At 73.9% G+C, this 115,343-nt stretch carries 87 protein-coding genes (2 of these 87 cut by a window edge); 34 read left to right on the top strand and 53 right to left on the bottom strand.

From position 1 onward, the window contains the following. On the bottom strand, positions 1 to 357 hold the beginning of the coding sequence (locus TPA0908_RS04565) for a sensor histidine kinase (protein ID WP_281934951.1). The gene continues 876 nt to the left of window position 1, outside the view; the window shows 357 of its 1,233 coding nt (coding positions 1-357); it begins with the start codon at positions 355 to 357; its stop codon lies beyond the left edge, outside the window. Positions 358 to 562: 205 nt separating this feature from the next. Beyond that, positions 563 to 1,360, bottom strand: a complete 798-nt coding sequence (locus TPA0908_RS04560; protein WP_281934950.1) for a methyltransferase — start codon at positions 1,358 to 1,360, stop codon at positions 563 to 565. 29 nt (positions 1,361 to 1,389) lie between these two features. Between TPA0908_RS04560 and TPA0908_RS04555 the strand changes: the two genes are divergently transcribed. Continuing rightward, positions 1,390 to 1,779: a hypothetical protein gene (locus TPA0908_RS04555; RefSeq protein ID WP_281934949.1), complete on the top strand. Its 390-nt coding sequence runs from the start codon at positions 1,390 to 1,392 to the stop codon at positions 1,777 to 1,779. 12 nt (positions 1,780 to 1,791) lie between these two features. Here TPA0908_RS04555 and ppk2 read toward each other — a convergent pair whose 3' ends face one another. Further along, positions 1,792 to 2,703, bottom strand: a complete 912-nt coding sequence (gene ppk2 / locus TPA0908_RS04550; RefSeq protein WP_281934947.1) for a polyphosphate kinase 2 — start codon at positions 2,701 to 2,703, stop codon at positions 1,792 to 1,794. Positions 2,704 to 3,006: 303 nt separating this feature from the next. Here ppk2 and TPA0908_RS04545 point away from each other — a divergent pair, with 303 nt between their 5' ends. Then, complete coding sequence (locus TPA0908_RS04545; RefSeq protein WP_281934945.1) at positions 3,007 to 4,470, top strand: multicopper oxidase family protein; 1,464 nt, start codon at positions 3,007 to 3,009, stop codon at positions 4,468 to 4,470. Between the two features lie 25 nt (positions 4,471 to 4,495). Here TPA0908_RS04545 and TPA0908_RS04540 read toward each other — a convergent pair whose 3' ends face one another. Further along, on the bottom strand, positions 4,496 to 5,461 hold the full coding sequence (locus tag TPA0908_RS04540) for a phosphotransferase enzyme family protein (protein WP_281934943.1): 966 nt from the start codon (positions 5,459 to 5,461) through the stop codon (positions 4,496 to 4,498). Between the two features lie 123 nt (positions 5,462 to 5,584). Beyond that, positions 5,585 to 7,033 (bottom strand): rifampin monooxygenase, encoded by a 1,449-nt coding sequence (rox, locus tag TPA0908_RS04535; RefSeq protein ID WP_281934941.1) that lies wholly within the window; start codon positions 7,031 to 7,033, stop codon positions 5,585 to 5,587. A 369-nt stretch (positions 7,034 to 7,402) separates the two neighbouring features. Between rox (TPA0908_RS04535) and TPA0908_RS04530 the strand changes: the two genes are divergently transcribed. Then, on the top strand, positions 7,403 to 7,774 hold the full coding sequence (locus tag TPA0908_RS04530) for a YciI family protein (RefSeq protein ID WP_281934940.1): 372 nt from the start codon (positions 7,403 to 7,405) through the stop codon (positions 7,772 to 7,774). On the opposite strand, the gene TPA0908_RS04525 is transcribed toward TPA0908_RS04530, so the two are convergent. From TPA0908_RS04525 to TPA0908_RS04500, 6 genes are all read right to left on the bottom strand, one after another. Further along, positions 7,775 to 8,062, bottom strand: a complete 288-nt coding sequence (locus tag TPA0908_RS04525; RefSeq protein ID WP_281934939.1) for a tetratricopeptide repeat protein — start codon at positions 8,060 to 8,062, stop codon at positions 7,775 to 7,777. 59 nt (positions 8,063 to 8,121) lie between these two features. Next, positions 8,122 to 9,987, bottom strand: coding sequence for a hypothetical protein (locus TPA0908_RS04520; protein WP_281934938.1), 1,866 nt, complete (start codon positions 9,985 to 9,987; stop codon positions 8,122 to 8,124). A 101-nt stretch (positions 9,988 to 10,088) separates the two neighbouring features. Next, positions 10,089 to 10,523, bottom strand: a complete 435-nt coding sequence (locus TPA0908_RS04515; protein ID WP_281934936.1) for a DUF6234 family protein — start codon at positions 10,521 to 10,523, stop codon at positions 10,089 to 10,091. Between the two features lie 83 nt (positions 10,524 to 10,606). After that, a complete protein-coding gene (locus tag TPA0908_RS04510; protein ID WP_281934934.1) occupies positions 10,607 to 12,559 on the bottom strand; it encodes a GTP-binding protein in 1,953 nt (650 codons plus the stop codon). Positions 12,560 to 12,701: 142 nt separating this feature from the next. Further along, positions 12,702 to 13,661: a glycosyltransferase family 2 protein gene (locus tag TPA0908_RS04505; protein ID WP_308447810.1), complete on the bottom strand. Its 960-nt coding sequence runs from the start codon at positions 13,659 to 13,661 to the stop codon at positions 12,702 to 12,704. A gap of 15 nt (positions 13,662 to 13,676) precedes the next feature. Then, positions 13,677 to 15,458 (bottom strand): MFS transporter, encoded by a 1,782-nt coding sequence (locus TPA0908_RS04500; protein WP_281934932.1) that lies wholly within the window; start codon positions 15,456 to 15,458, stop codon positions 13,677 to 13,679. Positions 15,459 to 15,756: 298 nt separating this feature from the next. Between TPA0908_RS04500 and TPA0908_RS04495 the strand changes: the two genes are divergently transcribed. Continuing rightward, positions 15,757 to 17,010 (top strand): cellulose-binding domain-containing protein, encoded by a 1,254-nt coding sequence (locus tag TPA0908_RS04495; RefSeq protein ID WP_281934931.1) that lies wholly within the window; start codon positions 15,757 to 15,759, stop codon positions 17,008 to 17,010. Positions 17,011 to 17,111: 101 nt separating this feature from the next. On the opposite strand, the gene rox (TPA0908_RS04490) is transcribed toward TPA0908_RS04495, so the two are convergent. The 4 genes from rox (TPA0908_RS04490) to TPA0908_RS04475 all read right to left on the bottom strand — a co-directional run bounded on the left by rox (TPA0908_RS04490) (position 17,112) and on the right by TPA0908_RS04475 (position 21,332). Further along, positions 17,112 to 18,590, bottom strand: a complete 1,479-nt coding sequence (gene rox / locus TPA0908_RS04490) for a rifampin monooxygenase (RefSeq protein WP_281934929.1) — start codon at positions 18,588 to 18,590, stop codon at positions 17,112 to 17,114. 150 nt (positions 18,591 to 18,740) lie between these two features. Further along, positions 18,741 to 19,475 carry a hypothetical protein gene (locus TPA0908_RS04485; protein ID WP_281934927.1) on the bottom strand — a complete coding sequence of 245 codons (735 nt, stop codon included), beginning with the start codon at positions 19,473 to 19,475 and terminating at the stop codon, positions 18,741 to 18,743. Positions 19,476 to 19,497: 22 nt separating this feature from the next. After that, complete coding sequence (locus tag TPA0908_RS04480; protein WP_281934925.1) at positions 19,498 to 19,917, bottom strand: PPOX class F420-dependent oxidoreductase; 420 nt, start codon at positions 19,915 to 19,917, stop codon at positions 19,498 to 19,500. A 107-nt stretch (positions 19,918 to 20,024) separates the two neighbouring features. Further along, positions 20,025 to 21,332 (bottom strand): CE1 family esterase, encoded by a 1,308-nt coding sequence (locus TPA0908_RS04475; RefSeq protein WP_281936239.1) that lies wholly within the window; start codon positions 21,330 to 21,332, stop codon positions 20,025 to 20,027. A gap of 447 nt (positions 21,333 to 21,779) precedes the next feature. Here TPA0908_RS04475 and TPA0908_RS04470 point away from each other — a divergent pair, with 447 nt between their 5' ends. The 4 genes from TPA0908_RS04470 (at position 21,780) to TPA0908_RS04455 (ending at position 24,560) form a co-directional block, all read left to right on the top strand. Then, positions 21,780 to 22,277 carry a YcxB family protein gene (locus TPA0908_RS04470; RefSeq protein ID WP_281934923.1) on the top strand — a complete coding sequence of 166 codons (498 nt, stop codon included), beginning with the start codon at positions 21,780 to 21,782 and terminating at the stop codon, positions 22,275 to 22,277. Between the two features lie 32 nt (positions 22,278 to 22,309). Continuing rightward, positions 22,310 to 22,777 (top strand): hypothetical protein, encoded by a 468-nt coding sequence (locus tag TPA0908_RS04465; protein ID WP_281934921.1) that lies wholly within the window; start codon positions 22,310 to 22,312, stop codon positions 22,775 to 22,777. Positions 22,778 to 22,890: 113 nt separating this feature from the next. After that, positions 22,891 to 23,757 (top strand): aldo/keto reductase family oxidoreductase, encoded by an 867-nt coding sequence (locus tag TPA0908_RS04460; RefSeq protein ID WP_281934919.1) that lies wholly within the window; start codon positions 22,891 to 22,893, stop codon positions 23,755 to 23,757. A 50-nt stretch (positions 23,758 to 23,807) separates the two neighbouring features. Beyond that, entirely contained in the window at positions 23,808 to 24,560 is a 753-nt protein-coding gene (locus TPA0908_RS04455) for a FadR/GntR family transcriptional regulator (RefSeq protein WP_281934917.1), read from the top strand. 1 nt (position 24,561) lies between these two features. On the opposite strand, the gene TPA0908_RS04450 is transcribed toward TPA0908_RS04455, so the two are convergent. Next, positions 24,562 to 25,692 carry a mandelate racemase/muconate lactonizing enzyme family protein gene (locus tag TPA0908_RS04450; protein WP_281934915.1) on the bottom strand — a complete coding sequence of 377 codons (1,131 nt, stop codon included), beginning with the start codon at positions 25,690 to 25,692 and terminating at the stop codon, positions 24,562 to 24,564. 25 nt (positions 25,693 to 25,717) lie between these two features. Continuing rightward, complete coding sequence (locus TPA0908_RS04445) at positions 25,718 to 28,114, bottom strand: RICIN domain-containing protein (RefSeq protein WP_281934913.1); 2,397 nt, start codon at positions 28,112 to 28,114, stop codon at positions 25,718 to 25,720. 164 nt (positions 28,115 to 28,278) lie between these two features. On the opposite strand from TPA0908_RS04445, the gene TPA0908_RS04440 reads away from it, so the two are divergent. Beyond that, a complete protein-coding gene (locus TPA0908_RS04440) occupies positions 28,279 to 29,304 on the top strand; it encodes a LacI family DNA-binding transcriptional regulator (RefSeq protein WP_281934911.1) in 1,026 nt (341 codons plus the stop codon). Positions 29,305 to 29,324: 20 nt separating this feature from the next. On the opposite strand, the gene TPA0908_RS04435 is transcribed toward TPA0908_RS04440, so the two are convergent. The 4 genes from TPA0908_RS04435 to TPA0908_RS04420 all read right to left on the bottom strand — a co-directional run bounded on the left by TPA0908_RS04435 (position 29,325) and on the right by TPA0908_RS04420 (position 34,020). Further along, a complete protein-coding gene (locus tag TPA0908_RS04435) occupies positions 29,325 to 31,028 on the bottom strand; it encodes an amylo-alpha-1,6-glucosidase (RefSeq protein ID WP_281934909.1) in 1,704 nt (567 codons plus the stop codon). A gap of 37 nt (positions 31,029 to 31,065) precedes the next feature. Next, a complete protein-coding gene (locus TPA0908_RS04430; protein WP_281936237.1) occupies positions 31,066 to 31,827 on the bottom strand; it encodes a carbohydrate ABC transporter permease in 762 nt (253 codons plus the stop codon). A 62-nt stretch (positions 31,828 to 31,889) separates the two neighbouring features. Next, a complete protein-coding gene (locus TPA0908_RS04425; protein ID WP_281934907.1) occupies positions 31,890 to 32,777 on the bottom strand; it encodes a carbohydrate ABC transporter permease in 888 nt (295 codons plus the stop codon). A 4-nt stretch (positions 32,778 to 32,781) separates the two neighbouring features. Then, complete coding sequence (locus TPA0908_RS04420) at positions 32,782 to 34,020, bottom strand: sugar ABC transporter substrate-binding protein (RefSeq protein WP_281934905.1); 1,239 nt, start codon at positions 34,018 to 34,020, stop codon at positions 32,782 to 32,784. A gap of 216 nt (positions 34,021 to 34,236) precedes the next feature. Here TPA0908_RS04420 and TPA0908_RS04415 point away from each other — a divergent pair, with 216 nt between their 5' ends. Beyond that, entirely contained in the window at positions 34,237 to 36,009 is a 1,773-nt protein-coding gene (locus tag TPA0908_RS04415) for a ricin-type beta-trefoil lectin domain protein (protein WP_281934903.1), read from the top strand. Between the two features lie 58 nt (positions 36,010 to 36,067). On the opposite strand, the gene TPA0908_RS04410 is transcribed toward TPA0908_RS04415, so the two are convergent. From TPA0908_RS04410 to TPA0908_RS04390, 5 genes are all read right to left on the bottom strand, one after another. Continuing rightward, the gene (locus TPA0908_RS04410) at positions 36,068 to 37,405 is read right to left on the bottom strand and encodes a ricin-type beta-trefoil lectin domain protein (protein ID WP_281934901.1); all 1,338 of its coding nucleotides are present in this window, start codon (positions 37,403 to 37,405) and stop codon (positions 36,068 to 36,070) included. A 77-nt stretch (positions 37,406 to 37,482) separates the two neighbouring features. Further along, complete coding sequence (locus TPA0908_RS04405) at positions 37,483 to 38,601, bottom strand: RICIN domain-containing protein (RefSeq protein ID WP_281934899.1); 1,119 nt, start codon at positions 38,599 to 38,601, stop codon at positions 37,483 to 37,485. A 12-nt stretch (positions 38,602 to 38,613) separates the two neighbouring features. Further along, positions 38,614 to 40,305, bottom strand: a complete 1,692-nt coding sequence (locus TPA0908_RS04400; RefSeq protein ID WP_281934897.1) for a family 43 glycosylhydrolase — start codon at positions 40,303 to 40,305, stop codon at positions 38,614 to 38,616. Positions 40,306 to 40,409: 104 nt separating this feature from the next. Then, complete coding sequence (locus TPA0908_RS04395) at positions 40,410 to 41,930, bottom strand: arabinofuranosidase catalytic domain-containing protein (protein WP_281934895.1); 1,521 nt, start codon at positions 41,928 to 41,930, stop codon at positions 40,410 to 40,412. Positions 41,931 to 42,381: 451 nt separating this feature from the next. After that, positions 42,382 to 42,753: an ArsR/SmtB family transcription factor gene (locus TPA0908_RS04390; RefSeq protein WP_107156381.1), complete on the bottom strand. Its 372-nt coding sequence runs from the start codon at positions 42,751 to 42,753 to the stop codon at positions 42,382 to 42,384. A 271-nt stretch (positions 42,754 to 43,024) separates the two neighbouring features. Here TPA0908_RS04390 and TPA0908_RS04385 point away from each other — a divergent pair, with 271 nt between their 5' ends. Further along, positions 43,025 to 44,161 carry a transporter substrate-binding domain-containing protein gene (locus tag TPA0908_RS04385; RefSeq protein ID WP_281934892.1) on the top strand — a complete coding sequence of 379 codons (1,137 nt, stop codon included), beginning with the start codon at positions 43,025 to 43,027 and terminating at the stop codon, positions 44,159 to 44,161. Continuing rightward, the gene (locus TPA0908_RS04380) at positions 44,125 to 45,165 is read left to right on the top strand and encodes a hypothetical protein (RefSeq protein WP_281934891.1); all 1,041 of its coding nucleotides are present in this window, start codon (positions 44,125 to 44,127) and stop codon (positions 45,163 to 45,165) included. The genes TPA0908_RS04385 and TPA0908_RS04380 overlap by 37 nt, the downstream gene beginning before the upstream one ends. Before the next feature lie 33 nt (positions 45,166 to 45,198). Here TPA0908_RS04380 and TPA0908_RS04375 read toward each other — a convergent pair whose 3' ends face one another. Together TPA0908_RS04375 and TPA0908_RS04370 are read right to left on the bottom strand one after the other, a co-directional pair. Then, the gene (locus TPA0908_RS04375) at positions 45,199 to 45,942 is read right to left on the bottom strand and encodes an SAM-dependent methyltransferase (protein ID WP_281934890.1); all 744 of its coding nucleotides are present in this window, start codon (positions 45,940 to 45,942) and stop codon (positions 45,199 to 45,201) included. A 61-nt stretch (positions 45,943 to 46,003) separates the two neighbouring features. Beyond that, entirely contained in the window at positions 46,004 to 46,543 is a 540-nt protein-coding gene (locus tag TPA0908_RS04370) for a phosphatase PAP2 family protein (protein ID WP_281934889.1), read from the bottom strand. A 218-nt stretch (positions 46,544 to 46,761) separates the two neighbouring features. On the opposite strand from TPA0908_RS04370, the gene TPA0908_RS04365 reads away from it, so the two are divergent. After that, a complete protein-coding gene (locus TPA0908_RS04365) occupies positions 46,762 to 47,448 on the top strand; it encodes a hemerythrin domain-containing protein (protein ID WP_281934888.1) in 687 nt (228 codons plus the stop codon). A 9-nt stretch (positions 47,449 to 47,457) separates the two neighbouring features. Here the strand turns inward: TPA0908_RS04365 and TPA0908_RS04360 are convergent, their stop codons facing one another. Further along, a complete protein-coding gene (locus TPA0908_RS04360) occupies positions 47,458 to 50,847 on the bottom strand; it encodes a BTAD domain-containing putative transcriptional regulator (protein ID WP_281934887.1) in 3,390 nt (1,129 codons plus the stop codon). A gap of 157 nt (positions 50,848 to 51,004) precedes the next feature. Between TPA0908_RS04360 and TPA0908_RS04355 the strand changes: the two genes are divergently transcribed. From TPA0908_RS04355 to TPA0908_RS04345, 3 genes are all read left to right on the top strand, one after another. After that, positions 51,005 to 54,127, top strand: a complete 3,123-nt coding sequence (locus TPA0908_RS04355) for a hypothetical protein (RefSeq protein ID WP_281934886.1) — start codon at positions 51,005 to 51,007, stop codon at positions 54,125 to 54,127. A 223-nt stretch (positions 54,128 to 54,350) separates the two neighbouring features. Beyond that, complete coding sequence (locus TPA0908_RS04350; protein WP_281934885.1) at positions 54,351 to 57,701, top strand: ALF repeat-containing protein; 3,351 nt, start codon at positions 54,351 to 54,353, stop codon at positions 57,699 to 57,701. A gap of 4 nt (positions 57,702 to 57,705) precedes the next feature. Then, a complete protein-coding gene (locus TPA0908_RS04345) occupies positions 57,706 to 58,197 on the top strand; it encodes a hypothetical protein (protein WP_281934884.1) in 492 nt (163 codons plus the stop codon). 55 nt (positions 58,198 to 58,252) lie between these two features. On the opposite strand, the gene TPA0908_RS04340 is transcribed toward TPA0908_RS04345, so the two are convergent. After that, positions 58,253 to 59,236, bottom strand: coding sequence for an NAD(P)-dependent alcohol dehydrogenase (locus tag TPA0908_RS04340; protein WP_281934883.1), 984 nt, complete (start codon positions 59,234 to 59,236; stop codon positions 58,253 to 58,255). 100 nt (positions 59,237 to 59,336) lie between these two features. On the opposite strand from TPA0908_RS04340, the gene TPA0908_RS04335 reads away from it, so the two are divergent. Beyond that, on the top strand, positions 59,337 to 60,083 hold the full coding sequence (locus TPA0908_RS04335; protein WP_281934881.1) for a TetR/AcrR family transcriptional regulator: 747 nt from the start codon (positions 59,337 to 59,339) through the stop codon (positions 60,081 to 60,083). A 79-nt stretch (positions 60,084 to 60,162) separates the two neighbouring features. Here TPA0908_RS04335 and TPA0908_RS04330 read toward each other — a convergent pair whose 3' ends face one another. Continuing rightward, positions 60,163 to 63,459, bottom strand: a complete 3,297-nt coding sequence (locus TPA0908_RS04330; RefSeq protein ID WP_281934879.1) for a hypothetical protein — start codon at positions 63,457 to 63,459, stop codon at positions 60,163 to 60,165. Positions 63,460 to 63,731: 272 nt separating this feature from the next. Here TPA0908_RS04330 and TPA0908_RS04325 point away from each other — a divergent pair, with 272 nt between their 5' ends. Further along, on the top strand, positions 63,732 to 64,634 hold the full coding sequence (locus TPA0908_RS04325; protein WP_281934878.1) for a sulfotransferase domain-containing protein: 903 nt from the start codon (positions 63,732 to 63,734) through the stop codon (positions 64,632 to 64,634). Between the two features lie 32 nt (positions 64,635 to 64,666). Continuing rightward, positions 64,667 to 65,377, top strand: coding sequence for a helix-turn-helix domain-containing protein (locus TPA0908_RS04320; RefSeq protein WP_281934876.1), 711 nt, complete (start codon positions 64,667 to 64,669; stop codon positions 65,375 to 65,377). Here the strand turns inward: TPA0908_RS04320 and TPA0908_RS04315 are convergent. From TPA0908_RS04315 to TPA0908_RS04300, 4 genes are read right to left on the bottom strand one after another with little or no spacing between them, the layout of a single operon-like run. After that, positions 65,359 to 65,937, bottom strand: coding sequence for a dihydrofolate reductase family protein (locus TPA0908_RS04315; protein WP_281934875.1), 579 nt, complete (start codon positions 65,935 to 65,937; stop codon positions 65,359 to 65,361). The genes TPA0908_RS04320 and TPA0908_RS04315 overlap by 19 nt on opposite strands. Before the next feature lie 52 nt (positions 65,938 to 65,989). Then, positions 65,990 to 66,346: a nuclear transport factor 2 family protein gene (locus tag TPA0908_RS04310; protein ID WP_281934873.1), complete on the bottom strand. Its 357-nt coding sequence runs from the start codon at positions 66,344 to 66,346 to the stop codon at positions 65,990 to 65,992. Then, entirely contained in the window at positions 66,324 to 66,794 is a 471-nt protein-coding gene (locus tag TPA0908_RS04305; protein WP_281934871.1) for an SRPBCC family protein, read from the bottom strand. The genes TPA0908_RS04310 and TPA0908_RS04305 overlap by 23 nt, the downstream gene beginning before the upstream one ends. Continuing rightward, the gene (locus tag TPA0908_RS04300; protein ID WP_281934869.1) at positions 66,791 to 67,114 is read right to left on the bottom strand and encodes an ArsR/SmtB family transcription factor; all 324 of its coding nucleotides are present in this window, start codon (positions 67,112 to 67,114) and stop codon (positions 66,791 to 66,793) included. The genes TPA0908_RS04305 and TPA0908_RS04300 overlap by 4 nt, the downstream gene beginning before the upstream one ends. A gap of 106 nt (positions 67,115 to 67,220) precedes the next feature. Between TPA0908_RS04300 and TPA0908_RS04295 the strand changes: the two genes are divergently transcribed. Further along, a complete protein-coding gene (locus tag TPA0908_RS04295; RefSeq protein ID WP_281934867.1) occupies positions 67,221 to 67,967 on the top strand; it encodes a hypothetical protein in 747 nt (248 codons plus the stop codon). Positions 67,968 to 68,034: 67 nt separating this feature from the next. On the opposite strand, the gene TPA0908_RS04290 is transcribed toward TPA0908_RS04295, so the two are convergent. Further along, a complete protein-coding gene (locus TPA0908_RS04290; RefSeq protein WP_281934865.1) occupies positions 68,035 to 68,460 on the bottom strand; it encodes an iron chaperone in 426 nt (141 codons plus the stop codon). Positions 68,461 to 68,691: 231 nt separating this feature from the next. Here TPA0908_RS04290 and TPA0908_RS04285 point away from each other — a divergent pair, with 231 nt between their 5' ends. From TPA0908_RS04285 to TPA0908_RS04260, 6 genes are all read left to right on the top strand, one after another. Continuing rightward, positions 68,692 to 68,889: a mycothiol transferase gene (locus tag TPA0908_RS04285; RefSeq protein WP_374709169.1), complete on the top strand. Its 198-nt coding sequence runs from the start codon at positions 68,692 to 68,694 to the stop codon at positions 68,887 to 68,889. An 86-nt stretch (positions 68,890 to 68,975) separates the two neighbouring features. After that, the gene (locus TPA0908_RS04280; protein WP_281934863.1) at positions 68,976 to 69,590 is read left to right on the top strand and encodes a dihydrofolate reductase family protein; all 615 of its coding nucleotides are present in this window, start codon (positions 68,976 to 68,978) and stop codon (positions 69,588 to 69,590) included. Between the two features lie 46 nt (positions 69,591 to 69,636). Further along, complete coding sequence (locus TPA0908_RS04275) at positions 69,637 to 70,497, top strand: hypothetical protein (protein WP_281934861.1); 861 nt, start codon at positions 69,637 to 69,639, stop codon at positions 70,495 to 70,497. Between the two features lie 91 nt (positions 70,498 to 70,588). After that, entirely contained in the window at positions 70,589 to 71,920 is a 1,332-nt protein-coding gene (locus tag TPA0908_RS04270) for a hypothetical protein (protein WP_281934859.1), read from the top strand. A gap of 39 nt (positions 71,921 to 71,959) precedes the next feature. After that, positions 71,960 to 73,192, top strand: a complete 1,233-nt coding sequence (locus TPA0908_RS04265; RefSeq protein WP_281934857.1) for an AAA family ATPase — start codon at positions 71,960 to 71,962, stop codon at positions 73,190 to 73,192. Next, positions 73,189 to 74,427: a vWA domain-containing protein gene (locus tag TPA0908_RS04260; protein ID WP_281934855.1), complete on the top strand. Its 1,239-nt coding sequence runs from the start codon at positions 73,189 to 73,191 to the stop codon at positions 74,425 to 74,427. Before TPA0908_RS04265 ends, TPA0908_RS04260 begins: the two co-directional genes overlap by 4 nt. A gap of 15 nt (positions 74,428 to 74,442) precedes the next feature. On the opposite strand, the gene TPA0908_RS04255 is transcribed toward TPA0908_RS04260, so the two are convergent. Next, positions 74,443 to 75,339: a LysR family transcriptional regulator gene (locus TPA0908_RS04255; protein ID WP_281934853.1), complete on the bottom strand. Its 897-nt coding sequence runs from the start codon at positions 75,337 to 75,339 to the stop codon at positions 74,443 to 74,445. Positions 75,340 to 75,453: 114 nt separating this feature from the next. Here TPA0908_RS04255 and TPA0908_RS04250 point away from each other — a divergent pair, with 114 nt between their 5' ends. After that, the gene (locus TPA0908_RS04250) at positions 75,454 to 76,398 is read left to right on the top strand and encodes an FAD-dependent oxidoreductase (protein ID WP_281934851.1); all 945 of its coding nucleotides are present in this window, start codon (positions 75,454 to 75,456) and stop codon (positions 76,396 to 76,398) included. Here the strand turns inward: TPA0908_RS04250 and TPA0908_RS04245 are convergent. Continuing rightward, positions 76,395 to 76,727, bottom strand: coding sequence for a hypothetical protein (locus TPA0908_RS04245; RefSeq protein ID WP_281934849.1), 333 nt, complete (start codon positions 76,725 to 76,727; stop codon positions 76,395 to 76,397). The two genes, TPA0908_RS04250 and TPA0908_RS04245, sit on opposite strands and share 4 nt — an antisense overlap. Before the next feature lie 67 nt (positions 76,728 to 76,794). Here TPA0908_RS04245 and TPA0908_RS04240 point away from each other — a divergent pair, with 67 nt between their 5' ends. Then, positions 76,795 to 76,983 (top strand): hypothetical protein, encoded by a 189-nt coding sequence (locus TPA0908_RS04240; RefSeq protein ID WP_281934846.1) that lies wholly within the window; start codon positions 76,795 to 76,797, stop codon positions 76,981 to 76,983. Between the two features lie 40 nt (positions 76,984 to 77,023). Here the strand turns inward: TPA0908_RS04240 and TPA0908_RS04235 are convergent, their stop codons facing one another. From TPA0908_RS04235 to TPA0908_RS04220, 4 genes are all read right to left on the bottom strand, one after another. After that, positions 77,024 to 77,464 carry a VOC family protein gene (locus tag TPA0908_RS04235; protein ID WP_281934844.1) on the bottom strand — a complete coding sequence of 147 codons (441 nt, stop codon included), beginning with the start codon at positions 77,462 to 77,464 and terminating at the stop codon, positions 77,024 to 77,026. Next, positions 77,461 to 78,141, bottom strand: a complete 681-nt coding sequence (locus TPA0908_RS04230; RefSeq protein WP_281934842.1) for an HAD family hydrolase — start codon at positions 78,139 to 78,141, stop codon at positions 77,461 to 77,463. Before TPA0908_RS04230 ends, TPA0908_RS04235 begins: the two co-directional genes overlap by 4 nt. Beyond that, a complete protein-coding gene (locus tag TPA0908_RS04225; RefSeq protein ID WP_281934840.1) occupies positions 78,138 to 78,698 on the bottom strand; it encodes a hypothetical protein in 561 nt (186 codons plus the stop codon). The genes TPA0908_RS04230 and TPA0908_RS04225 overlap by 4 nt, the downstream gene beginning before the upstream one ends. A 99-nt stretch (positions 78,699 to 78,797) precedes the next feature. After that, a complete protein-coding gene (locus tag TPA0908_RS04220) occupies positions 78,798 to 80,171 on the bottom strand; it encodes a CBM96 family carbohydrate-binding protein (RefSeq protein ID WP_281934839.1) in 1,374 nt (457 codons plus the stop codon). Between the two features lie 227 nt (positions 80,172 to 80,398). Between TPA0908_RS04220 and TPA0908_RS04215 the strand changes: the two genes are divergently transcribed. After that, positions 80,399 to 81,667, top strand: coding sequence for an MFS transporter (locus tag TPA0908_RS04215; RefSeq protein ID WP_281934837.1), 1,269 nt, complete (start codon positions 80,399 to 80,401; stop codon positions 81,665 to 81,667). Then, positions 81,664 to 82,638 carry a TolB family protein gene (locus TPA0908_RS04210; protein WP_281934835.1) on the top strand — a complete coding sequence of 325 codons (975 nt, stop codon included), beginning with the start codon at positions 81,664 to 81,666 and terminating at the stop codon, positions 82,636 to 82,638. The genes TPA0908_RS04215 and TPA0908_RS04210 overlap by 4 nt, the downstream gene beginning before the upstream one ends. On the opposite strand, the gene TPA0908_RS04205 is transcribed toward TPA0908_RS04210, so the two are convergent. The 3 genes from TPA0908_RS04205 to TPA0908_RS04195 form a co-directional block, all read right to left on the bottom strand. Next, positions 82,524 to 85,703 (bottom strand): hypothetical protein, encoded by a 3,180-nt coding sequence (locus TPA0908_RS04205; protein WP_281934833.1) that lies wholly within the window; start codon positions 85,701 to 85,703, stop codon positions 82,524 to 82,526. The two genes, TPA0908_RS04210 and TPA0908_RS04205, sit on opposite strands and share 115 nt — an antisense overlap. 144 nt (positions 85,704 to 85,847) lie before the next feature. Beyond that, the gene (locus TPA0908_RS04200) at positions 85,848 to 86,288 is read right to left on the bottom strand and encodes a hypothetical protein (protein WP_281934831.1); all 441 of its coding nucleotides are present in this window, start codon (positions 86,286 to 86,288) and stop codon (positions 85,848 to 85,850) included. A gap of 44 nt (positions 86,289 to 86,332) precedes the next feature. Then, positions 86,333 to 86,743 (bottom strand): hypothetical protein, encoded by a 411-nt coding sequence (locus TPA0908_RS04195; RefSeq protein WP_281934829.1) that lies wholly within the window; start codon positions 86,741 to 86,743, stop codon positions 86,333 to 86,335. Positions 86,744 to 87,286: 543 nt separating this feature from the next. Between TPA0908_RS04195 and TPA0908_RS04190 the strand changes: the two genes are divergently transcribed. Then, positions 87,287 to 88,297: a sigma-70 family RNA polymerase sigma factor gene (locus tag TPA0908_RS04190; protein ID WP_281934827.1), complete on the top strand. Its 1,011-nt coding sequence runs from the start codon at positions 87,287 to 87,289 to the stop codon at positions 88,295 to 88,297. Positions 88,298 to 88,891: 594 nt separating this feature from the next. Beyond that, positions 88,892 to 89,536, top strand: a complete 645-nt coding sequence (locus TPA0908_RS04185) for a winged helix-turn-helix domain-containing protein (protein WP_281934825.1) — start codon at positions 88,892 to 88,894, stop codon at positions 89,534 to 89,536. A 237-nt stretch (positions 89,537 to 89,773) separates the two neighbouring features. On the opposite strand, the gene TPA0908_RS04180 is transcribed toward TPA0908_RS04185, so the two are convergent. Then, positions 89,774 to 91,810 (bottom strand): Kelch repeat-containing protein, encoded by a 2,037-nt coding sequence (locus TPA0908_RS04180; RefSeq protein WP_281934823.1) that lies wholly within the window; start codon positions 91,808 to 91,810, stop codon positions 89,774 to 89,776. Next, on the bottom strand, positions 91,807 to 94,155 hold the full coding sequence (locus tag TPA0908_RS04175) for a S8 family serine peptidase (RefSeq protein WP_281934821.1): 2,349 nt from the start codon (positions 94,153 to 94,155) through the stop codon (positions 91,807 to 91,809). The genes TPA0908_RS04180 and TPA0908_RS04175 overlap by 4 nt, the downstream gene beginning before the upstream one ends. 256 nt (positions 94,156 to 94,411) lie before the next feature. Here TPA0908_RS04175 and TPA0908_RS04170 point away from each other — a divergent pair, with 256 nt between their 5' ends. Continuing rightward, positions 94,412 to 94,969: a winged helix-turn-helix domain-containing protein gene (locus tag TPA0908_RS04170; RefSeq protein WP_281934820.1), complete on the top strand. Its 558-nt coding sequence runs from the start codon at positions 94,412 to 94,414 to the stop codon at positions 94,967 to 94,969. Positions 94,970 to 94,998: 29 nt separating this feature from the next. Continuing rightward, positions 94,999 to 96,462: a cryptochrome/photolyase family protein gene (locus TPA0908_RS04165; RefSeq protein WP_308447809.1), complete on the top strand. Its 1,464-nt coding sequence runs from the start codon at positions 94,999 to 95,001 to the stop codon at positions 96,460 to 96,462. Between the two features lie 4 nt (positions 96,463 to 96,466). On the opposite strand, the gene TPA0908_RS04160 is transcribed toward TPA0908_RS04165, so the two are convergent. The 6 genes from TPA0908_RS04160 to TPA0908_RS04135 all read right to left on the bottom strand — a co-directional run. Then, positions 96,467 to 97,639: a trans-sulfuration enzyme family protein gene (locus tag TPA0908_RS04160; RefSeq protein WP_281934819.1), complete on the bottom strand. Its 1,173-nt coding sequence runs from the start codon at positions 97,637 to 97,639 to the stop codon at positions 96,467 to 96,469. Then, positions 97,636 to 102,897 carry a non-ribosomal peptide synthetase gene (locus TPA0908_RS04155; protein WP_281934817.1) on the bottom strand — a complete coding sequence of 1,754 codons (5,262 nt, stop codon included), beginning with the start codon at positions 102,895 to 102,897 and terminating at the stop codon, positions 97,636 to 97,638. Before TPA0908_RS04155 ends, TPA0908_RS04160 begins: the two co-directional genes overlap by 4 nt. Beyond that, positions 102,894 to 103,910, bottom strand: coding sequence for a TauD/TfdA family dioxygenase (locus tag TPA0908_RS04150; protein WP_281934815.1), 1,017 nt, complete (start codon positions 103,908 to 103,910; stop codon positions 102,894 to 102,896). Before TPA0908_RS04150 ends, TPA0908_RS04155 begins: the two co-directional genes overlap by 4 nt. Before the next feature lie 182 nt (positions 103,911 to 104,092). Continuing rightward, complete coding sequence (locus TPA0908_RS04145; RefSeq protein ID WP_281934813.1) at positions 104,093 to 105,136, bottom strand: TauD/TfdA family dioxygenase; 1,044 nt, start codon at positions 105,134 to 105,136, stop codon at positions 104,093 to 104,095. Further along, positions 105,133 to 108,345, bottom strand: a complete 3,213-nt coding sequence (locus TPA0908_RS04140; RefSeq protein WP_281934811.1) for an amino acid adenylation domain-containing protein — start codon at positions 108,343 to 108,345, stop codon at positions 105,133 to 105,135. Before TPA0908_RS04140 ends, TPA0908_RS04145 begins: the two co-directional genes overlap by 4 nt. Further along, positions 108,342 to 115,343: the 3' portion of a non-ribosomal peptide synthetase/type I polyketide synthase gene (locus tag TPA0908_RS04135; RefSeq protein ID WP_281934809.1), read on the bottom strand. The gene runs 4,935 nt beyond the window's last position; only the last 7,002 of its 11,937 coding nucleotides appear in the window; the start codon falls outside the window, past its right edge; its stop codon occupies positions 108,342 to 108,344. Before TPA0908_RS04135 ends, TPA0908_RS04140 begins: the two co-directional genes overlap by 4 nt.

Genomic DNA, 115,343 nt, shown 5'->3' with positions numbered 1-115,343 from the left:
CGCCGGAACCGTCGTCCAGGCCGGCCGTCTGGCGCCGACGGTGTAGAGCACCAGCAGCAGTCCAGGACTGTTCACGACCGGCCAGTATCCGAGGTGGATGTAGCCGACCCAGACGGCGCAGTACAGCAGCAGGACGGTCACCGGCGCCCGCTGCCGCGCCACGAGCAGCGCGCCGAGCAGGCAGGTCAGCGCATATCCGGTGAGGTCCGTCGGACGCATCCCGGCCGGCGGCGGGTGGCTGCCGAGGACGAGGCTGACGGCCAGCGTGGCACCGGCCAGCAGGCCGTCCACCAGCAACGGACAGCGACGGCCGAGGTTTCGCAGGCGCGTTGGCCAGGGCGTCGCTTGAGCGGCCATGGGCGCACGCTAGTCCAGTCGCGGCACGGTGTCGTCAACCCGGGACGGGCGTTCGGCTACCACGCTGGTCGTACCCGACCGACTCCGAACGACGCTCGGGCGGCGGGCGTCGCGGCCCCGATCCGCAGAGGTTTCTCGGCGTTCGCCGGCCGACGCGGACGTCCTCGCGCTCGTCCTCGCCGGCCAACGGCGTGCGGCCGACCGCTCAGCCTGGACGGCGTCCCCACGCCGAGATCAGCGGCGCGAGGGTGAGGTCGAGTTCGCCGGCCTCGACGGCGGCCAGGTGGGCGTCGATCTCGACGTCGTCGGCCAGCCCCGCGGCGAGCAGTTCGCCACGGACCATGCGCACCGTCGCGGCCTCCAGCCGGTCGCAGGCCACGCCGCCGATCGGGAAGCAACCGGCGGCCGTCACCTCGACCAGGCCCGCCGCCCGCAACGCCTGCGGCAGCGTACGGCCGAAGCGCAGATCGGCGCCGCGGCGGGTCAGCAACTCCCGGACGGCCCGGCGCAGCCGGTTGGCGCGCCGCTGCGCCGGGCCGACCTCGTCGAGGCAGGCCAGTGGCTGCAACTCGGTGTCGGCGTCCTCCACCACCAGCCATCCGCCGGGCCGCAGCGCCGCCGTCATCGTCGCCACCGCCCGGGCCCGGTCGGGCAGGTGGACGAGCACGAGCCGCGCGTGCACCAGGTCGAACGTGCCGGGCTGCGGCGGCGGGTCCGCGACGATGTCGTGCCGGCGTACCTCGTACCGGCCGTGCGGGTCCAGCCAGGCCGGATCGAGATCCGTGGCCAGCACGTGACCGGTCGGCCCGACGGCCGTGGCCAGCGCCTCGGGAATGCTGGGGCCGCCGGCGCCGACCTCCCAGCAGCGCCAGCCCGGCCCCACCCCGAGCCGGTCGAAGTGCCCACGCGTGACCCCGTCGAACAGCTCGGCCAGCCAGGTGAACCGCTCACCCGCCTCGACCCGGGCGTTGTCGAGCAGGTAGCGGTGATCCGGGGAACCCATGCCCCCCATCCTCCCGCCGGCCGGGCGCGGTGTCAGCGCGACCGGGGGCGAAACTCGCGCTGTTCGGTGCGCAGGGCGGTCGCGGTCCGGGCTGCCCACCCGGCCGGCAGCAGCGCTCCGAGCAGCGCCGTCACCGGCCCGCCCAGCGCCAACGCCGCCAGGGCGACCGGCCCGTACACGTCGAGCAGCGGCTGCGGCAGGTGCAGTCCGCCGTTGGCGGCTCGGTCACCTTCGGCATGCGCGAAGAAGTGTTCGCGCGCCCGCATTCGGCCCGGGTCGTCGCGCAACTCGTCTCCGCGTTCACCGACGCCGTCACCGCCGTGTCCGGTGACGGCCGCCGCGACGAGGTGCTCGTCGAGCTGGTCGGTCAGCCCACGTCCCGGTCCGGGCTGGGCGGGAGGATCATCGGCACCGACTGACCGGCCCGGGCGTCAGGGGCGGGGGAAGATCGGCACCGGCTGGTCCTCCGGGTCCAGGTCGAGCCCGGCCGGCCCGATGATGCGCGGATCCGGCGTGCCGACCACGGCCTCGTCCTTGTCGGCGTAGTCGAAGCGGTGCAGCACGTGGCGCATCGCCTCCAGCCGGGCCCGCTTCTTGTCGTTGCTCTTCACCACCGTCCACGGCGCGTCCGCGGTGTCGGTCCAGAAGAACATCGCCTCCTTGGCCTCGGTGTAGTCGTCCCAGCGGTCGAGTGAGGCGAGATCCATCGGCGAGAGCTTCCACTGACGCACCGGGTCGACCTTGCGGATGACGAACCGGGTGCGCTGCTCGTTGCGGGACACCGAGAACCAGAACTTGACCAGGCGGATGCCGGAACGGACCAGCATCCGTTCCAGGTCCGGGGCCTGCCGCAGGAACTCCAGGTACTCCTTACGGGAACAGAAGCCCATCACCCGCTCCACGCCGGCCCGGTTGTACCAGGACCGGTCGAACAGCACGATCTCCCCGGCCGCCGGCAGATGCGCCAGCCAACGCTGGAAGTACCACTGGCCGGCCTCACGCTCGTCCGGCTTCTCCAGCGCGACCACGCTCGCGCCGCGCGGGTTGAGATGCTCCATGAAGCGCTTGATCGTGCCGCCCTTGCCGGCGGCGTCTCGGCCCTCGAAGAGGATCACCAACCGCTCGCCGGTGTCCTTGACCCAGTCCTGCAACTTGAGCAGCTCGATCTGGAGCAACCGCTTCTGGTGGTCGTACTCCTCCCGGTTGAGACGCTCGTCGTACGGGTAGCCGTCGCGCCAGGTCTCCACCGGGCTGCCGTCGGGCAGCAGCAGGACCGGGTCGTCGTCGTATCCGTCGTGTACCTGGTAGTCGGCGGCGAGGTCGAGCAGCGCGGTGTCGGCCATACCGGTCGTACCTACCCCGCCGCGCCTGCCTCGATGCGGTCGGACCACAACTCCCAGGTGGTGCTCAGGTTGCCCGGCGGAACCGGTGACCCGTGATGGTTTCGGCCCCGGCGTCGCGGGGAGACCCGGCCGCGACCAGGGGCGCGGGGACGCGCTAAGGGGGCGGCCGGTTGCGGATGTGCGGTCGATAGGGGTCTCCTCCCGACGGATTCACCGGGATCATCGTGCCTGCGACGACCGCCCGGCCCACCAGCCGACCGCGGCTGCCGGCACCTCTCGCGCACCTTCGGGGAAGGAACTGCCTTGTCCACTCGTCGTCAACTGCTGCGCCTCGGCGCGGCGTCGGGCATCGTCGGGGCGACCGGTGGCCTGGCCGGTCTGGCCGGGCAGTGGGGCGCGGCTCCCGCCACGGCCGGGACCGCCGCGCCGACGGCCACGCCCGTGACGCCGTTCACCGTGCCGTTGACGGTGCCGCAGACCCTGCGCCCGGTGCTGCGGACCGCCACCACCGACTACTACTCGGTCACCATGCACCGGCGGCGACTGGAGATCCTGCCCGGCACGCGCACCGAGGTGTACACCTACAACGGCGACCTGCCCGGCCCCACGATCCACGCCACCTCGGGTCGGCGGGTGGTGGTCCGCCAGCGGAATCGGCTGACCATGCCCACGGCGGTGCACCTGCACGGCGGCGCCACCGCCCCCGAGGACGACGGCTCGGGCGACGCCACGATCCCGCCGGGCGGCGAGCGGGTCTACACCTACCCGAACCGGCAGGCGCACGCCACGCTCTGGATGCACGACCACACCCACCACATGGAGGCCGAGCACCTCTACCGGGGCCTGGCCAGCCTCTACCTGCTCACCGACCGCACCGAGGCGGCGCTGCCGCTGCCCCGGGGCCGGTTCGACGTCCCGCTGGTGCTGCGCGACGCGCACCTGGATGCCAACGCCCAGTTGGTCTGGACCATGGACGACGCCGACAACCGCACCACCCTGCTGGTCAACGGACGGCCGTGGCCGCGCTTCGAGGTGCAGGCCCGCCGCTACCGCCTGCGCCTGGTCAACGCCAGCAACCTGCGGTTCTATCTGCTGCGGCTCGCCGACGGCGGGGACATCACGGTGATCGGCTCCGACGGCGGCCTGCTGGAGGCGCCGGTCACCATGCCGTACGTGCTGCTCTCACCGGGTGAGCGGCTCGACGTGGTGGTCGACTTCGCCCGCTACCAGCCGGGCACCTCGGTGGTGCTGCAGAACCTGATGGGGCCCGGTCCGGCCGAGCAGGTGGGTCAGGTGATGCGCTTCGACGTCGTACCGGCGAAGGGCCCGGACCGCACGTCGGTGCCGCAGCGGCTGCGTACGCTGCCGCCGCTGCCCACGCCGACCGTGCGCCGCAGCATCGAGCTGCGGATGGACGAGGCGGGTTCCGGTGGGCATCAGGCGTACATCGACGGGAAGGTCTTCGACCCGGCCCGGATCGACACCACCATCGCCTGGGGCAGCACCGAGGAGTGGACGGTGACCAACGCCAACCTGGTCATGCCGCACAACTTCCACATGCACCTGGTGCAGTTCCGGGTGCTCGACCGCAACGGCGCGCCGGCCGATCCCACCGAGTCCGGGCTGAAGGACACCGTGATCGTCTGGCCCGGGCAGAGCGTGCGGTTGCAGGCGACGTTCGACACCTGGCGTGGCGTCTACCCCTATCACTGCCACATGGTCGACCACAGCGCGATGGGCATGATGGCCAACCTCAGGATCGTCTGATCCGTCCCGGACAGCAGGCAGCAGATCAGGGCGCGTAACCGGGGTCGGCGACCGTCTCGGCGATGCGGGTGAGCCAGTGCCTGTCGTTGGCGCGGGACTCGGCGCTGGCCCCGGGGGCGAGAATGCCGGCGAGGAACGCGGCGACGTCGTCGAGGTGCCGCTCGGCGCGGTAGTAGCTCAGCCTGGTCCGGTCCGGTTCCCACGGCCCGTAGCCCCGGCGGAACAGTTCCGCGCGGCGCGCGTCGATCGGATGGTCCCCGAAGTCACCGCTGAGGACGAACGTCAGGTCCCGCTCGCGCGGCGCGAGCACCGGCGCGTCCCAGTCCACGACGTGCAGCGGGCCGTCGCCGTCGGCGATCAGGTTGCCGGGGTGGATGTCGGCGTGGCAGACGACGTGCCGGGCCGGCGTCATCCGGGCGGCCAGCTCGTCGACGGTCGCCGACAACCGGTGCAGCGCGTCGCCGTACCGGTGCCAGAACGCGCCGAGGGAGGCGCTCGCCGCCGCCTGCCGGCCCAGCGTCCGCAGCCTTTCGCCGGCGCTCGACCGGTAGGTCTCGGCCGGCAGGAGGCCGGCGATCCCGGCGGTCGGCGTGATCGTGTGCAGGCGACCCAGGAACTCGCCGTACTCGATCCACTGCTGGTCCGTGAGGCCGCGCTCCCACCGGCTCCCGCCGTCGTGGAACGGGTAGAGCAGCAGGTGGTGGTCCCCGAAGGCGTGCCGGGTGCCGCCGTCGGGCCGGTCGATCGGCGCGACCACCTGCCGGATGCCCCGGGCCCGGAGCAGGCCGGGCAGCCGGACGGCCGCCGGCGTGAACTCGCCGAGCCGGAGCTTCAGGAACCAGCGCCCGCCGTCGACCGTGTCCACCCGGTAGGCCCAGGCCCGGCCGTCGAGGCCGACCGGCAGGAAGACGAGAGCGGAGACGTCCAGCGCCCAGGCGGCGGCCACCTCCGCCGCCAGCGACCGTTCGTCGACGTCGGGCTTGTCGATCATGGACGGAGCGTGACAGGCCGGCGTCCGCCCGGCAAGCGCATTCGCCGGTACGCGGGCGGTCCGGGGACCGGACGTCGGTCACGTCCGGTCCCCGGGGTACGTCGGGGCCGGGGCGGCCGACGCTCAGGCCGGCGGGGCGCTCGGGGCCTGTGCGTGTGGCTCGCCGAACCAGCGGGACAGGTGCCTGTCCAGGTCCCGCTGGTCGTCGCCGACCCAGGCGACGTGGCCGTCCGGGCGGAGCAGCACGCCCGGGGCGTCCAGCGTCGCGGTGGGATCCCCGAGGTGGTCGACCCGGTCCGACCACCCGTCGACGGTCAGCCGGCCGGTGCGGTCCAGCAGCAGACCGCGGCCGTGGTGCAGCAGGTCGTAGAGGCGGCCCTGCCGCACGTCGACCTCGGGCAGGCGGCGGCCGAGCAGGTCGGGTCCCTCACCGAGGTCGTAGCGGACGTCGATCGCGGTGATCTTCTCGATCAGGCGGCGGTTCACCTCGTCGATGTCCATCAGTTCGGTGAGCAGCCGGCGGACGGCTCGTGGGCCCGGCCCGGTGGACAGCAGTTCCATCTGGGCGCGCGTGTTGTCCAGCACGTCTGCGGCGACCGGGTGGCGTTCGGCCTGGTAGGTGTCGAGCAGCGTGTCAGGCGCCCAGCCCCGGACCTGCGCGGCCAGCTTCCACCCGAGGTTGAACGCGTCCTGGAGGCCGAGGTTGAGGCCCTGCCCGCCGATCGGCGGATGGATGTGGGCCGCGTCGCCGGCCAGCAGCACCCGACCGACGCGGTAGCGTTCCGCGAGCCGGGTGGCGTCCCCGAAGCGGGACATCCAACGCGGGGAGTGCACCCCGAAGTCGGTGCCGGCGACCACGCGGAGCTGGCGTCGGAAGTCCTCAAGCGTCGGCGGCGTCGCGCGGTCGCTGACGCCCGGAACGGGGACGATGACGCGGTAGATCCCGACGCCGACGGGCCCCACCAGGAACCGCCTGTCGGTTTCCCGGACCTCGGCCACCCGGGCGGCGATCTCCTCGGGCGACACGCCCACGGCCATCTCGCCCAGCAACGTCTCGGACCGCGCGGGCTCGCCGGGGAAGCCGACGCCGAGCAGCTTGCGCACCGTGCTGCGCCCACCGTCGCAGCCGACGAGGTAGCGCGTGCGCAGCCGTTGCCCGTCGGCCAGCTCGACGGTCACCCCGTCGTCGTCCTGCGCGAGGCCGGCCACCGCACAACCCCGCCGGACCTGCGCACCCCGCGCGACCGCGTGCTCTTCGAGCAGGTGGACGAGGACCGGCTGCGGGATTCCCAGCAGATAGGCGTACGCGGAGTCCAGGCCCTCCGGCGCGGGCTTGTCGATGGCGGCGAAGAAACCGCGGGCCGGACGCCGTCGCCCGCGTTCGAGCACGCGCGCCAGCAGCCCGCGCATGGCCAGCAGCTCGATGCTGCGGATGTGCAGACCGACGATGCGGGCGAACGACGTCGGCTCGGTCTCCTTGTCCAGGACGAGCACCCGGACGTCGTGCAGCCGTAGTTCGGCGGCCAGCATCGCGCCGACCGGCCCGCAGCCGGCGATGATCACATCGAACATGGTGTTGCCTTTCGGGAAGCGCCGTGGTGGCGAGGGCGCTCCCGGCGACACCTACGTCGATCGCCCGACCGGGACCGGAGGCGGAGCACCCACATCGATACGGTTCATGGGTCTCACCTCCTCGGGCCGGGTCACGGTCAGCCGCAAGCTACAAGCCCGGGTGTCGCCCGGTCCAGTCCTTTTTCCCGCGGTCGGGTCGGCGGTGCCGACACTCACGTTCGGGTGGTGCCGGCACCACGGTCGGTGAGCGGGACAGGGAAACCTGATGGAGAATCTTCCGGTACGGGCGTCGATATCTGATCGTCCTGTTTGGGTAGGGACAGGGGAGGGGTGACCGGAGAGAGTCGCCCGGGACAAGGGAGTCATGGCATGAAGCGGTACCTGATCTCGTTCGAAGACGGCGCGATGGACCACATCCCCGCCGAGGAGATGGCAGACGTGGACAAGGCCTCGCACGCGGTGATGGAGGACGCCGTGAAGGCCGGCGCGTACGTGTTCGGCATCGGGGTCGAACGCCAGCGGGCGAGCGTCGTGGCCGCGGACGGGACGGTCACCGAGGGCCCCGACCCGGAGGCCGCGAGGTTCCTCGGCGGGTTCGTGATCGTCGACGCGGAGACCCGCGAGGAGGGGCTGGCCTGGGCGGCCCGGATCGCCGACGCCTGCCGGTGCCCGCAGGAGGTGCGGGAACTCCACTACGACCCGGAGACGGAGAAGATGCTCCGCCGCCACCAGGACGACTGATCACCCGGGCTCGCCCGGCGCAGCCCGGCCCAGCCGCTCGCGGACCCGGTCGACGTCCGAGTGGCCGAGGCCGTCGAGGATGACCAGGGCCCGGCGCCAGGTGCGGTGCGCGCCGGCCCGGTCACCGGCGGAGTGCCGGCAGTCACCGAGCCGGGTCAGGGTGTCCGCCTCGTCGTACCGGTCACCGATGCGCTGGTAGAGCGTCAGCGCCCGGCCGTAGCACCGGGCCGCCCGACGGTGGTGGCCGAGCCGGTCGTAGATGAGGCCGAGACTGTCCCAGGGCGCCACGCCCGATCCCGGTGACCGGGCCGGTACGCGATCCGCGTACCGGCCCGGTTCCGTGCGGCCTACGCCTTGATCGCGGCGTCCAGTGCCTTGGCCAACTCGTCGTGCCCGGGCAGGTTGGGGTGCGGGCACCCACCGATCAACTTCTTCTGGATCTTGTCGGAGGTGAGGGCCGGCGCCGGCTGGAAACGGACGATCGGGTCGGCGGGCAGGATGCTCGCCCGGATGGCGTTGTTGACGTCCTTCGTCCAGGCCTGGACCTGTGTCTTCCACGCCGGCTGCGTCACGAGGTCCACCTCGACGTCGGGGATGTTCGGCAGCGCGCCCTTGACCGGGTCGGGCAACTTCGTGTTCTGCACGTACGTCTGGGCGAACGAACCCAGCGCCACCTTCGCCGGCGTGATGTCGTAGTAGCCCATCCAGACGACCTTGTCCGCCCCGGCGCGGACCATCCGGGTCGTGATCGCGTTGACGTCCGCGGTGATCTTCGCGTAGTTGGCCGGTCCGTCGAAGGCGGGCACCACGAACCGGAGCCGGTCGATCGTCACCTCCTTCTCGTTGCCGGCGTTGACGTTCTCCTGGAGCACCACCTGGCACGCCCCGCCCTTGATGACGTCGTCCCGGCCGACCTGCTTGCCGGTCGTGTCGTACCAGCGCATCACCGCGTTGAGCGGGAGGTTGTTCCGGATGAAGTACTTGACCATCTCCGTCCGCATCAACTCGGCCATGCCGCACATCGCGATGCCCTGGGCCACCTGGGTCCAGTTGGTGTTGTTGATCCCGCCGGTGGTGACGAAGTACGCCTTGCGCCGATCCTGTTTGGCCTTGGCCACGGCCGCCTCGGCCAGCGCTATCGGCGGCGACGTGCGCGACCAGAGGTTCTCGCAGGCGTCCGGATAGGTCGCCGGCGCGCCGAGGATGTCGCCGGTGCCCATGCCGGTGCGCGCGAAGTTGTAGTACTCCACCACGTCCTGGTTGAGCGCGGTCACGTACCTGCCCGCGTAGCTCGACGTCATGTCGTTGCCGGGCAGGCCGCGCTGGTCCGCCTGGGTGTTCTGGTTGACGGCGCACTTCTTGGGTTCGTGGTGGTGTTTCGCCTGGATGTGCGCCGAGGTGACGGAGTCGCCGGTTGCCACCAGCACCGCGGGCGCGGCCGGATTCCGGTTCGGTGGGCAGAGCCGGTCCTTCTCCGCTTCGGGGAGTCGGCTGTCGGTGGGCGCGGTGCCGCCGGTCGCCGCGCAGCCGCCGGCAGGCGGTGACGGACTCCCCGAGGGCGGCACGGTGGCGCTGGGCGGCACGGTGCTGCTGGGCGGCGCGGTGCTGGGCGGTGCGCTGCTGCTGGGTGGCGCGGTGGCGCTGGGCGGGACCGAGGCGCTGGGCGGCACGGTGGCGCTGGGCGTCACGGTGCTGCTGGATGGCGCGGCGGTGGTCGGCGGCGTGGCGGACGTGGTCGTGCCGGGTGACGACGGCGGGCCGGACGCCGGCACGGTGGGGCTCGGGGTGACCGGGCACGGTCTCGGCGACACCGCCGAGGCGGACGGGTCGACCGATCCGCTCGGACCCGGACCCGCGCTGCCGGTGGAGGTCGGAACGCTGGTCGGGGCGACGGTCGCGGTCGAGGAAGCCGAGGGCGTCGCCGTCAGGGCGACCGCGAGTGGCGTCGTCGAGGGCGCGCCGGTCGGCCCGCACCGGGCCTGCCGGTCCTCCTCGATGCCGGTCCGCACGTCGGGCGGCAACGGCTCGTCCGGTGCGACGCACGGATCGAAGAACCAGTCCACCCCCTCGATGGTGCGGATGCAGGTGCGCTCGTCGACGGCGTCGGCGGGGGTGTGGTCCACGGCCGGCTGGGCCAGGGCGGGCAGCAGCCCGGTGCCCAGGGTGATCACCATGGTGGCGGCCGGCAGCAGGAGCGTGCGGGGTCTGCGCATCGAACCTCCGATCGGTCCCGGGCGCACCGCCCGGGACCCCGCCTCTACCCACTTCCATAGATCGAGATTCCTAGATTTGTTGCCGACTGTCGGGAGGGTGGTCAACCGCCCGGGCAGCGGGTGTCACCACCGCTGTGCTCCATGCAGTGTCCCGGCGGGCCGGGCGTGGTCGGGGCCGGCGCCGGGTTCAGGTCCCGGGCGGCGTGCACGGCGATCGGCAGGGCGGGCACGGCGAGCCCGACGGCGAGCACCAGGAAGACGATCGCGGTACGGACCAGTCGCAGGTGGTACGCCACCAGCGCGACGAGAACGGGCCCGGCGACCGCCACCAGGACGAAGGTCAGCAGGGCAAGCGTCGCCCGGTGGCGCAGGTCCGCGACCTCACCCGGGGCGTCGCCGTAGCTGACCGACCACTGCCGCAGGCCGATGCCCACCCACCAGGTGGCCGTCGCGATCAGCCCGCAGACCCAGAGCACGACAAGCAGCCCGACGATCGGTCCGCCCCGGCGGGCGGTGGCGGTGGTGGCAGACGTCATGCGGTCCAGCGTGGCCGAGGTCGATGTGGCGGGCATGAGTCGGCGTACTCAGGAGGCGCGGACGGCGGCGCCTGCCGGGCCGGTCACCGGCGCTGGGCCAGGAAGCGCAGGTATTCCACCCGGTCGAACGGGTTGCCGTCGGTGCGCGGCCGGCCGGGCGGGTCGCCGACCACCGGCCGGTCCCCGCCGGGCGTCGACGACCACAACCCCTCGCCGCGGGACAGGTCCGGCAGCCGCTGCTGTGCCTCCGGTTCCAGCCGGGTCGGCAGGACGCCGCCGATCCGCCAGCCGGCCGCGATCTCGTCGGCGCTGTCGATCCGGGCGCCGAGCCGGCCCAGGTACGTCGTGACCGGGCCGAGCCGGTCGGCCGGCACCTCCGCCTCGAACCGGCGGCACGGCTCGAAGACCCGGGTGCCGGCCTCGGCGAGCGCCCGCATGAGGACGTGGGGCGCGAGGTCCCGGAAGTGCCCGGCGGTGGTGATCGGCGACCAGTAGCCGCTGTGGGTGAGCGTGACCCGGATGTCGGTGACCGGCCAGCCGTGGCGTCCCTGGTCGAGCGCGGCGCGGGTGGCCTCCTCGATGGCCCGGTGGAACGACAGCGGCAGCGAACCGAGCTCGACCGCCAGCCGGTAGTCCACGCCGGAACCGGGCTCGACCCGGAACCCGACCGTGCCGGAGAAGCCGTGCCCGATGATCTCCACGGCGCTGCCGGTGCCGACCGGTCGCTCGACGTGCATCAGCCGGCCCGGCCCGAAGTCCGCCTCGATCCCGTACGTCTCGGTCAGCGTCGCGGCCAGCACCTCGCGTTGCACCTCGCCGTAGAGCAGCACGCTCGTGCCGCCGTCCGGGGCCACCCGGGTCCGGATGAACGGGTCGGCGTCCGCCAGGTCCAGCAGCGCGGCGTGCAGCGCCAGGGCCCGGTCCGGGTCGCGGGGACGCACCACCGCCTCCAGCGTGGGCGCCGGGAAGTGCGCGCGTCCGTCGAGGCCGGCCGGGCTGCCGAGCTGATCGCCGAGGCGTACCCCGGTCAGGCCGGTGACCCGCGCGATGGCCCCGGCCGTCAGCGCGGCCGGCTGCGGGCGGTCGGTGGTCGCGCCGACCACGTCGAGCCGGACGATCCGGGCGCGCGTCGCGGTGATCCGGCCGTCCGGCTCCCGGCGGTACGCGGTGACCGGCTGCCGCGCGCGGAGCCGCCCGCCGTACGACCGCAGGTACGCCACCCGCTCGCCGGTCGGGTCGCGTTCCAGGGCGAAGACGCGGGCCCGCGGTTCGGGCTCGGCCGGCGGCGACGCCGGGAGCAGGGTCGCGACGGCGTCCAGCAGTTCCGGCACGCCGACCCCGGACAGCGCCGAACCGAACAGCAGCGGGTGGACCTGCCCGGCCGCGGTCTGCGCGCGGAGCGCCAGGTCGATCCGGCGCGGGTCGGGCGGCAGGTCGTCGACCAGGGCGGCCAGCAACTCGTCGTCGTGTTCGGCGAGGACCTCGGCGAGCCGCTGGGCGGCGCCGTGGTCGTACCGTGGCTGGTCGATCCGGAACGTGGCCCCGGGAGTGCCGGGCGCGCGGACCGTGCCCAGCGGGGCGACGGCCGGGGTGAGCAGTCGGCGCACGTCCGCGACCAGTTCGTCGACGCGTGCCCCCACCCGGTCGATCTTGTTCACGAAGATCAGGGTGGGCAGCCGCAGCGACCGGAGGATCCGCATGAGCCGCCGGCTGTGCGGCTGGACGCCCTCGACCGCGGACAGCACCAGGACGGCCGCGTCGAGCACCCCGAGCGCGCGTTCGACCTCGGCCACGAAGTCGCTGTGCCCGGGCGTGTCGAGCAGGTTGACCTGGCGGTCGCGGACGTCGAACGCGGCGACGGCGCTGCGGATGGTGATGCCCCGCCGACGCTCGATCTCGCCGCTGTCGGTGCGGGTGGTGCCCGCGTCGACGCTGCCGAGCCGGTCGATGGCGCCGGTGGCGTGCAGCAGGCGTTCGGTCAGGCTGGTCTTACCGGCGTCGACGTGGGCGACGATGCCGAGGTTGACGGTCTGCACGGGTCGACGGGTCCTCGAAAGCTCGCGTCCGGATGGGCGGGAAGGTTTCGAGTCCTCGCATCGTCGTGCTCCCGTCGTCGGTTCGGCCCGTCTCCGCGTCAGGCTGGCAGAGCCGGCGCGGCCGGTCCACCGAATTGCGCGGTCACCTCCCGGGACGCTCGTCCGGGCCGGCCGGCCGCTCGGTCTCCTGCACCAGGTAGTGCGGCCGGCGCTTGGTCTCGTAGTAGATCCGGCCGATGTACTCCCCGATCACCCCGAGGAGCATCATCTGGATGCCGCCGAGGCCGATCACGCTGACGATGATGGTGGTGTAACCGGGGACGTCGATGCCCTTCTCGACGGCGTCCGCGACCACCCAGGCCATGTACGCGACCGCGATCAGGGTGAGGAACAGGCCGCCGTAGATCGCGAGCCGCAGCGGCCGGTTGTTGAACGACAGCAGGCCGTCGAACGCGTAGTTGAAGAGCTTGCCGAAGGTCCACCGGCTCCGCCCCGCCTGCCGGATCTCGTTGCGGTGGGCCACCACCGCGGTCCGGAAGCCGATCCAGGAGAACAGACCCTTGGAGAACCGGTTGTACTCCGGCATGGCCAGGATCGCGTTCACCGCGAGCCGGGACAGCAGCCGGAAGTCGCCGGCTCCGTCCAGCAGGCGTACGTCGATCCACCAGTTGATGGCCCGGTAGAACGACCGGGACGCGAGCGTCCGGACGAAGCGGTCACCACGCCGGTCCCGGCGGGCGATCACCTGGTCGAAGCCCTGCCGGTAGAGCGTCAGCATCTCGGGCAGCAGCCGCGGCGGGTGTTGCAGGTCGGCGTCCATGATCACGACCGCGTCGCCGGTGGTCCGCCGCAGCCCGGCGAGCATCGCCGCCTCCTTGCCGAAGTTGCGGCTCAGCGACGTGTAGCGGACGTCCGCGTCGGCGGCGGCGAGCCGGCGCAGCGCCGTGAGGGTGCCGTCGGTGCTGCCGTCGTCGACGTAGACCACCTCGACGTCCACGTCGGGCAGTTCGGCGAGCGCGGCGCGCACGGTCCCGTGCAGCCGCTCGACCGACGCCTCCTCGTTGAAGCAGGGCACCACCACGGACAGCCGCACCCGCGTCACCTCGGCCCGCCCCGGTCAGAGGTGAAAGACGAGCGTGCCATCGAGATCCTCCCGGGTGATGCCGAGCCCGTCGACGGGCCGGGCCTCGATGCCCTCCCAGGGTGTGCCGGCGGCGCGGCTCGGGACGGCCACCACCGACCGCACGCCGATCCCGCGCAGGTACGCCACGCTGCCCGGGTCGGGGAAGGACGCGATCGCCGCCTTGGTCTGCGCCTGGCTGACCGGCTCGAAGCCGGCCAGCCCGTTCGTCACCCGGGGAAAGCCGTCGGTCGTCCACAGCATGTACGTCAGGTCGCCCACGCCACCGGCCGGCAGCACCAGGATCGGATCCCGGGCCGCCCGCATCGCCGCCGGTGGTCGGGGCACCTCCGGGTGGGGCGTGGTGTTGACGCCCTCCACCACGACCAGGGCGAGCGGCGCGAGCAGGACCAGCGGCATGAGGAACCGTGACCAGCGGCGGCCGGTGGACCGTCCCGGCGACTCGGCCAACGCGGTCACCAGCCCGGCGGCCAGCAGCGCCAGCAGCAGGCTGGTCCAGTGCATCATCCGGCCGGGCGTGCGCAACGCGTCCCAGCCCGGCAGGTGCGTGGACAACGTCAGGTAGCCGGGATCGCCGTCCCCGCCCAGCGTGGCGCCCAACCCCAGCAGCACCGTGCCGAGCACCCCCACCCCCAGCGCCACCCGGCGCCGCAGCGGGTACGCCGAGACGACCAGCCCCGCCGCGGCCAGCCCGATCAGCGTCATGCCCGGCAGCAGCGCCATCTCCGGCGGCCAGGAGAGCTGCTCGCGGGCGGCGGCGTGCCGCTCGCCCCACAGCCACGAGTCCCCGGGTGCGGTGAGGAACCCCATCAGCGGTGGGGAGAACATCTTCGTCCAGTCCAGCGTGCGTTGGGCCTGCGGGTTGAGGTCGACGACGCGCAGGAAGACCAGACCGAGCAGGAGCGTCACCGCGCCGAACACGGCGCCGCCGGCCAGGTCCGCCAGCAGCAGCCGGCGGCCGAACGGCGGGCGTTCCCGTCGACGCCACCAGGACCAGCCGTAGCAGCCGGCCGCCACCAGCACGGCGGCCAGCAGGAAGTACACGAGCGGCAGCCCGATGCCGAAGCCGAGGCTGACCTGCCAGGCGGCGACGAGCCACCCGGCGAACGCCCAGCCGGGCCGCCGCCGCTCCGGCCGGTAGCCGTGACGCAGCGACCACCCGTGGCCCCGGGCCAGCATCGCCAGGCACAGCGCGATGCCGCCGCTGGACAGGATGTTCAGGTGCCCGGAGTGCGCCAGCCGCCACGGCGCGAACGCCCAGGCGACCCCGGCGACCGCCCCGCCCCACCGGTTCGCGCCGAGCTGCCGGGCCAGCGCGTACGCCCCGAAGCAGGCCAGCGCGTGCAGCAGCACGTAGAGCACGTTGTACCGGATCACGGCCGCCTCGAAGCCGGTGCCGAGCATCCCGACCGGGGCGTAGCCGAGCAGCGTGTCGCTGTAGGCGTACGTGTACCGCTCGGGATAGAACGTGTTCGAGTGCCAGAGGTCGAGCGGGTTGGTCAGCAGCGCGTGCCCCGCCCAGGCCACCTGCCACGCCTGCAACGTGGGATCGCCGAGGTCGCCGGGGATGGTGCTCGCCGGGTGCCGCAGCGTCGGCCAGGTGAGCGCCACCGACACCAGCAGGCTGGCCAGCGCCGCGAGGACCCATTCGGTGCGGGTGCGGCGCCACCACGGCCGGCCCGGGGCCGGGTCGGCGGTGGGCTGTTCGGGGGGTGCGCTCTCGGTGCGGTCCCGAGCGTCGGTGGATGGGGCTTCCATGGGATAGATGCTCTGCGATGCGCTGGCCGTTGTCGATCAGCTGTCCGGAGGGTGGACCGCCGACGCTTGATTGAATAGGGATCTGTCAATAGATTGGGGGTGGGCGTCGCCGAGGTCCTCCGACCGGGCCGTCGGCGGCTGACAGCTCCACCCCGAGCCGGGCACGTCGGCGGTACGCGCCGACCGGTCGCCGTGGCGCACCGCCGCGCCACATCCAGGGCACGTTGCCGCGCCGCGTCCGTCCGGGCCGCGCGCCGCCGCGTCGCCTCCGCCCCGCTCGATGGCAGAAGGACCCTCCATGACGATTCTCCGCGCCCGCCCCGCCCCGATCCTGGCGGCCGTCGCCGCGCTGGCCGCCACCCTGGCCGCGACCGGCACTGCCCTGCTCGCCGGCCCGGCCGCCGCCGCCCAGGGCTGCCGGGTCGACTACACGCCCAACCAGTGGTCCGGCGGGTTCACCGCCAACGTCAAGGTCTCCCCCGGGGACACCGCCGTCTCCGGCTGGACGGTCACCTGGACGTACCCCGGCGACCAGCGCGTCACGAACGGCTGGAACGCCACGGTCACCCAGTCCGGATCGACGGTGACCGCCCGCAACGTGTCGTACAACGGCAGCATCCCGGCCGGCGGCGCCACCGAGTTCGGCGTGCAGGGCACGTTCTCCGCCGGCGGCGGCGCGCCGACCGGGTTCACCCTGAACGGTGTGCCGTGCAACGGCGCCGGGCCGACCGGCGCGCCCACCACGATGGTGCCGACCACCGCGCCACCCACCTCGACACCACCCACCACCGCACCACCCACCACCGCACCACCCACCACCGCACCGCCGACGTCGACCCCGCCGACCACCGCGCCGCCGCCGGCCGGCTGCGCCGGGGCGGCGCTCTGTGACGGCTTCGAGAACCAGACCGGCTCGACGCCGTCCGGCGACTGGACCGTGGTGAACCCGGACTGCTCAGGCGCCGGCACGGCCACCGTCGACACCACCACCACGCACAGCGGCAGCCGGGCGGTCCGGATCAACGGCGCCGCCGGTTACTGCAACCACGTGTTCATCCGGTCCACGAAGAACCTCGGCAGCCTGGGCAGCGTCCGGTACGGCCGGATCTGGGTGCGGCACACCACCGCCCAGCCCACCGACCACACCACGATGATGGCCATGACCGACGCCGCCGACGGCAACAAGGACCTGCGGATGGGCGGCCAGAACGGCGCGATGCAGTGGAACCGCGCCTCGGACGACGCCACGCTGCCCGAGCAGAGCCCGGCCGGGGTGGCGCAGAGCCTGCCGCTGCCCACCAACCGGTGGGCCTGCCTGGAGTTCATGGTGGACGGCTCCGCCGGCCAGCTCCGGACCTGGCTGGACGGCGTCGCCGTGCCCGGACTGACCGCGGACGGCGTGCCGACGCACGACATCGACGGCCAGTGGTACAACCGCACCTGGCGGCCCCAGCTCACCGACCTGAAGCTGGGCTGGGAGAGCTACGGCGGCGGGTCCGACACGCTCTGGTACGACGACGTCGCGGTCGGGTCCAGCCGGATCGGCTGCTGACCCGTCGGGGATCGCTGAAGGTGTCCGGGGTGTGGTCCGACCGCGCGACCACACCCCGGACCACCCGTCACCGGCGTCAACAACCCTGCCGGCCCGGACAGCTAGCGGGCGGGCGCGTCCCGGCCGACGCCGACGCGGCTGCCGCCGAACCACCGGGCCAGCGCCACGTCGAGCGTCCGCTGGTCGTCGCCGACCCACGCCACGTGCCCGTCCGGCCGGAGCAGGAGCGCCGGCACGTCCACGTCGGCGTCGGGGTCGGTGAGGTGGCCGACCCGGTCGGCCCAGCCGGCCACGGACAGCCGCCCGGTCCGGTCGAGCAGCAGCCCCTGGCCGGTGCGCATCACCTCGAACAGGCGCCCGGACCGGAGCCGGACGTCGCGCAGCCGCCGCCCGAGCAGCTCGTGGCCCGGGCCGAGGTCGTACCGGACGCTGATCGCGGTGATCTTCTCGATCAGGAGCCGGTTGACGGCGTCCACGTCCATCACCTGCGCCAGCAACCGCCGGACCGCCTGCGGACCGGGCTCGGTGTTGGTCAGGTGCATCTGCGCGCGGGTGTTGTCCAGCACGTCGGCGGCCACCGGATGCCGTTCGGCGTGGTAGGTGTCCAGCAGGTCGTCGGGCGCCCGGCCGGTGACCGCGGCGGCCAGCTTCCAGCCCAGGTTGAACGCGTCCTGGAGGCCGAGGTTGAGCCCCTGCCCGCCCATCGGCGGGTGGACGTGCGCGGCGTCCCCGGCCAGGAACACCCGCCCGACGCGGTAGCGGTCGGCCTGGCGGGTGGCGTCACCGAAGCGCGACAGCCACCGGGGGGAGTGCACGCCGAAGTCGGTGCCGGCGTAGCGGTGGAGCTGGCTGCGGAACTCCTCGATCGTCGGCGGCGTCGCCCGGTCCTCGGCCACGCCCGCCGCCGGCACCACCACCCGGAACACGCCCGGCCGGCCGGACGGGCCCAGCCCGAACCGCTTCTCCGTCCGGCGTACCTCGGTCATCACCTCGACGATGTGCTCCGGGGACGCGGTCACCTCCATCTCGCCCAGCAACGTGTCGACCGTCGACGGCTCACCGGGGAAGCCGACCCCGAGCAGCTTCCGGACCGTGCTGCGCCCACCGTCGCAGCCGACGACGAACCGCGCCCGCAACGGCGTCACGGTCGCGCCGTCGAGGCCGACGGTCACCCCGTCGTCGTCCTGGTCCAGCGCGACCACGGCGTCGCCGCGCCGGATCTCGGCGCCGACCTCGGCCGCGTGCTCGGCGAGCAGCCGGTCGGTGAGCGTCTGCGGAATGCCGAGCACATATCCGTGCGCGGTGTCCAACCCGGCGGGTGCCGGTTTCTCGATTCCGGCGAAGAATCCCCGGATCTCACCGGGACGGATCGGATACGTCCTGCCGTGGTCGAGGAAACGCTCCAGCAGTCCCCGTTGGTCCAGGATCTCGATGCTGCGGACGTGCAGCCCGAGCGACCGCACGTACGGCGGTGGCTCGGTCTCCTTCTCCAGCACGAGCACGTCGACGCCGTACAGGCGCAGTTCACTCGCCAGCATCATGCCGGTCGGGCCGCCGCCGACGACGATCACATCGAACATGTCATTCCCCCATGGTGGCCGATTTCTGCGTTCGGCCGACGATTGTGCGTCACGATCGGGGCCTTGCCGCAAGCCCGGGGGTGCGGTATACGTTAATAGTGGCGAGGAGTTCTGCTCCTTGCCTTTGTTGTTTTCTTCCCGGTGGACGGTTCAGTCGTCGACGACCGTCGCGAAGGACTCGCCGCGGCGGAGCTGATCGACGAGGTCGAGCACAGCCGTCCGCCCGCCGTGTGCCACCACCCACCGGTGGACCCGGCAAGCGGCCCTGGCGTACACCTGCTCGTCCGCGCCGGCGGCGCGCAACCAGTCGGTCAGCGTCTCCGGTAGCGGCCCCGGCGCGGTGTCGCGGCAGCGGTCCGGCGCGGTCGGCGGCGCGAGGTACCGCCGGTCGTCGGAGACCAGCACGGCGAGCCCCTCGTCGAACCACTGGGGAACCTCGTCGCGGCGGGAACCGAGGCGCGCGTGGAACTCCACGTGCGACAACTCGTGCGCGGCGATCTCCGGGGAGATGCCGCGGGGCGAGAGCATCAGCGCCCGGTTGCGGATCGCGATCCCGCGCTCGCCGCCGCCACCGATCCGCCGGTAACAGTCGGACGTGAGGCAGGCGAGCACCGCCGGGTCGCTCTTCCGCCCCTGGTAGAAGTCGTCGACCCGCCGGCTCGCGTCGCGGTACACCTCGACCAGCCGCCGCCGGTCGGCGTCCGACAGGTCGGGTTCGGCGTAGAGACCGTCGCGCACCGGCACCAACCCGTAGCAGCGGGGGCAGGTGGTGGCGGCTACCGACGGGTACGCCAGCGCCAGCGCGGCCGTCGCGGTCACCGTCAGGACGACCACGGCGGCCACCACCCAGCGCCAGCGCCGCCACCGGCCCGGTCGAGCGGGCATGCGCACTCCTCGCCCGGCCGGCTCAGCCGACCTGACTGTTGTCCTTGAGCGCGCCCCACCCGTGCCAACGGTCGATCTCGATCGACGCGCTGACCCGGCCGCGCTCCCGCCGCGGGTACGGCTGCCCGGTGTAGTGCCGGGCGAGCCGGTCGATGTCCGTCAGGTCCGTGTCGTCGCGCAGCTCCACCACGTGGCCGACGATGCTGAGGTGGGTGTACCAGCCCTGCTCGTCCAGCACGGTGAGGGTGACCCGGGGATCGTTGCGCAGGTGGCCCAGCCGGCGCCGCCCCTCGTCCATGTTCACCAGGATCCGGCCGTCCTCCCACAGGTACCAGGTGGCCGCGGAGACCGGCTGGCCGTCGGGGCGCAGCGTGGCGATCACGGCGGGGTTCGGCTTGCGGAGCATGGCGACGGCGGGCTCGGGCAGCGGTGGCTTCGACATGGCTCTCCTCTTCGCGGCAGCGCTGTCCCCGCACTGTACGTACCGGCCGTGTCCCGTGCAGGGAAACGGGTCCGGAGCCGTCCGGCTCCGGACCCGGTTCGGTGCCGTCAGGAAGCGGTGCAGCCGACGTTGCCGGGCGCGGTGCCGCCGTCACCGGTGGCGGTGAACCCGAAGGTGGTCGACGCGTTCGGGGCCAACGTGCCGTTGTAGGGGGCGTTCCGGACCTGGACGGTGCCGGTGGTGCCGGTGTTGACGCCGCCCCAGAGGCTGCTGATGGCCTGGCCGTTGGCCAGGGTCAGGCGGGCCGTCCAGCCGTTGATCGTGGCGGTGGTGTTGTTGGCCACGGTGACCTCACCCTGGAAGCCGCCCGGCCAGGTGTTGATCGTGCGGTAGCTGGCCGCGCAGCCGGTCGGCGGGGGAGTCGTCGGCGGCGTGGTCGTGGGCGGGGTCGAGGTGGGCGGCGTGCTCGTGGGCGGCGTGCTGGTCGGCGGCGTGGTGGTGGGCGGCGTGGTCGACGCGAACTGGCTGAAGAACCGCCAGATCTCCCCGGAGGTCCAGGTCCGCGAGTCGTTCGGGCTGCCCGACCCGTCCACCGGGCTCGGCGTGTGGTCCCCGTCGAAGGCGGCCCACTGCACCGGGTAACCCGCCCGGCAGCCGGAGTAGACGGTGGTGATGTGGGTGAAGCTGTTCAGGGCCGGCTCACGGGGGGTCTGCGCGGTGCAGCCGTTGTTACGGACGAACGTGTCCCGCAGCGACCGGCCCATGGAGATGTTCAGCACGCTGTCGTGGGTGCCGTGGATGCCGAAGTAGGGGACCGGCTGGGTGCCGCCGTTGCAGCCGCTCAGGTTGGCGCCGGACAGCACCGCCACCGCGCGGATGACGGTGGGCCGGGCGCAGGCCACCGCGTAGCTCATGGCGCCGCCGTAGCTCCAGCCGAGCGCGAACCGCTGGGTGGTGTCGACGCAGAGGTCGTTCTCGACCTGCCGGGAGATGTCGTCGAAGAGGGTGAGGTCCCGGCCGTTGGTGTTGGCCCAGCCGTTGTCGATGCCCTGCGGCGCGACGAAGATCGTGCTGTTGTTCGACAGCGGCAGGAGTCCGTAGTAGCCGGCCGAGGCGACGTTGTTCGCGGAGCCGTTCAGCCAGTGGAAGCCGAAGACGAGCCGGTAGGGGTGGTTCCGGTCGTACCCGTCCGGGATCCGCAGGATGTAGCTGCGGTTCTGTCCGCCGCTGGAGATGGTGCGCGTCCCGTTGGTGAGCGTGGGGGCCTTGCCGCAGCCGGCGGTCGCCGCGAGCGTGCCGTTCGTCGCGGCCTGCGCCGCGGGGCCGAGGCCGCCGCTCAGCACGCCGCCCGCGGCCGCCGCGAACAGCAGGGCCGCGGCGGCGAGGGATGAGAGAAGCGGGGTACGTTTCACGATTGCTTGCCTCCGTGCCGTCGATGTCTGGTGGCGGTGGTGTGCGCGTGGGCGCCCGGCGACCGCTGACGTGCCGCCGGAAGCGGAAGCCGTGCCGGGTCGCCTGCGAGGTGGCGGGGGAGAGCGGTGCGGCCGGGCCGGAACGGAATCCGGCAGCGACCTCCGGTCGGCTGGCGTCGGCGGAACGGCCCGGACCGGTCACCGGCCGGTCGGGCGGCGGAAGAAGGCCGGTGCAGCGCCGTGCCGGTCGACCGGATCGTGGAAGCGTGCCCTGCGCTCCCGTGCCGAAAGATAGCAGGTTATCGATAACATCTTCAACCGGAAGTGTTCCGGTAAAAGTGCCGCCTCGGCCCGAAACTCTCGCCCGATCCCCCCGGAAACGCCTGCCCCGGAGGTGTGGTCTCCACTGTGAGCGATCACAACTCGGGCCCGGCCACTAGGGTGCGAGGCGTGCACATCCGTTTCGACATACCCGCCGATCCCACCTACCCGGGCCGGGTGGCCGCCGCGCTCAGCGGCGTCCGGCTGCGCCCGTTCGGCCGCCTCGGCGCGGCGCTGGCCACGGTCGGGGCGGTCGGTCTGGCCGCCGCGTGGGCGTTCGGGTGGGCCGATCGGGCCGCGCCGCTGTGGACGTCGCTGCTCGTGGCCGGCGTGCTGTCGATGCTGTACGCGCCGTGGGTCCAGTGGCGGGCCCGCCGCCGCTCCGGTGACTACGCCGTCGAGGGCGGCTACGAGATCACCGACGACAACATCATGATGCGCAGCGGCTCGGAGTCCGCCGGCATCGCGTGGGACGGGGTGAGCCGGGTGACGGACACCCCGGAGTTCTGGATCGTGTACGTCGGCCGGATGCCGGCCACCGTGATCCCGCGCCGGTTGATGCCCGCCGGGGACGCCGAGACGCTGCGCGCGTTCCTGACCGGACGCGGCCTGCTCCGGTCCCGGTGAACCTGTCACCGGCCGTCCCTAGACTGCGGGCCGTGACATACCAGGAATTCGAGGCGGCCGTCCGCCGGTTGGTCGCCGGTGCCCGCGACGAGGCCGTGCGCGCCTTCGGCGCCGAGACGGTGGCCCGGGTCGTCCGGGACGACGAACTGACCGGAATCGCCGCCGCGGGTGAGCTCGACGACGACGCGGTGGCGGCGTTCACCGTCGCGCGGGCGAACGCCGCGACGGCCGGCGCGGCCGAACTGCGCGCGCTGCTCAGCCGCATCGACGACGGCGTCCTCAGCGACGGGGACATGGATCCGGAGCTGCTCATCGCCGTCTCGGCGCTCGAACACTGGACGACCTATCTGGAGACCGGCCGCCGCGACGAGATCCACGAGCTTGCCGTCCGCGCCGTCGAACAGGTCGACCACCGGGTCCCGGCCGATCTCGACGACTTCCTGGCCAGCCCCGAGATGGCCGCCGAGTACGCGCGGATCGAGCGCCTGCTCACCGCGTGACGGCACCCGGCCAGGGTCCGCCGATCCCGGGACCGGCGGACCCTGGTCGCGCCGGCCGGCGGCGGGCATCGTACGGGTCGTGGGCCGGAGACTCCGGCGCGCGGAAGGGAACCATGACGGACCACGCACTTCCCGGCGGCACCTACCCGGTGGGCGACCTGACCCTCACCCGGGTCGGCTACGGCGCCATGCAGCTGGCCGGTCCGGGCGTGTTCGGGCCGCCCCGGGACCGGGCCGCCGCGGTCGCCGTGCTGCGCACGGCGGTGGAGTTGGGCATTCGGCACATCGACACGGCGGACTTCTACGGCCCGCACGTCACCAACGAGATCATCCGCGAGGCGCTCGCGCCGTACCCGGACGACCTGCACATCGTCACCAAGGTCGGCAACCGCCGTGACGCGCAGGGCGGCTGGCCGCCCGCCCGCACCCCGGCCGAGCTGACCGAGCAGGTGCACGACAACCTGCGACGCCTCGGCCTGGACGCGCTCGACGTGGTGAACCTGCGGGTCGGCGGCATGGACGCACCCGTGCCGGGTTCGATCGCCGAGCCGTTCGGCGCGCTCGCCGACCTGCGGGAGCAGGGGTTGATCCGGCACCTGGGGCTGAGCACGGTCACCTCGGAACAGCTCACCGAGGCGCAGTCGATCGCCCCGGTGGTGTGCGTGCAGAACTTCTACAACCTCGCCAACCGGGGTGACGACGAGTTGGTCGACCGCACCGCCCGGGAGGGCGTCGCGTACGTGCCGTACTTCCCGCTGGGCGGCTTCTCGCCGATGCAGTCCGACGTCCTGGACCGGGTCGCGGCCCGGCTGGCGGCCACGCCGATGGCCGTCGCGCTCGCCTGGCTGCTGCACCGCGCACCGAACATCCTGCTCATCCCCGGCACGTCCGCGGTCGCGCACCTGCGCGAGAACGTCGCCGGCGCGGCCCTGGAACTGCCCGGCGACGCCCTCGCCGAGCTGGACGGGGTCGGCGCGTGACCCGGTCACGACGCCCCAGGGTGGCCGTGGCGCTGCACTAGGGTGTGCTCATGACGGCTCGCCTGGACGGGTTCGCCTTTCCACCCCGCCGCCCGGCCGAACGGTTGGGGGTGGCGGTGGTGAGTGAGCTGGTCGAGCTGATCGTCACCGGGCAGCTCGACGCGGGGCAGCTCCTCCCGCCGGAGGGGCCGCTCAGTGAGCACTTCGGCGTGAGCCGGACGGTCATCCGGGAGTCGGTGAAGCGGCTCGAGGAGAAGGGCCTGGTGGTGGTCTCGCAGGGCCGGGGCACCCAGGTGGCCCGGGTCGGCTCGTGGAACATGCTGGATCCGGTGGTGCTCTCCGCGCTCATCGACAACGACGAGTCGTTGGGCGTCCTGGACGAGCTGACGATCGTCCGGGGCAGCCTGGAGGCGGCCATGGCGGGCACGCTGGCGAGCCGGCGTACGCCGGAGGAGCTGACCCGGGTCGAGCACGCGCTCGCCGTGATGCGCGAGATCCGGCACGAGAGCGACTCGTTCCGGCAGGCGGACGTGGTCTTCCACTTCACCGTCATGGAGCTGTCCGGGAACCGCCTGGCGGAGAACATCTGCAAGCGCCTCTACCGGCGGGCGATGGAGAGCAGCCGCTTCCACGGCATGGCGTACGAGAGCGCGTTCGAGTCGACGCTCGACGAGCACGCGCGGGTGGTCGACGCCATCGCCCGGCAGGACGTGGCCGCCGCCGAACGCACCATGCGGGACCACATCGTCACCTCGTGGCAGCGGCGCCGGTTGGTGGGGCCGGGCGGCGGCACGGCGCGCTAGCTCAGGGGTCGGGGACGAGCCGCAGGCCGGCGCGGTCGGGCCGGACGTGCGGGCCGGTCGCCGAGCGGGGCGCGTCGGTGGGCGCGAGGCGCTGCTCGTCGACCTCGATGCCCAGCCCCGGCCGGTCGCCGAGGACGATGCCGCCGTCCGCGATCTCCTGGTCCACGGTCAGCCCGATCGGCCAGGTGAAGTCCTGGACCTCGCACGACAGGTGGTTGGGCACCGCCGCGGCGGCGGCGGCCAGCGGGTTGGCGTGGTAGGCCACCGGGCTCACCGGCAGGTCCCGCCCGTGCGCGACCGCGGCGGTCCGCAGGAAGTGGGTGATGCCCCAGACGCTGCCCACCTGGACGACGTCGACGGCGTCCGCGTCCAGCAGGGGCCGGAACTGTTCCAGGCCGGTGAGGTTCTCGCCGGTGGCGACCGCCGCCCGGACGCCGTGCCGCACCGCCGCGAGGCCGGCCGAGTCCCACCGGCGGACCGGCTCCTCGACCCAGGTCAGGTCGACGGTGCGCTCCAGCGCGGTGACGAACCGGACGGCCTGGGCGCGGTTCCACGACTCGTTGGCGTCGACCATCAGCGCCGGGCGGCTGGTGTTGCGGCCGAGGATCTCCCGGACCGCCTCCAGCCGGCGTCGGTCCCGCCCGACGTCGTGGCCGCCCTTGAGCTTGGCGGCGGTGAAGCCCCGTTCGGCGAAGCGCTCGTACAGTCGCGCGAGCGCGTCGTCGTCGAGGGCGATGTCGAGCCCGGAGGCGTAGCCGGGGACGAACCGGTCGGCGGCGCCGACGGTGCGCCAGAGCGGCTCGTCGGCCGCCTTCGCCTTGAGGTCCCACAACGCCATGTCGAGCGCGCCGACGGTGCCGAACGTCGCACCCGCGTGGCCGGTCTTGAAGACCTGGTTCAGCATCCGGTCGTAGAGCGCCGGGGCGGCGCGGGGGTCCGCGCCGTCGACCGCGCGGAAGACCCGCTCGACGTCCCCGTGCGGGCCGAGACCGACGCCTTCCAGACCGACGTCGGTCTCCAGGATCAGCACGGGCACGTCGGTACGCGTCCGCGGCATCACCCCGTTGGCGTCGCCGATCAGCCGTCCCCAGTCGTGCGCGGTGGTGAGGCTGCGGTAGCCGGTGACCCTCACGTTCGTCTCCTCGCCGGCGCCCCGGTCAGCCCCGCAGGCTCCACTGCTGGTTGGCCCCGCCGTTGCAGGCCCACAGGATCAGCTTGGTGCCGTTGGTGGTGCCGGCGGCGTTGGCGTCCAGGCAGAGCCCGGACTGCTGGCCGGTGATGGTGCCGTTGGCGTTGACGGTCCACTGCTGGTTGGGCTGGCCGTTGCAGTCCCAGATGATCACGGCGGTGCCGTTGCTGGTGCCCTGGCCGTTGGCGTCCAGGCACTTGCTGCCGTACACCTGGAGCTGCCGGCCGGCGGTGACGGTCCAGCGTTGCCCGGTGGCGCTGCCGCAGTCCCAGAGCTGGACCTGGGTGCCGTTCGTGGTGGACGAGTTGGGCACGTCCACGCAGCGACCGGACTGGCCGCCGACGATCTGCTGGGCGGTGCCGCTCGGCGGCGGGGTGGTCGGGCCGCCGGAACCCTGCGGGCCGGCGGCGTTCATCACGGTCTGCGCGCCGGCCGGCCAGTTGCCGTTGCTGACCGTCGTGTTGCCGTAGACCACGTTGCCGCGGTCGCCGTTGGTGACGTTGGTGCTGTTGTTGGTCGACCAGTTGTTGGTGAGCGTCCAGTTGCCCATGTTCTCGCCGCCCCAGTAGTTGGCGGTGGCCCAGGTGCCGGTGTTCGAGAACACGTTGTTGGTGACGGTGTAGTACTTGGAGCCCTCGTCGAAGTAGACGCCGAAGTAGCCGTTGGTCCGCAGGCAGTAGTTCTCGCTGATCAACGCGTTCGGGTCCCAGCCCAGCGTGTAGATGCACCCGCCGTCGTTCATCTGCTGCATCACGTCGTGGACGTGGTTGCCGACCACGCGGTTGTTCGACGCTGTGGTCGGGGTGCTGTAGCGCGGCTGGTAGTTGTACAGGCCACGGCGGGCGTACTCGTTGTTGCCGCCGGCGTCGTTGGCGCCCCAGCCGTACCCGATCGTCAGGCCGGAGTACGGCAGGTTGTAGATCTCGTTGTGGCTGATCGTGGCGTTGGTGACGTACGTGGGCAGCACCGAGCTGATGCCGCGGTAGTCCAGGCCGAGGTCGTGGATCCGGTTGTTGCTGACGGTGATGTCCCGGTTGGTCATCCGGGAGTCGCTCGGGTGGTGCGCGTCGGCGCGCACGCCGCCGATGACGAAGCCGCCGGCGGCGTTGCGGGCGATCTCGGACCGGGTGACGGTGATGTTGCTGGCGCCCAGCCCGACGCCGGTGGCGTGCGCGTTGGCGTCGTTGCCGATGCCCACGGCGGTCTGGCCCAGGTTGACGAACTGGGAGTCGCTGAACGTGATGGTGTTGGCGGCCGAGATCTGCACCGCGGCGGGCATCTGGGACCAGCTCGGTCGGGCCGCCTCGAACTGCTGGCAGCCGGAGGTGCAGGAGCCCCACGCGGGCCAGGACCAGGTGCCGGCGATGTAGGAGCCGGTCTGCTGGTCGACCCAGCCCTGGTTGCTGCTGGGGCCCAGCCAGCTCGTGCCGGTGAAGGTGAGGCCGGAGAACGCGATGTGGTGCGCCGGGCTGGCGTAGCTGCCGCCCACGGTGACCAGCGACTGCGTCACCGGGAACTCGACGTCCACGGTGGACATGTTCTGCCCGGAGCGCGGGATGTAGTAGAGCGTGCCGGTGCCGGTGTCGACGTACCACTCGCCGGGGGAGTCGAGGAACTCGTACGCGTTCACCAGGTAGAACGGGCCGGCGCGGAACGGGTTCATCAGGGTGTCGTAGCCGAAGTTGTTGTTGTTCCAGGCCGGCTGCGCCATGGTGAGCAGCCCGCCGCTGATGCTCTGCACCGGCGAGTACCGGTCGGTGAACGAGTTGATGCCCTCCACCTCGACCCGGTTGGCGTTGGCCAGGTTGTTCAGGTAGTTCAGGTTGCCGTTGGTGATCCGCAGGCCGGTGGCCGAGGCGCTGAAGTCCGACCGGCTCACCGCCGTCCGGGCCCGGGTGGCCAGTTGGCCGTCGACGTAGAGCTGCCGGGTGTTCTGCCCGGCGCCGACGCTCGCCCGCCAGATGTTGCGGCCGGAGTCCGCGACCGACCAGCCGGTCACCTGCTTCGCGCCGCTGATCACCGGGTGCGCCCCGGAGGCGGCCTGCCAGCGCACGGTGTGGCCGTTGGTGCCGGAGTCGGCCGCGCCGAACGTCAGTGGTGACGTCACCCGGTAGACGCCGTCGGAGAGCTGCACCACGATGTCGTCCGACATGCCGCCGACCAGCGAGCGCACGGTGGCCTGGGCGGTGGACAACGAACATGGCTGGGCGACGGTGCAGCCGCTGCCGGTGCCGCCGGGGGACGCGTACACGGTGGTGGCGGCGGCCGAGGCGGACGTGGCGAAGGCCGCGACGGCGACACCGGCGATCGCCGTGGCCAGCGCGAGGCCGGTCACGGCCGACCGTCGCAGGGCGGATGCGTTCACGGAACCTCCAGCGGCGCTTATAGATATGACGTCTCATGTTAAGCAGTTGTCAATATCGAAACAAGTCGATTGGTTGGCGGAAACGCGCGTTGACACCCGTCACCGCCCCGACCTAGGGTCGTCCCACCAGGTGAACCGATTCGACGACCGTTGCCGGGAGCGGGATGAACATCGGTGAGATCGCCCGGCGGGCCGGGGTGTCCCGCAGCACCGTGTCGTACGTGCTGAGCGGCAAGCGGCCGGTCTCGGCGGCCACCCGGCAGCGCATCCAGGCGGTCATCGACGAGCTGGACTACCGCCCCAACGCCAGCGCGCGCGCCCTCAAGGAGGGCCGGACCCGCACCATCGGCCTGGTCATCCCGCCCGCCAGCCGACGCCTCACCGACATGCAGCTCGGCTTCGTCGCCAGCGTGGTCGAGGCCGCCGCGCGGGCCGACCTCGACGTGCTGCTGTCGCCGTCCGGCGGTGACCACGACCGGTCGTTCGAACGGATCGTGACCGGCCGCCGTGTCGACGGCGTCGTGCTGATGGAGATCCGGCTGACCGACGAGCGGGTGACCCGGCTGGAGCAGACCGGCCTGCCGTTCGTGACCATCGGCCGCACCGCCCGGCCGGCGGGCACGAGCTGGGTGGACGTGGACTACGACGGTCTCATCGCCAGTTGTGTGCACCACCTGGCGGACCTGGGGCACCGCCACGTCGCCCTGGTCAACCGCTCGGCGGAACTCGTCGCCGCCGGCTACGGCCCCGGCTGCCGGGCGCTGAGCGGCTTCGCCGCGGCGGTCGCGGAACGTGGCCTGACCGGCGTCGACGTCTGCTGCGGCGACGACGTCGCCGCCGGTGAGGCGTGCATCGAGGAGCTGCTGGCGACCCGTCCCGAGGTCACCGCCGTGGCCACCGTCAACGAGGCGGCGCTGCCCGGCATGCAGCGGGCACTGGAGTCCGCCGGGCTCGTGGTGCCGCGCGACTTCTCGCTCACCGGCGTCGCCGCGCGGCACTGGGCGGAGAATCTCCGTCCGCCGCTGACCGCCGCGGACGTGCCGATCGTCGACATGGGCGCGGAGGCGGTGTCGCTCCTGCTGGAGCGGATCGCCGCGCCCGGGACCGCGCCACGGCACCGGCTCTACCGCCCGCCGGTCTCGCTGCGCGCCAGCACCGGCCCGGCGCCGGCGCGGCGTGCCGCGTCCTGACCGCACCCCGGGCCTTCCGCTCACCCCCGCCGCCGCCGGTCGTCGCCGGCGAGCAGCAGATAGCCGCTCGCGGTCCAGGTGTACGCCCGGTCCCGCAGGCCCGCGCCGGTCTTGGCGTCGAAGTTCTCGGCGAAGCCGGACCGTTCGCACAGCAGCCGGAACCGCCGGCTGACCTCGTCGGCGAGCGCGACGTGCCCGGCCCGGCGCAGGCCGTCCTCGATCAGGACGGTGGCCGGGGCCCAGATCGGGCCGCGCCAGTACCCGTCGGCCACGTGGTGCGGTGAGTCGAGTGGCTCGGTGGCCAGGCCGTGCTCGGTGAGGTGGGCCTCGAGCCGGCGGGCGAGCGTGGCGGCGACACCGGCCGGGAGCGTCTCGCCGAGCACGATCGGCATCAGGTCGAGCAGGCTGGTGCTGGACCTGCTCGCGCCGGTCCGCGCGCTGCGCGCGGTGAACCGCTCACCGGTCCACAGCTCGCCCAGCAGCGCGTCGCGGACCTCGCCGGCGACATCGGCCCACCGCGCCGCCTCCGCCGGGCGGTCCAGTTCGGCGGCCAGCTCCGCGAGGCACTCCACCTGCGTCACCAGCAGGGCGGCGAGGTCGGGCGCCTCGATCACCCGGTCGTCGTCGAAGGTCGTGGCGTTGTCCCAGCCGCTGTCGTTGCCGTGCTGGTAGTGCGGCAGCCGTCGGCCGGGCGCCCGCCGGTGGTCCAGCCAGAACGTGGTCCACCGGGTCAGCCGCTCGTAGACCTCGACCAGCTCCGCGCGCGGCACCGTCCGACCGGACCGTCGCCGCAACTGCCGCCACGCCCAGCCGTGTACGGGCGGCTTGACGAAGTTGTGCAGGACCTCCGAGTGCGTCACCGAGTCGGGCAGCGCGCCGGCCGGATCCTGATGGTCGAACGGCAGGTGGAACTGGTGCCGGGCGAGGTCGGTCCGGCCGGCTGCCAGCGCGAGCGCGTTGAAGCAGTGGTCCCAGCTCCACACCTTGTTCATCCAGTGCTTCGACATCAGCGTGGCCGGCCGGGTGACGAAGCCGGCCGGCGCCACCGTGGCCGACCACAACACGTACCCGGCCAGCTCGGCGGCCGGGGTCGCCGGGCCGCGCCACGGGGCGACCGCCTCGACGAACGCGGTGAAGTCCGCGTCGGCGGCGGCGACCAGGTCGTCGAAGTCCGCGTCGGCCGCGTACGGTCGGCGGGCCGTCGCGTACTCCTCGATCGCCACCTCCCACGGCCGGTCGGCCGGCAGCACCAGGCCGCGGGCCGCGGTGCCGAGGGCCTGCGTGCCGACCGCCTCGGCGGCGCCGGTGAGCACGGTGACCCGGTACCGGCGGCCGGTCTCGTACGAGGTGAACACGAACGCGGAGTCCACCGGGTCGTCGTAGAGGTACGTGCCGCTGAACGGGGTCAGCGTGGCGGCGGCGGCGCTGATCCGCAGCCCGGCCCCGCGGCCCCGGAGCCGGAGCGTGTCCGGGCCCGCGTAGGTCACCTCGACCCGGCCGTGCCGGTCGTGCCAGCTCAGCAGCGCCGGTCGGGCCGTCACCTCGGCGTCGGCCGGCGGGGTGAACCGGAGCACCGGGTGCATGCCGTTGCGGTGCGAGACCAGGTGCAGGTCGTCGGCCCAGGTGTGCTCGGCGACCACGGGGGAGACGCTGAGCCAGGACCCGTAGTGGCTGAACGGGATCTCCCGGACGGAGAACGTCGGGCCGGAGGGGGCGACGGTCATCGGGGGTGACTGCCTTTCTGTGGTGCGGACGGCTCGCTCAGTCCTTGACCGCGCCGGCTGTCACGCCCGCGGCGACGTACCGCTGGGCCACGATCAGCAGGACGGTGGCGGGGACGGAGGCGATCACGGCGGTCGCCATGATGGCGTTCCACTGCTGGTTGTTGTTGCCGATGTAGCGGTAGATGCCGAGTGTCACCGGCCGCGCGGCGCCGCCGGCGTCCAGCGTGGACGCGAACAGGAAGTCCGACCAGGCCCAGAGGAAGGCGAACAGGGACACCGTGATGATCGAGCTGCGGCTCAGTGGCAGCACCACCGAGCGGAACGTCCGCCACCGGCCCGCGCCGTCCACCACGGCGGCCTGGAGCACCTCGCCCGGGATGCCGGACATGAACGCCGTGAAGATCAGCACGCCGAACGGCACGGCGATGGTGGAGTCGGCCAGCACCAGGCCGGCCGCCGAGTTGAGCATGCCGAGCCGGAGATAGATGGCGTAGCACCCCATCGCCATGATGATCCCGGGAATCATCTGCGCGATCAGCAGCACGAACCGGAGCACGCCGCCGCCGACCGGGCGCAACGTGGCCAGGGCGTAGCCGGCGGGCGCGGCGAGGGCCACGGTCAGCGCCACCGTGCCGAGCCCGATCAGCAGGCTGGTGCCGAGGTACGGCAACTGGTCCCGCAGCACCACCTGGTAGCCCTCGACGGTGCCGTGCGTCGGGAACAGGTGCGGCGGGTCGGCGCGCAGGTCGGTGTCCCGGGTGAGGGACACGTTGACCATCCAGTAGACGGGGAACAGCATCAGCGCGGTGAACACCACCCCCAGGCCGGTACGCCACCAGCCGCCCCGGCCCCGCCCGCTGCTCACCACCGCTGCCTCCGCTGGGCCCGGACGTAGGCCAACCCGAACCCGAGGGCGACCACGATCAGCAGGTTGCCGACCGCCGCGCCCGGCCCGAACTCGGGCAGCAGGCTGCCGAAGCCGAGCCGGTAGGACCAGGTGGCGAACGTCGTGGACGAGTCGGTCGGACCACCCCGCGTCATGATCCAGATGATGTCGAAGACCTTCAGCGTGTAGATCAGCCCGAGCAGCAGGGTGATCGCCGACACCGGCCGCAGCAGCGGGAACGTGATTCGCCAGAACCGTTGTGACCCGCTCGCCCCGTCCAGCGCCGCGGCCTCGTACACGTCGGTCGGGATCGCCTGGAGGCCGCTGTAGAGGACCACCAGGTTGAACGGGACGCCGATCCAGATGTTCGCGATGATCACCGAGACCAGCGACCACCGCGGCGACGTCAGCCAGTTGACCGGGTCGACGCCGAGCGCGCCGAGCGCGGCGTTGACCACGCCGGCGTCGCTGTTGAGCATCCACGACCAGGTGGAGGCCGAGACGATCAGCGGCAGCAGCCAGGGTACGAGGAACAACGCCCGCAGCGTCGGCGACAACGGGAAGTGCCGGTGGAAGAAGACCGCGAGCGCCAGCCCGATGGCGAACTGGAACAGCAGCGACACCGCCGTGAACACCGCCGTGTGCGCGAGCGCCGGCCCGAACGTCGGGTGGGTCAGCACGTCCCGGTAGTTGTCCAGCCCGGCGAACGGGGCGCCGCCGGAGACGAACGACCGGACCGTGTAACGCCGCAGGCTCAGCTCGACGTTGCGGTAGAGCGGGTAGGCGTAGAAGGCCAGCAGATAGATCGTGACCGGGGCCAGGAACGCCCACGCCGTCCACCGGTCGGTGCGGTTTCGGCTCATGGAGCTACTTGGCGACCGCGCCCTGGGCGGCGGACAGCGCCGCCCGCGGCGTCTTCGCGCCGCTGAGCGCGCCCTGCACGGCGGTCCAGAGCTGCTCGGAGATCTTCGGGTACCGCGTGCCGAGGTCGTCGCCGGTGCGGCCCTTGGCGGCGTTCACCGCGTCGACCCACACCTTCAGCGCGGGATCGGCCGCGACCTGCTTCTGTTGCACGGCCGCCACCGGCGCGACGTACGACAGCGTGGTGTCGGTGGTCAGCAGGTTGTCCGGGCTGGTCAGGCAGGACACCAGGCGGCGCGAGACGTCGTACCGGCCGGTGTCGCGCTGCACCGGGACGGAGACGAACTCGCCGCCGGTCGGGGCCGGTGCGGTGCCGCCGGCGCTGGCCGGCACCGGGATGATCCCGTACGCGAAGTCGAGCTTCTCGGCGTTGGCGCGCTGCCAGGTGCCGTTCTCGGCGAACGCGAAGTCACCACCGGCGAACTCCTGCCAACTGGTCGTCTGGGTGTTGTTGATGACGGAGTTCGGCGCGTACCCCCGGGTCAGCCAGTCCTTCCACAGCGTCAGCGCGGACACCGCCGGCGGCGAGTCCAGCGCGGTGAGGCGGGCGCCGGAACCCCAGAACCAGGGCAGGAACTGGAAGCTGCCCTCCTCGGTGCCGATCGCCGAGAACGTGATGCCCTTCTTGCCGGCGGCCGTGACCTTCGCCAGCGCGGCGGTCAGCGAGGGCCAGTCCGTCACCGACGCGACGTCCACGCCGGCCCGACCCAGCAGATCCTTGTTGTACCAGAGCGCGAGCGTGTTGGCCCCGATCGGGACGCCGTACGCCCTGCCGTCGAGCCGGCCGGCGCCGAGCAGGTTGGGCGCGGACGCGGAGGTGTCCAGCCCGGTCTCGTCCGCCGAGGTCAACGCGCCGGCCTGGGCCAGCGTCGAGATCACCGGGTTGTCGATGATCAGCACGTCAGGTGAGTTGCTCTGCTGGGCCGCGAGCAGCGCCTTGTTGGTCAGGTCCGTGGTGTCGTAACCGGTGCGGCGCACCGTCACGCCCGCGGCGCTGCCGCAACTCTGGAGCAGCTTCTCCCAGTCGGATCCGGCGGCGAACTGCGGATACGGGTCCCAGACCGTGTACGCGGCCCCGCCGGTACCGCGGTCCGGGCCGTCCGTCGCGGCGCAGGCGCCGCCGGCGAGGACGAGAGCGGTCAGGGCGGCGCCGGCCACGCCCCGCCGCCACGCGGATGTCGTCATGGTGTGCCCCCTCGGCAAGCGGTGGGCGAATCGGTTCGACCGAACATAGGCCGCTCCGGCGAGACGGTCAAGATGTTCGATGCCTGCTCAGGAAACACCGATGTCACAGCCGGGTCATTGCGTTGACATTTATCGATGTCAACGCCTAAGCTGCGCGGCGAATCGATTCGCCAGGACGTCCTCCGCAGCATCCCCGCCCTGCCGAAGGAGTCACCAGTGGACCTCCCCCGCCCCCGGGCACCCCGGATCCGTGGCCTCGCCGCCCGGATCGCGGCCGGCACCGTCGCCGTCGTCTGCTCGCTCGCGGTCGTCGCGGCCCCCGCCCGGGCCGCCGACGAGTCGCTCACCGTCACCTTCTCCACCGCGCTCGGTACGCCGACCTACCGTGGCTCGGGCTGGATCTACGGGATGACCGAGAACGGTCAGAACCCGCCGGACAACTACTTCCGGGACGTGCGGTTCCGGGCCATGCGCGCCGGGGGCGCCCAACTGCCGGGCCAGGGCTGGGTCGGCGGTGGCTACGACCGCCGGTGGAACGCCACCGTGGCGCAGGCCCGACGCACCGCGGCCCTGGGCGGCACGTTCGTGCTGCTCGACCACGACCTGTGGGGCGCCGACGGCGCCGCGATCAGCCGCTTCCCCGGCGACAACGGCGACTGGAGCGACTACGACCGCTTCCTGGACCGACTCTTCGCCGACGTACGCGCGGCCGGGATCACGGTGCAGTGGGACATCTGGAACGAGCCGAACATCAGCCTGTTCTGGAACCGGCCCCAGTCGCAGTACTTCGAGCTGTGGCGACGCACCTACCAACGCATCCGCGCCACGTTCCCGGGCATGCTGATCGTCGGGCCGAGCTGCGCGTGCGTGCCGTCCACCAGCGGCTGGTGGACGCAGTATCTCGACTACGTCAAGGCCAACAACGTGGTGCCGGACATCTTCAGCTGGCACTCGCTGCCCGGTGACCCGGTGGCGAACGTGGCCACCGCCAACCAGACGCTCGACTCCCGGGGCATCCCGCACCCGCGACCCCACCAGATCAACGAGTACGGCGCGTCCAACCAGCAGAACCCGGCCGGCGGGGCGTGGTACCTGGCCCGGCTGGAACGCGCCGGCGCGGACGGGCTGCGGGCCAACTGGGCCGGCGGTCAGAACCTGCACAACGACCTGGCCAGCCTGCTCACCCGAAACTCCAGCGGGCAGTACCAGCCCAGGGGCGAATGGTGGGCCTACCAGTTCTACGGCTCGATGACCGGCCACATCGTCGCGGTCACGCCGAGCGCCTCCTACGACGCGTTCGCCACCCGGGACGCCGGCTCGGCGAAGATCCTCGTGGGCGGCAACTCGACCACCGGCAACGTCACCCTCAACGTCCAGCGCCTGGACGCGACCAGCGGGATCGTGGTGAACAACCAGGTCCGGGTGGTGGTGCAGAACATCCCGTACAACAGCGGCGGCGCCGTGGCCGGCCCGGTCACGGTCCGGGACAGCGTGGTGACCCTGGCCAACAACGGCACCACGGTCACCGTGTCGCACGCGAACATCAACGACACGTCCACCGTCACCCTGCTGCCGCCCGGCGGCGGCGTACCCACCAACCAGAACGTCCAGATCGTCGGCGGCCAGTCCGGCCGGTGCGTGGACGTGCCCGGCTCCACCACCACCAACGGCACCCAGGTCCAGCTCTGGGACTGCCACGGTGGCACGAACCAGCGTTTCAGCTACACCACGGGCAAGCAGCTCACGGTGTACGGCACCAAGTGCCTGGACGCCTCCGGTCAGGGCACCGCCAACGGCACCGCGGTGGTCGTCTGGGACTGCAACGGCCAGGCCAACCAGCAGTGGAACCTCAACGCCGACGGCTCGATCACCGGCGTACAGTCCGGGCTGTGCCTGGACGCCAGCGCGTTCGGCACCACCAACGGCACCAAGGTCCAGCTCTGGCAGTGCCTCAACGGCGCCAACCAACGCTGGACCCTCCGGAGCTGACGTAAGGCGGGGCCCCTTCCTAACGCCTACGGCATAGGAAGGGGCCCCGCTTAACACGTCAGCGCCAGCTCCACTGCTGGTTGGCGCCGCCGTTGCAGGCCCAGAGGATGAGCCGCGTGCCGTTGGCGGTGCCGGCGGCGTTGGCATCGAGACAGAGCCCCGACTGCGCGCCGATGATCGAACCGTTGGCGTTGACGGTCCACTGCTGGTTGGCCTGGCCGTTGCAGGTCCACACGATCACCGCGGTGCCGTTGGCGGTGCCGGCGCCGCTCGCGTCCAGGCAGAGGTTGCCGGCGAGCTGCAACTGCCGGCCGGAGGTGGCGGTCCAGAGCTGGCCGGACTGCCCGGCGCAGTCCTGCAACTGCACCTGCGTACCGGAGGTCTGGGCGGGTGCGGTGACGCAGCGGCCGGACTGCCCGCCGACGAGCTGCCGGGCGGACGCCGGCGGCGGGGTGGTCGGCGGGTTCGTCGGCGTGGTGCCGTCGAACTGGGTGAAGAACCGCCAGACCACCGCCTGGGTCCAGGACCGCTCGCCGGGTGCGAACGGGTCGGCGGTGCCGTCCACGGCATTGGGGGCGTGCGGCCCGTCGAACGCGCCCCAGGCCACCGGGTAGCCGGCCCGGCAGCCCGAGTAGTACGTGACGACGTGCGTCAGGCTGCCCTGCGCCGGCTCGGGCGGATTCTGCGGGGTGCAGCCGTTGTTCCGGACGAACTGGTCGCGCAGCGAACGCCCCGCCGAGATCGGCAGCGTGCCGTCCCGCAGCCCGTGAATTCCCAGGTACGCGATGGGCTGGGTGCCGCCGTTGCACCCGCTGAGGTTCGCGCCCGAGTAGACCGCGACCGCGCGGAACACGTTCGCCCGGGCGCACGCGATGGCGTAGCTCATGCCGCCGCCGTAGCTGAAGCCCATCGCGTACCGCTGCGTGGTGTCGACGCAGAGGCCGGCTTCGAACGTGCGGACCATGTCGTCGACGAAGGTCAGGTCCTGACCGTTCGGGTTGGCCCAGCCGTTGCCGTTGCCCTGCGGCGCCACGAAGATGGCGCTGTTGTTCGCCAGCGCCCGGACCCCGTAGTAGGACCACAGGTAGCCGCTGGTCCCACCCGAGTCGACGTCGCCCGCGGTGCCGCCGTTCCAGTGGAAGCCGAAGATCAGCTTGTACGGGCGGTTGTTGTCGTAGTTGTCGGGGATCCGCAGGATGTACGAGCGGTTCTGGCCGCCGCTGGAGATCGTGTGCGAGCCGCTGGCCAGCGCCGGCGCCTTGCCGCAGCCGGCGGTCGCCGCCAGCGGGCCGACGCCGACGGGCCCTTGCCCGGCGGCGAGCGCGGCGCCGCCCATGGCGAGCACGGGCCCCGCCACCCCCGCGATGACGCCGACGACGAGCCGATGTCTCGGCATGACGTACTCCTTCCGTCAAGGGTGAGAAGGGGCCCCTTCTATGCCGGAGGCGTTAAGAAGGGGCCCCGCCTTTCACCTCAGCTGCGGGTGCTCCAGAGCTGGTTGGAGCCGTTGTGGCAGTCCCACAGGTTGATCCGCGTGCCGTTGGCGGTGCCGTAGCCGGCCGCGTCCAGGCAGCGACCGGACTGCACGCCGCTGATCGTGCCGTTGGCGTTCACGTTCCACTGCTGGTTGGTCTGCCCGTTGCAGTCCCAGATGATGACCGCCGTGCCGTTCGCGGTCCCGCGCCCGTTCGCGTCCAGGCACTTGTTGCCGAGCACCTGCAACTGCTTGCTGGCGGTGTACGTCCAGCGCTGCATGGTGCCGCCCCAGCAGTCGTACAACTGCACCTGGGTGCCGTTGGTGGTGCTGCCGTTCGGCACGTCCAGGCACCGGCCCGACCCGGCACCGACCAGTTGCACGTTCTGGTAGGTGCCGCCGCCGGTGCCCGGCGTGCCGATGCTGCCGGACACCGACTGCAACGCGGCGTACCAGACGGCGGCCATCTTGTCGTAGCCGGTGGCCGTCGGGTGGATGCCGTCGATCAGGTCGGCGGTGGTCAGCGCCGCGTGCTGGTCGACCAGGTGGACGCGCTTGCCGGCGTTCACCTTGGACTGCACGATGCCGGGCAGGGCGGCGTTGAACGTCCGCACCGCCGACTCCTGGCCGGCGTTGGCCAACGGGATGATCTGCGCCACGAACACGTCGGCGTTGGGCGCCGTCGTGGTGATCCGGTCGATCAGCGTGGAGAGCCGGTTCGGCGCGGTGGAGACGTTGTAGTTCTGCAGGATGTCGTTGGTGCCGATGTGCAGCAGCACGGTGCGCGGCTGGTAGGTGTTGAGCCAGCCGGTGATGTTGGCGTCGATCTGGTCGATCCGCCAGCCCGGGTGGCCCTCGTGGTCGTGGTCGCCGAGGTTGCTCGGCCCGTTGAACTGGGAGCCGACGAAGTCGACCCGGTAGCCACCGGCGGCGAGCCGCTGCCACAGCCCGATCCGGGAGCCGCCCGGGACCTGGGTGCCCTCGGTGATCGAGTCGCCGAGCGGCATCACCCGCACCCCGCCGTTGGACTCGGCCGCCGCCGGGCCGGCCGGGGCCAGCACGCCGGTGACCGACAGGGCCAGCGCCGCGACCGCGGCGAGCCATTTTCCGGTACGCAATGTCTGCTCCTCTCAGGGGCTGGTGCAGGTGAGGGACGGGGTCGACGGCGAGCCGTTCGCGAGGAAGCCGAACGTGGTCGAGCCGGCGGCCGGCACCGAGCCGTTGTAGGACACGTTGCGGACCGTCGCCGTGGAGCCGCTGGTGCTCAGCGTCCCGCCCCAGATCTGGCTGATGCTCTGGCCGCCGGCCAGGCTCCAGCCCACCGTCCAGCCGTTGATCGCCGAGGCGCCGGCGGTGACCGTCACCTCGCCCTGGAAGCCACCGGACCAGGTGCTGGTGGTGCGGTAGCTGGCGGTGCAGGGGCCGTTGGTCGGCGGCGGCGTGGTCGGCGGGGGAGTGGTGGGCGGCGGGGTCGTCGGCGGCGGGGTGGTGGGCGGCGGGGTGCTGGTGCCGGAGCTGAACCGCCAGTGGTCGAGGTTGAACAGCGAGCCGCTGCCGCCGGTGAACCGCAGGTACAGGTCGTGGGTGCCGGTGGCGCCGCTGACCGGGCAGGTGGTGTCGGCCCAGGTCTGCCAGCCGCCGGTGCCGGACACCCGGCAGGTGCCGACCAGCGGGCCGCTGGTGCCGTCCAGGCGCAGCTCGATGCTGCCGCCGCTGCCGGCCGAGGCCACCCGGGCGGTGTACGAGGTCGCGCCGGTGCCGAACGCCACGCCCTTGACCTTGATGTAGTCCCCGTTGTCGATGTAGCCGACGTTCATGCCGCCGCCGCTGGCCACCTCGGTCTCGACGCCCTGCCCCCAGGCGATCGTCTCGGCCTCCTGCCGGACGTACGGGTTCAACGTGCCGACCTGCGGGGGCCCGGTGGTGGTCATGGACATGGTCGGGATCGAGCCGTCCGCGCCGTAGGTGAACTTCTCCACCGCCACCGACCGGGTGAAACCGCCGCCGCCCGGCAACGCGCCGTTGTGGTAGAAGAGGTAGGAGTTGCCCTTGAAGTCGACGATCCCGGGGTGGTTGGTGAAGCTGCTGCCCTGGGTGGGCATGACCGTGCCGCGGTAGGTCCACGGCCCGAGCGGGCCGGGCGCCGTCGAGTAGGCGAGGAACTCCGAGCAGCACTTGGCGGCGAACACGTTGTAGTAGAGGTTGTTGCGCTTGTAGACCCACGGCCCCTCCTCGTAGAGGGTGGGCCGGTTCGCGTCCCCGGTCCGCGTGCCGAAACCCGCGGTGGTCAGCGGGATCTGCGTCGGGCTGCCGGAGTACGAGGTCATGTCCGCGTTCAGCTTCACGTACCACAGCCGCGGGTTGCCCCAGTAGAGGTACGCCTGGCCGTCGTCGTCGATGAAGACGGTGGGGTCGATCTCGCCGTTGCTCACCAGGGGGCGGCCGATGGCGTCCCGGAACGGGCCGGTCGGGCTGTCGGCGACCGCCACCCCGATGCCCATCTGGCCGGTCGCCCGCACGACCATGGGTACGTACCAGTAGAACTTGCCGTTGCGGTAGATCGCCTGGCCGGCCCACGCGTCCTGCTTGGCCCAGCTGAAGGTGGCGAGGCTGAGCGGGGAACCGTGGTCGGTCCAGTTGACCATGTCGTCGGACGAGTAGACCCGCCACTCCTTCATGGTGAACCAGGTCGAGTTGTCCTCGTCGTGACCGGTGTAGAGGTAGACCCGGCCGTTGTAGACAAGTGGTGCCGGGTCGGCCGTGTAGATCGTCTGCACGATCGGGTTGTCCGCCCGGGCGATCGCCGGGAACAGCCCGATCATCGCGAGCAGGCTGGCGAGCAGCGCGAGCCTGCGCCGACCACGGCGATCAGGTCTCGTTGATAGCGCTAACATCATTGTCCTTCCGGTGGGGGGTGCGGGTGGTCTCAGCGGTAGCCGGCGGCCACGACGTTGGCCTGGACCGCGTTCTCGGTCGCGTCGGACGGATAGCCGGCGACCATGGCGCCCTCGTAGAACGTGCCGGCGCTCAGGTTGGCGCCACCGCCGGGCTTGCAGCAGTCGCCGCCGCTGCCCAGGATGATCGCGCCCTGCTTCTTCATCGGGCTGTAGCCGGGGGGAAGCGACCCGTCGTAGAGCGTGTACAGGTTGCCGGACTGGGCGTTGCTGCCCTTGATGGCGAACCGTGAGGTGCCGTTGTTCTTCAGCGTGGCGGTGACGAACTTGCTGGTGAAGGCGCGCTGGTTGGGGTTCCAGGTCTGGCTGCCGCCGGGGTAGAGACCCCACTCCAGGTCGGCCTGGACCCAGGGGCCGCTGCCGGAGCAGCCGCCGAACCAGCAACTGGTGCTGAAGTTGATCGCATCCATCGCGCCGGCGGCGTCCGCGCTGCGGGTGGTCTCGCTGTTGCCGTAGTCGAAGCAGCAGCCGCTGTTGACGTGCGTGCCGCTGGTGACCATGTACATGCCCTCCGGCGCGCTGCCGGTCGGGACGCCGGTCAGGTGACCGTCGCGCCAGTAGCTGTTGCCGGGGTTGATGTAGAGCGAGTACGCCTTCGCGCCGCCGACGGTCAGCGCCTCGCTGGTCGCGGTGGCGGGCCGGCTGGAGGAGGATCCGGGGACCTGCGCAGAGCCCTGGTACCACAGGTCGTTGCCGCGTCCCGACTGGTCGTAGACGACCGTGATCACGCAGGTCGTACCGCCGCAGAACGCGTCCTGGCCGGCGGCGTCGGCGTAGCCGCCGGCGCCCAGCGCGCCGATGTTGCGGGTGGCGCTGTCCGACGAGCGACGGACCTGGTAGAGGTTGCCGCCGTACGCCGAGAACAGCGCGCGCGTGGTGCTGTGCGCCGCCACGCAGGGGGTGCCGCCCGCGGCGTAGATGTCACACGGCCGGCCACCGGTCGGCGGCGGCGAGGTGGGCGGCGGGGACGACGGCGTGGTGGACGTGGTCCACCGCTGGTTGGCCTGGCCGTTGCAGGTCCAGAGGATCAGCTTGGTGCCGTTGGCGGTGCCGGCGGCGTTGGCGTCCAGGCAGAGCCCGGACTGCTGACCGGTGATGGTGCCGTCGCTGTTGACGGTCCACTGCTGGTTGGCCTGGCCGTTGCAGTCCCAGATGATCACGGCGGTGCCCGGGCTGGTGCCCCGGCCGTTGGCGTCCAGGCACTTGGTCCCGTAGACCGTGAACTGCCGCGCCGACGTGTAGGTCCAGTTCTGCGCCGCCGCGCCGGTGCAGTCGTACAACTGGACCTGGGTGCCGTTGGTGGTGCTGCCGTTCGGTACGTCCACGCAGCGCCCGGACTGCACGCCCACGACGGCGCCCGGCCCGGGGGCGGCGACCGCCGTCCGGGCCTGGGTGGTCAGGACGGCGCCGACGGCGGCCAGGGCGAGGGCGAGAGTGGCGACCAGCAGTCGTGGTCGTCCGGATCGGAGGGATCGGGGACGGGGGATGGCCATGACGGCTCCTCGGGTGCGCAGGCTCCGGGGCCGTCCGTACCGGCACGGAGCCTCACGGGTGGTGACCGTCGGTGAAGCGCTAACACCCGCTGCGCGCACTCGGCCGCCCGTGCGGCGCGCGAGGTGTCCGGCCCGGCACGAGGCGGCGCTTCCGGAGGTGCCTCGGTGGTGGCCTACCGGTCGCTGATGTTATCGCGAACATCGACGTCAGTAATTAGAACACATCGATGTCGCGACGGCGCGGCGAAGCGGGCCGGGGCGTTCGGGCCGGCGCTTCGGGCCGGCGCTTCGGGCACGACTCGGGCAGGCCACGGCCCGAGCCGTCGCCCGGATCGGTCGAGCGACCCGCCCGGCAGGCCCGGCGGACCGGCTCTCCGCCCTGGTCCGCGTCGGGCTCGCCACGCTCGTCACCCGGCGTACGCGGCGACTCCGCCTGGTGGCGTGACGGCGCTCAGCGCGTCCGCTTCGTCGCCCGCTTGCGCGGCGGGGTCAGCAGGTCGGCGATGGCGGCGATCGCGGACGGCACCACCCGGTAGTACGCCCAGACCCCGCGCTTCTCGCGTTCGAGCAGCCCGGCCTCGGTGAGGATGCGCAGGTGATGGCTCACCGTCGGCTGGGACAGCCCGAGCGGGGCGGTCAGGTCACTCACCGACGCCTCACCCTCCGGGGCGGACTGGATCAGACTGATCAGCCGCAGCCGAGCCGGGTCGGCGAACGCCTTCAGGACGCCCGCGAGGCGCTCGGCGTCGGCACGCTTGATCGGCTCACCGGTCAGCGGCGAGATGGACGGCATCGCTGTTTTCGCAGTTCCCACGCCCTCCATAGTCGCACCGACACCATCAATGGGACGGCAAAACCGCCGACCATCACCGGCGGTGAATCTCCGTGGGTCGGGCGGAGCGCCGGACGGGACCACATCCGAAGATCGGATGATCTAGTCTCGGCGTTCCACACCGGTCGATGAACACACACCGACATCTCCGGTGCTCCTGGCCGGTCGGCATCCCGCCCCTCGCGGCGGCTCGTCCCGCCTTGCCACGGACCCGACAATGGAACGACTGACGCTCACCAAGGCGTAGCGGGGGAGGGCACAGGTGAATCAGGCAGGCGAGCCGGCCCCGGCCGGGCCGGCGCCGGGCGCGTCGTCGCGGGCCGGCCGGATCCGCCAGCTCCGGCTGGTGGGGCTGGTGGTCGTGCTGGCCCTCCTCGCGGCGGCGTTGATCCCCATCGTGCTCCAGTTGGGCCCACCGACCCGCGACGACCTGATGGAGCGGGCCGGCCTCAAGGGCAAGGCGCAACTGCTCGTCGGCGTGAAGGACGACCAACCCGGCGTCTCCCAGCGACTGCCGAACGACGTCTGGAAGGGCTTCGACGTCGACATCGCCTACCTGATCGCCGGCTATCTCGGGTTCGACCGGTCCCAGGTGCGGTTCCTGCCGATGGAGAGCGAGGACCGGGCCCGCCGCCAGGCCCGGGACCGCGACGGCTTCGTCACGGTCGACATGGTGATCGCCTCCTACAGCATCACCAAGAAGCGGGAAGAGGAGGAGGGGGCGGTCTTCTCCGCGGCCTACCTGCAGACCGAGCAGTCGGTCGTGACGCTGGCCGGCGACAGGGGCCCGGTGAGCAGCCTGGAGGACCTGGCCGGCCGGACCGTCTGCACGCTGACCACCTCGACCGCCATTCCGCGCCTGCGGGAGGCTCGGGCCCGGCCGATCGGCCGGAACAAGATCAGTGAGTGCGTCCAGGAGCTGTACGACGGCAAGGTGGACGCGGTCAGCAGCGACGCGGCGATCCTCGCCGGCTTCGTCACCGGCGACCGGGCGGGCGACGAGGGCCAGCGCTTCCCGAGCCTGCTCCGGAACGCCAAGCCGCTGCGGCACTGGGACATCGGCGAGTCGGCCGCGGAGAAGTGGGGCGTCAACACCGGCCCGAACGAGGCGCTCCGCGACCTGGTGGACCTCGCGCTCGACGACTCGGCCACGAACCCGCGGAACTCGGCCTGGGAGCAGGCGTACGACGCCAACTTCCGCTGGCAGCAGCGTTTCAACCTCCCGCAGCCGGTCGCGGTACAGCAGCAGCCCGACCCCAGGAAGGTGGAGGTACGGCAGTGGCCGTGGGAGAGGATCGCACTGCCGGCCCCGGCATCCTCCGGATCACCGGCGGCCCGGGCAAGAGCGGCCGGCCCCGCCGGATGGCCGGAGCCCGGCAGGCGCAGCAGTGGCTGCTGACGCTCCTCCCCGCGTTCCCCGTCCTGCTCCTGGTGCTGCGGCTGTGGCAACTCAGCCGCCAGGACATGTCGACGATGCTGCTGCTGGTGCAGTACGTCAGCCCGCTGGGCCTGCTCAGCGCGCTGCTGATCGCGTTGGTCTGGGCCTTCCCACTGGTCGTGCTGATGTTCGGGGTGCTCGGACGGCTGCTGCGGCTCAGCGCCCCGGAGCGTTTCGACCCGGACCGGTCGCTGCTCGCCTCCTGGACGGCGCGTACCCCCGGCTGGGTGGCCACCGCGGCGGTCGCGCTCGGCGCGCTCACCTGGCAGCTCCGCTTCCTGCCGACCCTGCTGATGCTGGCGCTCTGCCTGCTCGCGCTGCGTACCCGCTACCTGTATCCCGACCGGCCGAACCGGATCCTCCTGGTCAGCGTGGCGATCCCGCTGGCCGTGGCGGTGCTGGAGTACGCCGCGCTGGCCCCGGCCGCGTGGACGGCGCTGCACGTCGGTGAGCCGACCACCGCCGTGCTGCTGGTGGTGCCGCCCGCCGCCACCGTGCTGCTCACCGGCGCGATCCCCGGGTGGATCGCGCCGGCGGTCACCCACGGCCTGGCGTACGCGGTGGCGGCCGTGCTGCCGCTGGTGACCGGCGCGGTCTTCCTGGCGGCGCCGGTGCTGCCCACCACCGCGGTCGAGGTCGCTCCACCGGCCTCCGAGACCGCGACGGGGGACGGCGAGGTCGCCTCGGAGGTGGTGCTCGGCGCGTTGATCACCGTCACCGACACCTCGACGATCATGCTGGACCGGGCGGCCGTCGTCCGGTTCCTGCCCAACGACCACGTGCGTTCGCAGGTTCTCTGCCCGCAGGCCCGACCGGTGCCGTACAGCGTGGTGACGGTGCACGGCTGGCCGGTGGAGGAGACCGTGCTCGACTGGATGATGCTCCGGCGGCCGGTCACCGTGCAGGACGTTCGCTGCGACGGCCGGCTCCCCGCCGGGGACCAGCGCGGCCGGGCCCCGCGTTAGCGGTCGGCCCGTCCCCGTGGCGGCGACCGGCGGTCAGGTGCGGCGCAGCACCAGGGTCGCGAAACCCAGCAGGTTGCGGTAACCGCGCAACCACCCGTCCCGGTGCGCCCGGGCGACCGTGAGCGCCTCGGCGGCGTCGGGGTGGCCGGGGTTGTCGAGCGCCCACTCGGTGAGCGAGCCGACCCACGACCATTCGTAGTTGTCCCACTCGGCGGCGTCGCTGAGGTGCGCGTACACCGGGGTCCAGCCGGCCTCCTCGGCGGCGTCCACCAGGCCGGCGAGGTCGGTGTGGTCCTCCGGTTTCGCGTCCAGCGCGGCCAGCGCCTCCGGCGTCGGCGGCGCCTGCCAGAAAACCTCACCCACCAGCAGGATCCCGTCCGGGTTCACGTGCCGGCCGGCGGCCCGCAGCGTCCCGGCGAAGCCGTCGAAGATGTGCGTCGAACCCACGCACAGCACCAGGTCGTAGTCGCCGTCCGGCACGTAGGCCCGCGCGTCGCGTTCGTGCAGCGTCAGCCGGTCGGCGAGGCCGCGCGTCTCGGCCGCCGCGGCGGCGTGTTCGAGCGCGTGGTGGCTGACGTCGACGCCGTCCGCGTGGCCGTCCGGATAGTGGGCGAGGGCCTGCATGGCCCAGGCCGCCCGCCCGCAGCCGAGGTCGAGGATGCGCGCCGCCGGCCGCCGGTCCGCCCGGCGCAGGAGCCGGTTGACGTTGACGCCGGAGACCGGCGCCGCGATCGGGTGGTGCGAGTGCGCGATGTCGCTGAGTCGTTGACGATCCACGGTTGACAGTGAACACCACCGGACCGCTGCGCCGGATCACGCTCCGAGGCCGGGCCGGACGTCAGGCGGTCGGGTCGGGGTGCGGCCGGAACCGGCGCGCGAAGCGGCGGGTCGTGACCGCGACCGTGACGACGGCGACGCCGGCGACGAGGGCGCCGGCGGCGATGTCGCCGGGGTAGTGCACGCCGGTCCAGACCCGGGCGAAGCCGACGACCACCGCCAGGATCGTGAGCACCGCTCCCCAGCGCCGTGACAGGAAGACGCCGACCGCGAGGGCCAGGGTGAACGCGGCGGTGGCGTGGTCGCTGGGCAGCGACGGACCGGTCGCGTGCGGGATCAACTGGTGCACGTGGTGGTTCTGGAACGGCCGTACCTCGGTGCTGAGCGCGGCGGTCACCCGGCCCAGCGCGAACGCGAGCGCGAGCGCGGCGAGCACGCGCGCCACGGCGCCGGCGGCCGGCCGGCCGGCGCGGACCACCGGCACCACCGCCAACGCCCCCAGGACGTAGATCAACCACACCGCCGCCCACTCGAACGCGTCGTCGACGGCGTCGACCCGCCCCGCCCCGGCGTTGATCATCTGGAACAGGTGGTAGTTCACGACGCCACCGCCCCTCCTCGGCTGCCCGACCCGTGTCCGGGTGGCTTCCACGCTCGCACGCGGGCGTCGCCGGAGGCCGGAAAAGTGCCGAATTCCGCACGCCGTCGTGGCGGTGCCCGACGCCAAGCCGCCACCAAGTGAGCGCCAGGTGCGGCGATCGAGGCTCGGCGCACGACATCCACCGAGCGGGCCGCTGACCGCAGCGGCCGGAGGAGACCATGGACACGACCGATTCCGAGACCGGACCGAACCTCGTCGGCTTCCGGATCAACCACCGCACGATGCGCGCCGACACCCGGCGACTCGCCGACCTGTCGGACCGGGTGGCCGCCGGCCTGATCACCTACGACCGTCGTCGGGCGCGGGCGCTGCGGACGTACGTGTGGCTGCTCTGCGCCGGCATCCACCACCACCATCGGATGGAGGACGAGGTCCTCTGGCCGGTGCTGGAACGCTCGGCCGCCGCCGAGATCGACCTGCGCGAGCTGAGCGACGACCACGCCTCGCTGGACCCGGTGCTGGACGAGGTACGCGCGGCCGTGGACGACCTGTGCTCCGTGTTCGCCCCCGGTGGGCCGGCGGAGCACCGGGTACGCACCGCCGCGCGGCGGCTCGCCACCGCCCTCGCCCAACTGCGCGACGCCCTCGACGAGCACATCGAGGAGGAGGAACGGCTGATCTTCCCGGTGATCCGCCGGTACGTCAGCGTGGCCGACTGGGACACCGTGGAACGGGCCGTCCGCAAGGGCGGCGCGCTGCGTTTCGAGCTGCCCCGCATCGAGCGGTACGCCGAGCCGGCCGAGCTGGACGAGCTGAAGCGGATCGCCGGACCGGTGCTGCGGCTGACGCTCGCGGCGGTGCGACCGGGCTTCCGGCGACGGGAGGCGCGGGTCTTCGGCGGGTGAGCGACCGGCTCACGCCGCCACCGGCACGTACGCCGACTCGTCGCTCCACGGCACGGCGCCGACCGCGCGGGCCAGCCGGAGCCCGGCGTCCCGGTGCGCGGCGGCCGCCACCGGGTCGCCGAGCGCGGCGGCCAGCTCGGCGAGCGTCTGGTCCACCGGCCCGAGCGAGATCGACCCGCACTCCAACCCGGCGAAGCGGCCGGCCCACGGCGACAGCTCCCGGTAGCAGCGCCGGGCGGCCGGCACGTCGCCGAGCCGGGCGGCGACCTGACCGCGCACCGTCATCCAGTACAGCCAGAGGTAGTCCGGACGGATCGGGGCCCGGGGCCGCCAGACGGCCCGCGCCCCGGCGTGGTCCCCGGCGGAGAGCAGCGCGTGGGCCAGCACGTCGTGGGCGTCGTCCGGCACCCGCGCGTGCACCTGCCGCAGCTCGTCGACCACCTCGTGCCCGCGCCCGGCGACGGTCAGCGCGGTGAACCGGCCCATCAGCCCCATCGCCGCCGCGTTCGGGCCGCCGACCCGGCTCATCCGGTCGCTGATCTCCGCGTAGCGGCGCGACGCCTCGTCGAGGTCGCCCCGGAACAGCGCGCAGAGGCCGGTGAACCAGCCCATGACGGCCAGGATCAGGCCGAGCTGGCCGGTGGTGGCCTGCTCGACCGCCCGGTCGACGTGGTGCCGGGCCCGGTCGAAGTCGGCCTCGGCGAGCGCGGCCTGATAGAGGATGTGGTGAGCCTCGCAGCGGTACGCGGTGAGGCCGGCGGCCTCGGCCGTCGCCAACAGCTCCCGGCCCACCTCGGGCAGCTCGGCGCGGTGCGCGGGAGCGACGGTGACGAAGTAGCGGGCGTTGAGCGCGCGGCAGAGCACGGCCGGGTCGTCCTGCCGGCGGGCCAGCGCGAGGCCCTCCCGGGTGACCTCGTCGGCGCGCTCCTGGTCGGCGCCCTCGATCTCGAACGCCAGCACGCTCAGCAGCCGGGACCGCAGCGCCGGACGGTCGTCGCCGACCCGGGACAGTTCCTGCTCCAACAGCCGGACCAGGGCTTCGTCCACCAGGCGGTCCGGCCGGATGGTCCAGGTGACCGGGGCGTCGAAACAGGTGAGCGCCGCGTGGACGGCCCCCGGATCGCCGGTGCCGGTGGCCAGCCGTACCGCCTCGGCGCGGGCGGCGCGGGCGGTGAGCACGTCACCGGCGAGCGCGCCGGCGGTGGCCAGACTGCGGTGCAGGTCGAGGCGGGTCCGGACCGTGGTCGCCGGCGCCAGGTCGACCGCGCGCAACGCGCCGGCCCAGAGCGCGGCGGCCTCCCGCGGCGCGCCCAGGTCGCCGGCGCGGCGGGCCGCGGCGGCGAGGTGGCCGATCGCGTCGGCCGCGGTGGCCGGGGTGAGGGCCGCGAGCGCGTGCCGCCCCATCGCGGCCACGTCGTCGACGTGCCGATCCCGCAGCACGTCGAGGACGCGGCTGTGGATGCGGGTGCGCCGCAGCAGCGGGACGCTGTGGTAGAGCGCGTCCCGCATCAGGGCGTGCGCGAACCGCACCCGGCCCGGCGCGGGCTCGACGAGCAGGCCGGCGGTCACCCCGGCCTCCAGCCCGTCGAGGACCTGGTCCTCCGGGCCGCCGTCGACCGCGAGCAGGGTGTCGATGTCGGCGGTCTCGCCGAGGACCGCGGCCTGCCGCAGCACCGTCCGCGCGCCGGCCGGCAACCGCGCCAGCCGCCGCGCCAGCACGTGACCCAGGCCGGCGGGGACGCCGTCCAGCGCCGCCGCCGGCCCTTCGGCCGCGATCAGCTTCGCCAGCTCGATGGTGAACAGCGGATTGCCCGCCGCGCGGTCCCGGACGGTACGCAGCAGCTCGGTGTCGGTGCTGTCCACGCCGTAGCGGCGCAGCAGTTCGCCGACGGCGTCCGCGTCGAGGCCGCCCAGCTCGCAGTCGACGGCCGGTACGCCGGCCAGCGCGGCCCGCGCCACGGTGAGGTCGTCGGTCACCTCGTCCGGCCGGTACGTCGCCACCACCAGGACCGGCGCGCCGGCGAGTGCGGCGGCGAGGTGGCGGAGGATGCGCAGCGTCTCGCCGTCGGCGCGGTGGACGTCCTCGACCAGCAGGAGCAGCGGGCCGTGACCGGCCAACCGGGACAGGTAGGCGGCCAGCGCCTGCCGGAGGTGGAACTCGTCGTACTCCCCGCGGGCGCCGGCCGACGTGCCGGTCTCCAACAGCAGGCGCAGCCCGTGGGTCTCCGCCTCGTCGAGCGGGAGATGGCGGCGGGCGGCGGTGACCACCTCGTGCCAGGCCCAGGCCGGCGGTGCGCCCTCCACCTGCGGGCAGGTCCCGGTCACCGGACGCCAGCCGTTGACGGCGAGCGTGTCGGCGAGGTGCTGCGCCAGCGTCGACTTCCCGGCGCCCGCCTCGGCGCCCACCCAGCAGATGCCGAGGCCGGTCCGGGCGGCGCGGGCCGCCGCGGCGCGCAACCGGGCCAACTCGGCCGTCCGGCCCAGCGGTCGCTCCGGGCGCGCCCCGGCGGTCGCGGCGGGAGCGGACGTCGCGACCGCCCCGGCAACGGTCTCCGGCCCGGTGACAGCCCCCGGTTCGGTGACGGCCCCCGGCCCGGCGACGGCGGCGGGCCGGGTGGCGACGGCGGTGGGCGCCTCCAGCCGGGGACTCTGCCGCAGCAGGTCCGTCTCCAGGTCCCGCAGCTCACGGCTGGGATCGATGCCCAACTGCTCGGCCAGCACGGCGCGCACCGCGCGCAGCACCTCCAGCGCGTCCGCCTGCCGGCCGAGGCGGTACAGCGCGACCGCGAGCAGCATGGCGGCCCGTTCCCGCAGCGGGTGCTCCCGTACGTGCGGATCGAGGTCGAGCACCACCTCGCCCGGGCGGCCCAGGTCGAGCAGCAGTTTCGCCCGCTGCTCGACGGCGTTCAGCCGCAGCCGGCCCAGCCGCTCGCGTTCCCGGTCCGCCCACGGCTCGCCGGCGAACTCGGCGTACGGCGTGCCGCCGTCCCAGCAGGCGAGCGCCGTCTCCAGGTCGGCGACCGCCGCGGCGGGCCGGTCGACGGCGGCCGGGGTCGCCGCCCGCAGCCGCGACTCGAAGCGCCAGGCGTCCACGTCGGTCACCGGCAGCCGCAGGGCGTAACCGGGGGCGACGGTGACCAGGATCCGGGCCGGGGCGCGGGACGGACGGTCCGGTTCCAGCGCCCGGCGCAGGTTCGACACGTACACCTGAAGCGCCGCCTGGGCCCGTGGCGGCGGGTCCGCGGACCACAGGTCGTCCACCAGCCGGTCGACCGACACCGCGTGACCGCCGCCGGCGACGAGCCGGGCCAGCACCGCGCGCTGCCGAGGCGCGCCGAGGTCGATCGCGGCGCCGCCGTGGAGGGCCCGCACCGGACCGAGCACGCCGATCGTCGTCACGCCGTGACCCTAACCGGACCGGTCCGTCGTGGAGATCATCCATCCGACAGTCCCGGCCGGTACGCCAAGCGCGCGTTAAGCACCCGCCAACTCCGGTCCGGCTCGATGGAGGCCGCATCGCGCCCCGCGACCGCGGGGCGTCGGAGAAGGGACATCCATGAGAACCAAGAAGGGCCGCCCACACCGGTGGCTCGCCGCGGTGACCGGTGTCGGCCTGGTCGTCGGGCTGGCCGGGCCGGCGGTCGCCGCCGACCCGGTCACCTACGACGAGCAGGCCGTGCACCACGCCCTCTTCGCGGCCGTCGTCCAGGTCCGCGAGGGTGGCACCCCGGGCCTGACCGACGCCGTGCTCGCCGCCGAACTCAGCGACTGGCGCGCCACCCACCCGACCGCCGACGCCGCCGCCGTCGGCGCCCACCTGACCGCCGTCACCGCCCTCGTCGGGCAGGCCGTCACCGCGTCCGACGAGTCACCCGGCAAGCTCCACCTGCTCGGCGCGGCCGTGGAGAAACTCGCCGGCAGCGGCGAGGCGCGGCTCGGCGGCCCGGCGGTCCGGGGGCTGCTGCGCAGCACGACAGGTGAGGAACTCGGCGGGATCGTGCCGCCGATCGAGCAGATCCGCAGCGGCACGCAGGACCACATGTGGGAGATGCTGTCGCGGAGCGCGATCGGCCAGGTCTGGGCCGGGCTGCACACCCGGGCCGCCTCCGACGCCGTCCTCGCCGAGGTCTGGAACAGCGCGGTCGGCACCCGGCTCGGCGTACGCCTGGACACCCCGGCGGACGAGCTGGCGCAACTGCCCGACCTGACCGGCCACCTCGACCTTCCGGCGATCACCGCGAAGCGGTACGACAAGGACGCCTACCGGGCGGAGATTCAGACGCAGCTCGACGCCGCGCTCGCCGCGCTGCGGGCGCGGTCGGCGGCCGCGGTGACCGACGCGGTGGCCCAGTCCGACCGCTTCCCGATCGGCGGGCCGGACAAGCCGACAGCCACCGACGAGGCCGCCGCCAAGGCCAAGGCGGAGGCCGACCGCAAGCTCAACGAGAAGCTCGGTCAGGCCGTCACCGTGCTCGGCAAGCTCGCCGGGATGGTGGACAAGCAGTTCGGCCGGCAGATCGAGACCATCGCCAAGGCCGTGGTCGGCGCCATCTCGGCCATCACCACCTACACCGCGGCCATCTCGGCCGCCGGGATCACCACCGCGGCGCTGGCCATGTCCACGTTCACGCTGGTCGGTGGCCTGGTGGGGGCCGCGATGATCCTGCTTCCGCTGTTCACCTCCGGCGGCGGGGCCGACGACGCCACCGGTGCGCAGATCGCGGCGCTGCGGGACCAGATCAACCGGCTCGCGGCGGGCATGGACAAGCGGTTCGACCGGATCGAGAAGATGCTCGGCGTGATGTACGACGCGCTGAGCGCCCAGCTCACCGCGCTCGCCCGGGACCTCGCCGAGGTACGCGCCCAGTTGACCGTCATCGCCGGGCAGCTCATCGTGCTCGACCAGCGGGTCGACGGGCTCGCGCTGGCCAGCCAGGCGGCGTTCGAGCAGATCGTCCAGCAGCCGCTGCGGACCAGCGTCGACCGGTACGTGCACCGTGAGGCGCGGACCGGCTCGGCGATCGACTCCTTCGCGACGTACTTCGACCAGGGCGACTCGCCGACCCGGACGTTCGCGGTCGACTCGGCGCGGCAGGCGCCCCACGTCGTGCCGGTCGGCACCTCGCTGGCCGACCCGGTGTCGACGGTCGGTCTCCACCTGCCGGCCGGCGCGATCGACTACCTGGCCCAGTGGGCGGGCGCCCGGGGCATCGCGCTGACCCCCGCCCCCGGCGACGCGCCGGCCGGTGGCGTGGCGAACCCGTCGGCGTGGCTGCTGGGCGCCCGCGCGAACCTGATCCTGCAACTGCAGAACCCGCAGTACGCCGCCCAGGTCGGCGCGGCCGAGACGCAGAGCACGATCGCCGCCGGTGACGCGGTGAACCGTCGGGTGCGGCAGTTCAGCGCCCCGGCCGCGGACGGCGGCACCAACGCGCTGTTCCAGCGCCTCATGGCCGACTACCGGTCGGCCACGGGCCAGTGGAAGGCGGCCCTCGACGAGGTCGGCCGGGCGGTGCGCTGGGTGGAGACCGACCGCGACTACGACATGTGGGGCAGCGTCGACCAGGACGTCCCGGCGGCGGGCCGGATCGCGGACGTGGCCAGGATGCCGTTCTGCGGACAGGCCGGGGGCGTCACCACGCCGAGCCGGGTCAACCGGTCGGCGCTGCCGAACGTCTACCACCTCGCCACCTACGCGATGGCGCCCGCGCACCGGCCGGAGCTGCGCTCCTGCCTGGACGCCGACTTCGTCAACGTGGAGGTGATCGACGGGCCGCGCACCCAGCGGACCAACGCCGACCTGCAACTGGTGGTGCGGCAGCAGGCCAAGTGGCTGGGCGGCGACTGGCAGGACGTGCGGACCGTGACGTGGAAGACGCACCTGATCGACGTCTGCCTGTGGGACCAGCGGGCCAACCCGCCGACCGGCTACTGCCGGGAGCCCGACTACTACGTCAACCAGAAGTGGGACTCGACGTACCGGCCGGCGTTGGACAACAGCGGGACGGTGGTGGAGAACCCGGCCGCGGTGGCGTTGGCGCGTACCAAGACGCGGGCCATGCTCACCGGTAAGCAGCGCTACTTCTACCGGGTGGCGGCGCTCGGCACCGGTGTCGACCGGCCGGCGGCCGGCACCTGGTCGGTCTCCCAGCAACTGTGGGACGCCGGGAAGAAGGTCTCCGACACGGTCCGAATGCTCCAGATCTTCTCCGAGCTGGGCTGGTCCTCGGCGTTGGACCGGGACGACGTGCTGCACGGTCAACTCTTCGGCGACCGGTCGCTGCCGGCGGACTACCGCCTGCCACGCAGCCAGGACAGCTACAACACCGGATCGCTGCACCTGTTCAACGCCTACCAGCGGGCGTTGGCGAACTACGCCACCTGCGCCCAGACCCTCGACTGGGACCCCTGTCAGGGCGACGTCTCCGGGCTCGACCCGATGCGGGGACAGGAACGGTTCACCGCCGGGTGCGCCACCGCTCCGGCGACCGAGGCGCCCGACGACCCGCTCGGCTCCTGCGTGCTGCGGGCCGGGACGGTGGGCGTCGACAGCCTGGCCGAGCGGTACGCCTACTGGTCCGGCCGGATCAAGGCCGGTAGCCACCAGGAGGGCCTGGCGACGGTGCGGACCGTGCTGGGCCTGCTGCGGGCGACGAACGTCAGCGTGCACGCGAGCTGACCCGGATCCGGCCCGAGGGCGTACCGCCGTGGTGCGCCCTCGGACCGGCGGGTATCGACGATTATGGTGGTTCGTCCACACGGGACATCACGCCGCCCCCGGCGAACATAGCCTGGCCGCGCCGGACCTTCTTGCCGGCGTTGCCAGTGGACGAACGGGGGAACAGGCCGTGAGAGGACGCCGAAGGCGCCCGGGCGGGACGACACTACGTGCGGTCGTCGCCATGACCACCACCATGATCGTGACAGCGACGACGTTCGCGTCACCGGCCAGCGCGGCGGACCCGCTGACGCCGGCGGACCGGGCCCGCTGCGTGGACCTGATGCGCACCGGCGGCCCCGCCGTCTCGCGGGCGGCCGAGGTCGCGTTGACCGGCTCGGACGCGGACCTCCGCGAGTTCCTCGACAGCGGCTATTCCGAAGCGGTGGCGCACGACAGCCGGGCCGTGGTGGAGCAGTACCAGGAGATCGGCGGGTCCAACACGAGGCAGGCGGCCGAGGCGGCGTTGGCCGGTACCCCGGCCGACGTGCAGCGGTTCCTGGAGAGCGGCTACGAGGCGCCGCTCGCCCTCGACCTGCGGGTGCGCGCCGCCCAGGTGATGACCGTGGGCGGCCCGCAGGTGAAGGCCGCGACCCAGCGTGCGCTGACCGGCACCCCGGAGGACCTGGAGCGGTTCTTCTTCCTGGAGTTGGGCAACGCGCGGATGCTCGACGACCGGGTGCGGATCGGCCAGATCATGACCGCCGGTGGTCCCGCCGTCCGCGAGGCCGCTCAGCAGGCGCTCGCGGGCACCGACCGGGACCTGCGCGACTTCCTGGTCCGGGGGCAGCACGTGGCACGGGCCCGGGACCAGGAGGTGAGCACACTCACCCAGTTGGTCAGCCAGGCCAAGGAGGCCGGCGAGATGGCGGCCGAGGAGACCGAGGCCGCCAAGAACGCGTCCGCGCAGGCGGTGGAGGCGGCCCGGCTGGCCAAGGCCGCCGCCGAGCGCGCCAAGGCGGAGACCGAGGCGGCCCGCGAGTCGGCCAAGCGCGCGTCCAGCGCCGCCGCCCGGGCGGCGGACGCGGCGGCCCGGGCGGCCGACGCGGCCCGCACCGCGGTCGGCGCCGCGCGGGCGGCCAACAACGCCGCCCGGCTGGCGTCGAACGCCGCCGCGCGCGCCGCCTCGGCGGCCACGCTCGCCGGGCAGGCGGCGTCCCGCGCGTTCGGCGCCGCCGCCAACGCGGCCACCGACGCGACAAAGGCCGCGGCGGCCCGCACGGCCGCCGCCGAGGCACGTCAGGTGGCGGTCAACGCCCGCAAGGCGGCCGACGCCTCGCTCGCCGCCGGCAACGCGGCCCAGGCCGCCAGCGGCGCGGCATCCGCCGCGGCCAGCGCCGGCAACAACGCCGCCGCCGCGGCGACGGCCGCCGCGGCCGCCGGCAACTACTCCAACGTGGCGGCGGCGGAGGCCGCGCGGGCCCGGGCCGCCGCCGCGGCGGCCCAGCGCAACGCGGCGGCGGCGACCCGCGCCGCGAACGCCGCCGAGCGGTTCGCGCTGAAGTCGGCGCAGGCCGCCCGGCAGGCGTACCAGGCGGCGTTGGACGCGGCGAAGCACGCGGAGGCAGCCGCGGTGGCCGCGGACGACGCCGCGGCGCACGCCGGCGAGGCCGCCACCGCGGCGGCCCGGGCGACGGCGGCCGCCACCGCCGCGACCACCGCCGCGAACACGGCGACCGAGGCGGCCAACCAGGCCGTGCAGGTGGAGGAGGACGCCCGCCTGGCGGACGCCGAACGCCTGGCCGACCAGACCGAGGAGGGCAAGGCGGACGCGGCTGAGGCGCGCGTCGCCGAGCAGGAGCGACTGGACCGGGCCGCGGCGGACGCCGCTGAGGAGGCGCGGTTGGACCAGCAGACCCGGCAGTGGCTGGCCGAGGCCAGTGCCCCGGGCGCCTCGTCGGAGGTCGTCCTGTCCAGCGGGCGTCGGGCCGCCGCGCGTCTGATGGCCACCGGCGGCGACTGGACCCGGGCGGCGGCGGGCGCGGCGCTCGCCGGCTCCGAGGCCGATCTCCGCAGCTTCCTCGCCACCGGGCGGGAGGCCGCCGCCGAGGAGGACGACCGGATGAAGGTCCGGCACATCGCCGCCACCGCCGACAAGCCGGCGCTCAAGACGGCGGCGGAGACGGCGCTGACCGGCTCGCACGACACCGTGGTCACCTTCCTGGAGACCCGGGAGTACCCGGGCAAGGACATCGACGACCGGATCAGGATCGGTCAGCTGATGACCGCCGGCGGCACCCAGATGAAGGCGGCGGGGCAGGCCGCGCTCGACGGCACCGCCGCCGACCGGCACGAGTTCCTGACCACCGGGCAGTACGCCGCGGCCGAGCTGGACGACCGGGTCCGGGTCGGCCAGATCATGACCGCGGGTGGTCCGGAGGTGAAGTCGATGGCCCAGATCGCGCTCACCGGCCCCCGGTCGTACCTGAAGGACTTCCTCACCGACGGGCAGTTCCGCGCGCAGCGTCGGGACGCCGAGGCGGCCACCCACATCGCCCGGGTCCGTGGGCTGGTCTCCGAGGCGCTGCGGTACGCCGCCGACGCCCGCCGGGACGCCGCGGAGGCGCAGCGGGTGGCGGCGGTCGCCCGCAAGGCGGCCCAGGACGCGGCGCGCTACGCCGAGCAGGCCGCCACCGCGGCCAGCCAGGCCGCCGGTTACGCCGACCAGGCCCGCACCTCGGCGCAGCAGGCGGCGGCGTCCGCGGTGCAGGCCGCGGCGTCCGCGCAGGTGGCCCGCGACGCGGCGGCCGCCGCCCAGCGGGACGCCCAGGCGGCGGCGCGGTCCGCCGCGACGGCCGACGCCGCCGCGGCCCGGGCCGCCTCCTACGCCGACGCCGCCCAGCGGGCTGCCGCGCAGGCCCGCGCCTCGGCGCTGGCCGCCGGCAAGAGCGCGCAGGAGGCGGCGGCGGACGCCCTGGTGGCGCTCGACGCCGCGGTGCGGTTGCAGCGGGAGGAGCAGGCCCGTGGCGGCCCCGAGCAGAGCCCCTGGGAGGTGCCGGTGCCGGGCCAGGACCCGCCACGGGACCCGCCGTTCCGGCTGGGCAACCAACTGCTCGGCAACAATCTGCTGGCCCAGGCGGCCGTCAGGTTGTGGGGCGGCCAGTGCTTCGCCGGCCAGAAGCAGATGATCTGCTACGGCGTGCAGACCCCGAACGGGCGGCCGATCACGGTCGGCGACTACCTGCTCTACCCGGGCTCGTCGAGTGAGCTGCTCCAGACCGTCAACGCCGAGGCCGCCGAGCGGGAGGCGTTGCGCCGGGCCGGGGTGGACGCCGGGACGTACGGCCCGGACCTGCTCGAACACGAGGCACGACATTCCGACCAGTGGCAGCACTTCAGCCCGCCGAACTTCCTGGCGCTCTACTTCTCCGGCACCGCCCTGTCGTACCTGCTCACCGGCACCGACGGCGACGCCAACCCGTGGGAGATCGGGGCCAATCCCTGGAAGGGCGGATACTGGGAGCATGGCAAGGAACCGGCGCAGCCCAGCTGGCTCGAACCGGTGGCCAAGTGCATGTTGGGTCTCTGCTGGTGAGCCGATGCTGAGGCCGTCCCGGCTGATCCGGGTGGCGGGCGTCCTCGCGACGCTCGCCACCGTGGCCACCGTCTCCGCGTGTTCACCGGCCGCGAAGCGGGTGACCGCGGTGCGCCAGGTGGACGGGCAACCCACGATGCTGATCGTCGGCTGCGACACGTTCGACGCGGACCGGGTGAGCGTCTCCACCGAGGGCGTCTCCCCGCCGGCCCAGTGGGACGCCGACCGCGGCACCGGCGGGGCCGTCGACGAGGTCCGGTTGTTGCAGTCGCCGTCGGGGTGGACGGTCGACGGGCGGACGCTGACCGCGTTCCAGCCCGGTACGGAGTACACCGCCTCCGCCTTCGACAGCGGGCAGGGCACCGTGCCGGTCCGCTTCACGCTGGCGGAGCTGGCCGCGCTGCCGCCGGATCAGGTGCTCGTCGGCGAGCCCGGCGGCAAGCGGAAGGCGGTCACCGAGGACGCGTTCCGCCGCGCGGCGAAGAAGTCCTGCTGACGGCGGAGGAGTGCCGGTCGGGGCCCGGACGGCTTCGTCCGGCACTCGTTCGCGGTCAGACGGTGATGACGACCTTCGCGCGGGCGTGTCCGCCTTCCAGATGGCGGATGGCGGCGGGCACCTCCGCGAGCGGATAGGTGCGGTCGACGACCGGCGTGAGGTGGCCGGCTTCGGCGTGGGCGCGTAGCGCGTCGAGGTGTTGCCGGCCGGGTGTCGTGGCGAGGACGACGAGGCGGTGCCGGATGAGCGGCGCCACCAGCCGGCCACGCGTGAGCAGCCAGACCGGTCCGACGAGGTGGCCGCCGCGGTAGACGCCGCCGCCGGAGAGCACCAGCGTCCCGGTCGGGGTCAGCGCACGCCGCAGCGCGGTGAGCGAGCGGTTGCCGACCAGGTCGAACACGACGTCGTGGCGGCGCGGGTCGCGGGTGAAGTCGTCGCGGGTGTAGTCGATCACGTGATCGGCGCCGAGCGCGCGGACCAGGTCGACGTTTCGGGTGCTGCAGACCGCGGTCACGGTCGCGCCGAACGCCTTGGCCAGTTGGACGGCCAGGGTGCCGACTCCGCCGGAGGCGCCGTTGACCAGGACACGCTGCCCGGGTTGGACCCGCCCGGCGTCGCGCAGCCCCAGCAGCGCGGTGGTGCCGGCCAGGGGCAGCGCCGCCGCCTGCTGCGGTGTCAGGTTCGCCGGCGCCGGTGCGACCAGGACCTCGGGTACGCACACGTACTCCGCGAACGCGCCGTTGGCGTCGCCGAGGTCGCCGTAGACCGGGTCACCCACGCGCACCTGCCGCACGTCGGCGCCGACGGCCTCGACCCGGCCGGCGAAGTCCCGTCCCCGGATGCGGGCCCGGGGCCGCGTGCGCCCCATCGCCAGTCGCGCCAGCCACGGGTCGCCGCGCGTGGCGTGCCAGTCGTACGCGTTGAGCGCGGCGGCCTCGACCCGCACCCGCACCTGGTCGGCGGTGGGTTGCGGCACCGGAACGTCCGCCAGCGTGAGCGTCTCCGGCGGGCCGTACCGGTCCTGGACGATCGCCTTCATCGTGCCTCCTTGGTGTACGCCGTACACCTATGGTCGGTGTACGGCGTACACCTGTCAAGACGGTTAGGGTTCAACCACCGCCGCCGGGAGCGAGGACGAGATGGCTGAGCAGGCCGACGTGGCGCGCCGGGCGCCACTGAGCAGGGCACGGATCCTGCGGACCGCCGTCGCGCTCGCCGACGAGGCCGGCATCGCCGCCCTCAGCATGCGTAACCTCGCCCAGGAGTTGGGCGTCGTGCCGATGGCCCTCTACAAGCACGTGGCCAACAAGGACGAACTGCTCGACGGCATGATCGACGCGGTCGTCGCCGAGATCGACCCGCCGGCCGCCGACGGCGACTGGAAACACACGATCCGCCGACGCGTGCTCTCCGCGCGACAGATGCTCCGCCGCCACCCCTGGGCGTCGCTGGCGATCGAGACGCGCGACACCGCGACGCCCGGCGTGCTGGCCTACCTCGACTCCATGGTCGGGGCGTTCCGGGCCGGCGGGTTCTCCGTCGACCTGGCGCACCACGTGATGCACGCGATGGGCAGCCGGATCCTCGGCTTCAGCCAGGAACTGTTCGACGCGTCCCGGCGTGCCGGCCGGTCCGGCACGTCCGAGCCCGAGCCGCCGGCCGCGTTCCCGCCGGAGGCCGCCGCGCGGTTCCCGCACCTCGCCGAGGTGGCCGGGGCGGCGTCCCACGAGGACGGATCGGTGGTCGGTTCGGGCTGCGACGACCAGTTCGAGTTCGAGTTCGCGCTGGACCTGCTGCTGGACGGCGTCGAACGGCTGCACCGGCAGGGCTGGACGTCCGCGGATTCAGGAGTGTCGTCCACGGCGGCTCGGGTTCTGCCCCGCTGAAGAGCAGGTCAGGGCGCACGGGGGCGGCGGATGCGGGGTGTCGGGCGAGGAGGGGGACGTTCATCCTCCACCACGACACCTACTGGGTGTGAGCTGCCTCCCGCATGTCGACCCCGTACGCCTCCTCCCGCACGTCGGCGTCGGGGTGCCGGCGCAGCCCGGTCAGCAGGCCCCGCCACGGCTCCGGCCAGCCGGAGACCGCCCCGTGCCGGACCAGCGCCACCGCGAACAGCCCGCCGGCCAGGTCGCCCCGGCCGGCCAGCCGCGCCACCACGTCGTCGAGCCCGGTCAGGTCCGGCCAGTCCGGGAGGGCGCGCAGCCGCGCGCCGACCCGTCCGGCGGCGCGTACCGCGAGGACGGGCCGGCCCGCGCAGAGCGCCGCGACCTCGTCCAGGTTGTCCAGCCGGCCGAGGTCGACCAGCAGGCCGGCGGCCGTGCCGACGAAACCGGGCCGGCCGGCGAGCCACCGGGCGGCGTCGACGAGCGCGGTCCGGTCGGCGTCGGCCGGCCGGTGCGCGACCCGCACGGCAGCGCCCCGGGCGAGCACGTCGACGCGCCGCCGGGCGGGTCGGTCGGCGGCCGGGTCGCCGGGCCGGTCGTCGGCGGCGTCCCGGTCGACCAGCCGCGCCAGCGCGATGCCGAGCACCTCGTCGCCGCCGGCCCGCAGCAGGTCGGCCACCGCCACGTCGACAAGCGTCTCGTCCAGGTCGGTGAGCCGGTCGAGGACCAGGTCGGTGACGTCGGCCAGCCAGGGCGCCCACTCCCCGAGCCGACCGAACGCGGCACGCCGGACCTCCCGGTCGGAGGCGCGACACGCCTCGACGACGAGCGCGGCGTAGCGGAGCCGGTGGCGTTCCGGAATCCAGTACGGATACGCGCCGAGGACCGCGCGTCGTTCCTCGCGGCTGCCGTCGACCGCGGCCCGCAGGACGGTCCAGCTCGCCTCCGGGGTCAGCCGCTGCCGGGCGGCGGAGACGATCGCCGCCCGCAGGTCCCGGTGCGTTCCCGCATCGAGGTACGCGTCGCGCAGCGTCGCCATCGCCGCGGGCGGCCCGTAGCGGGCCAGCAGCCGGGCGGCCTCCTTCCGGCTGGTGATCTTCGCGGGCCCGGTCCGCAGCAGCGCGCCGAGCAGGTCGACCAGCCTGGACGGCGGGACGTGCCGGGCGGCGCGGGCCGCCGCGTACAGCGCGACCCGGGCCCGGTCGCCGTCGGCGTACCGGAGCAGCACCGGCAGCGCCTCGTCCGGGCGGTCGGTCCGGACCAGCGCGCCCAGTGCCGCCTCGGCGACCGGCACCTCGGGCGCGTCGAGGTGGCGCCGGACCAGCGCCCGCCCGGCGTCACCGAGGCCGGCGGCGGCCCGGATGGCCGTCGCGCGCTGCCACACGACGTGGCCGGGGTCGGTGACGACCAGCTCCTGAAGCTCCACGAAGCGGGCCTGCTGTCGGGGCAGCCAGCGCGCGGCGCCCGGCGCGTGGCCGGGCACCCAGCGCGTCCCGGCCATGACGAACCGGCCGCGCGGGCGGCGGCGGCCCAACGCCCGGTCGAGCAGGTCGGTGCGGACGCGTCCGACCGCCTCCCACACCTCGTGCAGCGTCACCGCCGACGCGTCGACGTCGAGCACCTCGGCCACCCGCTCGGCGCGGGTCCCCGGGTCGGCGAGCCACAGCGCGATCGCCGTCCGCGCCACCGAGGGCGGCGTGTCCCGGGCGAGCGCCCGGCGCAGCAGCCCCTGGAGCGCGGGCAGCCGCCAGGCCCGCTTGCCCAGCGCGTACGTGAGCGCGAAGAGCGGGGCGTGGTTGCCGCGGGTCATGCCGGCCTCGACCCAGCCGCGCAGCCGCTCGAAGACCATCGACTCCTGCCCGCGCCGCAGCACCTGGTCGAAGCGGCGCAGCATCGGCACGGTCGCGCCGCTGCTCACCCGGTCGATGGTGAGCAGCGCCCAGCCGCGTAGCGGCGCCACGTCGACGTGGCGCGCCAGCACGTCGGCGGCGAGGTGGCTCAGCGCCGACGTGGTGGCGGCCGAGGCGTCCCGCGCGTCGACCGCGTCGGTGGTCACCCGCGTCAGCCCGCCGGCCGTGTCGGCGGTGAGCAGCGGCGCGACCCGGGACAGCGCGGTGAGCGCGGAGGCGCGTACCGGATCCTGCTCGTTGCGCAGCCGGGCGAGCCGGGCGACCAGCTCGGCCACCACGCGCGGGTCGCGGGAGCGGCGGGCGGCGGCCACCAGCAGCGCCCAGCCGGTGGCCCGCTCGTCCGCGTCACCGGAGCGCACCGCGCCGTCCAGCGCGGCGGACGCGTCCGGCCACGGCAGGTAGGCGCTCCACGCGCGGACGTCGGCCTCCCGTTCCCGGATCCGGGGCAGGCCGAGCACCCGGGTCGCCTCCCGGACCCGGACCGTCGCCGGCAGCACGTCCATGACCTCGGCGGCCGGCACCAGCAGCGTGCTGTCGGCACCGGCCAGCGCCCGGTCGTACAGCTCGCCGCGCCGGCCCGGCGCGACGGCGTCGAGCAGCGCCGCGAGACCGCGGCCGTGGTCCCGGAGCCGGGCGGCGAGCGGTGCCAGCTCGTCGGTGGGCAACGTCGCGAGGCGGCGTCGCAGCGCCGGCGTCGACGCGGTCCGGGCCACCCAGGCCGCGCGCCCCGGCGCGGTGAGCAGGCGTACGACGCGGGCCGCGTCGTAGGCGGCGAGCCGCCCGTACGCGACCGGCGGGCCGGGCAGCGACTGCTCGGGCGCGTACCGTTCGAGCAGGTCGAGCGCTTCCGCCGGGTCGCATCGCAGCACCGCGCCGGCGACCTCGCCCCAGATCCGGGCGCGTTGCTCGGGCGGGGCCGCGGCCAGCCGCTCGCGGGTCCGGGCCAGCAGCGTGCCGGCGTGCCGGCGGACCAGCCGCTCCGGGTCGAGCGCGTGTTCCAGGTCGGGCAGCAACTCCCGTACCGTGTCGGTGCCGCAGGCCGGCAGCAACGCGGCGGCCTCCTCGTCGCCGAACCGGTCGCGTACCTCGGTGATCAGCGCGTCGGCGACGGCCGGCACGGGCCGGCGGCGCAGCGTGCGGTAGACCCGCCGCCGGTCGCCGGCGGGTCGGTCGGCGAGGTCGCCGGGCGGCGTGCCGGCGCGCAGCGCCATGGCGAGTGCGGTGGCCCGGATCGACGGCAGCGGGTCGTGGGTCGCGGCGGCGACGGCGGCGTCGTCCCGGACCACCATGGCGGCGATCAACGCGAGCCGCCGGGAGTAGGCGTCCCGGCCGCGGAGGTCGGCGCAGACCCGGGCGCGGTCGGGCGCGGTGCGTGCCCAGTCGGCGAGGTGGCGCATCCGGGCCCGGTGGGGGAGTGGGTCGAGCGACGTCAGCAGCGCGCGGGTGGCGGTGAGCACGACGCACATTGTGCCGGTGGGTGGCGCGCCCCGGGTGCCGGCCCGACGCCGGGCGGACCGGAATCCCGCGCGTCCACCATTCCTGCAATTCCTATGTAAATTGCGGATTTTCAGCGTTCTCTCAGGTCTTTTCCGATTGACATCAATGGGACCGTCGGGGATATTCCTAGCGGCGCATCGGGGCGCGGGGCGAGCAGATGGAGTCTGCGATTCCGGCTGTGCGACGTGCGCGTAAGTGTCGGTGTGCCCTGCTCCGCGGGGCGCGGAACAGGTTTGGAAGAATGATCAATCGCGCCGTCGAATTCGCCAAGCACAATACGCCGAACTCCATGCGCGTCGCGGCCCGGCGGGCGCAGATGGAAACGCGCAACACCCGGATGCGGCTCACCGTGCCGGTGGTTTCCCGCAGCGAATTCGACAATATCTTCCACTGCACCGTCCGCAAGACGGGCAGCCAGTGGATCAAGGCGTTGTTCAGCGATCCGACCGTCTACCGTCATTCCGGGCTGCTGCCGTACGACCCGCGCTTCTACGCCGGCGGGGCTACCGCGCCCGTCCCGCGCGGCCGGGTCGGCCTCGCGATCTTCCTGTCCCACCGCCGGTTCGAGGCGGTGCCGAAGGCCGGCACGTACCGCGCCTTCTTCGTGATCCGCGACCCGCGCGACGTGGTGGTGTCGAGCTACTTCTCACTGCGGAACTCGCACGCCCCGATGGGTGACATCCCGCAGGCCCGGAAGGCCCTCCAGGAGAAGTCGAAGAAGGAGGGGATGCTCTACGTCATCGACCGCCTCCGCGACAAGAAGCAGTTCGGGCAGATGCGCTCGTGGGCGGTGGCCCCGCCCGCGGAGACGTTCCGCCTGTTCCGCTACGAGGACCTGACCGGCGACCGGCAGGCCGAAGAGGTGGACCGGCTGATGCGGCACTGCGGCATCACGCTTCCGCCGTCCGACCTGACCGCGCTCCTGGCCCGCTACAGCTTCACGAAGATGAAGAAGGACAAGGAGACGCCGGGCCGGATCTCCCACTACCGCAAGGGCGCGGCCGGCGACTGGCGCAACCATTTCGACGACGACATCTACGCCGCCTACACCGCGGCGGCCGGTGACCTGGCCGAGGTGCTGGGCTACCCCGCCCGCGACGCGGTCGCCGCCCGGCCCGACGGGTCGGACCCGGCGGCCCGGTAGGGGTTGTCGGCCGATCGCCGTATCCTGCTGCCGTGGCCCTGCGGTTCACCACGCGCGCGTCCGACTCCGGGTGGGTCGACACGGTGTGGACCTGCGCCAGCGGGCCGGTCACGGAGATGACGTCGGTGGCCACCGCGTGCTGGGGCCTGGTGTTCTGGCAGTGCGACGGCCAGCCGTACGCGAGCGTCTCCGGGCCCGAGACCGGCGCGGGCGTCGCGCCGGTGCCGGCGGGCGCCGCCTTCGTCGGCATCGAGTTCGCGGTGGGGACGTCGCTGCGCGCCCTCCCCGCCCCGGCCCTGGTCGACCGCGGCGCCGCACTGCCCGACGTCACCCGTCGGACGTTCCGGCTGGCCGGCGACCGGTGGGAGACACCGGGCCCGGACGACGCCGAGGCGCTTGTCGAGCGGCTGGTCCGGGCCGGCGCGGTGGTCCGCGACCCGGTCGTCGCCGAGCTTCGCCGCGGCCACCGCCCCTACGCGTCGCCGCGCACCGTGGAACGTCGGTTCCGGGCGGCGACCGGGCTGACCCAGGGCGCCGTGCGGCAGATCGAACGGGCCCGGGAGGCCGCGGCGCTGCTGGCCGCCGGCGTTACGGTGGCCGAGGCGGTCACCCGGCTCGGGTACGTCGACGAGCCGCACCTGGCCCGCGCGCTGCGCCGGTACGTCGGGCGGACGGCGGGGCAGTTGCGTGCCGGCAACGGCCGACCGATCGCGCTGGACCTGGGTCAGCGGACCACGTCGTAGATCAGCTTCAGCACACCGTTCGAGTAGGTCTCGGACTCCCGCAGCCGCAACGTCTGCTTGTCCTTGTCGGTGGTGCTGAACAGACGCTTCCCGGCGCCGAGCAGCACCGGGAAGACGAGCAGGTGGTACCGGTCGACCAGACCGGCGTCCGACAGGCGGCGGGCGAGTTCCGCGCTGCCGTGGATGAAGACCGCCCCGCCCTCGCCCCGTTTGAGCGCGGCCACGTCGTCGGTCGAGCGCAGGATCGTCGTCGGGCCCCAGCCGTCGACGAGCGCGTCGTCGGGCAGGCCGGACGAGACCACGTACTTCGGCAGCTCCCGATAGTCGGCGTGGTCGTCGGAGTCCCGCCAGACCGGCGCGAACGCCTGGTAGCTGCGGCGGCCGAACATCAGCGCCGTGGTGTCGGCGAGTTCCTCGCCCTTGAGGCCGAAGGCCTCCGGCACGAACTCGATGTCCTGCACCACCCAGCCGCCGCTGCGGTGCTCCTCGCCCGGCCCGCCGCCGGGGGAGTCCACCACGCCGTCGAGCGACAGGAAACCGGTATAGACAAGATCACGCATGGGGGAATGCTAGGAATCCGGGTGGCCCGGTGTCTTGTACGGAAACGACACGTCAGGGCAGCGGGACCACGTAGGAGTCGACGCGGGCGATGAGCCCGTCGCGGAACGTGAACAGGTCGTTGAAGGCGAAGCGGAACGGCCCGTGCGCCACGCTGACCCCGCGGCCCTCGCCGGTCACCACGACGACGGGACCGTCCTCGTGCACCCGCTCGACGTCGAGCTGCGGGCTGCCGGCGAACGCCGGGTTCTCGATCTCGCCGTCGAACTCCGCCCGCCCCCGGGTGGTGCGGTGACCGTGGATGACCCATTCCACGTCGTCGGTGAGCGTCGCCAGGATGCGCGGGTGGTCGCTGGCCCGGAAGCCGGCGAAGTATTCGTCGACCAGGTCACGCTGGCTGATCTGCGGCACTGTCGGCTCCTGCGGCGGAAAGGTGGGCGGCGAGGGCGTCGAGGATCGAGGCGAGCCCGTCCGCGGCCCGGGCGGTCCGCAGCTCCGGCGGGAGCCGGCGCTGGTGGACGGTCAGCTCGGTGCCCTCGCCAGCGGGCCGGAGCGTCACGGTCGTGCGCAGGCCGGTCACCGGTTCGTCGAAGACGAGCTCGCGCGGCGGGTCGAGGCGTACGTAGACGAAGCGGAGTCGGCGGGTCGCGCCGTCCGGGGCGCGGGTGTCGAGCGCGAACTCGCCGCCGGGCCGCGCGTCCACGGTCACCGACCCGGGTGGCACCTCGGCGTGCGAGCCGCCCCAGAACGCCGCGAGGCTCGCCGGCGTGGTGAAGGCGGCCCAGACCCGGGCCGCCCCGGCACGGAGGTGTCGACGGGCGATCAGTTCGTCGCCGTGCCGCTCGGCGCGGGCGGTCACCGGGCCCCCGCCTCGTCGTCGAGGTGACGGTCGAGCGCGTCGAGCCGGTCGTCCCAGGCCCGGCGCTGCTCGTCGATCCAGGCTCCGACCAGTGCGAGCTGGTCGGCCCGGAGCCGGCAGGGTCGTCGGGTGCCCTCGCGGCGTTGCGCGACCAGGCCGCAGCGGCGCAGCACGCCCACGTGGTGGGAGATCGCCTGCGGGGTCAGGTCGAACGGCTCGGCCAGCTCGCCCACCGTGGCGTCACCGTGGGCGAGGCGGGTCACCAGGGCGCGGCGGACGGGGTCACCGAGCGCGGCGAACGCGAGGTCGAGGTCGGACACGTCCCCACCCTAATCCAAACCTACGCTTGCGCAAGTGCTTGTTTGTATTCGGCTCCGGCGTTTCGGCGGGACCGGGAGCGGGCACGCCGGGAGAAGGGAGGTCGATGTGAACAGACCGAGCCGACCTGACCGGCGGCGACTGTGGGGCCTGTCGGTGCTCGCCACCGCGCTGCTGGCCGGCGCCTGCACCGACGGCGGGACTGACCCGAACCGGGGCGCGCCCCCCGCACCGTCGACGGTCCCCACGTCCGCCGCCGCACCGTCGGCGTCGTCGTCGACCGCCACGACCGTGACCATCCCGAGGTCCGCGTTCGTCGACCTGCCCGCGGAGCTGCGCAAGGGTGCCCCCCAGCCGATGGAGGTCGCCGACGCGCTGCCGAAGCTGTGCGCCGAGGAGTTCGCCACCGGCGGCCGATCGGTGACCGCGGGCGCCGCGATGATGAGCACCTACCAGACGCCCGGGGACCCACCGGAGAACGTCCCCTACGGCACGCTGCACCAGACCGTCTTCGCCTTCACCGGCACCGGCGCCGGCGACTACCTGCGCCGGGTCCGGGCAGCGCTGGCACTCTGCCGCTCCTTCCCGGAGCGGGGCGCCACCGTCACCGTCCGGTCGCAGCCGCTGGCGAGCACCGGCGACGACGCGCTGCTGGTGACGCTGACCCGGCCGGCGACGAGCCTCGACGGAAGCCCGGCCGAGGGCACCACCACCAGCCAGATCACGGTGGTGAAGCTCGCCGACGCGGTGACCGTCGTGCACGACCAGGGCTGGGAGGGCAGCAGCAACAACCCCGACCTCGCCGACGACGTCGCCCGCGCCGCCGCCCGCGGGCTCGACTCCTGGCAACGGTGAGCCGGCCCGCATCGGCGGCCCGCCGAGACGGGCCGTCCGCGAGGACCGGGGGCAACCGGAAGGCCCGTCAGGAGACCGCGGTCCGCACCAGCTCGGTGAGCCGCTTCTCCACCATCGGGCTCCACCGCAGCAGCGCGAACGACGCCGGCCACATGTCGCCGTCGTCGAGGTTGGCCGCGTCCTGGAAGCCCACCGTCGAGTAGCGGTAGTTGAACTTCCCCGAATCCTGGAAGAAGACCACGATCTTGCCGGCCGCGTTCGCGTACGCGGGCATGCCGTACCAGGTCTTCGGCGACAGCTCGGGAGCGGCGGCGGTGATCGTCACGTGTACGCGCTCGGCCAACTCGCGGTCGGCCGGCGCCATCTGCGCGATCCGGTCGAGGACCGCCTGCAACTCGTCGGCCTTCTTCCCGCCCTTCTTCCCCTCGGCGCGCAGCTCGGCCGCGCGCTCCTTCATCGCGGCGCGTTCCTCGGCGCTGAAGCCCTCGCTCATCTCGGTTCCCCCTCGTTCCCCGGCGGTCGACGTGACGCCGCCCCGCTCAGCAGAAACGCTACGACCGCCGCTGCCCACCCGCTTCTCGATTCCTGATCGCTTCGGGAGTGAGGCGGGGCCCCCGCTTAACGCCTCCGGTATAGGTGGGGCCCCTTCTCACGCGTCAGGCGCAACGGGGACAGCCGGCAGCGTCACGGCGGCCTATGATCCGGTGATCGCTCCCGCACCCTGGTGGCCGCCGTGACCGAGGAGCGTGGCCTGGCCGGGCCGGCCGCCTTCACCTCGCCGGACGGTCGCACGCCCACGGTCCGCGCCATACTCCTCGACATGATCGAGGAGTACGCGCGCCGCACCGGACACGCCGACCTGCTCCGCGAGGCGGTGGACGGGCGGGTCGGCGAGGGCGCGCCGGCGGACTTCACGATCTGAGGCGTGACCCGCTGACGAGCCGATGAGTTTGGCATGCGACGGCGGTCCACCCGTCGACATCACCTGGAACATGAAGGAGCACCACGATGGCGAAGGTCGTCTCCACGTTGTTCATCTCGGCCGACGGCGTCGCCGAGATCGACCCGGACTGGCACTTCCCCTACTTCGACGACAACATGGGCCGCGCCGTCACCGAGGACTACGACACCTCCGACGTCCTGCTGATCGGCCGGGAGACCTACGACAGCTTCGCCGGCGCGTGGCCGGGCCGGGAGGCCGAAGGCAGCGACGACGCGCCGTTCGCCAAGCAGCTCGGCGACATGCGCAAGGTGGTCGTCTCCCGCCAGCCGCTGGAGTTCTCCTGGCGCAACTCCGAGCTGGTCCAGGGCGACCTGGTCGACGCGGTGACGGCGCTCAAGGCCGACGCCGGCATCAAGGGCGTCCTCATCCCCGGTTCGATCTCGGTGGTGCAGCAGTTGCTCGCCGCCGGGCTGGTCGACGAGCTGCGGCTGCTGGTGCACCCGGTGGCGGCCCGCAAGGGACGCAAGCTGTTCGACGAGGGCGACCGCCCGTACCACCTCCGGGTGACCGCGACGGAGGCGTACCCGACCGGCGTCATCCGGGTCATCTACGCGCCGGCCGACGCACCGGGCCAGGCCGGTTACGACGACGCGAAGGAGCAGTTGGCCACCGGGAGCTGACGGGCGGGGCAGCGGCGGGCCCGCACGCCGTGGCAAGATCCGCGGCGTGCGCCGCGGCCCGTTGCTCCTGACCGGTGCGGCGGTGTGCGCCGTGCTGCACGCCGTCGGCGTCCTGGCGGCGCACCCGGTGTGGCGCGGCGCCGAGGTGCTGAGCCTGGCCTTGCTGCTCGCCTACGCGCTGACCCGTGGCCTGCCGGCCCCGCGCTGGTCGGTGCCGGCGGCGCTGGCGGTGCTGCTGGTGGACGCGGTCCGCACCATGCCGGCGGCGCCCGGCGGCCGGGAGTTCGGCTGGACGGTGTACGGCCGGATCGAGCACGTCGACGTCACGGCCGGCTTCGCGGCGGGCCTCACCGCCTGCGGGGCGGCGCTGGCCGCGACCGTGCTGCTGCTGGTCGGGTGGCGCGCCCGCGTCACGCGTGGCCCGGTGGTGACCGCCGCGCTGGTGGCGGTGCCGCTCCTCGGGTACGCGCTGATCCGGGTCGTCGACCTTCGGCGGGACCTGCTGGCCGAGCAGCGGTCGCGGCCGGGTGGGCCGGACGTGGCGGACGCGGTGGGCGCGCTGATCCTGGCGGTCCTTCCGGCGCTCGCCCTCGCGCTGACCGCGCTGGCGCTCGCCGTGCTGCTGGTTGGCCGGGGTCGCTGGCTCGCCGCGGCCGGCGCGGTCCTGTTGTCGCTGGTGGCATGGCCACTGATCGACACCAGCATCGACGCGGTGCGGCTGCCCGTCCCGACGTTCACCGAGTCCGAGGTGCTGTACGCCGTCACGCCCACGGCGGCACTGCCGCAACCGGTGCCGGCGCTCGCCGTGCTGGTCGAGCTGACCGCCTACCTGCTGCTCGTCGCCGGCCTCGCCGGAGCCGGGCGCCGCGCGCCCGCGGCGCCCGCGCCGGTGGCCGGTCCGGGGTAACCGCTGGCGGTCCGCCGGGCGCGCCGCTACGATCCTCGGCGATGACTCTCTCGTGCAGATTGGGGGCCCGGTTCGCGCAAGGTGAGTGCTGATGCGCTCTCCGGTTGCGAACGCGGATTTCCGCCTCTCCCTCTGGCAGCGGGTGCGTGAGTACGCCGTCCCGCCCGACATGATCCAGGCCGCGACCGCCCGCCGTTCGGTGGGCGACTGGGCCGGCGCCTGTGCGGTCACCCGCGTCGACGTCGATCTGAGCCTGCGCGCGGTCGTCCACCGGCACGGCCGGGAGCTGGCCGCGCGGCTCCGCGACGACCTCCGGCACCTGGCGCCCGACCTGTTGCGCTGGCACCTGCCGAGGACCGCCCCGGACGGGCTGCTGCGTCCCGGGCTGACCGTCACACTGGCCCGGTACGGCCCGCCCGGCCGGGGCGGTGCCGGGGCGGCGCAGCTCGTGGCGCGGACACCGCCGGTGTGGGCCGACGCCGGGCAGCGGATCAGCCTGGCGGTGTGGGCCGGCCCCGGCGACGACGTGGCGGCCCACCCGCATCCCCGTCCCGACCGTCGCTTCCGGCTCGACCTGCACCGCCACCTGTGGGATGCGCGCCGGGCAGGTGAACTGCGGGTCCGCTCCGGTGCCGACCTGCCGGCGGTCGACTCGGCGGGGCCGGCCCACGGATATCCGGCACACCGGTGGCCGGCCGAGGCGGCGCTGCTGCTCCGGGCCGAGGGCTCGACCGGCGAAGCGGTGGCGGTGCGGCTCGGGTCCCGTCGCCGCCTGATCCTGCAACGCCGGGGCGGCGGGTGGACGGCCCGGTCAGGCCGGTCGACCGCGCTGCCGGTGCTGCCGGACGCGGCGACCCGGACACCGCCGGACGTGGAACTGCTGCGTCATCGGATGATCGAGCCCGACCGGCTGCACCCGCTTGTGGCGTCGGCGCTCGCCCCGGACGCTCCGGCCACCGTCCGGGCCCGCGACGACCGGCCGGGGGACCGGCCCCGCCTGGTCGACTGCCGTGGCGTCCGGCACCGGATCGGCCTCGTCGACGGTGTGCTCGCGCCGCTGGACCACGACCCGGCGGAGGTACGCCGGGAGGAGCTGCTCGCCACGCTCACCGGTACGCCGCTGCCGTGCCTGCGCGCGATCGACGAGGCGCACCGCCGGCCCGAGTCCCTGCCCGACATCCGCGCCCGCCTCGACCACGGCGACCTGCCCGGCGCGGTGGCGGCGGTCGAGGCGCTGCTCGGGCCGGACGCGCTGCTGCGCCACGGTGAGCTGCGCGCGGAGCTGGAGGACGCCGCGCTCCGGCGGATCAGCCACGGGCTGTTCCGGGCCGGGCTCGCCGGCCGCTGCCCGGTGCCGTCCACCCGGGACCCGCGATCCGCCTCGGACCGGCGTTCCCACCCTCGTCACGCCCTTTTCCGCTGACCGGGCCGCAGCCCGTCACGAACCCCCAAGGTGATGCTCATGCCCCCTGCCGCCATCCGGACCGACACCCACCCGCCGGCGCAGCTCGATGTCGCCGCCGACCTGATCGCCCTGCTCGGGACCAGCGCCACCGAGCCGCGGCCCGACCCGCAACTGGAGGCGCTGACGCTGGCCGTGGCCGCCGACCTGCCGGTGCTGCTCTGGGGCGCGCCGGGCATCGGCAAGACGGCCGCGTTGACCCAGCTCGCCGCGTCCCTTGATCTGCCGCTGACCACGGTGATCGCCAGTGTGCACGAACCGTCCGACTTCGCCGGTCTGCCGGTCGTCGGCGACGACCCGGCCACCCAGGGCGTGCCGATGGCGCCGCCGGACTGGGCGGTGCGCCTGGTCCACGCCGGCCGGGGACTGCTGTTCCTGGACGAGCTGTCGACCGCCCCGCCCGCGGTGCAGGCGGCACTGCTCCGCCTCGTGCTGGAACGGCGCGTCGGCAGCCTGCGCCTGCCGCCCGGGGTCCGGATCGTGGCCGCCGCCAACCCGCGTACCTCGGCCGCCGACGGCTGGGAGCTGAGCCCGCCGCTGGCCAACCGGTTCGTCCATCTCCAGTGGAGCCACGACCACGAGGTCGTCGTCCGCGGTCTCGGCGGCACCTGGCCCCGGGCGGCCCTGCCCCGGCTCGACCCGGCGCGGCTGGCCGGCGCCGTCGAACATGCCCGCCGCGCGGTGTGCACGCTGCTGTCGGCCCGCCCGACGCTGGTGCACCGGTTGCCGACCAGCGAGGCCGGCCGGGGCGGCGCCTGGCCCTCGCCGCGTAGCTGGGAGATGGCGCTGCGGCTGATCGCGTTCGCCGCCGCGGCGGACACCTCGCGGGACGTGCTGTCCGCACTGGTCCGCGGCGCGGTGGGCGACGGGCCGGGGCTGGAGCTGCTGGCCAGCCTGGACCGGATGGATCTGCCCGACCCGGAGGAGGTGTTGGCCGATCCGCACGCCGCCGCCCTGCCCGAGCGGGGTGACCTGCGCCAGGCCGTGCTGGACGCGGTCGTGGAGGCGGTCCGGCGTCGCCCGGAACGCGCCCGGTGGGACGCGGCCTGGACGCTGCTCGGCCGGGCGGCGGAGACCGGAGCCCCGGACCTGGTGGTCGTCCCCGCCGCCACGCTGGCCCGGCTACGCCGCGAGGACTGGGACATCCCGCCGGTGATCGACCGCCTCACCGCGGTGGCGTCGCTGTCGCGGGGCGCCGACGAGACGGCGGCCCGGGTCGCGGCCGGCCGATGAGCGCCACCGTCGTCCTCGACCGGGACAAGCTGCTCACCGCCCGCCTGTACGCGGCGCGAGTCCGCCCCTATCTGGCCACCGCGCTGTTCGCGCTGCACGTGGTCGAGTCCCGCCGGGTCCCCACGATGGCCGTGGACCGGCACTGGCGCTGCTACGTCTCGCCGCTGTTCGTGGCCCGTACGCCGGTGGCGGACCTCGCCGCCGTGTGGGTGCACGAGGTGTCCCACCTGCTGCGGGACCACCACGGCAGGGGTGACCGGTTTCTCCGGGAGCACGGGCTGACCGGGGCCGCGGAACGGCTGCGGATCAACATCGCCGCGGACTGCGAGATCAACGACGACGCGTACGGCGACGGGCTGGTCCGGCCCGCGGACGCCGTCGAGCCCGGCTGCCTGCGCCTGCCCGAGGGACAGCTGATGGAGGAGTACCTGCGCCAGTTCCGGCTCGGACCGCTCACCCAGCACCTGGCCTGGCTGGACTGCGGCAGCGGCGCCGACGGCCTGGGCCGGGCGTGGGACCTGGGACCGGACGGCGCGCACGGGCTCACCGAGCAGGAACGGGACGCGGTGCGGTTCCGGGTGGCCGAGGGGATCACCGGCCGGCCCGGGACCGCGCCGAAGGGCTGGCGGCGGTGGGCGGAGGAGGTGTTCCACCCGCCGCAGCCGTGGCGGGAGCTGCTGGGCGCCGCCGTCCGTTCCGCGGTATCGGCCTCCGGGGCGGGCGACGACTACACCTACGGTCGGCCGTCGCGGCGCTCGGCCGGCGTACCCGGTGTGGTCCTGCCGGCGCTGCGCCGCCGGCCACCGCGTGTCTGCGTGGTCGTCGACACCTCCGGCTCGGTCAGCGACACCGAACTGGGCAGCGCGCTGCTGGAGGTCGCCGCGATCGCCCGGGCCGTGGGCGGACGCCGTGACCTGGTCACCGTGCTGCCCTGCGACGCCGCCGCGCACCGGGTGCTGATGCTGTGCCGGGCCGAGGACCTCCCGCTGGTCGGCGGCGGTGGCACGGACCTGCGTACCGGATTCGCGCGGGCGCTGCGGGACGCCCGGCGCCCGGACGTCGTCGTCGTGCTGACCGACGGGCAGACGCCTTGGCCCGCCACCCGGCCCTCCTGCCGGACCGTGGTGGGCCTGTTTCCCCGGCCGGTGCGGTGGAGCGAGCAGGACCCGGATCACGTGCCGGACTCGCCGCCGGACTGGGCGCGGGTGGTGACCCTCGGTTCCCCGTCCCGGTGAGCGCGGCGGTCCGGTTCAGTCGAGCAGCGCCAGCAGCGCGTGCAGCGCCGGGTTGGTGCTGTCCACCGGCCAGGCCAACCCGACGTCCACGGTGGGCGTCGGGGCGGCGAACCGGCGCAGCCGTACGCCGGGCAGCCGCAACGCCCGCGCCCGACCGGCCGGCACGGCCGCGACCACGTCGCCGTCGGCCACCGCGCGCAGCAACTGCTCGTCGTCCGGTTCGTGCCGGACCAGCCGGAAGCCGCCGCGCGGCCACACCTGGGCGATGGTCCGGTCGAACATGCCGGGCCCGTTCTCCCGTGGCCACATCACCGCCGGCAGGTCGACCACCTCGGCCCGGCCGATCCGGCGGCGGCCGGCGGCCAGCGGGTGGCCCGCCGGCAACGCCAGCAGCAGCTCCTCGGTGTCGACCGTGCGGCAGGCCAGCGCCGGCTCGTCCACCGGCGGCCGGACGAACGCCGCGTCCAGCCGGCCGGCGAGCAGGCCGGCCACGTTCGGCGCGGTCCACGCCGTCTCGGACACCACCTCGACACCGGGGTGGGCGGCCCGGAACCGGGCGATCAGCGTGTCGACCCGGCCGCCGCGCGCCGACCGGGTGTACGCCAACCGCAGCCGACCACCCCGGCCGCGCGCCAGGTCGCGGATGCGGGCGGTGGCGGCGTCCACCTCGGCGAGCAGCCGGGCGGCCTCGTCGGCGACCCGGGCGCCGACCTCGGTCAGCGTGCAGCCCCGGCTGGTGCGGTGCACCAGTGGCACGCCGAGCTGCCGTTCCAGGGCGCGGATCTGCTGGCTGAGCGCGGGCTGGGCGATGCGCAGCCGGGCCGCCGCGCGGGTGAAGTGCAGCTCGTCGGCGAGCACCACGAACGAGCGCAGCCGGCGCAGGTCCGACCAGGCGCCCGGGGCCTCGACCATGCCACCCATCATAAGCGCCGCTTATCGCCGCCGGTCCGATCCGTCTTGGACGGCACCGTCTCCCGGGGGCCACCATCGGCAACACATCGACGGTACGGGCGAGGGGCGCGGATCATGACGACAGCGGACGTGGTGGTGGTCGGCGGCGGGGTGATCGGGATGACCGCGGCGGTCACGCTTCAGCGGCGCGGCGCGCGGGTCACCGTGCTGACCGCCGACGACCCGGCGGACACGGTGTCCACGGTGGCCGCGGCGGTCTGGTACCCGAGCCACACGGAGGCGGATCCGCGGGTGCTGCGTTGGGCCCGGGACACCCACGCCGAGCTGCGCCGCCAGGCCGCCGACGGTGTGCCCGGGGTGGTGGACCGGCCGACCCGGATGTGGTTGCGTCGCCCGTACGCCGGGCCGCCCTGGTGGGCCGACGCCTGCGGTGACCTGGTGGTCGAGCCGGCCCGGCCGCCGTACACCGCGTTGCTGCGGTTCACCGCGCCGACGGTGGAGATGAACCGCTACCTGACCTGGTTGCACCGACAGGTGGCGGCCGGTGGCGGCCGAATCGTCCGGCGTGCGCTGGACACGCTCGCCGAGGCGTACGAGATCGCGCCGACAGTGGTCAACGCGACCGGCCTGGCCGCCGGCCGGCTCGCCGCCGACCCGGCCGTGCACCCGGCGCGCGGGCACATCGTGCTGGTGGCGAACCCCGGGCTGACCGTCTCGGTACGCGACGAGGACGACCCGGCGGGCGTCACGTACGTGCACCCGCGCCGGCACGACGTGGTGCTCGGCGGCACCTACCAGCCCGGGGTGGGGCACACCCGGCCGGACCCGGAGACGGCGGCGGCGATCCGGCGTCGCTGCGTCGCGTTGGTGCCAGGGTTGGCGGACGCGCCGGTGCTGGGGGAACGGATCGGGCTGCGACCGGTCCGGCACGGCGGGCCCCGGGTCGAGCGGGATCCCGGCGGTGGGCGGCTGGTGCACGCGTACGGGCACGGTGGGGCCGGGGTGACGCTGTCCTGGGGCTGCGCGGCCGAGGTCGCCGACCTGGCCCTGGCGGATTAGGTCTGCGGTGCCGGCGGCTGCGGCGCGGCGGGCGTTCGTGGTTCGCGAGCGGTCCACGCGAGGAACCGGTCGAACAGCGCCGCGGGATCCGGGCCCGGGTTCGGGGTCAGCGCCAGCAGATCCGCCGTGGCGTCGAACAGGCAACCGGCCATGTAGATCGACAGGGACACCCGGTCGCGCCGGTACTCCATCAGCAGCAGGAGCCGGGCCGGCTGGCATGGCCACGGCGCGGCGCAGACGCGGCACAGCCACAGCGGACGACTCGGCAGGTGAGGTCTGACCGCTCGGCGTTGGCGGTTCGGCACGGGGGACCCGTTCGGCGTAGACATACCCCTTACGGTGACCGAGTCGTTGACCCGGGTCAAGGAGTCGGGGCAACTGTCTAGCGTCCGGAACATGGAGCTGGTGGGTGCAGCGGAGATTCGCGTGATGCTTGGCGGGATCAGCAAGCAACGTGTCTACGTCATCACCAGTCACCGGAACTTCCCGGAGCCGGTGGCCGACCTCGTGCAGGGCAAGGTCTGGCTGAGGTCCGACGTCCAGAAGTGGATCAAAGAGCATCGGCCGGAGCTGGCCGGCGACTGATCAGCCCTCGGCGCCCTGTCGACCTGAGAGCGTAAGCGACTCAGGTCAGGTGCTCGGCCAGCGCGACGATGATGCCGCTCGGCCCACGCAGGTAGCAGAGCAGGAAACTGTCCTCGAAGCGCGTCACCTCGCCGACGAGTTCCGCGCCGTGCGGGCGGAGCCGGGCGAGCGTGTCCTCGATGTCGTCGACGGCGAACATGACGCGGTGCAGGCCCCGCGTGTTGGCCGGGGTGACGCTCGGCTCGGGCACGATCGCCCGCGGCGAGTGGTACGTCGCCAGCTCCAGCCGGCCCGGCGCGTCCGGGATCCGCATCATCGCGATCTCGCTGCGCATGTCGTCGAGCCCGACGACCTTCCCCGCCCAGCTTCCCTCGATCGGCATCCGGCCTTCCAACTCCATGCCGAGTGCGGTGAAGAACGCGACGGCGGCGTCGAGGTCGTCAACGACGATGCCGACGTTGTCCATGCGCTGAATCGTCATGTCCCCGAGGGTAGAACGGCGGACCGACGGCCGGCGTTGTGTGCCGCGACCAGGCCCGGCAGTTCGTCGAGCGACCCGATCCGGAACAGGCAGCGCTGCGCCACGGCCGGCAGGTCGAGGATGTGACCCCACGGCCCGCGCCGGATCAGGCACGCCGGCATGCCCGCCGCCATGGCCGCGCCCGCGTCGTTGTCAGGCCGGTCGCCGACGTACAGGATGGACGACGGGTCATGGCCGGCCTCGCGGACGAGCCGCGCGAAGAACGCCGGCGCCGGCTTCGCCACGCCCCAGCCGTGCGACGTGCCGATCACGTCCACCGGAAGGTCGAGTGCGCGCAGGCTCGCCTCGGCGTGTGCCGGCTGGTTGCCGGCCAGGCCGACGCGCAGTCCCTGATCCTTCAGCGCGGTCAGGCACGCCCGCGCGTCCGGGTAGAGATCGTCCTCGTCGAACGACTCCGGCCGGCCGGCGGCGGCCCGCCGCGCCAACTCGGTCGCCAGGTCGAAATCGGGCCGGAAGGTCCGGAACGCCTCCTGCCAGTCCTGTCCCCGGGCGATCACCGCGCCGAGGACGGCGGAGAACGTGTGCCGGGGCACGCCGAGCCAGTCCGCCCAGTCCGCGAACTCGCGCGACTCGTCGAGGATCGTCCCCCCGACGTCGAAGAAGACCGCCTCGATCATGCGAGTTGCTCCGGTCCGGTGACGTCGCGGCGCTTGAGTTTGGCGCGGCGGCCGTCCGGGTGGTGCCAGACGACGCCCTCGTACGCGGGATGTGCCAGCAGCCACTCACGCAGGCCGGGCGCGTCGCGCGGAACGTCCAGCCGGTCGGCCTCGGCGTGCGCGACGAGCGCGTGTCCGCGTACCCCCTCGGGGTTGCCGTTGATCCTGGGGCCGATCAGCTCGAAGGTGCCGGGGCGGGGCTCGCCCGCGTGCGCGGCCAGGGCCTCGGCGTGGTACTTCGCGAACGACGAGCGGTCGATCGGCTCCCAGCCGACGGTCTTGCCGGTGGTCCCGTCGGTCATGACCGGCCGGTAGCCGGGCGGCTGGGCCTTGCCGGGCTTCACCTCGCGCCGGGCCCACCACGTGCCGTCGGTGTCGAGCAGCACGCAGGTGCCGTCGTACTTGCGGGTGGCGACGCCCTCACCGTCGAGCACCCACCGGCACTCGGGGTCGACCTCGTCGAGGACGCGTCGGCGGTCCTCGGGGTCGCGGCGGAACAGCGTGGGGATCTTACGCATGTCGACATGGTCGCACCGGGCACACCGGGGACGCGACGCATATGGAGGGCGGGCACACCGCCCCGGCCGAGGAAGCCCGGCCGGGGCGGTCACCCCGTCTCAGTGGCAGCTACCGGTGCCGCTGTCGGTGTAGGTCTGCCCCGCCACCGGCACGAACTGCCAGTCGTAGGTGGTGGCGTGCAGGGTGAACTTCAGGACCCCGAACGCGCTGCTGTTGCGCGCCTCGCTGTTGGGCTGGATGGTGCCGAAGCCGTAGTGGTCGGCCCCGCCCATCCCGGCGACGAAGCTGCGTAGCCCCCGCGCGGCGTCGTAGCCGCCGTTGGCGTTCATCGGCGCGAACCGCTCGTAGACGTGGTTGTGTCCCCACACGACGACGTCCGCGCCGTAGTCGTAGAGCGCCTGGTAGAGCGGTCGGGTTCCGGTGGACGGTGCGTGGTTGGAGCTGGACGTGTAGAGCGGGTGGTGCCAGTAGGCGAGCGTGCACGGCTTGGTGCTGGCCGCGAGGTCCGCCCGTAGCCACTGCTCCTGCGTCGAGCCGGCGGACATGCCGACGTTGGAGTTCAGCGACACCACGTGCCAGTTGCCCAGGTCGTACGAGTAGTAGCCGCGCCCGCTCGGCCCGGCCTGGCTGCCGTAGTAGCCGTAGTAACCGCTCGCGCCGGAGGTGTTGTAGTCGTGGTTGCCCGGTGCCGGCCGGGTACGTGCCTTGTGCCGGCCCCAGGTGGGCGCGTAGTAGCTGGTGAACTCCGACGTGGTGCCGCTGTTGTAGACGTTGTCGCCGGTCGTGAACACGGTCCCGGAGATGCCGTCGAGCAGCGCGGCGGTGGCCGTGTCCCCGGAGCCCGAGGTGGCGATGTCGCCGGCGCCGACCAGGACCGGGTCGGCCGACGGCGCGGTGGTGCCGGTGGTGACGACCAGTTGCGGGGCGGTGGCGCCGCTCTCCCGGGCGTCGTAGTAGGCGCCGTCGCTGCTGGCGGAGGTGGCCGCCAGGCTGACCGTGCCGTTGCCGGTGACCGCGGCCGTGACGTCCACCTCGTACCAGCTACCGGGGCCGACCGACCCGATCGAGCCCAGCGCGACGCCGTCCACGGCCGGCTGGTTGTTCCAGGTGGTACCGGTCTCCGACCAGGTCGTGCCGGACATCGCCCGCACGCTGCCGCCGGCGTCGCTGCCGTCGTTGCCGCTGATCGTGTGCAGCCGCAGCTTGGCGCCGGTCACCGGGCCACCGAGGCCGGTGACCGAGAACCGCAGGAACATCCGGCGGGCGGGGGAGTTGTCCACCACGAGCTGGGTGGCCGTGCCGTAGTTGGTGCCGGCGGTGTCGCTCTGCACGTACGTGTCGGCGACCGGGGCGAACGTGACGCTCGCCGCCGACGCGGCGCCCGAGCCGGTGAGGACGGCGGCCGTGCTGGCGGCGACCAGCACGGCCGCCGCGCCCAGCGTGACCGATGGTCGGGGGAGTCGAATGCCCATCCAGGGCCCCTTCCGTGGGGGGTTGTGACAGCCCACGGAATGTAGGAACGTCGATGGGCCGGCGGGCGAAGGGCGGGTGAACGCCGCGTCCGGACAGGGAAACTCCTCGATGTTCTCGCGTCGTTCGCCGACCGCACATCCGGGCGGCACCGACCGTCCGTTGTGGTGGCCCGACGCCGCCCGGACGATGGCTGTCCGTCAGGCCGTCGACCGTGAGGGGATCACCCGTGTACCTGTCGACCGTGTCCCGCCCGGTGACCGACCCACCGGCCGCCGGTCGGCCGCGCCGTCGTCTCGCCGGGGTCGGTGGCACCGTCGTCGCGCTCGGCGCGGTCAGCCTGATCACCGACGTGTCCGCGGAGATGGTCACCGCGGTGCTGCCGCTCTACCTGGTGCTCGGGCTGAACCTCAGCCCGCTGGCGTTCGGCGTTCTGGACGGCGTGCACACCGGGGCGACCGCCGTGCTGCGGGTGGTCGGCGGATTCCTGGCCGATCGGTTCCGCCGGCGCAAACTGGTCGCCGGCGTCGGCTACACGCTCTCCGCGGTGGCCAAGCTCGGGCTGCTCCTCGCCGGCCGGTCGGTGCCGGCGATCGGCGCGGTGATCGCGGTGGACCGGCTCGGCAAGGGCGTCCGCACCGCCCCCCGCGACGCGCTCATCACGCTGGCCACGCCGCCCGGGGCGCTCGGCCGGGCGTTCGGTGTGCACCGCGCCATGGACGCGGTGGGCGCGTTCCTCGGTCCGCTGGCCGCGCTCGCGGTCCTGTTCGCCGTCGGACCCCGCTACGACGCGGTCTTCGTCGCCAGCTTCTGCGTCGCCGCGCTCGCCGTCGTCGTCCTCGTGCTGTTCGTCCGGGAACACGCGCCGGCCGGTCCGACCGGTGACGTCGACGGGCAGCGGGTCACCGTGCGGGAGGCCGCCGGCCTGCTGCGTGACCGGTCGACCCGCCGACTGGTGCTGGCCGCCGCGCTGCTCGGGCTCGCCACCGTCGGCGACGGCTTCGTCTACCTGTTGCTGCAACGCCGCGAGGACATCGGCCTGCGGTGGTTCCCGCTGCTCGCGGTCGGCACCAGCCTGGCGTACCTGCTGTTGGCCGGTCCGCTCGGCGCGCTTGCCGACCGGATCGGCCGGCTGCCGGTGGTGGTCGGCGGCTACCTCGCGCTCGGTCTGGCGTACCTGCTGCTCGCCGGCCCGGCGCACGGCTGGCCGCTGCTCGCGCTCACACTGACGCTGCACGGCGTGTTCTACGCGGCCACCGACGGGGTGCTGATCGCGCTCGCCGGGCCGGTCCTGCCGGCCCGGATTCGCACCACCGGCATCGCGCTGGTGCAGACCGGGCAGGCGATGGCGTACCTGCTCTCCTCGGTCCTGTTCGGTCTCGCCTGGCAGGTCTGGGGCCCGCACGCGGCGAGCGCCGCCGCGGCCGTGGCGGTCACCGTCGCGCTGCTGGTCACCGTGCCCCTGCTCGCTCCCCTCCAGCGGAGGTCACCTCGATGATGTCGACACGCGTGAAGCTCGCCACGCTGGCCGCCGCGGTGGTCGCCCTGGGCACGCTGGCCGCCGGATACCCGGTCCTGTCGGCCCGGTCCACCCCGACGCCGGCGTCCGCCGTCGACCGGGCGGTCACGCTCCACCCCGGGCCCCGGCTACTCGCGGTCACCGACCGGCACGTCTCCACCGTGGCGCTGGCCGACCCGGCCGGGCCGCGCGCCGTGTCCGACCGTGAGTGCCTGCGGGTGTACGCGGCGGCCGGCACCGGCGTCTGCCTGGCCCCGAGCAGTCCGTGGTCGTACCAGGTGGTGGTGCTCGACGCCGACCTGCGCCCGGTCCGGCGGCTGGACGTGCCGGGACTGCCCAACCGGGCGCGGGTCTCGGCGTCGGGCCGGATGGTCTCCTGGACCACCTTCGTCGGCGGCGACTCCTACACCAGCAGCGGCTTCTCCACCCGTACCGGCTTCCTCGACACCCGCACCGGCACCGTCGTCGCCTCCCTGGAGGAGTTCACGGTCCGGCGCGCCGGCCGGCCCTACCGCAGCGCCGACGTCAACTTCTGGGGCGTCACGTTCGCGGGCGACGACAACGTCTTCTACGCCACCATGGCCACGGCCGGGAGGCGGTGGTTGGTGCGGGGCGACGCCGCCGCCCGGACGGTCGAGACGGTACGGGCGAACGTCGAGTGCCCGTCGCTGTCGCCGGACGGCACCCGGCTCGCGTTCAAGGAGGCGGTCGAGGCCGACCCGGCCCGGGGCTGGCGGTTGTCCGTGCTCGACCTGCGGACCATGCGGGTGACCGCCACCGCCGAGCGCGCCAGCGTCGACGACCAGGCCGCCTGGCTGGACGGCGGGACGCTTGCCTACACGCTGCGCCAGGACGACGGCCGCCCGGACGTCTGGTCGGTGCCGGCCGACGGCTCCGGCCCGCCCCGGCTGCTGGTGCGCGGCGCGGAGTCGCCGTCCCCGTTGACCTGACGGCCGACCGACAGCAGCAGCCCGGCGGCGGCCAGCGCCGCGCCGGCCCCGGCGGCCCAGCCGGCCAGCCCCGTCGGGATGCCCAGGTAGACGGTGATGCCGAGGATGCGGGACAGCCCCCACGGCAGCAACGCCATCTGGTCGTTCCAGACGGTCAGCGCCCGCTCCGCGCCGATCCACGCGACCAGCCCGGCGAGCACCGCGAGCGGCACCCCGGCGGCGGTGAGCGTCAGCCCGGCGGCCCGCCGGCGGCGCATGCCGTACCGGTCGCGCAGCACCAGCGCGGTCGCCACGAACAGCCAGCAGAACGCCGCCACCGCCACGGTGAGGTAGACCGTCCGGCGGGCCGGCTCGGCCCAGAACACGAACCAGTAGCCGCCCGGCCCGCGCCCGGCCAGCACCGCCAGCAGCAGCACGCTGCGCAGCAGCGCCACGCCGCCGAGGACCGCCCACAGCCCGAACGGGTCCCGCCGACCTACCGCCAGGCGTGCCACCAGCGCGAACAGACTCCACCCGCCGAGTGTGACCAGCAGGTGCGCGGGCGCGGCGAACCAGGTGAACACCAGCCGGCTCGCCACCAGCACTCCGGCCGGGACCAGCCAGACCAGCACCCGGTCCAGCCGGGCCGCCGGCACCGGCAGCGCCGCCACCCGCCACGGTCGCAGCGCGCCGACCAGCAGCGCCCGCGCCGCCGCGCCGCCCGGCCCGCGCCCGCGCAGCCCGAGCGCCACCACGGCCACGACCAGGACCAGCAGCGCCCGCGCCGCCCAGGCCATCGCCGGGTCGCGGTCCGCCCGCTGCGCGCCGAGGTCGGCCGCCGTGAAGCGGTACGCCGGCAGGTCGACGTCCCCGCCGTAGCGCTGCCGGTGCCGGTCCCGCGCCTCGCGGTAGTCGCCGGCGGCCGACCGCCACTGCGCGTACGCGGTGGCGGAACCGGTGTCCAGCCACTGCGCGTGCCGCAGCACCATGGTCCGGTAGGCGGCCAGCGTCGTGAACAGGTCCACCTGGTAGTCGAGCGTGTCGACGAAGCGTTTCCGCAGCTCGCCGTCCCGCCACGTCGCCGGGTCGGTGCCGGCCACCAGCTCCCGCATCCGCCGGGCCGTGGCGACCGCCGCGCCGCCCTCGGCGACCGCCGCGTCGACCCGGTCGCCGGTGACCGCGTAGATGCTGTCCAGCGCCGCGGAGTCACCGGTCGGGATGTCCCACTCGAAGATCCACATCATCGGCGGCGGTTCCAGCCCGAGCGCCCGCACCGACGTGTCCGCGTACGGGCCGATGTAGAGGCCGGTGGTGACCGCGGCCCGGGACAACGCCATGGCCCGCCCGATCGCCGCGACCGTGGCCGGGTCGGCGGAGAACGTCCGGTACGCCCAGTCCGCCGTCACCCGCGCCGGATCGGCGTCCGGGTCCCAGGCCAGCCGCGCCACCGCGTACGTGTTCAGGTCGTAGAGCTGCCAGAAGCCGGCGCGCAGGTAGAGCGACATCGGCCCGGCGCGCAGCGGCCCGCCGTCCTGGGTCCAGTTCCACACGCCCTCCACGTGCGGGTTCGCGGCGAGGAACGCGCGCAGCGCCGCCCGGTGCAGCGGACCGAGGTCGTTGGGCAGCGCGCCGAAGCCCTCGAACTCGCGCCGCGCCTGGAACTCCACGATCCGCCGCTGGGTGCCGCCGCGCAGCGTGGTGTTCAACGGCAGGTGGCTGTAGAAGTCGCCGAGCGTGTACTTGGTGGACACGATCAGGTGCGGATCGTCGAACCCGCCCAGCACCTCGGCGTACGCGTCGGGGTTGGTGTGCAGGTCGCCCACCGCGCCCACGCCCACCGTCCAGGTGCGGAAGATGATCTCCTTGTCGACCGTGGCCGCGGTGTCGAGCAGTGCCCGCAGCATCGTGCGCACACCCTCGGCGGTGGTGACCGCGAGCTTCGAGCCGTAGTCCCAGCCGCTGCCCGCGTACACCTCGCCGCCCTCGCCGACGCGGACCATCAGGCCGGCGACGAACGGCATGCTCGCGAACAGCTCGGCCAGCCCGGCCCGGTAGACCGCCCAGAGTCGGGGGTCGGTGGTGTCCAGCCCGCCCACGGTCCGGTCCAGGTACGCCTGAAGTGGCGGCGACACCGCGAGCATGTCGGTGAGCAGGAAGACGCGCAGGCCCATCTGGTCGGCGTACCGGAAGACCGGCCCGAACGCCGCCACCATCGCGCGGGCCCGGTCGACGTGCGGGTCGCCGGCCGGGTAGACCGCGTGCCCGTCGCCGACGCCGGCGAACGTCACGTACTCCAGGAAGCCGGGCACCACCACGCCGTTGTAGCCCTGCGCCACTGCGTGGTCGACGAACTGCCGGAACTGCGCGTCGATGCGGGCCACCGCCGCGGCGTCCACCCACGGTGCCCGGGGCAGCACCGCGGGCGAGACGATGTCGGTGTTGAGGCGGTAGTCGTCGCCGGCCGCGAACGCCGCCCGGTCCGGTTCGCGCCCCACCGAGCCCGCGTCGGTCAGCCGCAGCCCCAACCGGGGCGTCACCGGCCGGCCGGCCTCCGCCGCCGGCAGCACCTCGGCGCCGGAGCGGATCCGGTCGGCCAGCCGGTAGAGCCCGGCCGTGACGCCCGCCAGGTCGCCGGTGACGGTCAGCTCCGCCGCGCGGGCGGCGATCCGGTACGACTCCGGTGCCCCACCGGAGCGCAGCTCCGCCCGCAGCGTCGTCACCGCCGCCGGGCTCCGCGCACCCGGGCCGGGGCTCGGATTCCGGTCGGGCGTGCCGGTGCGCCTGGTCGGGGTGGGTGTGGCGGTCGGGGTGACCGTCGGGCGGGAGCGGCCCCGGGCGGCGAGCGCGTCGGCGACCGCTGCGGCGGCCTTGACCGCGCGGAGCTGGTCCGGCACCACGATCGAGGTCAACGGCGGTGGAGCGACCGGTGTGCGGGGCGGCGCGGCGACGGCCGGCTCGGGCGGCACGTCCGCCGGGGTGTGACTGAGCCCCAGCGCGTCGTCGACGACCCAGGCCACACCCGCACCGAGCAGCAGCACCACCATGACGGCGGCGACCAGCCGGTACGGGCGCCGAACCTGACCCACGCTCGCATCCTAGTGGCGGCGGCCCGATCTATCTCCCGTCGCGTCATCGGGTGCGCCGGGGTTGATCCGTCGGTGAGTCGGGTGCCGGGACGCCGGCACCCGACCCACCATCACGGCATGACCCCCCGCCCGTCGGGCAGTCGGCTATTCGGGCCTCGAGTACTCCCCGCAGGTGCTCCACACCGTCGCGCCGGCCTCGGTCTTGCACTCCATGACTTCGAAGGCGTAGTACTGAGTGGCCGGGAGCCTGAAGGTCCCGTTCTGGATGTCACCGTTGCCCGACGCGCTGACGTAGCCCGCGTCCTGGAAGACGCCGTCGTTCCTCTCCCACCGGAGATAGAGCCGCGCGCCCTTGCTGTCGACTGCGGTGTCCTTGACGTTGGCGAACACCTGGGCGTAGGTGGTTCCCGCCGGCGCGTAGTACTGGAACGTGCCCCAGCCGTGCACCCCGGCGATGTCGGCGCCGGTGTACTGGGCCGACCAACTCGACGCCGCCAACGCGGGGGTACTCGTGGCCGCGATCCCGGCGAGTGCCAGGGCCCCCACAGTCGCCGCGACACCGATCTTTCTCAGCGTGTTTCGCATTGCCTTTCCTCCTTTTTCGTGGCCGTCTTCTGTGGCTTTTCTGCTCACCAGATCTGGTACCAGTTGGAGGCGCAGGAACTCGCCACGCATTCCTGAACCCAGATGCTGTCCACGTCGCTCGCGAAAGTGAACCATCCGGAGCCGTACGAGGTGTCGCTGCTGCCGGTGGTGTCCGCGATCTCCTCGCTCCGGACCGAGTTGTCCTGGTACTCGGCTTGAATTTTGAGAATGGCCCGATAGCCGTCCTTCTTGGTGTCCCGGACGGTCGCGGCGACCTCGACCCGGCCGTTGCTGCTGTTGTAGGTGAGCGTTCCGTATCCCCACGCTCCCACCACGTCTCCAGGGTTGCCCGTGACATCCCAGGAGACCGCCGCGGCGGCAGGGCCTGCCTGCAGATCGACCTCAGCAGCCGCGGAAGGTGCGGCGGTGCCACCGATCACGAACGCGGATCCCATCGCCGTGCAGGCGAGTATCGCGCTTTTACGCATTGGCCCTCCAGGTGCAGTAGGTATTCATCTCCTGCCTGCTCCAATCTCAACAGTCCGCGCATCTGATGACCAGCCCCGTAGGTTGTTCCGAACCGTTCCGAACAGCTCGGAACAGATCGGAATAGAGCTGATTAAGGCCCGCGTCGAGGAAGTGCCCCCCCGGGGACCTGCTGCACCTCGGCGCACCCGCGGACACCGGCCTGGAATTGACCGACCGCACCGAAGACGTGCTGCTCGTGGCCGGCGGCACCGGCCTGGACGACCCTGGGCCGCCCCCGCCGAGCAGGGCACCGCCATCGCGTCGGCGATCCGCCACCACCGGCCCGGCCACCACGTCCACGTCTGCGGCCCACCGCCATGAACACGGCCGCCCGTCGCTGGCTCACCATCGCGGGGGTGCCGCCGACCACCTGCACCCACCGACGATCGGGGAACGGTGACGGCCGTGAGGATGTCAACTCGCGTCTTGCGTGTTCGCGTTCGCGCAGCGAGTGGGCTAGTTTCGAACGTGTGAACGAGGTGGCGAGCGTCCCCGTCGAGGCGCAACTCGAGGCGTACCGGTCGGAGCTGACCGGCTACTGCTACCGGATGCTGGGCTCGGCCTTCGAGGCCGAGGACGCGGTGCAGGACACCTTCGTCCGGGCCTGGCGCAACTTCGACCGGTTCGAGGGGCGCTCCGCGTTGCGGACCTGGCTGTACCGCATCGCCACGAACGTCTGCCTGAACATGACCGCCAGCGCGCAGCGCCGCGTCCGGCCGATGGATCTCGGTCCCGCCGGCAGCGGCACCGCCGCCCATCCCGGCGAACCGCGCCCGGAGCAGATCTGGGTGGGCCCGGTGCCGGACGACCGGGTCCTCGCCGAGTCCGGCGACCCGGCCGACGTGATCGCCGGGCGGGAGTCGGTCCGGCTGGCGTTGGTCGCGGCGTTGCAGCACCTCCCGCCGAAGCAGCGGGCCGTGCTCATCCTGCGCGAGGTGCTGGCCTGGTCGGCCCAGGAGGTCGCGGACCTGCTCGACACGTCGGTGGCGAGCGTCAACAGCGCGCTGCAACGGGCGCGGGCCACGCTCGCGTCGACCGGCGCCGACACCGACGTGCGCCGGCCGCTGGACGAGGAGCAGCAGGCGCTGCTGGCCCGCTACGTGCGCGCGTTCGAGTCGTACGACCTCACGGCGCTCACCGAGCTGCTGCACGAGGACGCGACGCTGTCCATGCCGCCGGTGCCGTTGTGGCTGCGCGGGCCCGACCACATCACGGCGTGGATGACCGGCACGGGTCACGGCTGCCGGGGATCCCGGCTGGTGCCGGTGGCGGCCAACGGCATGCCGGCGTTCGGGCAGTACCGGCCCGGCCCCGGCTCAGGGCACGTGCCCTGGTCGCTGATCGTGGTGGGGCTCTCCGGCGGCCGGATCACCTCGCTCAACCACTTCCTCGACACCGACCGCCTGTTCCCGCTCTTCGGCCTGCCGGACCGCCTCGACGAGGGTGTCGGCGAGCCCCAGCAGGCCGGCCAGGTCGCGTAGGGCCGCACCGGCCCCGCGGGTCTCCCACCGCCACCCGAACCGCTTGGCGGTCAGTCGGAGCCGGGCCAGCGTCTCGATGGTGACCAGGTCGGGTCGGGTCACCGCGGACAGGTCGCAGATCACCACGCCCCGGTCGCGGCCCCGTAACGTCTCTGCCAACTCGGCGCAGCGGACCGCGACGTCCGCGCGGGTCGGCGTCGTGCCGGGCAGACGGAACACGAGGGTGGTCACGCGGATCAGACCGGCGTACGCCCGGATTCTCATCGCCTCCGGCCGGATCCGCCGGCCCGCCGGCGTACGCCGACCCGAGTCCTTCTCGGACGCGTGCCGATCGGCTGCAATTTCCGCCGGTCATCTTGCCGAACGCAGTTACATCGACGTTAACTGCTATACCAATCATCGTTGGGCGGCTATATGATCCCCGGTAGCTCGCCCCGTAGCCTCACGAAACCGCAGCTCCAGCACGCTTCAGGCCGCTCCCGCACCAGGTGCTCCGCAACGCTCCACGCTCGGTGGCCGGCCCGATCCGCCGCGTCGAAAATGTCGCGGTAATTGCCGGCGCTGCGCCCCAGCCTGCCGGAAAGGTGGGAACGGATGACCGTGATCCCGTCCTTGGTCATCGGCATCGCGTCCACGGCGGCCGATCGCCGGCAACTCGCCCAACTGTTGGGCGGCACCGAGACGTTCCTGATCGTCTCCAGTGCCCATCAGGCGCGCCGGTTCCTCGACCTGGTCCGCCGCCCGGCGGTCACGCGGCCGGCCGTCAGCCCCGACTCCGACGGCGACGTGCCGGCCGACCCCCGCGCCGGGACGCCGGCCCCGCGGGCGGATTCCCGGACCGCGACGCCGGCCCCGTCGGTCGACCCGTCGGCCGGATCGGCCGGGCCACCCGTCGGTTCCCCGACCGCGTCGTCGGCCGAGGGGTCGGACCGGTCGCCTGTCGACTCGTCCGGGCCGGAGCTGGCCGTGGATTCCGATCGGCGGGTGCTGCGCTGGCGGGAGCGCGAGGTCGGCCTGACGCCGCTGGAGCACGACCTGCTGGTCTGCCTCGTCCACACCCCCGGCCAGGTCTGGACGTACGCCCGGCTGCACCGCGCGGTCTGGGGCAACGATCACCTCGGCCGGGGTTCCGACATGCACTCAGTGGTCCGCCGCATCCGCCACAAGCTGGCCCGTCTGAGCGCCCCCACCACGATCCACGCAGTCCGAGGCGTCGGCTTCCGCCTCACCCCTTCCTAACCCACCCCCACCCCCTCCCCCCACCCCCACCCCCACCCCACCTCGTGTTGATCAAGGAGTTTGCGTCTGTTCCGGCGCCCCGGCAGACGCAAACTCCTTGATCGATGCTGAGGCCGGCCGGTGGCCGGGTGGGGTGAGTGGGTGGAGGGGGTGGGGGGTGGGGAAGGTGCGTGATCGGCGTGGACAAAGGGACGGGCCGGCCGGTGGGGAGCACCGGCCGGCCCGCTCCCCGTCAGGTCAGCAGCGGGTGGGGGAGAGGGTGAAGTCCTCGACGGTGGGCGTGGTGGAGTTGATCTTCGTCGGACGGGTCTGGGGCTTCCAGCCGTCCTTGGCGACGATCAGCGTGAGCGGGTTGTTGCGCCGGTCCATCCAGTAGGCGTACCGGCCGTCGGCGTCGGTGGTGAACGTGTAGGAGTTCGCCCAGGAGTCGATCTGCACGGTCGCGCCCGGCAGCGGGGCGGTGGCGCCCTGGCAGCTCTTGCCGGAGACCGTGCCGGACAGCTTGCCCCAGGTGGTCGGCGGCTGCGCGACCATGGTGACCGCCACCGGCGCCACCGTGTACGGGGTGTTCTCCTTGATCACTATGGACGCCGAGTACGTGCCCGGCTGGTCCACGTTCGCGGTCATGCCGACCGTGACCGTGACCTTCGCGCCAGGTGCCAGCGTGACCTTCGACTTGTCGACGGTCAACCAGCTCACGTCGGCCGCCACCTCGGCGCACTCGGAGAAGCCGGGCAGGACCTCGCTGTCCTTGGTGGCGGTGAAGCCGCCCGACGAGCCGCCGACCTTGTAGAACCCGCAGGCCGCGCCGCCCCGGTATCGGGGCGCGTTGGCGTTGGGCAGGTTGGCCCAGGAACTGGTCGCCGGGTCGTACGCGAAACCGGCGTTGGTGATGGCGCCGCCCTGCGACCCGCCGACGACCAGCAGCTTGCCGTTCGCCACCGCGTACGAGGCGGCCCAGTTGTCGGCCGGCGCGTCGGCGATGGCGGTCCAGGCGTTGGCGCCCGGGTCGAACGCGTAACCGGCCTTCTGCGAGTTCGTGCCGTCGTTGCCGCCGGTGCAGTAGACGGTGCCGTCGATCCCGCCGCAGGACAGGAACGCCACCGACTTCGGGTAGGCGGGCAGCGTCTCCCAGGTGTTCGCGCCCGGGTCGTACCGGACGACCGAGTTGGACATCGGCAGGCAGCTCGCCGTGGTGCAGCCACCGACCGCGTACAGCTTGCCGCCCGCGACGGCCTGGCCGGCGGCCGACCGGGGCGCCGGGTTGCTCGCCTTCGCGGTCCAGGTGTTCGCCGCCGGGTCGTACGACCAGGTGGCGCCGTCCGGGCCGGAGGCGCCCCAGCCGCCGGTGGCGACGATCTTGCCGTCGATCACGCCGACCGTCATCGCGGTACGGGCGCCGGGCAGGTCGGCGATGGCGGTCCAGGTCTGCGCGATCGGGTCGTACCGGTAGTTCTTGGTGCTGGACGTCGTCCCGTCGCCGCCACCGATGGAGTAGACCTTGCCGTCGACGGTGACGACCCGGTTGTCCATCACGTTCGCCGGGTAGCCCGGGATGGCGGTCCACGGGTCGGCCTGGGGACCGGCCGACGCGACCGACGTCGAGGACTTGCCGGACGAGCGGGCCGCGAACGACGTCGCCGCGGTCAACCGCTGCGCCGGCGCGCCGGTCGAGCCGAGCAGCGCCTGCTCGGAGAGCCGGGACCCGTCGGCGCGTTGCAGCACGAACCCGCCGTCACGCTCGGAGAACTCGACGTCGACCGGCGCGCCGCCGGTGTTGGTCACGGTGAACGTCCTGCTGACCTTGCCGCTGGGCATCCGGGCCGTCCCGGTCAGCGACGTCGGCTGCACCGACAGCCGGCCGGCGGCCAGTTGGAACGTGGCCGTGGTGGCCCAGTCCGTCTCGACCGTGACCTGCTTGGTCTGGCTCACGTAGTTGCCGGCGCTGGCGGTGAACGGGTGCGTGCCGGTCAGCGACGAGAACATCCAGTAGAAGCCGTCGGGCAGCTCGGTGTCGTCCGGGGTGGCGACCGTGGTGGCCTTCTCCGCCGGGCGGTCCTTGCTGGTCACCGTGGCGCCGTTGACGTAGCTGTTGTCGTTCTTGTCGCGCACGTGGCCGAGCACCAGGCCGCCGTCGACCGGCTTGCAGACGAGCTTGCTGCCGATCAGCACGTTGTCGACCTCCCACCACCACTCCCAACTCGCGTCGTAGTAGTGGAAGCGGACCCGCACCTGCGACTGGTTCGCCGCCTGCGGGATCGGCACCTCGGTCACCTGTCGGCCGCCTGCCGGAGCACGTTGCTCCAGGTGGTGCCGCCGTCGAGGCTCAGGTCGACGTCCGCGCGGTCACTGTTCAGCCAGTTGTAGTCCTGGTTGAACCGGATCACCGGCGTGCTCACCCCGGTCAGGTCGACCACCGGGCTGACCAGCGAGGTGTCCTGCCGCCCGCCGTTGCCGTAGTTGTCGCTGTCGATGATGGCGAAACGGCCGCTGCCGCCGGTCAGGTTGCCGCGCTCACCGGCGTCGGTGAACTCCCAGACCTGGCCGGAGCCGGCGTTGTCCACCACCGACCAGCCGTCCGGCACGCCGGTGCCGTCGAACGTCTCGTACTCGCCGTCCGAGCTGACCGTGTAGCCGGGGGCGGTGGCGCACTTCTCCGGGTCCGCCGGCACCGCGACGTTCGCGGTCAGGTTGCCGGTGCCGACCGTGACCTCCTTGGTGACCGTGAGGTAGCCGGCGTACTGCGGCTCGATTGTGAGCCGGTAGGTCGACCCGGCCGGCAGCTTCAGGCTGTAGCGACCGGTGGCCGGCGTGGTGTAGTCCGAGATCGGCGTGCCCGCCACGCTCACCTTCGCGTAGAGCGGCCAGCCGTGCCCCGACCCGTCGGTGACCTGCCCGCTGACCGTGACGCTGGGTGTCGCGGTGAGCACCACGTCGAGCGTGGTGGTCGTGTTCTTGGTGACGGTCGCGGTCAGCGTGCGGCTCGCGTACCCGAACGCGGAGACCACCACCTGGTAGTCGCCGGCGGGCAGCAGCGAGGAGTAGGTGCCGTCGGCGCCGGTGGTCAGCGTCCGGTCCGCCGCGCCGGTCAGGGTGACCGTCGCGCCGGCGACCGCGGCGCCGGTCGCGTCGGTGACCTTGCCGGCCAGCGTGCCGTTGTCACCGATCGGGGCGGCGGCGAGCAGCGCGAGCGCGTCGAGGCGACCCTCGCCGTAGACGTTGTTGTCGTCCGCGGTGCCGCCGCACTGCGTGTCGGCCTTGTCGACCGCCGCGCCGTCGAGCAGCGCGCGCGTCGCGGCGACGTCACCGACCAGCGTGGGCGCCGCGGACCAGAGCAGCGCGATCGCGCCGGCCAGGTGCGGCGCCGCCATCGAGGTGCCGCTGATGCTGGCGTACGAGTTGTCCGGCACGCTGGAGCGGACGTTGACGCCGGGGGCGGAGATGTTCGGCTTGATCTCGCCGTTCTGCCCGGTGCCCCGGGACGAGAAGCTGGCGATGTTGTTGTTGATGTCGTACGCGCCGGCCGAGTAGTTGCTGGCCAGGCTGCCCGGCGAGCCGCTGGTCTGGCAGGCGGGGCCGTTGTTGCCGTTGGACCAGACACCGAAGATGCCGGACGCGGTCCACGCCTCGGTGACGTCCTCCATGAACGGCTCGTTTGACGGCTGCGTGGTGCCCCACGAGTTGTTGATGATGTTGGGCCGCTTGCTGGCGTCCGGGTTCTCGCCGGCCAGGTCGGTGGGCTCCAGCATCCACTGGCCGGAGGAGATCAGCGCGGCGTCGGTCGGGCAGCACCCGTTCGCGGCGATCCACTTGACCTCGGGGGCGACGCCGATCTGGTTGGCGCCGTCCGAGCCGGCCATGGTGCCCATGGTGTGGGTGCCGTGCCCGTCGGAGTCGCAGGGCCCGTCGTCGCACTCGCCGGCCGCGTCGTACCAGTTGTAGTTGTGGTCGAACGTGCCGTCGCCGTTGTTGCCCCGGTACGCGTTCACCAGCGCCGGGTGGTCGAACTGGACACCGCTGTCGATGCTGGCCACGGTGATGCCGGCGCCCTTGACGCCGTACTGGGACCAGACGTCGTCGGCGTTGATGTTGGCGATGCCCCACTCCAGGGCGTTCGTCGACTTCTGGTCGGTGCCCGGGGTGGTCTCCGGCAGCTTGTACTCCACCGGCGCGTAGATGCCGTCCACCTCGGTGTGGGCGGCGAAGTTCTGCGCCATGGTCAGCGACCCGCCGGTCACCTTGATGGCGTTGGTGGCCCAGAACGTCTGGTATTTCGTGCCCGAGCGGTCCAGCTCGGCGCGGATCTTCGCCTGGCTCTCGGCGGCGGTCTTCTTGAGGGCCGCGGCGACCGCGGCGCCCCGCTGGTTCCAGTCCTTGACCGCGCCGGCCCTGCCCAGGTCGGCCCGGTCGCCGAAGTGGATCCAGAAGTCGCCCTCGCTCTTGCCCTGGAGCTGCCGGGTCAGTTCGGGACGGATCTTGTCGCCGGCCGACGCGCCGGCGCCGGTCTGCGCCTGCGCCGGGGCGCCGGTGGCGGCCAGCGCGGTCGCGGCGAGCAGCAGGGCGGTGCCCGCGCTCACCAGCCGCCCGGCCAGTCCCGTTCGGTGTGGACGTCTCAGCATCGGTGCTGCCTCCTCCGATGACCCGCGGATGATCGAGCCACGACAGAAGGGCCAGGAGACTGCGCTCCCGACTGGTCACACCGGTTTGAGAAACCCCCCAGGCCCCCTGGGTGCCGTGCGGGTCTACGCCGGTCACCCGACTGGACACTATGATCGACACCAACGGGCGATCAATGACCGTACGTAAGCAACTTGTCACCAACAGGGCCCCGACGTGGTGACCCGGTTGACAGTCACTGTCACGGTGGGGGGCGGCGTGACGACGGACGACCCGGACGCGACGTCCCCCGGCACCGAGCCGGCGGGGCACCACTTCTCGCTTGTCATCGGCGTGACACCGTCGCCCGCCGAACGGCTCCGGCTCACCGAGCTGCTGGGCGGCGTGGCACCGCTGCTGCTGGTCGCCGACCTGGACGAGCTGCGCGAGGTGATCGCTCCCGAGGAGGATGGTAGGCGGCGGCCGGCGTCGACGCATCCGGAGGCGGCGGGGGACCCCCGGCCCGACGGCGCGCTGGTGATCGACGTGGCCCGGTCCACCGCCCGCTGGGCCGACCGGGAGGTCGCCCTGACCCGGCTGGAGCGCGACCTGCTGGCCTGCCTGACCACCGAGCCGGTACGCGTGTGGAGCTACCCGGAGCTGCGCCACGCGGTCTGGCACGACGCGCCGACCCAGCGCCGCGCGGACGTGCAGTCCTTGGTCAAGCGGTTGCGCCGTAAGCTCGGCGAGCTGGGCACCGGCGTCACCATCGTCGCGGTGCGCGGCGTCGGGCTGCGGCTCACCGATCACCATGATCCCCGGGTCCGGGACGGTTGACGCCTATGCTCCACACAGGAATCCGTCCGGTGCGAAAGGGGCAACAGCGGGAGATGGCACGCTGGCGTTGGCTCCTGGCGGACCAGCTCGGTCCCCACTTCCTCGACGACGACGCGCAACGCGTCCTGCTGGTGGAGAGCCGAACCCTGTTCGCCGCCCGCCCGATGCACCGGCAGAAGGCGCACCTGATCCTGTCGGCGCTGCGGCACCGGGCCGCCGAACTCGGCGACCGGGCCCGGCTGGTGCGCGCCGATACGTTCCGGACGGCCCTCACCGACCTGGGCGAACCGGCCGAGGTGGCGCACCCGTCGTCGCGGGCGGCGCTCGCGTTCGCGCGGACCGTCGACGGGCTGGCCGTGCTGCCGCCGCGCGGCTTCGTGACCGACCGCGCCGACTTCGCGGCCTGGGCCGACCGGCGGCGGGGCCGGCTCCGGATGGCCGACTTCTACCGGTACGCGCGGGACCGGCACGACGTGCTGCGGGACCTGCCCGCCCCGGCCGGCCGGTCCCGTCGCCGGCCGCCGACCGACGTGCCGCCACCGCCGCCGATCGTCGAGGACGACATCGACGCGGCGGTGCGCCGGGACCTCGACCGTTGGCAGGCCGAGGGGATCCGCTTCGTCGGTCGGGACGCCCCACGTCGCTACCCGGCCACGCACGCCGAGGCGCAGGCCCGGCTCGCGCACTTTCTCGACCACCGGCTGTCCGCGTACGCCGACAGCGAGGGCGTGCTCAGCGACGCCGACGGGCTGCTCGCGCACAGCGTGCTGTCGTCCTCGTTCAACCTCGGCCTGCTCGACCCGGAACCGGCGATCCGCGCCGCCGAGCGCGCCGGCCGCGCCGGGACCGCTCCGCCGGCGGCGGTGCACCGCTTCGTGCGCGGCCTGTTCGGCTGGCGGGAGTTCCTGTGGCAGCTCTACTGGTACTTCGATCCGCGCTTCCGGGGCGCCGACTGGCTCGCCGCCACCCGGCCGTTGCCGGAGTGGTTCGACCGGCTCGACGCGGACGCGGTGGAGGCCCGCTGCCTGTCCGACGTGCTGGCCGGCGTCCGGGACACCGGCTGGGCGCACCAGACCGCGCGGCTGACCGTGCTCGCCAACTACGGCCTGCAACGCGGCTGGCGCGCCGCCGACCTGGCCGACTGGTTCCGGCGCAGCTTCGTCGACGGCACCGACTGGGTCATGAACGCCACCGTCATCGGCATGAGCCAGTACGCCGACCTGGCCCGCATCGACACCAAACCGTGGGCGTTCGACGGCGGTCACCTGGACCGGATCGGCGACCACTGCGGCGGCTGCCGGTACGTGCCGAAGCAGGTGCTCGGCGACGACGCGTGCCCGTACACCGGTGGGTTCGAGGCGTTCCTGCACCGCAACCGGGAACGGCTCGCCGGTGACCCGCGGCTCGCCGCCGACCTGGCCGCGCGCACCGACCCGCAGCGGCGCGACGCGGTGCTGGCCCAGGAGGAGAAGCGCGGCGACGAGGCCCCCTGAGTCGTCAGGCCGGTGCCCCGTCGAGCGCCGCCAGGAAGTCGGCCACCAGGTCTGCGGTGTCCTCGATGCCGGTGGAGACGCGGACCAGGCCGTCGGCGATCCCGGCGGCGGCGAGCTGCTCGGGGTCCACGATGCCGGCCCACATCGAACGCGGGTGCACCACCAGCGTGCTGACGCTGCCGAGGCTGGCCGCCCGCTTGGCCAGCCGCAGCCCGGCCAGCAGCGCCGCCGCACCGGCCCGCCCGGCGGCCAGCTCGACGCCGAGCACGCCGCCGAAGCCGGTCATCTGCCGGCGGGCCAGCGCGTGCTGCGGATGCGAGGGCAGCCCCGGGTAGCGGACCCGGGCCACCGCCGGGTGACCCGCCAACGCCTCGGCCAGCGCGAGCGCGTTGGCGTTGTGCCGTTGCACCCGCAGCGGCAGCGTCCGCAGGCCGCGCAGCAGCAGCCAGGCGTCGACCGGGCCGAGCGTGGCACCGGTGACGATGGACGTCCGCCACACCCGCTCGACCAGGTCCGCGCCGCCGACCACCACCCCGGCGGACACGTCGGAGTGCCCGCCGAGGAACTTCGTGCCGCTGTGCCAGACCAGATCCGCGCCGGCGGCCAGCGGGCGCTGGTTGACCGGCGTGGCGAACGTGTTGTCCACCACCACCAGCGCGCCGGCCGCGTGCGCGGACGTCACCACGGCGGCCAGGTCGGTCAGCTCCAGCAGCGGGTTGCTCGGCGTCTCCACCAGCACCAACCGCGTCTCCGGCCGCAGCGCCCGGGTGAACGCGTCCGCGTCGGTCTGGTCCACCTGGGTGTACCCGACGCCGAACCGGGGCAGCAGCCCGGTGGCCAGCGAGGTGGTGCCGCCGTAGGTGCTGCGTTGCACCACCACGTGGTCGCCGGCGGCGAGCAGGGCCAGCGCGACAGTGCTGATCGCGCCCATGCCGGACGCGGTGACCAGCCCGGTCTCCGCGCCCTCCAGCTCGGCCACCACGGCGGCCACCTGCGCGTGGTTCGGGTTGCCGTATCGGGTGTAGAACGCGCTGCCCCGCGCCTCGGTGGCGATCTCGGTGAACCGCTCGTCGGACTCGGCGCTGAACGTGGCGCTCTGCACGATCGGCGGCGCGACCGCCCCGCCGGGAACCAGGCCGTCGTCGCCGTGCACCGCGGCGGTGCCGAAGCCGGTCATCCGCGCGCCACCCGGTCCACCAGCGCCCGGTAGCTGCCCAGCGCGGTGAACTCCGGCAGCGTCAGGTCGCTGCCGTGGCGCTGCCGGAGCAGGGTGACCAGCCGCAGCGCGCGCAGCGAGTCACCACCGGCGGCCAGGAAGCCGGTCGCCGGGTCACGCGGCGCGGTGCCGAGCACCTCCTGCCAGGCCACCGACACCCGGTCGGCCCACTGCTGCCGGGCGTCGTCGCCGGGCGCCGGCGTGCCCCCGGCCACCGGGGGCAGCGGCGCGTCCGGGTCGGCGGCCAGCAGCCGGCGGAAGCCGTCGGCCAGCGCGTCCACCCGGTCGGCCGGGACGTGCCGGTGGTCGTACTGCACCATCAGCCCGAGTCGCCCGTCGGCCAGCTCGGCGTCGAGGGCGAGACTGAACGCCACGTCCACGGTGACGCCCCGGCTGTCCACGACGCGACTGCCGTCGTCGACCGGACGCGACGGGAAGTGCGTCCAGTTGAAGAAGTGGTCGAAGCGTGGCCCCGCGCCGCCGGCCCGGACGATCTCGGCGAGCGGGAAGCGGTGGTGCCCCATCAGGTCCCGTTCGGCCCGCCACGCCTCGGCGGCCAACTCGGCCACCGACCGGGAGCCCAGCGCCAGGCGCACCGGCAGCGTGTTGAGGAACAGGCCGAGCGTGGCGGCGCTGCCCTCGCCCTCCGGCCGGCCGCCGACCACCAGGCCGCTGACCACGTCGTCCCGCCCGGCCAGCTCGCCGATCAGGCGCAGGTGCACGGCGAACAGCCAGGACTTGACCGGCACCCCGGCCGTCCGGGCGACCTCGGCGACCCGCTCGGTGGTGCCGGCCCGCAGCGGCACCCGCTGGGTGGTGGTGGTCCGCGGCTGCGCGCCGCCGAGCAGCAGCGGTGGCGCGGCGCCGGCGCCGTCCAACCAGAACCGTCGGGTCGCCGCGTCGGCCAGGGCCGCCCGCTCGGCGGCCACGTACTCCCGGAACGGCAGCCCCGGATCGGCGGCGGCGGTCACCCCGGCCCGCTCCCGGTCGTACGCGTCGAGCAGGTCGGCCAGGAACAGGTGCAGGCTCCAGCCGTCCAGGACGCTGTGGTGCTCGGCGACCAGCAGGGTGAACCCGTCGGCGTCGGTGCGGACCGCGTGCAGCCGCAGCAACGGCGGCCGGGCCCAGTCGAACGGGCGACGGCGCTCCTCGGCGACCAGCGCGTCGACCCGGGCCTGCCGGGCCGGCGCGTCCACCCCGGTCAGGTCCGTCACCGGCAGCTCCACCGGCACCCGCGCGTGCACGAGCTGCAACGGCTCGGCGTACGTGCCGAGCGCGAAGCCGGTCCGCAACACCGGGTGGGCGTCCACCAGCGTGGCCAGCGCCCGGCGCAGCGCCGCCACGTCCAGCGGCCCGGCGACCCGGTGCGCGGTGACGTTGTGGTAGACGGCCGGGTCGCCGGTCAGCTCACCGTGGTAGACCATGCCGAGCTGGAGCGCGGTCATCGGGTACGCGTCGGCCAGCCCGTCCGGCAGCCGGTCCCGGTCGGCGGCGGTGACCAGCGAGAACCGGCCGTCGTGGGCGGCCGGCTCGGGCGCCACGCCGTCCAGTGTGATCCGGCCGTGCGTGACCAGGTCCCGGATCGTCTGGTGCGTGAAGATGTCGTTGAGCTGGAACGACAGCCCGCGCTTCTGCGCCGCCACCTGCATCTGGATGCTGCGGATGGAGTCGCCGCCGAGCGCGAAGAAGCTGTCCGTGACGCCGAACGACGCCACCCCGAGCACCTCGCGCCACGCCTCGACCAGGATCTCCTCGGCCCGGTTGGCCGGCGTCTCCGCCGGGTCGCCGGCCGGCCGGTCCAGCCGGGGCGCGGGCAGCGCGGCCCGGTCCAGCTTGCCGTTGCGGGTCAACGGCAGCTCGTCGAGGACCACCACCGCGGCCGGCACCAGGTGCGCCGGGAGCCGCTCCGCGAGCCACTCCCGAGGCGGCGCGACGGGCCCGGCGGCGGGCGTCGCGTCCACCGTCGGGCCCGCGGCGGCGTACCCGGGGCGGACCGCGTGCAGCGTGTGCCGGTCGGTGCCGGTCAGCAGGTCGTCCTGGCGGGTGACCACGGTGAAGCCCCGCGCCTCCAGCAGCGCCACCAGCCCGGCCAGCCGGCCGGCGGTCGCCGTGCCCGGCGCGTCGTGCACCTCCATGGCGACCTGCGCGACAAGCGGCCAGTGCCGGTCGTCCAGGCCGGCCAGCACGTCCGCCTCGGCGCGCTGCACGTCGATCTTCAACAGGTCGATCCGGGCCGGCGCCAGCTCGTCCAGCACCGCCGACAGCGGCCGGACCGGCACGGTCAGCTCCCGGCCGGCGAAGCGCTCGGCGAGCAGTTCGTCCGCGCGGTCGAGCAGCAGGTCCCGCTCGCCCGCTCCGGCGTCCCGCTCGTTGGCCAGGTACCGCTTGATCACCCCGATCTCGGCGTCCGGGTCGGCGTACGCGGCGTGGCCGGACATCATCGAGTAGCCCGGGTAGTAGGTGAACGAGACCTCGCCGGCCGCCCGCGACAGCCCGTACGCGTGCACGGTGGCCGGCACGCCGAACCCGTCGACGTTGCGGCGCAGGACCTCGGCCACGGCCGGCACCGGCTCGAACGCGTGGATCGTCGCGTCCGGGCAGACCTGGTGCACGAAGAGCGAGAACATGCCGATGTTCGCGCCCACGTCGAGCACCGTCGCGCCGGGCCGCAGCACGATCCCGTCCCGCAGGTAGACCCGCTGCGTGAAGATCTCGTCGTACAGGTAGCGGGTCTCGTGCGGGTTGACGCCGGCCACCCGGTCGAGGTCGAGCGCGACGCCGGCCCGCGACCGGACGTAGGCGACCAGCCGGTCGCCGTACCCGTCGTCGTCGCGGGCGACCACCGCGGCGTCGGCCACCTCCGGGTGGCCGCGCAGCACGGCGGCCACCTCGCCCGGCTCCACCCGGAAGCCGTGGATCTTCACCTGGTCGTCGAGCCGGCCCAGGTAGCGCAGCCGCCGCTCGGCGTCGAAGCGCACCCGGTCGCCGGTGCGGTAGACCCGCTCGACGCCGCCGGCGGGCAGCGGCAGCTCCACGAACCGGCGGGCGGTCGCCGCCGCGTCACCCAGGTAGCCGTCGGCGAGCTGCGGACCGGCGACGCACAGCTCCCCGGCCACCCCCGGCGGCACCGGACGCAGCCGCTCGTCCAGCACCCGCACCGCGACGCCGGGCAGCGGCCGGCCGATCGTCGGCGGGTCCCCGGCGCGGATCTCCGCCGCCGTGGTGTCCACCGTGCACTCGGTCGGGCCGTACAGGTTGACCGCGTGGACGTCCGGCCGCGTCGCCACCGCGTGCCACAGGTCCTCCGGCACCGGCTCGCCACCGACCAGCAGCAGGCCGGGCAGCCGGGAGTCGCCCGCGCCGGCGAGCAGGATGCGGAGCTGGGAAGGGGTCAGATCGAGCACGTCCACCCGCTGCCCGGCCAGCGTGGCGGCGAGCGCGGCGCCGTCGCGGCGCACGTCGTCCGGCACCAGGAACAGGGTGCGGCCGTGGGCGAGCTGCACGAGCTGCTTCACCGAGGCGTCGAACGTCAGCGGCGCGTTGACCGCCACCCGCAGGCCCGGCGCGCGGTCCGCGTACACGGTGGACTCCAGCGCGCCGGTCAGGTGCGCGGCGGCGGCGTGCGACACCCGGACCGGCCGGGGCGTGCCGGTGGAGCCGGAGGTGAAGATGACGTACGCCGGATCGGCCGGGGCCGGCGCGGTCGCGGGCGGCGGGCCGCCGGCCGCGACCAGCTCGGCCACCGACACGGTCGCCGGGCCCCGGTCGCCGACCACGCACTCCGCGCCGACCGCCGCGAGCTGCGCGGCCAGGCGTGGCGGCGGGGCGTCCGGGTCGAGCGGCACGAACACCGCGCCGGCCCGCAGCACGCCGAGGAACGTCACCACGGTCTCCCGGGACCGGACGGCCAGCACGCCCACCGGCCGGCCGACCAGGCCGCGGGCGGCCAGCGCCGCGGCCACCCGCGCGGCCCGCGCGTCCAGTTCCCCGGCCGGGTACGCGCCGTCGGCCGCCACCACCGCCGGGGCGTCGGCGGCCATCCCGGCCAGGCCCGCGTCGAGCAGGTCGACGAGGGTACGCGTCGGCGCGGCTCCCGCCGTGCCGCCGGCCCCGGCCAGCCAGCCGGCCTCCCCGGCGCCGAGCACGGCCAGCGGGGCGTCCCCGGCCAGCGCGGCCGGCAGGCTGCGCAGCACGGCCACCAGCGAGTCGAGCAGCCACTGCCCGCCGGTCACCCGCAGAACGACCTCCTCGTCCCCGGGAAGCACGGTGAGTCGCGGCCCGGCGGGCGGGGGCGGGACCGGCACCTCCACCGCCGTCGCGCCGAGCGCGGCGACGCCGGCCGGCGCGACGGTCGGCTCGACCGCGAAGCCGGCCACCGCGCCGGTGCTCTCGTCGACCGGGTCGACCAGGTGGAACGTCTCGTCGGCGGTGATCTCGGCGGCGCGTACGGCGGCCAGCAGCTCGGCCGGGTCGGCCGGCAGCGGCAATGCCAGCCGCAGCGGCCCGTAGCCGCCCAGCGGGCCGACCACGCCGCCGGTGCCCTCGGCCTGCCGGCCGTCGTGCCAGCGGGCCAGCACCAGGTCCGTCTCCTCGGCCCCGTCCGGCGCCTCGGCCCGGCGGGCCACCGCGAGCGCCCACGCGGCGAGCAGCAGCGTCCCGACGTCGCCGTGCGCGGCGCGGGCGGTCGCGGCCAGCTCGGCGGCCGGCAACGCGGTGGTGACCGTCGCGCCCGGATCGTCGCCGTGTGGCTCGACCAGCCGCGCGGCCGGTGCGCCCGGCGCGGGCGGGGACGCCTGGTCACGCTCCTCGACCTGCCACTCGGTGACGTCGAGGAACTGCAACGCCTCCGGGTCGGCCGGCGGCAGCTCGCCGGCGTACGCGTGAGCCAGGTCGGTGAGGAGCAGGCGCAGGCTGGCCGGGTCGGCGATCAGCGGGGTGGCGGCCAACTCCAACGCGTCGTCGGTGAGCGTGACCGACAGCTCGCCCTGCGCGCCGACCGGGACCGTCCGATCGTCGTCCACGTCCTGCAACGGCACCCGCAGCCCGGGGTGGTGCACGAGCGTCAGCCGCAGCGCCTCGTGCCGGGCCACCACCTCGTCGACGGCGGCCTGCAACCGGGCCCGGTCGAGCGGCCGGTCGAGCCGGACCCGGGCCCGCACCAGATCCTGCTTGCCGGACCAGGCCAGTCGCTGGACCGGGGACAGACGGTATCCGTTCACCACACACTCCGGTTGACGTAGAGGTCGGACATGGCGACCAGGATCTGCCGGTCGCCGGTGAAGGGTTCCCGGCCGTGGGTGGCCAGGAAGTTGTCCACCACCAGCACGTCGCCGCGCCGCCACGGCACGGACAGGGCGTGCTGCCGGTACAGCTCACGGATGCCGGTGACCACCTCGTCGGGGATCGGCTCGCCGTCGCCGTGGTACGCGTTGCGCGGCAGCCCGTCCGGGCCGTACTCGCGCAGCAGCGCGTCGGCCACCTCGGGCGGCATGTTCGACACGTGGAACAGGTGGGCGTGGTTGAACCACACCGTCTCCCCGGTCCGCGGATGGGTTGCCGTCGCCTGCCGTCGCGCCACGGTCCGCAGGCCGTCGTCGCCCAGCCAGGTGAACTCCGTCGCCGACGCGGCGCAGTACGCCTCCACCTCCGCCCGGTCGGTGGTCTGGAACGCCTCCTGCCAGGGCAGGTCCAGGTGCGGGCCGTAGTTGCGCACGTAGCGCACGCCGTCGCGGTCGAACCGTTCCCGCACCTCGGCCGGGATCAGCGGGGTGATCACCCGTTCGGCGGCCAGCGGGGTCGCGCCGCCGTCCCCGGTGGCCGGCTGCGCGCAGTGGAAGAACAGGTGCGTCGGCCAGTTGTGCGAGTACGACATCTCGTGGTGCAGCGGGATCCACTGGGCCGCGTTGAACTCGGTGGAGGTGAACACCCGGTCGGCCACCTCGTGCCGGGGCGCGGCCCGCTCCAGGTAGCCGAGCAGCTCCGGGCCGACCTCCCGGGCGGCCCGGCCGAAGTCGTCGGCGCTGCGCACGTCGAAGCCGCGGAAGAACACCGCAGCGTGCCGGTCCAGGTCGGCCAGCAGCTCGGCCCGCCGCCCGGCGAGCCAGCCGGCCAGGTCGAGGTCGGGCACGGCGGCCTCGACCAGCAGCACGAAGCCGTCCGGGCCGAGCGTGCGTCGGGTCACCGGCGCGGTGACGCCGCCACTGCCGCGCCGCCGCGGTCCCGGGGCGCTCACGCGGCACCACCTTTCGTTCGCGACTGCGGGGCTCGCAGGACCGGCTCACTCCTCGCGCTCACGCGGCACCACCTTTCGTTCGCGACTGCGGGGCTCGCAGGACCGGCTCACTCCTCGCGCTCACGCGGCACCACCTTTCGTTCGCGACTGCGGGGCTCGCAGGACCGGCTCGCTCCTCGCGCTCACGCGGCACCACCGGTGGAGGTCAGTTCGGGCGCGGCGACCGGGTCGGCCATCGCGGTGAGGATCCGCCGGGGCGGGGTGAACGGCTCCCGCGCGTGCGCGGCCAGCATGTTCTCCACCAGCAGCACGTCGCCGGCCCGCCAGTCGAACGAGCGGGTCTCCGCCGCGTACGCGGCGCGCAGCTCGGCCAGCACCTCGTCCGGGATGGGCGTGCCGTCCCCGTACGCGGTCTGGTAGGGCAGGTCCTCCTCGGCCAGCGCGGCCCGCAGCCCGGCGCTCACCTCCGCCGGCAGCGACGTGACGTGGAAGAACAACGCGTGGTTGAACCAGGTGCGTTCCCCGGTGACCGGGTGCCGGCGGACCGCCGGGCGCACCTGCCGGGTCCGCAGTTGCGTGTCGCCCACCCACTCCACGTCGATCAGCGCCCGCGCGCAGTACGCCTCGACCTCGGCGCGGGAGTCGGTCTGGAACGCGGTCTGCCAGGACAGGCTGATGCCGGGCAGGTAGTTGCGCCGGTAGAGCACGCCGCGCTCCTCGAACTCCGCGACCGTCTCGGGGCGCAGCCGGGCCAGCACCCGACGACTGTCCGCCAACGGTGTACGCCCACCGGCGGCCGGGGCCACCTCGCAGTGGAACACGATCCGCAGCGGCCAGGTCACCGTGTACGACTGCTCGTTGTGCAGCACGATCGGCTGGTCGGCGGGGTGCTCGGTGGAGGTGTAGACGCCATCGGTGACCCGGCTGCGCGGCGAGGACCGCTCGCCGTAGGACAGCACGTCGTCGGAGAGCGCCGCCATCACGGTGCGGAAGTCGTCCGCGCCGGCCACCGCGAAGCCGCGGAACAACACCGCGCCGGCGTGACGGGCCAGCCCGTCCACCTCGTCACGGTGCCCGGCCAGCCAGCCGGCCAGGTCGACGTCGGGCACGTTGGCGTGCACCAGCGCCGGCAACGGGCCGTCCGGCCAGTCCGGCCGTACGTCCACCAGGTTCCGTTCCCGGCCGCGGCGGGGGACGGGCCGCGCGACCCGGATCTGATCGGTCATCTCTCACTCCCAGCGGTGTCGGCGCAGTCGGCCAGACTGCGCCGGGGGTCGGCGGCGGCGGTACGCAGCAGCGCGGTGAGGCGGCGGTGCCACGTCATCACCCCGTCGTGGTCGAACAGGTAGGTGCGGTAGGTCCAGAGCGCGTCCAGCGCGTCCCGCCGGTCGTCCAGCCAGAGCGTCAGGTCGAGGCGGGCCGCGTCGGGGGTCAGCTCCACGCCGGTGAACTCGCCGCCGACGGCGCTGCGGTGCCGGGCCGGCGGCGCGTTCTGCACCCCGAACGCCACCTGGACGAGTGGGTTGCGGCCCGGCCGGCGGGTCGGGTTGAGCCGCTCCACCAGCAGGTCGAACGGGACGTCCTGGCGGGCGGCGGCGAACAGCGTGACCCGCCGGGCCTCGGCCAGCAGGTCGGCGAACGTCCGGTCCGGGGCCGGGCGCAGCCGCAGCGGCAGCGTGTTCACGTGGCAGCCGACGCCGCGTTCGGCGGCCACGCTGGTGCGGCCGGCGAAGGCCACGCCGACCAGCAGGTCGTCCCGGCCGGTCGCGGCGCCGAGCAGCGCGGCGAACCCGGCCAGCCCGACCATGTGCAGGCTGGCCCGGTGCGCGCGGGCCAGGTCCCGTACCGCCGTGGCGGTCGCCGGGTCCACGGTGGTCCGCAGCGCGGCCCCGCCGGTGTTGAGAAGGGGCCCCTGCTCTACCGCAGGCGTTAACCGGGGGCCCTTCCTTTCCAGCTCCAGCAGGTGGGGGGCGCCGCGCAGGTCGCGCAGCAGCTCGTCGGTCGCGCGGCGGCCGGCCGGCCCGGCCAGCCAGGCGCGCTGCGCGGCGGCGAGGACGGCCGGGCCGGGTGCCGGCTCGCCGGGCGGCGCGTCCGGGTCGTCGTAGGCCACCGCCAGGTCCCGGACCAGCACCCCGAACGACCAGTCGTCGGCGACCGCGTGGTGCACGACCAGCAGCAGCGCCTCCGCGCGACCGTCGCCGTCGGGCAGCAGGCACGCGCGCAGCAGCGGCCCGGTGGCCAGGTCCATCGGGGTACGCGTGCCCTCGGCGGCGAGCCGGGCCAGCCGGGCGTCGAGCGGGACGCCCGGGTCGGCCGGCGCGACCACGAGTTCCGGCCGGGCGTCGGGGCGGACCACCTGCACCGGCCCGTCCGGTCCGGCGGGCAGGACGGTGCGCAGCGCGGGATGCCGGTCGACCACCCGGTGCAGCGCCCGCCCCAGCCGTTCCGGATCCAGCGGCGCGGCGAACCGGATCGCGAACGCCAGCAGGTAGGACGTGTCGGCCGGGTCGAGCCGGTGCAGGAACCAGAACCGCCGCTGCGCCGCGGACAGCGGCGCGGGCCCGCCCGCCGGCTCACCGGGCGCGTCCCCGTCACCGGCCGGCCCGGTGGTCGTCGGCGGGCCGGTGACGTTCCCGCCGCGCCACCCGGGGTCCACCGGCGTGCCGTCCGGATCGGCGGGCACGTCGATCCGGGCGGCCAGCGCGGCGACTGTCGGATGGGCGAACAGGTCGCCGGGGTGGACCCGGCGGCCGGTGGCGGCGGTCAGCCGGGTGGCGCAGCGGACCGCCAGCAGCGAGTCGCCGCCGAGCGCGAGGAAGTCGTCGTCCGGGCCGGTGACCGGCACGCCGAGCAGCTCCCGCCAGACCGTCGCGACCAGCGCGCCGGTCGGGCCGAGCGAACCGGGGTCGGCGGCGGGGCCGAACGTCGGCGCGGGCAGCGCGGACCGGTCCACCTTGCCGTTGGGCAGCGTGGGCAGCCGGTCCAGCCAGACCACGGCCGCCGGCACCAGCGGCGCCGGCAGCACCTCGGCCAGCCGGGCCCGCACGTCGTCGCGCCGCTCGCCGGTCAGGTAGCCGACCAGCATCGGGTCACCGCTCGGGCCGGGCCGGACGGCGGCGGTCGCCCCGCGTACGCCGGGCAGCGCGGCGAGCCGGGCGGCCACCTCGCCCAGCTCGATCCGGTAGCCGCGCAGCTTCACCTGGTCGTCCAGCCGGCCCAGGTAGGCCAGTTGCCCGTCCGGGCGCAGCCGCACCCGGTCGCCGGTCCGGTACATCCGCTCGCCGGGGCGGAACGGATCCGGCCGGAACCGGGCCTCGGTCTCCGCCGGCCGGTCCAGGTAGCCGCGGGCCAACCCGGCACCGGCCAGGTACAACTCGCCGGCCTCACCGGGCGGCGCCGGTCGGCCGTCCGGGTCGAGCACGTACGCCCGGGTGCCCGGCAGCGGCCGGCCGATCGGCGGGTCGCCGCCGTCGCGCGGCACCTCGGCCCAGGTCGAGTACGTGGTGTCCTCGGACGGGCCGTACAGGTTGCACAGCCGGCGCACCTGCGGGCGGGCCCACACCCGGGCGGCCAGCGCGGCGGTGAGCGGCTCACCGGCCAGGCAGACCGTGCGGACGCCCGGCGGCAGCGCGCCGGCGGTGAGCAGCTCGCCCATCGCCGCCGGCACGGTGTTGACAAGCGTGACGGGCAGGCGGTCCGCGCCGGGCGCGGCCAGCGCCAGTACGTCGTCCACCAGCAGCACCCGCCCGCCCCAGGCCAACGGCCCGAAGATCTCGAACACGGACAGGTCGAAGCAGACCGAGGTGGCGGCGAGCATGCCGCCCAGCTCGGTGTCGTCGAACGTCTGCCGGACCCAGTGCAGCAGCACCGACGCGGAGCGGTGCTCGATCGCCACCCCCTTGGGCCGCCCGGTGGAGCCGGACGTGTAGATGACGTACGCCAGGTCGGCCGGCGTGACCGGCGTCGCCGGGTCGGTGCCGTTCCCGGCCGGGTCGAGGCGGTCGGTCAGCACGGTCGGGCCGGGGAACCGGCCGGCCAGGTCGGCGCGGGTCAGCACCAGCCGGGCCCCCGAGTCGGCGGTCATGAACGCCACCCGGGCCGCCGGGTACGCCGGGTCCAGCGGCACGTACGCGGCGCCGGCCTTGAGCACGGCGAGCAGCGCGACCACCAGTTCCGGCGTACGCGGAAGGCAGACGCCGACCCGGTCGGCGCCTGTCACACCGGCGGCGCTCAGCACCCGTGCCAGCCGGTTCGCCGCCTGGTCGAGATCCCGGTAGGAGAGCGTGGCGTCGCCGTGCCGGACCGCCTCCGCGTCCGGGGTGCGGGCGGCCTGCGCGGCGATCATCCGGTGCAGGCAGTCCACGGTGCCCGCGCCGCCGCCGGTACGCCGGGTGGCGGCGCGGCGGGTCGGTCCGGGGCGGGCGGGCGCGCTCACCGGCCCCCACCCCCGGCCGCCGCCGCGAGCCGGCGGTCCGCCTCCTCCTGGATGCGGTCCTTGTCGGCGAGCACCACGCTGCCCGGGTCGTTGTCCGGCAGTTCGTCCTCCAGCCGCCGGATCCGGCGGTACGCGATGCCGCCAACGGCCAGCGCCAACGCGCAGAGCCCGGCCAGGATCGCGGCCAGCGCCATGCCCCGGCCCGGCCCGGTGCCGACCAGCCCGGCGAGCGGAGCGCCCGGCCGGGCCAGCGGGGCGAGCACGTGCTCGGCGAGCGGCCCGGCGCTGAGGAACCCGGCCGGCACCATCAGCCAGGACAGCATCTGCGCCATGGCCAGCACCCGGCCCTGCAACTCCAGGCCCACCTTGGCCTGCACGATGGCCAGCCAGTGCGTGTTCACCAGCGCGGTGGCCAGGCCCATGCCGAACAGGCCGAGCGCCGGGAACAGCGGGTCCGGCCGCAGCCCGACGGTGAGCAGCGAGACGCCGAGCAGCACGACGCTGGCCAGGATGCCGGTGGTCCGCCGGGCGGTGCCGCCCCAGACGCCCATCAGCACCGACCCGACCACCATGCCGACGCCGCTGGCGGCCAGCACCCGGCCCAGCACCGCCGGGTCGCCGAAGGAGAGCGTGAGCGGCGTGACCAGCACCTCCACCATGGCGAAGAAGTAGTTGAGCGACGCCACCAGCACGACCAGGGCGACCAGCCCGTGCCGGCGGACGATGAACCGCCAGCCGCCCAGCACCTCGCGCCGGAACGGCTCCTCCCGGCGCACGAACAGCGTGTCCGGGAAGCGGACCGACAGCGTGACGGTCACCGCCACCGCGAACGTGACCAGGTCGATCACCACGACGCCGCGCAGCCCGACCGCGAGCACCAGCGCGCCGCCGACCAGCGGGGCCAGCACGGTGCTGGTGGCGGTGCCGAGCGAGACGATGCCGTTGGCCCGGCCGTAGTAGCGTTTCGGCACCAGTTGGGTGACCGCCGCCTGGTAGGCGGGTTGCTGGAACGCGGTGGCCACGGCGGTGACGGTGATCGCGGTGAGGATGTGCCAGAGGTGGAGCTGGCCGAGCCAGAGCAGCAGCGCCAGGCTCACCGTGCCGGTGGCGGCCAGGCAGTCCGCCAGCACCATGATCCGTCGGCGGTCCCACCGGTCGGCGAGCGCGCCGGCGATCGGGGAGAGCACCACGGCCGGCAGCAGCGCCAGCACGGTCGCGGTGGCGAACAGCGACACCGACCCGGTGCGCTGGTAGACCCAGAGCCCCATGCCGAACGCGGTCAGCCCGCTGCCGATCAGCGAGACGAGCTGGCCGATCGCGACCAGGTAGAACACCGCCAGGCTGGGCGTCGCGCGCCGCGCCGGCCGCCGGGGCGCGACGTCCGCCGCCGGCGGTCCGGGTACGGGGACCGTGGCCCCGGTCGGCGTCGGCTCGGCCGTCGGTGGCGCGGCGGTGGGGGCGCAGTGCGCCAGGATGACCGCGGCCAGCTCGGCCGGCTGGTGCTTGGCGAAGTAGTGCCCGGCCCCGTCGATCACCGCCAGCGACACCCGGTCGGCGAAGAACTCCCACTCCAGGTAGCGCTCCTGGTACAGCTCCGTGGCCCGGTCGCCGCTGCCCACCACGCAGACCAGCGGCGCGGACAGCTTCCGGGGCAGCCCGTTGGCGTAGACGTCGGTGTAGTAGTCCTCGCCCCGCGCCGAGTCGGCCAGCACCACCCGCATCACGAAGTCCTTCTCGGCGGAGTCGAAGACCTCGGTGAAGAAGCCCATCGCGCGCAGCGACTCCAGCGTCCGTCGCTTCGACGCCCAGCGCTCCACCGGGAACCACCGGCGCAGCCAGCCGAACACCCGGCCGGGCAGCCGGGGCGCGGGGAAGTGCGCGCCGATCGCCACACCGGTCACGTCGACGCCGGCCGCCTCCAGCCGGCGGGCCAGCTCCACCGCCTCGGCGCCACCGACGCAGTGCCCGTACACCGCCACCGGGCCGGTGATCTGCTCGGCCACCTCGGCCACGCAGCGGTCCACCAGCTCGTCCAGGTCGAGCATCGGCTCGTTTGGGCGGTTCAGGTCGTGGCCGGGGCGTTCCAGCGCGTACAGCGACACGCCGGCCGGCAGGGCGTCCGCCAGCGGCTGGAACGTGATCGCGGAGCCGCCGCCGAACGGCACGCAGAGCAGCGTCAGCGTGGTCGGGGTGCCCGGCCGGGCCGGGGTCAGCTCGTGCAACAGCTTCCCGGCCGAACCGCCGGTGGCGGTCAGGTGCTCGGTCAGCGCCCGGATGGTCGGGTGCCGGAACAGGTCGAGCACGCTGATCGCCGGGTCGCTGCCGGCCAGCGCCTTGATCGCCCGGAACGAGTCGCCGCCCAGGTCGAAGAAGTCGTCGTCGATGCCGACCCGGTCGTAGCCGAGCACCTCGGCCCAGCGCCGCGCCAGCGCCGCCCGCAGCGGCGTGTCCGGCTCACCGGCGCCGGCCGCGGCGCGGTCACGGCGGGGCGCGGGCAGCGCCGCCCGGTCGACCTTGCCGTTGGCGTTGAGCGGCATCCGGTTCAGCGGCACGAACGCCGACGGCACCATGTAGTCCGGCAGCCAGGTGCGCGCGTACGCCCGCCACGGCGCCGGGTCGGCGGCGAAGTCGGCGGTCACGTCCCGCCCGGCGTCCGGCTCCGGCCCGTCGGTGAGCGTCAGGTACGCCACCACCGCCTTCTCGCCGGCGTCCTCGCGGACCACCACGGCGGCGTCGCGGACCGCGTCGTGCCGGCGCAGCACCGCCTCGATCTCGCCCAGCTCGATCCGGAAACCGCGCACCTTCACCTGCGAGTCGCCCCGGCCGAGGAACTCGATCCGGCCGTCGGCCAACCGGCGGCCCAGGTCCCCGGTGCGGTACAACCGCCCGCCGCCGGCCGGGTCCGGCACGAACCGCGCGGCGGTCAGCGCCGGATCGGCGTGGTAGTCCCGGGCCAGCCCCGGCCCGCCCAGGAAGATCTCACCCGGCACGCCGACCGGGACCGGATCCAGTCCGGCGTCGAGCACGTGGACCCGCATGTTGGCGATCGGGCGGCCGATGGTGGGCCGGGACCCGTCCGGGGCGATCCGGTCCATGGTGGCCCAGACCGCGGCCTCGGTCGGGCCGTACAGGTTCCACAGCGCGTCCACCCGCTCGGCCAGTTGCCGGGCCAGCGGCGCGGGCACCGCCTCGCCGCCGCAGACCGCGGTCAGCCCCGGCGTGCCGGTCCAGCCCGACTCGATCAGCAGCCGCCAGGTCGTCGGCGTGCCCTGGGCCAGCGTGACGCGCTCGGCGGCGAGCAGCGCCGCCAACCGGGACGCGTCGTACGCGACGTCGCGGTCCACCAGCAGCATCCGCGCGCCGACCACCAGCGGCAGGAACAGCTCCGGCACGGACATGTCGAACGCGAAGCTCGCCATCGCCAGCATGGTGCCGTCGCGGGTCAGGCCGGGCCGCTCGCGCATCGTGGCCAGCGTGTTGACCACCGCGCGGTGGCTCACCCGGACGCCCTTGGGCCGGCCGGTCGAGCCGGACGTGTAGATCAGGTACGCCAGGTGGTCCGGCCCGGCCGACGACGCGACGGCGGTGTCCGGCTCCCCGGCCGGGCCCACGCCGGTCACCACCGTGCCGGCGAAGTCGAGCCGGTCGGCCAGGGCCGGCTCGGTGACCAGCACCGTGGCGCCGCTGTGCGTCACCACGTACCGCTGCCGCTCCACCGGGTACTCCGGATCCACCGGCACGTACGCGCCGCCGGCCTTGAGCACGCCGAGCAACGCGACCGGCAGCTCGACCGAGCGGGGCAGGCAGACCGCGACCGGCACGTCCGGCCCGACCCCGGCCCGGCGCAGCCGGTGCGCGAGCCGGTTGGCGCGGGCGTCCAGCGTGGCGTAGTCGAGCGTGGTCCCGCCGAACGTCACGGCCGGCCGGTCGGGGCCGGTCGCCACCTGACGCGCGAACAGGTCGACGAGCGTCGGGACCCGGTCGGGCGGGGTGTCCCAGCCGGCCGGCGCCGCGGTGTCGTTCCACTCGGCGAACCGGTCGCGCTCGGCGGCGGTGAGCAGCGGCAGCGCCGCCAACCGGGTGCCCGGGTCGGCGACCGCGGCGGCGAGCAGCGTCGCCAGGTGCCCGACCATCCGGTCGGCGGTCGCCGGGTCGAACAGCGCGGTGTTGTACTCCAACCGGAGGCGCAGCCCCTCGGTCACCTCGTACGCGTACAGCGCCAGGTCCTGCTGGGCGATGCCCGGCTCGACCGCGAACGGCGTCATCCGCACCCCGGCCGCCGTCACGTCCCGCTGCTCGGGCACGTTGAGCAGGTTGAACATCACCTGGAACAGCGGGTTGCGGCTCAGGTCGCGGGGCGCGTCGACCAGGTCCACCAACCGCTCGAACGGCACCTCCTGGTGGTCGTACGCGCCCAGCGCGGTGCCGCGGACCCGCCCGAGCAGCTCGGCGAACGTCCAGTCGGCGTCCAGCACGGTCCGCATCGGCAGCATGTTGACGAAGAAGCCGACCATCGGCTCCAGCTCGGCCCGGACCCGGCCGGCCACCGGCGTGCCGACGCAGACGTCGCGCTGGCCGGTCCAACGCCACAGCAGCGTCTGCCACGCGGCCAGCAACGTCATCGCCAGCGTGACGCCGTGCCGCTGGCTGAACCGGCGCAGCTCGTCGGCGGTCGGCGGGGCCAGGACCAGCGTGCGGACCGCGCCGTCGAACGTCTGCACCGGCGGGCGCGGCCGGTCGGTGGGCAGCTCCAGGGCGGCGGGCACCCCGGCGAGCTGCCGCCGCCAGTACCGCAGGTCGGGGTGGTCCGGATCGGCCAGCCGGCCACGCTGCCAGCGCGCGTAGTCGCCGTACTGGACGGCCAGTTCGGGCAGCGGGTCGCCGCCTGCGGCGCGGGCGGCGGCGTAGCGGGTGGCCACCTCGCCGGCCACCACACCGAGCGACCAGCCGTCGGAGACGGCGTGGTGCATGGTCAGCGACAGCACGTGCCGGTCGGCGGTGACCCGCAGCAGCACGGCCCGGAACAGCGGCCCGGCGGCCAGGTCGAACGGGCGTCGCACGTCGGCGGCGAGGGTGGCGTGCACCCAGCCGGGCACCGCCGCGGCCACCGCCGGCTCGACGATGCTGACCGGCGCGGCCTGGTCCGGGTCGGTCGGCGCGGTCAGCACCGGCAGGTCCACCGGCCCGGCCGGAAGCACCCGCTGCACCGGGTCGCCGTCCGGCCCGAGCGGGAACACGGTCCGCAGCGCCTCGTGCCGGCGCACCAGCCCGGCCAGCGCGGTCCGCAGCGCGTCCAGGTCGAGCCGGCCGTCGAGCAGCAGCGTGGTGCCGACCGTGTAGGCGCTCTGCGCGTACGCCTGGTCCAGGAACCACAGCCGGTGCTGGCCGGAGGAGAGCGGCGCCGGGCCGGCGTCCGGCTCGGCCCGGGGAATCCGCTCCCCGGCCGAGGCGGTCGGAGCGGGCACGGCCACCGGGGCCGCCTCGGGCAGGGTCGCCGGCGCGACGTCCACGGTGGCCGGCAGCGCCGCGGCGAGCGCCGCCACCGTCGGTCGGGCGAAGACAGTCTCCAGCGGCACCGCCACGCCGAGGCGGGCGCGCAGCCGCACCACCACCTGGGTGGCGAGCAGCGAGTGCCCGCCCAGCTCGAAGAAGTCGTCGAGCGCGCCGATCGGCGCGATGCCGAGCAGGTCGCTCCAGACCGCCGCCACCGCTTCCTGCACCGCCCCATCCGGCGCCACGAACGCGCTGCTCAGCGCCGGCCGGTTGCCCGTCTCCTCCGCGCGCTGTTGCACGGGAAGCGTGGCCATGTCGCCCGGGATGGCCACGCTTTCCGAGAAATCGGCCCCGGGGGTGCGGGGGGCGCGGGACGCCGGGGCGATCCAGTAGCGGTGCCGCTCGAACGGGTAGCCGGGCAGCGGCACCCGCCGGTCGCCGTCGCGGTGGAAACGGTCCGTGTCGACCGGCACGCCGGCCAGCCAGAGCCGCCCCACCGCGTCGAGCAGCGTCGACACGTCGTCGGACTCGGCGCGGGGATGCCGCATCGCCGCGACCGTCCGGGCCGGCGGTAGTCCGGCCAGCCGGGCCAGGCCACCGAGCGCGTGCCCGGGGCCCACCTCGACCACCACCGCGTCCTGCTCGGCGAGGAACGCGGCCGACTCGGCGAACCGGACCGGCTCGCGCAGGTGCCGCACCCAGTACGCCGCATCGGTGACCAGCCCGGGAGTGACCGGGCCGCCGGTCAGGTTGCTGAGGTAGGGCCGCTGCGGTTCGGCGTACCCGACCCGGGCGGCGTGCGCGGCGAACTCGTCCCGCACCGGGTCGAGCAGCGCCGAGTGGTAGCCCCGGGTCACCCGCAGCGGGCGGCAGTCCACGCCGTCCGCGGTCAGCCGCTCGCGCAGCCGCCCGACCGCCGCCGGGTCGCCGGAGACCACGCACAGCTCCGGGGCGTTCACCGCGGCCAGCGACAGCCCCTCGTCGAGCAGCCCGGTCACCGTCGCCTCGGGCAGGCCCACCGCGAGCATCGCCCCGGCCGGCGTGCGCGCCACCAGCTCGCCGCGCACCCGCACCAGGCGCAGTGCGTCGGCGAGCGGAAGGACGCCGGCCAGGCAGGCGGCCACGTACTCGCCGAGGCTGTGGCCGACCATCAGGTCCGGGGTGACGCCCCGGGCCAGCAGCGTGCGGGCCAGCGCGTACTCCGTGACGAACAGCGCGGGCTGCACCAGCTCCGGGCGGGCCAGCAGCTCCTCCGCCGCGGGGTGCCCGCCGGGTGGCGGGTCGAGCACGGCGCGCAGGTGGCGGCCGAGGTCGTCGCCGAGCAGCGCGGCGCACGCGTCCACCTCGGCCCGGTAGGTCGGCTCGGCCCGGTAGAGCCCCGCGCCCATCGCTACGTGCTGGGCGCCGTGCCCGGGGAACGCGAACACCAGCGTCCGCCGGCCGCCCGGACGGGTCCCGGTGAACCGGCGGGCCGGCGTGTCCAGGGCGGACACCGCGTCGGCCCG

The sequence above is a fragment of the Micromonospora sp. AKA38 genome (genome assembly GCF_027925725.1).
Classification (GTDB): domain Bacteria; phylum Actinomycetota; class Actinomycetes; order Mycobacteriales; family Micromonosporaceae; genus Micromonospora.
Note: the sequence above shows the minus strand (reverse complement) of the source record. Positions and strands in the feature narration are given on the sequence as shown.

Bases quoted from the DNA above. Each gene is read 5' to 3' on its own strand.
- TPA0908_RS04530 (WP_281934940.1), top strand. From the start codon at position 7,403: ATGAAGCGGTACCTGATCTCGTTCGAAGACGGCGCGATGGACCACATC.
- TPA0908_RS04175 (WP_281934821.1), bottom strand. From the start codon at position 94,155: ATGCTGAGACGTCCACACCGAACGGGACTGGCCGGGCGGCTGGTGAGC.
- TPA0908_RS04210 (WP_281934835.1), top strand. From the start codon at position 81,664: ATGATGTCGACACGCGTGAAGCTCGCCACGCTGGCCGCCGCGGTGGTC.
- TPA0908_RS04350 (WP_281934885.1), top strand. From the start codon at position 54,351: ATGACCACCACCATGATCGTGACAGCGACGACGTTCGCGTCACCGGCC.
- TPA0908_RS04220 (WP_281934839.1), bottom strand. From the start codon at position 80,171: ATGGGCATTCGACTCCCCCGACCATCGGTCACGCTGGGCGCGGCGGCC.
- rox (WP_281934941.1), bottom strand. From the start codon at position 7,033: ATGTTCGATGTGATCATCGCCGGCTGCGGGCCGGTCGGCGCGATGCTG.
- TPA0908_RS04290 (WP_281934865.1), bottom strand. From the start codon at position 68,460: ATGAGCGAGGGCTTCAGCGCCGAGGAACGCGCCGCGATGAAGGAGCGC.
- TPA0908_RS04480 (WP_281934925.1), bottom strand. From the start codon at position 19,917: ATGTCGAAGCCACCGCTGCCCGAGCCCGCCGTCGCCATGCTCCGCAAG.
- TPA0908_RS04200 (WP_281934831.1), bottom strand. From the start codon at position 86,288: ATGCGAAACACGCTGAGAAAGATCGGTGTCGCGGCGACTGTGGGGGCC.
- TPA0908_RS04265 (WP_281934857.1), top strand. From the start codon at position 71,960: ATGCCCCCTGCCGCCATCCGGACCGACACCCACCCGCCGGCGCAGCTC.
- TPA0908_RS04225 (WP_281934840.1), bottom strand. From the start codon at position 78,698: ATGCGTAAGATCCCCACGCTGTTCCGCCGCGACCCCGAGGACCGCCGA.
- TPA0908_RS04195 (WP_281934829.1), bottom strand. From the start codon at position 86,743: ATGGGATCCGCGTTCGTGATCGGTGGCACCGCCGCACCTTCCGCGGCT.
- TPA0908_RS04495 (WP_281934931.1), top strand. From the start codon at position 15,757: ATGACGATTCTCCGCGCCCGCCCCGCCCCGATCCTGGCGGCCGTCGCC.
- TPA0908_RS04420 (WP_281934905.1), bottom strand. From the start codon at position 34,020: ATGACGACATCCGCGTGGCGGCGGGGCGTGGCCGGCGCCGCCCTGACC.
- TPA0908_RS04440 (WP_281934911.1), top strand. From the start codon at position 28,279: ATGAACATCGGTGAGATCGCCCGGCGGGCCGGGGTGTCCCGCAGCACC.
- TPA0908_RS04395 (WP_281934895.1), bottom strand. From the start codon at position 41,930: ATGGCCATCCCCCGTCCCCGATCCCTCCGATCCGGACGACCACGACTG.
- TPA0908_RS04485 (WP_281934927.1), bottom strand. From the start codon at position 19,475: ATGCCCGCTCGACCGGGCCGGTGGCGGCGCTGGCGCTGGGTGGTGGCC.
- TPA0908_RS04390 (WP_107156381.1), bottom strand. From the start codon at position 42,753: ATGGAGGGCGTGGGAACTGCGAAAACAGCGATGCCGTCCATCTCGCCG.
- TPA0908_RS04230 (WP_281934842.1), bottom strand. From the start codon at position 78,141: ATGATCGAGGCGGTCTTCTTCGACGTCGGGGGGACGATCCTCGACGAG.
- TPA0908_RS04235 (WP_281934844.1), bottom strand. From the start codon at position 77,464: ATGACGATTCAGCGCATGGACAACGTCGGCATCGTCGTTGACGACCTC.
- TPA0908_RS04185 (WP_281934825.1), top strand. From the start codon at position 88,892: ATGACCGTGATCCCGTCCTTGGTCATCGGCATCGCGTCCACGGCGGCC.
- TPA0908_RS04255 (WP_281934853.1), bottom strand. From the start codon at position 75,339: ATGGTCGAGGCCCCGGGCGCCTGGTCGGACCTGCGCCGGCTGCGCTCG.
- TPA0908_RS04240 (WP_281934846.1), top strand. From the start codon at position 76,795: ATGGAGCTGGTGGGTGCAGCGGAGATTCGCGTGATGCTTGGCGGGATC.
- TPA0908_RS04560 (WP_281934950.1), bottom strand. From the start codon at position 1,360: ATGGGTTCCCCGGATCACCGCTACCTGCTCGACAACGCCCGGGTCGAG.
- TPA0908_RS04435 (WP_281934909.1), bottom strand. From the start codon at position 31,028: ATGACCGTCGCCCCCTCCGGCCCGACGTTCTCCGTCCGGGAGATCCCG.
- TPA0908_RS04335 (WP_281934881.1), top strand. From the start codon at position 59,337: ATGGCTGAGCAGGCCGACGTGGCGCGCCGGGCGCCACTGAGCAGGGCA.
- TPA0908_RS04315 (WP_281934875.1), bottom strand. From the start codon at position 65,937: ATGCGTGATCTTGTCTATACCGGTTTCCTGTCGCTCGACGGCGTGGTG.
- TPA0908_RS04410 (WP_281934901.1), bottom strand. From the start codon at position 37,405: ATGCCGAGACATCGGCTCGTCGTCGGCGTCATCGCGGGGGTGGCGGGG.
- ppk2 (WP_281934947.1), bottom strand. From the start codon at position 2,703: ATGGCCGACACCGCGCTGCTCGACCTCGCCGCCGACTACCAGGTACAC.
- TPA0908_RS04515 (WP_281934936.1), bottom strand. From the start codon at position 10,523: ATGACGTCTGCCACCACCGCCACCGCCCGCCGGGGCGGACCGATCGTC.
- TPA0908_RS04330 (WP_281934879.1), bottom strand. From the start codon at position 63,459: ATGTGCGTCGTGCTCACCGCCACCCGCGCGCTGCTGACGTCGCTCGAC.
- TPA0908_RS04400 (WP_281934897.1), bottom strand. From the start codon at position 40,305: ATGATCGGGCTGTTCCCGGCGATCGCCCGGGCGGACAACCCGATCGTG.
- TPA0908_RS04430 (WP_281936237.1), bottom strand. From the start codon at position 31,827: ATGCTGTTCCCCGTCTACTGGATGGTCAACGTGTCCCTCACCCGGGAC.
- TPA0908_RS04455 (WP_281934917.1), top strand. From the start codon at position 23,808: ATGACGGCTCGCCTGGACGGGTTCGCCTTTCCACCCCGCCGCCCGGCC.
- TPA0908_RS04340 (WP_281934883.1), bottom strand. From the start codon at position 59,236: ATGAAGGCGATCGTCCAGGACCGGTACGGCCCGCCGGAGACGCTCACG.
- TPA0908_RS04380 (WP_281934891.1), top strand. From the start codon at position 44,125: ATGGCCGGAGCCCGGCAGGCGCAGCAGTGGCTGCTGACGCTCCTCCCC.
- TPA0908_RS04500 (WP_281934932.1), bottom strand. From the start codon at position 15,458: ATGGAAGCCCCATCCACCGACGCTCGGGACCGCACCGAGAGCGCACCC.
- TPA0908_RS04520 (WP_281934938.1), bottom strand. From the start codon at position 9,987: ATGCGCAGACCCCGCACGCTCCTGCTGCCGGCCGCCACCATGGTGATC.
- TPA0908_RS04145 (WP_281934813.1), bottom strand. From the start codon at position 105,136: ATGACCGATCAGATCCGGGTCGCGCGGCCCGTCCCCCGCCGCGGCCGG.
- TPA0908_RS04460 (WP_281934919.1), top strand. From the start codon at position 22,891: ATGACGGACCACGCACTTCCCGGCGGCACCTACCCGGTGGGCGACCTG.
- TPA0908_RS04345 (WP_281934884.1), top strand. From the start codon at position 57,706: ATGCTGAGGCCGTCCCGGCTGATCCGGGTGGCGGGCGTCCTCGCGACG.
- TPA0908_RS04325 (WP_281934878.1), top strand. From the start codon at position 63,732: ATGATCAATCGCGCCGTCGAATTCGCCAAGCACAATACGCCGAACTCC.
- TPA0908_RS04425 (WP_281934907.1), bottom strand. From the start codon at position 32,777: ATGAGCCGAAACCGCACCGACCGGTGGACGGCGTGGGCGTTCCTGGCC.
- rox (WP_281934929.1), bottom strand. From the start codon at position 18,590: ATGTTCGATGTGATCGTCGTCGGCGGCGGCCCGACCGGCATGATGCTG.
- TPA0908_RS04540 (WP_281934943.1), bottom strand. From the start codon at position 5,461: ATGATCGACAAGCCCGACGTCGACGAACGGTCGCTGGCGGCGGAGGTG.
- TPA0908_RS04245 (WP_281934849.1), bottom strand. From the start codon at position 76,727: ATGTCTACGCCGAACGGGTCCCCCGTGCCGAACCGCCAACGCCGAGCG.
- TPA0908_RS04260 (WP_281934855.1), top strand. From the start codon at position 73,189: ATGAGCGCCACCGTCGTCCTCGACCGGGACAAGCTGCTCACCGCCCGC.
- TPA0908_RS04270 (WP_281934859.1), top strand. From the start codon at position 70,589: ATGCGCTCTCCGGTTGCGAACGCGGATTTCCGCCTCTCCCTCTGGCAG.
- TPA0908_RS04160 (WP_281934819.1), bottom strand. From the start codon at position 97,639: ATGACCGGCTTCGGCACCGCCGCGGTGCACGGCGACGACGGCCTGGTT.
- TPA0908_RS04365 (WP_281934888.1), top strand. From the start codon at position 46,762: ATGGACACGACCGATTCCGAGACCGGACCGAACCTCGTCGGCTTCCGG.
- TPA0908_RS04355 (WP_281934886.1), top strand. From the start codon at position 51,005: ATGAGAACCAAGAAGGGCCGCCCACACCGGTGGCTCGCCGCGGTGACC.
- TPA0908_RS04250 (WP_281934851.1), top strand. From the start codon at position 75,454: ATGACGACAGCGGACGTGGTGGTGGTCGGCGGCGGGGTGATCGGGATG.
- TPA0908_RS04280 (WP_281934863.1), top strand. From the start codon at position 68,976: ATGGCGAAGGTCGTCTCCACGTTGTTCATCTCGGCCGACGGCGTCGCC.